Below are 86,302 nucleotides of genomic sequence, written 5' to 3' on the forward strand. Positions count from 1 at the left end.
GGAGATGTCCCCCCAGGCCGCGCCGCCGATGTTCCAGGTCCCGAGACCGACCTCCGTGACGTCCCATCCGGTCGTACCGAGCGGTCTGCGTTGCATGTCCAAAGGAAAATTTGGATCGCCTCGTACTTGTATCGCCCGCTCTCGGTCCGCGGGCGGATCTCGGGCCAGCCGCAATCATGCGAGTCGTCGTCAGTCGACACCACCAGGATGGCGTCAGTGATCGTCGACCCACTTCGCGCGGCGCACGTCGTAGCTCCCACACTCCGGACAGGTGTGATACTGAACTGGATGCGGCGTCTCACAGGACAGGCAGAGATAAGGGAGCACCTCGGCCTCGTCGGCACCCGAGAAGAACGTGTCACGGTCGAAGACACCCATCGTTACCACGGGTTTACCCTCGACGTCCGGGACCAAAAAGGGAGCCGATAGTTTACGCCTCTAACCCCGCTTTCGTCTGTCGATTCGAGTTCGTTTATAAACGGGTCAACGGACCTACCATGGGACGGATACGTTGAATAGATAGCATTCCTGGTCGAACAACACGCTCATCTCTCGTGTGGCCGTACGCTGGCCATGGCGGCTCTCATCACGACACTAGGCGAGCGCTCACGAGCGGACCTCGGCACGATACTGCCACACGAGCACGTCTTCGTGGATCTGGGACCGAAAGCGGAGCACAACTGGGAAGACGCTGACCCGGACGACGTCGTCGACGTCATGGCCCCGGAGATCGAACGCGCCCGCGAGGAAGGGGTGACGGCCCTCGTCGAGTGCACGCCCGAAGGCGTGGGCCGTCGCGTCGACGTCGATCTCGCGGTCTCGCAGGCGACGGACTTCCCGATCGTCGTCCCGACGGGTATCTATCAGGAGCCCGCCATCCCGGCGTGGGCCCGCGAGGCGAGCGAGGACGACCTCTACGAGTGGTTGCTGGCGGAACTCACCGACGGCGTCGAAGACACCGGCGTCCGGGCCGCCTGGATCAAGGTCAGCACCGACGACGATGATCCGACCGGCCTGTCCGACGACGAGGCCAAAATTCTGCGCGCGGCGGCCCGTGCCGGTGCCGAGACGGACGCATTGATCGGCAGTCACACACTTCACGGATCGGTCGTCCACCGACAACTCGACCTCATCGAGGATGCCGGCTACACTGCCGATCGCTTCGTCTGGATCCACGCCCAGGCCGAGTCCGATACCTCGCTGCACCGCGAGATCGCCGACCGTGGCGCCTACGTCGAGTACGACTGGATCGGCGGCGAGGATCGGAACGACGCGTACTACGTCGACCGCGTGCAAACGATGCTCGAAGACGGCTTTGACGACCGGGTCCTGTTAAGTCAGGATCGGGGCTGGTACGACCCCTCCGAACCCAGTGGCGGCGAACAGAAACCCTATACGTACCTCACCGGCGAGTTCCTCCCGAAGCTTCGGGACGCGGGCATCGACGACGCGGCCGTCCGACGGCTCACGGAAGACAACCCCTTCGAGGCGTTCGCCCGCTGATCAGTTGGTTCAAGCCGTGTCGTGGGAAACTCGATAGACGCCGCTGGCTCACCTCGTTCGCAGTCGGCAGCAACGTAGTCCGCCCTTCCCGATTTGAACAGATGCCAGACGTTCCAGGGTGCTCGCTTCGCTGCGCTCCCGGGGCTGCGACTGGCGTGTTCAAATCGTGTCGGGAGAGACTTGCCAGTCGACGCATTGCGTCGACAGAACAAGTCCGCCCTCCCCGATTTGAACGCCGGAAGACGTGCTCGCTACGCTGCGCGCGACTTCCGAGCCCTCGTTCGCTCCGCTCACGAGGACGGGGGACAAGCCGAACGCAGTCGGCAACGATTCAACTGGAAAACGAGTCCGCCCTCCCCGATTTGAACGGGGGACAAGTCGATCTACAGTCGACTGCTCTACCAGTCTGAGCTAAGGGCGGGCGTACTCTCACGTACGTTCGGTCCCGGACTTAACGGTTATCATTCACGGCGGAATCCGGGCGTCGCCAGCTGTTCGTCACGTACGCGACAGACGCACGTCAGACGTTCACGAAGATTGAAGTAGGACCACTGTCAACCCGTATGACAGGCCGTATGAGCAAGATCACGTTCCGCGCCGACGACGACCTCGTCGCGCAACTGGAGGCGTTCGATGCCTCGAAGAGCGAGGTCATGCGCGAGGCGTTGCGGACCTACCTCGAGGATCCGGACGAGACGTCCCCTGCAGGGGAGACGTCGGAGTCCACCGCGTCCACGTCCGCGCCCACCTCGGCCGAGGAGAGTCTCGACGACCTCATCGAGGAGCGCGTCGACGCCGTCCTTGCCGATCGGCTCGGAGCCGTCGGACGAACCCGGCCCCAGGACGTCAACGTCACCCTCTCGCTCGCCGACGCCGTCGTGACACCCGAAGGGACGACCGACGCCGGAGCCGACGCACGAACCGCCACTCCCGGAGAACGGGACGCCAGCGAGGACCGGACCTGCGCGAAGTGCGGCGAGACCGTCTCGGCAGAACACGTCTACTGCCCCAACTGCGGGGAAAAAGCCTCCCACCGTGTTTTCTGTGAGTGCGGCGATGAACTCCGGTCGGACTGGGCGTTCTGCCCGAGCTGTGGGCGTCGGACGGCTGCCGCCGACGTGCTCGATCAGTAATCGGCGCGTAAACGTACCTCTCCGTGGTGTTTACGCCACTTCACCCGCTAGTGTCTTACACTCAGGGAAAGCTTTATAATGCCTCACTCTGTGGTACGGTAATGCGTAAGACGGGATCGTCTTACACCGTGGCGCACCGGGTGCCACCGGCCGCCGTCTGGCGGTTCATCGGTGTAAGACGAGCGGGCGACCCGCCGCGTCCGTCTTACCCAAAGGGGAACGATAAAACATGGAGCGTGTGACACTACGGATTCCGAAGCAACAGATCGAGGAGGTCGAGCAAATGGTCGAGACGGGGGAGTACCCCAACCGGAGCGAGGCGATCCGGTCGGCCGTCCGGGAGATGCTCGCCGAACAGGACACGGGCAAGGAGCGACCGTCCGAGAAACGCAAGCGTCGCACCTGGGCGAAGGTGTAGACCATGCAGGACATAGTCAACTCGGCCCTGAAACACGAGGAGGAGGAACAGCGCGAGATGGACGCCGACGACGACGAGTTCGGCGATCCGCGTATCGTGATCGTCGGCTGTGGCGGTGCCGGTAACAACACCGTCAATCGGCTGTACAACATCGGCGTCGAAGGCGCCGACACGATCGCGCTGAATACCGACAAGCAGCACCTCAAGATGATCGAGGCCGACACGAAGATCCTTGTCGGCAAATCCCTCACCAACGGACTCGGGGCGGGCGGCGATCCCTCGATGGGCGAGCGCGCCACCGAAATGGCCCAGGGCACGATCAAGGAAGTGCTGGGCGACGCCGACCTCGTGTTCGTGACGGCAGGCATGGGCGGCGGGACCGGGACCGGCGCGGCCCCCGTCGTCTCGAAGATCGCCAAGGAGCAGGGTGCGATCGTCGTCGGCATGGTCTCGACGCCGTTCAACGTAGAGCGGGCGCGGACGGTCAAGGCCGAAGAGGGTCTCGAAAACCTGCGCAACGAGGCCGACTCGATCATCGTCCTGGACAACAACCGCCTGCTGGATTACGTCCCGAACCTACCGATCGGGAAAGCCTTCTCGGTGATGGACCAGATCATCGCCGAGACGGTCAAGGGGATCTCCGAGACGATCACCCAGCCGTCGCTGATCAACCTGGACTACGCGGACATGTCCGCGATCATGAACCAGGGCGGCGTCGCGGTGATGCTCGTCGGCGAGACCCAGGACAAGAACAAGACCCAGGAGGTCGTGAGCGACGCGATGAACCACCCGCTGCTGGACGTCGACTACCGCGGCGCAAGCGGCGGCCTAGTCCACATCACGGGCGGCCCCGACCTGACGCTCGACGAGGCCGAGGGGATCGCGAGTAACATCACCGACCGCCTGGAGGCCAACGCCAACGTCATCTGGGGTGCCCGCATCGAGGAGGAGTACAAGGGCAAAGTCCGCGTCATGGCGATCATGACCGGCGTCCAGTCGGCGCAGGTCCTGGGTCCGACGACCCAGAAGCAGGCCAACAAGTCCCGGGCCGCGATCGACGGCGAGGACATCGACGACAGCGCCTTCGACGCCGCCAGCAACGTGGACAGCGACTTCGGCGGGAGTTCGAGTTCCGGCGGACGGAGCTTCGGCGAGACTGACGGCGGTCGAGACGCGGTCGAGAAGAACAACGGACTCGACGTCGTTCGGACGGACTGAACGCCGTTCCGCTTTTCTTTGTCGTCAAGCGTCCAGCGCGTCCAGCAACTGGCACTTCCGGCAACGACCGCCAGTCGTCGGCGCACCACAGGTGTCACAGGACGTATACGAACGGTCGCGGTCGACACTCCGAGACGCCTGGCGGGCCAATCGCTCGTACCCGGCCATGATCGAATGGCGCGTCCCCGGATGACTCTCTTCGAGTTCGTACAGCAGCGACTGAATTTTCCCCCGGAAGGACTCCGACGCATGGGGACACTCCGTGATGTGGGCCGGGAGGTCACGAAGTCGAGCGTACAGCGCGACCTCTTTCTCGGGGACGTCCCGGAGCGGCTTGGCGCGGGGGACGTGACGATCGGTCAGCGTCCGCTCGGGAAGTGGGCCGAGGCTGGCGTCGAAGTGTTTGGCCATCTGCTCGACATCGCCCTCCAGGAAGTTCATCATCGCGGTCTCGGCCTCGTCGTCGAGGTTGTGCCCGGTTAACAGGAGGTCGGCGTCGTCCTCCTCGGCGTATGCCGAGAGGAGATCACGGCGGAACACGCCACAGTAGGCACACGCAGCCATACTCTCGGGATCGTCTTCGACGACCTCGTCCATCCGAACGTCGAACTCCTCGGCATAGCTCACCGTTTCGTGGTGGATCTCCAGATCGGACGTTAAGTCCTCGGCCGCTGCCAGACTCTCGTCACGATAGCCTTCGATCCCTTCGTGGATCGAAAGTGCGAACAGTTCGATCCGGGGGTCCTCGGCGAAGGTCTCCGCGAGGATCTGCGCGAGGGCGACACTGTCTTTCCCGCCCGACAGCCCGATCAGCCAGGTCACTGGCTTCTCGGGCGTGGCGGCCTCGGGGACGAGACCGTCCTCCCGGATGCGCCGCCGGACGCGTTTCTCGACGGACCGCCGGAAATGTGTTTCACAGAGGTGCGCCCCGGAGTAGGCCGCGTGCATGACCGCTGGCTCACCGCACCGATCGCAATCCATCGACGTCCGGTAGCCGATCGAGGCGGGTATGGATTTCGCTCCCGACATCGCGTCGAGACCACTGCCGCCGGTCGGGCAACCGTTTTGTCCGTCGACCCTCAATCGACGACGATGACCGAACTCGACCGCGAGACGGCGGTCGACCGGCTCGAAGAACTCGTCGAGACCGTCGATCGCGAGACGATGCCCGTCCCCGTCAGGGAGATCTGGGTCTACGGCGACCTGGCTCTCGGAGTGGATCCCGTCGAGCGCCTAGACGTCTACCTCACGAAAGACCTCCTGTTCGGCCAGGCGACCGACGAAGCACAGACGCTCGATTCGGAACTGGGTGTCGAAGGGGTCGGCGAGACGGTCCGAACCGAGTGGGCCCGCGAGCACCCCGAATTCGTCACAGCGAACCCCAGTGGGCACGTCGCGCCCGAGAAGTGTCTCGCCGAGCACCTCCTCGCCGAGGGCGAGTCGATCCACCTCGAGGTCTGTAACGCCTCCTTCGAGGACAACGTCACCCGCCGACTGGAGGGGTCGCTCGCGCGGGAGGACTACGAACACGTCCTCGATCCCCGCGGCGTTTGCCTGTGGATCGACGGCCGACGCTCGGCCGAGGCCTTCGAGAAACTCCGGGCGGGCGAGTATGTCTTCCCGACACTGGTCGGCGCGTTGGAACAACTCGGTGCCGACGAAAACGAAGCCACCGCGGCGGCCGAGACGGTGAACGACCGTCGCGAGCGCCAGGATGGAACCACCGTCCGGGGTGACGTGCTCTGAGAGATCACGTCCGTCCGATCGCGACGTAGAACGGGACCGTCTCGGTTCGTTCGTAGGTACCGTCCCGCATCTGCTCGATGACGGTCCGTCCCATCTCGCGCCAGTCGGCCCGGAGGTCGTCGTAGTCGGCCGCCGAGAGCCCGCCGGCGAGCATCGTCTCCCGATCGGCAGCCAGTCCCCCGCCGCTGGCTTTCCGACGCGCGGCCTCTAAATCCGCCGTCGAATACGGCTGCGTGACTGTCCGCTCGTGATCGTACCGGGAGACATCGACCGACTGCAGGCTCGCAGCCTCCAGTAACGGTCGGAGCGACGAGCCGAGAGCGGTGTCCGTCTCGACGCCTTCGAAATAGTGGCGCCGCGCCTTCCGTGCCAGGGCCGACTCCGTGTCGACGGTCGACCGCACTGTGACATCGTCGTTGTCCGGTTCGATCACCGCGACAGCGTCGCTGGCAACGCGAGCGAACTCCTCTATGGCCGCGACCGGTTCGAGGAGGTTGACCAACAGCGCCTGACAGACGACCAGATCGAACGTGTCATCGTCGAACGGGAGCCGATACGCGTCGCCGACGGTGATCGGCGGATCGATGTGTGCGAGGAGTTCAGGGTCGGCGTCACAGCCGACGACTGTCCCATCGGTCTCCTCGCGAAGTACGCGAGTGAGTTCGCCCGTGCCACAGCCGACATCCAGTATCTCATCGCGTCCCGGGAGGTCAAGGGCTGACAGGGCCTGTCGGGACTCCCCCCACATGCCACGGCGCGTGTGGGTGAGATACTCGGCGTCGAACCGGCGCATACGCCCCTGATGGTCACTTCGAGTGAAAAGGGAGTCGATCCCGGGAACGTCGTCCGGTCACGACCAGTCCTCACGCAGTTCTCGGGCCCGATCGACGTTCCAGGCGAACCCGCGACCGTCCTCTGTAGGCGTCTCCAGAACGAACGGCAGTTCACGGAGATTGGGGTGGTTCACGACGGCGGCAATTCCCTCCGCACCGATTTCACCCTCGCCGAGGTGTGCGTGTTCGTCCTTGTTCGTCCCGCAAGCGTGTTTCGAGTCGTTGAGATGGAGACACTCCAGGGCATCCAATCCGACCTGTTCCGCGAATTCGTCGACGGTTTCCGCAACAGCGTCCGGCGTCGAGAGGTCGTAGCCGGCGGCGAAGAGATGGGCCGTGTCCAGGCAGATCCCGATATCCTGGTCACTGCGCTCTAAAATCCCGGCCAGATGGTCGAACTCGCCGCCGAGTTTCGTCCCGCTGCCAGCGTCCGATTCGACGAGGACGGTCACGTCCTCGGGCACGTCAAGTTCGTCCAAAGCGCTCGCGGCGTTGTCGAGACCCTGCTCAACGCCCGCACCCGTGTGCGCACCGAGGTGGACGTTTACGTACTCGACGCCGAGGCGATCGGCGGCCTCGACTTCCTGTTGCATGGAGTCGATCGACTTCTCGCGGAGGTCGTCTTTGGGAGTACAGAGGTTCACCAGATACGACGAGTGGATCACCCAGGGCTCGACGTCAGCCTCGGCCGAGCGCTCGCGGAAGGCTGCCGCCTCACTCTCCTCGATCGAAGGATCCTGCCAGACCTGCGGGGAATGGGAAAAGATCTGTCCACAGTTGCCGTCGTATTCGAGTTGTTCTTCGACCGCGTTGGAGACGCCGCCCGCGATCGAGGTGTGTGCACCGATTTTCATACTCTCCCCCTCGGCTGGCGGCGGCAAAATCGCTTCGACAGCGACAACCGACGCTGATCGCGATTATCGAAGTTCGATATATCGATATACACTTTAATGCCGGGATTTCACCCCGACGCGCCGGGCTTTTGACCGGGAGTCCCCTACGGAGCGGTGATGGTCTCGAACGTCGCGCCGGTGCTCGCCGAGCTGGAGCCCGAGGACTTCCACCTGTTGTCCGGTATCGAGCAGGGGATGCGCTTCTCGGAGTGGGTCGCGCGCGGGAAGATCCCGGAGTACGCCCGGTTGACTTCCGAGGACGTCGACTACCGGCTGGATCGCTGCGAGGACCGCGGGCTGATAGAGCGGAAGACGATCCAGTATACGGGCTTTCGGCTTACCTTCGAGGGGTACGATGCACTGGCGTTACATACGTTCGCCGAGCGAGACAGCATCGAGGGGGTCGGTTCGAGTCTCGGCGTCGGCAAGGAAAGCGACGTCTACGAGGTCCAGTCCTACAAACCTCTGGCGCTGAAGTACCACCGCGAGGGCTATACGAACTTCCGGGAAGTGATGCGAGAACGGGAGTACACGGCCGACCGCGAACACGTTTCCTGGCTATATACGGCCCGAAAAGCGGCGGAACGCGAGTACACCGTTCTCGAGGAGCTATACCCTGGGGTTAGCGTCCCGAGACCAGTCGATCACAACCGTCACGCGATCGTCATGGAGCGGATGGACGGGGTCGAACTCTCCCGAACCAAACTCGAGGACGAGCAGGTGCGTCCCGTCCTAGATCTGATCCTCCGAGAAGTACAAAACGCCTACAAGGAGGGATACGTCCACGCGGACATGAGCGAGTACAACGTCTTCGTCCACGAACAGGGGGTGACAGTCTTCGACTGGCCCCAGGCGGTCGAAACCGAACACGAGAATGCGCGGGAACTGCTCGATCGCGACATCGAGAACGTCCTCGGCTACTTCGAGCGGAAATACCCCCGTGCCGTCGACGACGTGGACAGCACCGACCTCGCCACCGTTATCGCGGACGGGGGCTTCGAGTCGATCGACGCGGTCTGAAGGAGTGAGCTCCCGTTTTCTCATACCCGCGAGAGATATCGACGAACGAATCGTGTGTGCCGAATCTATAAACCAATAATCGCTATAATAAATTAGTAGGCGGCGTGATTTGGTGTGGATCGACCGGGACAGAACCACAGAGAGTTAATTGCGGGCGTGCTCGATCCACCCTCGAAGTTCAGCCGGGCAACAGTCGGTCGATCCCGGCCCCTCCATGTCGACGATGATGTCGCCCTCGTCTCGAACTACCGTCAGTATATTTGATAGGATAGGGACACTGCTCCCGAGTTCGTGAATCACAGGAGCTATTCGAGGCGTCGGGCGTGATGCGACGAGCCTGGATGTCTTCGAGTTGGGCGCCCCAGTCGCCGACCGTCCGTCGTCCAGAGGAACATCGACGCTTGCCCGGAGAGTTCAGTCAACATCGGCTGACGGTTGTGTGGCGTCTGTCCAGAGTACACGACTTCGAGCAGACCGGAGATCGTTCGTACCTCGCCGGAAGCGTGTCGATCCCTTCGACTGTCAAGGAGACGATCATCCCGCCCCACCAGAGAGGATAGATGTCACGGATGAACTCTTCGAAACAGACGTATACCAGTGGATACCGCTGGGGCTTCCGGTCGGTTCCCAGACGGACCACAGGCAGGTCTGGCAGTACAACTGGAACAGAAGGGAGATGGCCGGACGTCCTCTCCGAAGCGAGTTCGAATTCCTTAAGAGGACAAACGAAGTAGATTGAATGACTCGCTGGTCGGCGGGCAACCAGCGGGCACCTGCCCACGCAGGTCGGGATGTGGCCGCTCGGCGGCTGAACCACTCAACGCCCGCGGTGAAATCATGGCACGGAGCTTCTACTCACACATCCGAGACGCCTGGAAGGACCCGGACGACGGCAAACTCGCCGAACTCCAGTGGCAACGCATGCAGGAGTGGCGCGAACAGGGCGCCATCGAGCGCGTCGAGCGACCGACCCGCCTCGACCGCGCCCGATCGCTGGGCTATAAAGCCAAACAGGGAATCGTCGTTGCGCGCGCAAGCGTCCGCAAGGGCAGCGCGCGCAAGCGGCGACACAAGGCCGGCCGGCGCTCGAAGCGACAGGGCGTGACCCGGATCACTCGCCGGAAGAACCTCCAACGGGTGGCCGAGGAACGCGTCACCAAGAAGTACGCCAACCTCCGTGTACTCAACTCCTACTGGGTCGGCGAGGACGGCAGCCAGAAGTGGTTCGAAGTGATCCTCGTGGATCCGAACCACCCCGCGATCGAGAACGACGACGACCTCAACTGGATCTGCGACGACGACCACGCCGAACGGGCGCTTCGCGGCCTGACGAGCGCGGGCAAGCGCAACCGCGGCCTCGACGTCCGTGGAAAGGGTGCCGAACACACTCGTCCGAGCAACAGTAGCGATCGCAACCGCGCGAAGTAATCCGACGGTTTTCGCGGATCGGTTTCGAAACTCCCGATAGCGACTGGTGATTGCACTGTCGGTAAATCAGTGAGTGTTGGAACTCGGAACGAAGATCGAATCAAAACGACGAAAACAGCGAGACAACAGTTATCGCGCGGCGGCCGCGACGCGTTCTTTCTCCTCTTTCTGGTTGACGGCGTAGGTAGAGACGTCGTTGTTAGCGGCGCCAATCAGTTGCCCGGCGAGGGCCTCCTCGGCGTCGGTCGGCGTCTTGAAGGAGTCGTTGTAGACGCCTTCCGCGAGGAACTTCAGTGCCTGGTCGACGCGCCGTTGCGGGGAGATGTCGACGGCCTTGGGGACGGAGATCCCACCATACTTGAGTCGGACAGTCTCCTCGCGGGGAGCGCTGTTCTCGATCGCACGGACGAGCACCTGGATCGGATTCTCGTCGGTACGCTCGTGGACGATCTCGAAGGCCTCCCGGACCATTCGGGTGGTTTGCTGTTTCTTGCCCGTGTTCTCGTCGGTCTGCATGAGACGGTTGATCAACCGCTCGACGATGGAGATCTCGGATTTCTGGAACTGTTTGGTGGCGTGACGACCCATCGTGTGGGCGATGGGCGTGATCGTGACGTACCGTTCGGTCGAAGGATCCTGGAACTCGATGTCGTCGGTCGACCAGCGACCGAACAGTTTCGCACCAGTCGCGCCCCCATCGCCGTCGGATTCGGACTCTGAGTCTGTCTCGGCACTCATGGTTATCGCACCGGTTTCTCGGCGTTGCCGCGGACGAGTTCGATCATCGAGACACCGTTGACCTTCTCGACCTTGTAGTTGACCCCGGAGAGGTCACCCATCGCGCGACCCTTCGCGCCGCCGATACCCGCGATGGTCACCTCGTCGTGCTCGTCGATGAACGAGATAGCACCGTCGCCGGGACAGAACGCCGTGACCTGTTTACCGTTCTTGATCAACTGGACCCGGACACACTTCCGGATCGCCGAGTTGGGCTGTTTGGCCTCGATGCCGACCTTCTCTAAGACGATGCCGCGACCCTGGGGGGCACCCTCGAGAGGATCGGACTTTGCCCCGAGCCCGCGCTCCCGTCGGGCGTACTTCGAGTCGGACCACCGGTGTTGCTGGCGGTCCTTCTTGAGTTTGCGTGCGGCGTACTTGCCGTTTGCCATAGTGACCGTGGATACCCCGTGAAGCTACTTAAGCGTCTTCTTTTCGACGCCAGACCAGAGGACATCGCAGTCTCGAGGAAACGACGGCAGCGACAACTGTCGACATCAAATTATCTTGTTTGATACTGCTGGGATAATCTTTACGCGAGTACCTGAAAGATACTGTGACAGAGATCATTGATGGGAAAGTTCGGCGCTGCCTGGCGGACAATCGAACGACGGTTGCCGAACAGGATTCGAAAGCGGTACGTGCGAAAGTTTCTTGTCGTGGCCGTAATCGTCTCGATTCTGGTGCTCACGCTGGGTGTGTACACCCAGATGACCGTCTCGGCAGAACTCACCGAGAACCGCAACGAGCAGTTACGGGCTGCGGCGGAAATGACGGCGGACAACGTCGAGCAATGGCTGGCACAGAAGAGCGGGCAAGCCCGATCGCTCTCGAAGAATCCGTCGATCGCGGACAGTGATTCGACGTCGCAGTCGGTCGAAATCGCCTTACAACAGGAAAATCTCTCCACCAGCGATAGTCTCCTTGCCATCCACTATATCAATCCCACAACCGAGAAGATCCTCCAGAGTACCGAGAAACGGTTCGAGAACGCGTCGCTCAAGTCCCGGAATCTTCGATGGGGGACCTCATCCGAGGGGTTAGGACTGAAGGGGATCGGTCGTGACAACGCCGGAGCCATGGAGGTATACACAGTCGACAACGAGTCACGGATCGCTTTCGGGAGGGCGACACAGAGCTTTACGCGCGCCGTCGTTATGGTATACAGTCTCGATGCGCGCAGCGAACAGTTCCGGAACGTAATCGACAACGGGACGACTGAGGTCGTCTCGACGTCGGGACGGGTGATGATACCGTCGAACGAAAGTACTGCCCTGACGAAGGTCGACAGCGAGATCAACGCCACCGTCTTGAGGCGGAGTGATAACATCTCGAGTGGCATCATCAATCGCGGTGACGAGTTGCTCGCCTTCGCCGCGGTCAAAGGAACCGACTGGGTCGCCCTCAAACACGTGCCAACGGCCAACGCCTACGCGCTCAAGCGCACAGTCCAACAGCATCTGATCGTCCTGTTGGGCACGGCGTTGCTCGGCCTGGGCGTCTTGGCGGCGTTCGTCGGCCGCGACGTCATGCCGAAGATCGAGGCGATCAGCGAGGGCGCGGGCAAAATCGCCAGCGGGAACCTGGACGTGGAGATCGATGATGAAGGGCGTATCGACGAGGTCGGCCAAGTCAGAGATGCATTCAGGGAGACGACAAACTATTTACGGACAGTCGCTTCCCAGGCCGACGCCCTGGCACGCCAGGACTTCGATGATCCGGCTCTCGAGGAAGACGTCCCGGGCGAACTCGGGGAGTCCTTGGACACGATGCGAGCAGACCTCCAGGAGTCCATCGAGGAGATCGAGGCTGCCAGGGAACGGGCCCAGGCGTCCAGAAAAGAGGCCGAGGCGATGGCTCAGTCCCTCCAACGACAGGCCAACGAATTCAGCAAAGTCATGGCCGAAACAGCCGAAGGCGACCTCACCCAGCGCCTGGACGAGGACGTCGACAACGACGCGATGGCAGAGGTCGCCACCGCCGCGAACGAGATGCTCGCACAGCTCCAGACCACCCTCGAGGACGTGCGGGCGTTCGCCGAGGACGTCGATAGCTCCGCAGAAGACGTCGCAGCGAGCGCAAACGAAGTCCAGCGAGTCAGCGAAGACGTCAGCGAATCGGTCCAGGAGATCGCCGGGGGTGCCGATCGTCAGGATGAGACCGTCAAGAACGCCTCCGAGGAATTGACTGATCTCTCCGCCGCCATCGAGGAGGTTGCCTCCTCGGCCGATGAGGTCGCCCAGAAATCCCAGCGGGCGGCCGACCTCGGCGAGACTGGCAGCGAGTACGGTGCCGACGCCCTCGCGGAGATGGATGCCGTCGAATCGCAGGCCGAAACGACCATCGAAGAGGTCGAACGGCTCGAGAGCGCCATGGACGAGATCGGCGACATCGCCGGTCTGATCGACGAGATCGCCGATCAGACGAACATGCTGGCGTTGAACGCTTCCATCGAGGCCGCCCGCGCGGGCGAGGCCGGCGAGGGCTTCGCCGTCGTCGCCGACGAAATCAAGCAACTGGCCCAGGAGACCAGCGATGCGACCGGCGACATCGAGGCTCGCATCGCGGAGGTCCAGGACACGACCGAGCACGTCGTCGAGGACATGTACGACGTCGGCGACAGCGTCACCGAGGGCATCGACGCCGTCGAGGACGCCGTCTCCGTACTCGAAGACCTCGTCGAGCAAGTCGAGGAGGCCAACGTCGGAATCCAGTCGATCAACGACGCTACTGACGACCAGGCGTCCTCGACCGAGGAGGTCGTAGCGATGATGGACGAAGTCGGGTCGATCAGCGAACAGACGGCCCGCGAGGCCGAGTCGGTCTCGGCCGCCGCCGAGGAACAGACCGCCTCGATCACGGAAGTCAGCGAACAGATCCAGTCGCTGTCGGACCGTTCCGGCGAATTGCGCGACGCCGTCGCCCAGTTTCAACTCGATGATATAGAGTTACACACCGGCGTTGACACAGCAAATGGCCAAGACGCTGCTGCCGACGGCGGCAGGCAGGATTGATCGGCGAAACACGTCGTCTTTCGAGTGATTTACTGTCTGCGAGCTGGTATTTCACAACCCCAGACCGGTACTGTATTCCAGTGTTCCGAATCCGGGACCCAGCGACGCTTCATCGAGATTTCGCCCGTCGACGCGACCTGCAAGTCCAGCCATGCGAAACATGAACTCGTTGTAACTCCAGTGAGACGCTACCTGGCCACCGAGTCGCTCGCGTTCGAGCCAGTTGCGCGCGTGGCCGTAGGTCCGGGCGACGAAACTCACGTAATCGCCGTCGTCGTTCTCGACACGAACGTCGAAGTCAGGATGTGCACCGGTATCCACCAATGGTTCGATCGTGACCCGATCGAACTCGACGTGGCCGCCGGATCCCCAGTGCCAGAATCCGGACTGTCTGAGCGGGATCGTCAGCCGTTCGAGTCGGTTCGAGGAGAAGAACTTGTATCCCCGTCTGAACAGTTGCGGACCGACGAACGGGACCATTGTGGAAAACGACGTGCCGTCCGGGAAGATGGCCCAGATCCACTTCCAGGGGAACAGCGGCATGTCGAAACACACGCGCTGGAAGTAACACGAACCGGACAGTGTCTCTTCCCCGTCGGGGAGATCGAACCGTCCCTCGAAATCCATCTGCCGCAACGCGACGACCTCGACACCACCCAGCGGTGTATCGATGTCCAGTGAGTGATGCGGGGCAGTCATCTTCGAGTCGAGTGCACTCCACGCCTCGAACTCCGCCTCGACGTCCTCGCCGAGAACCTCTGCTTCCAGTCCGATGGGTCTATCCGAGAGGGCAGTCATCTCGCTCCCGCGTCTGGTGCCGTCTTCGTCTTCTGCCCAGGCTTCGAGACGCTGGTCCTCCTGAGAGAGAACTGCCTCGGCTGGCTGCCTGACGATATGATCGTGGATCTGGTCGTCGTCGCCGGCCCATCCGACCGTCGTGGCGTTGAACCGGTCGACACCCGCAGAAACGGGCCGGTCCAGATCCATTCCCTGTGCCGAAAGCCCGTTGACCCGACACTGGTCTCCCACACAGGCAGCGATCGAGAACATGAGCTGTCGTGGGCCGTATCCCGCCTCGCCCTCGGGGAACAACAGAAAGAACCACCAGGACGAAGAGGCCCAGTTCTGCCGATCCGGGTTCTGGGACCAAATTTTGTCGAAGACACGCTGGTGCTCGGCCACCGACCGATCCGAGAAATCATCAGTCATCGATCGTACTTGCCGGTCGGTTCGCCCGATAAAGCGTGCATCGATTTCGAAAGCTCCACACTCGACGTCGACCTCGTTCAGCACCGCAGTTCAGCAAGTGACCAGTTCTTCTGACAGCAGTGAGGTCGTCGAGTCCGACAGACGACACCAATCCGAGAGATAGTTCGGTTACGTCTCGACCAGTTCGATGTCGTCGATATCGAAATGTCGGGCTGCGAGTTCGCGCGCGAGTTCGATCCGTCGGCCGTCCGCGCCGATGGCAGCGCCGATATCGCGCTCGTCGACATCCGCGACGGCGACGGGGCCATCCGGGCCGTCCTCGATGGTCACATCGTGGACGGCCGCCGGCGCGAGGGCGTTGGCGACGAAGTCCTCGGGCGTGGGCGCGTCCTCGAGGAGTGTGACGTCACGGCCGATGCGTTCTTCGATCCGTTCGACTGTCTGTCCGTCCTTGCCAATCGCCTTCCCGATTTCACCAGCCGCGACGACGAAGGCGACGCGATCGTGGTCGTCGTCGAACAGACAGTCACGGACCGTCACGTCGGCGACGCTCTCGACCAGCGCGATGGCCTGCCGTTCGGCATCCGAAAGCGAGATCGTCATGCGTCAGTCGGCGGTGTGACTACCCATCCGGAGGTCGACATCACCGGTGCCGAGTTTGATCGGCTTCCCGACGATGACGTTCTCCGTGACGCCGTTGAGATCGTCGATCTCTCCGTGGACCGCGGCATCCAACAGGTGGGAAACGGTGACTTCGAAGGCCGCCCGTGCCAGCACGGAGTCTTTGCTGCCGGAGATGCCGTGTCGGCCGATGGACTCGATGACCCCGCGGTTGGTCATGATGTCCGCGACGAGCATCAGGTGGCGGATGTTCACGTCGTCTAAGCCCTGTTCTTCGAGAGTGTTCATCGTCTCGTCGATGATGGCCTCGCGGGCGGCCTCGACGCCGAGATTGCTGTAAATCTCGTGGATGTTGTTGCAGGTCGTCCGCGAGGCGTCGACGCCCTCGATACCGAGGACATCACCGAAGGCCGACCCCTCCGTATAGAGGACGAACTCCTCGCGGCCCTCCTCGAGTTCCTCCTTGCGGATGACGACCCGTGAGATGTCTTCGATCCCCTTGAAGACGATCTCCCGGAGCTCCTCGACCAGTTGGAGGAGATCCCGGTAGGACGGCTCCTCGGGGCCGAACTGGATGAGTGTCTCCTTGCGCTGGGTCTCGACGCCCAGTTGAGTCTCGATGATCCCCGCGATTTCCTCGGCGACTGCGTCGACGCTGTCGGCGGTCGGCCACCGTTCCTCGAGGGTGTCGGGATTGAGGTCGATCTGGACGAGCATATCCGCGACGTTCGTCGAGACGTCCCCCAGCGCGAGGATCCGCGTCGCCTCGATCTTCCAGACGACCTCGTGGGCGCGCTCGCGCTCGGTGGCGTACTCGTCCTCCAGATGGACGGTCATCATCGGCGTGTCGGGCTCCTTGCGGGCGTCGACCAGCTCGATGAGCCGCGGCAGTCCCTGCGTGACGTCGATCTCGGCGACGCCCGCGTAGTGGAACGTGTTCATCGTCATCTGCGTTCCGGGTTCCCCGATCGACTGCGCCGAGACCGTCCCGACCGGATCGAGGGGATCGACACGCGTGTCGAGGTAGCGCGACTCGACAGCCGTCGCGATCTCGTCGGCCTGTTCGACGGTGACGCCGTCGCGATCCTCGATCGTCTCGTAGACGCGGGTTTTCAGCCGCCGGGGCAGGTCGGTGTCCTCGACGACCGCAGCGACATCAGTGTCGACGGCGTCAAAGCGGTTCGTCGGGTCGTACTCGGTAAATTCCTGACTCATCAGTCGTCACCCTCCGCGAGCCAGCGCTCGTCGGCGTGTTCGGAGATGTTCGTCGGCCGGGCTTCCCGACCGAGGAACTCCATCTTCTCCTCGTCGTCTTCGAACTCGGCGTCGACGATGCGGTCGGCGATCGCCTCGACGTCGATGTCGTGATCCTCACTCGAGGAGACGTTCACCGGCGAGGTGCCGTCCTCGCCGAACTCGAACTGGACGATGTCGTCGCCGGTGTCCCTGACGGTGCCGTCGTACTGGGTCTCCAGTTCCGAGAGAGCGTTGATGAGCCGTCGCTGGAGGTATCCGGACTTGGAGGTCCGGACGGCCGTGTCGACCAGCCCCTCCCGGCCACCCATGGCGTGGAAGAAGAACTCCTTGGGATCCAGACCCTCCCGATAGGAGTGCTCGACGAAGCCGTGAGCATCCGCCGAGAGGTCGTTCGGTTTGAAGTGGCTGAGCGTCCGGTCTTCATAGCCACGGTTAATCCGCTCGCCGCGGACTGCCTGCTGGCCGACACAGCCGGCCATCTGGGTCAGGTTCAGCATCGACCCACGGGCACCGGAGTCGGCCATCACGACTGCCGGGTTCTCCTCGCCGAAGTGGTCCTCGGCGATGTCACCCGCGCTGTCACGGGCCTGGCCGAGCGTCTGCATGATCTTCATCTCCAGGGTCTCATCGACAGTTCGGCCGGGCAGCGATTCGAGATCGCCCTGCTCGTAGGTGTCGATAAGTTCCTGGACGCGTTCGTAGGCGTTGTCAATGGCTTCGTCGACCTGCTCGACGGCCGCGGGCGGGATCGACTCGTCGTCGATCCCGATCGAGAACCCGAAGTGCATGATCGTCCGGACCGCCAGTGTCGAGACTTCGTTGATGAAGATCCGCGCACGCGTCTTGTCGTAGACCTTCGCGATCGTGTCGACGATGTCGCCGCCGAAGGCACCGACTGCGCTGTCGTCGATCGTTCCCTCGACGAGCTGGCCGTCCTCGATGAGGACATCGTCACCGGCCTCGCTCGTGAATTCCAGGTCCAGATCGTCCGGAAGCAGTTCCGAGAAGATCGATCGGCCGGTCCAGTAGGCCTGGCCGTTCTCCTGACCGTCCGGCTCCGGGAGCTCGTCGACGCTGGTCGCCCGCAACAGGTCCAGGGCCTGTGTCTCGTTGAACGTGGGGTTCTGGTGGGTCAGCAGGTACATCGCGGTAACGTGGTCCTGGATCGCACCGACGATGTTCTCGCCAAAGCGCGGGCTGAGCATCTGCTCCTGGACGCGCATCAGCACGCGGGCCTCCGCACGGGCCTCCTCGTTCTGGAGGGCGTGCATGTTCATCTCGTCGCCGTCGAAGTCGGCGTTATAGGGCGGGCAGACGACGGTGTTCAACCGGAAGGTCTTGTAGGGCATCACCACGACCTCGTGGGCCATGATGGACATCCGGTGGAGCGAGGGCTGGCGGTTGAAGATGATTATGTCGCCGTCGACGAGGTGTCGTGCGACCTCCCAGCCAGGTTCGACTTTCTCGGCGAGTTCCTCGCAGTTCTTCTCGGTGACTTTCAGTCGGCGGCCGTCGGGCCGGCGAACGTAGTTGGCACCCGGATGTGCCTCGGGCCCGTTGGCGACGTACTGGCGAGCCTCGTCGAGATTCCGCTCGTTGACGTTCATCGTCTGGGTCATCTCACTGGCGACTCGGTCGGGGACGCCGACCTCGTTCAGCGAGAGGGTGGGGTCCGGCGAGATGACCGTCCGGGCGGAGAAGTTGACACGTTTCCCGGACAACGACCCACGGAAGCGTCCCTCCTTGCCTTTCAGGCGCTGGGAGAGCGTCTTCAGCGGCCGCCCCGAGCGATGGCGGGCCGGCGGCGTCCCGCTAATCTCGTTGTCCATGAACGTGGTGACGTGGTACTGCAGCAGTTCCCAGAGGTCCTCGATGATCAACTGGGGGGCGCCGGCTTCGCGATTCTCCATGAACCGCTGGTTAATCCTGATGATGTCGACCAGCTTGTGGGTGAGATCGTCCTCGCTACGCTGGCCGTTGTCGAGCGTAATCGACGGCCGCGCGGTGACCGGCGGGACCGGCAGCACCGTGAGGATCATCCACTCCGGCCGGGAGCGTTCGGGGTTGATCCCGATAGCTCCGACATCCTCGTCGGGAATCTCCTCGAACCAGTCCCGGATGTCTGAGGGCATCAGCTTGTCCATGTCCTCATCGAGCAAGTACGAGCGGGTACTCTCGATGTCCAGTTGCTCGCCTAAGTGCTCCTCGAGATCGTTGAACCGATTCAGGGCCTTACCGATCTCCTGTAACGCGGAGATGTCGTTTCGGTCGGGCCGGTAGGTCCCCGAGAGCAGCTCCCGGATACGAGCGGCATCGAACGCGTCGTCGATGGCCTCTGCGAGTTCGTCCGGCGTGACGGGTTCGCCCTCCGGCGGGTCCATCGCCATGCTGAGTCGCTCCTCGATCTCCGGGTGGGGCACCTCGATGATCTCGTAGTAGGTCGTCGGTTTCTCGTGTTTGATGTCGAATTGCTTGGCCCCACAGTAGGGACACCGGCTGGCCGAGCGGGCCTGCCTGATGGCCGACTTCAACACGTCGTCTAAGTCGTCACCGAGTTCGCGTGTCCGCCGGAGTTGCTGACGGAACTCGCGTTTTTTCTCCTCGGCGGCAGCCTCGGCCGCCTCCAGATCGACGTTGCCATCGCCGTCGGTGAACTTCGAGGCGTCGACGGCGGTCAACCGCGAACACTCCCGGCAGGTGCCACGGAGCAGTCGCCGGATGAGCTTCGAGAACCCGACGTGGATCACGGGCGCGGCGAGTTCGATGTGCCCGAAGTGGCCATTACAGGCCCCTGAATGCTTACCGCACGTCTTACACTCCAGACCGGGATCGATCACGCCCAGCCGAGGGTCCATCAGTCCCATGTCGATCGGGAACCCGTCGTCGTCGTAGGTGTCGGCGGTGATTACCTTCGTCGCGCTCATCTCCCGGTACTCCTCGGGATCCATCAGCCCGAAGCTGATCTCCCCGATCGCCTTGGGTGATTGTCCTGTCGACATGCTAGACTGCGTCCTCCAGTTCGATCCGCGGAGCGATTCCCAGGGCCTTCATCTCGTCTAAGAGGAGTTTGAACGCGTAACTCATCTCGACCTCGTGGACGTCGGTCTCCTCCTCGCAGTTCGGACAGTAGACGCGGCGTTGATCGACGTTCTCGACGGCGGTCATGCCACACTGTCCGCAGACGTTGATCCACTCCTGGTCGGATTCGTCGAGCAGGCGCTCCTTGAGAGTCAAAGCAGCACCGTGTCCGATAAACACGTCCCGTTCCATCTCGCCGATCCGGAGGCCGCCCTCGCGGGCGCGGCCCTCGGTCGGCTGTCGGGTCAGCACCTGTACCGGACCACGTGAGCGGGCGTGGATCTTGTTCGAGACCATGTGGTAGAGTTTCTGATAGAAGATGGTCCCGACGAAGATCTCGGCCTCGATCTTCTCGCCGGTGATGCCCGAGTACATGACCTCCTTGCCAGAGGACTTGAACCCGTGTTCCTCCAGGGAGTCCCGGAGGTCCTCCTCGTCCTCGCCGGTGAAGGCGGTACCGTCGACGCGACGACCCTCCAGGGCGCCGACCTTGCCGCCGATCATCTCCAGGATGTGCCCGACGGTCATCCGGGAGGGCAGTGCGTGCGGGTTGAGGATCAGATCAGGGACAACACCCTCCTCAGTGAAGGGCATGTCCTCCTGGGGGGCGATGTGACCGACGACCCCCTTCTGACCGTGTCGTGAGGCGAACTTGTCGCCCAGTTCGGGGATGCGTTCGTCCCGTACCTTGACCTTCGAGAGCTTCGAGCCGTCCTCACCCTCCATGAGGGTGACGGTGTCGACCACGCCGCTCTCTCCCGAGCGCATGGTGACACTGGTCTCGCGACGTTTCTGTGGGCTGAGGCCGCCCATGTCGTCCGGCTCTTCGAGGAACCGCGGCGGCGAGGTCTTCCCGAGCAGGACGGCGTTCTCGTCGACTTTCGTCTCGGGGTTGACCAGGCCGTCCTCGTCGAGGTGGGTATAAGCGTCCTCGCCACGGGCGCCACGGACCTCGTCGTCCGGGATCTCGAAGCGATCCTCCTGGCCGCCAGGGTAGCGGCGTTCCTCTCCCTCGTAGGTCCGGAAGAAGTGCGAGCGCGCGAGCGCACGCTCGACCGACCCCTCGTTCATGACGAGTGCGTCCTCGATATTGAACCCCTCGTAGGACATGACCGCGACCGTGAAATTCTGGGCCGCGGGCCGGTCGTCGTAACCGATCTGTTCGGTGGTCTGGGTCTTGACCATCGATAGCTGGGGGTAGTGCAGCAGGTGCTGGCGCGTGTCCGGACGGACCCGGTAGTTCGCACTCGGCAGCCCCAGGCTCTGCTTGATCATCCCCGACCCCATCGTAATCCGCGGGCTGGCGTTGTGCTCGGGGTAGGGGATCATCCCCGCGCCGATTCCGAAGATAAGCTGTGGATCGACCTCGAGGTGAGTGTGTTCCTCGGAGAGTTCATCGGAGTCGACAGCGACGTAGATGTCCTCCTCCTCCTCGGCATCGATGAACTCGACGTAGCCGCGATCGACGAGGTCCTCGAAGGAGAGGTCGCCCTCCTGGACGGCCACTATCTCCTCGTCGGAGACGAGCGGCTCGCCGTCCCGGACGACCAATAGCGGGCGACGGGCCCGGCCGGCGTCGGCGTTGATGATGACTTCTTCGGTCCGGTCTTTCACTGAGACGTTGACCATCTCACTGACCTCGCCGCGGCGGCGGGCCTCTCTGACCTGATCGGCGAGCTGTTCCGGTTCGGGATGGGTCCCGACGAGACTTCCGTTGACGTAGACTTTGGCTTCGCGTCCCTGACTCATGTTAATCGTCGGCGGGCTGTTGTGCGCCTGTTTCGATAGCGGGGATGCCCTGTACCCCCATCTCGGCGAGCGTGTGTTTCAGATCGCGTTCGTCCTCGACGTGCTGGGAAAGTTCCATCGCCTGCGCGAAGTTCTTCACCAGCCCACAATTGGGTCCCTCCGGCGTCTCGGAGGGACAGATCCGTCCCCATTGCGTGGCGTGGAGGTCCCGCGCCTCGAAGTGAGGCTGGCTGCGACTGAGCGGCGATCGCAGGCGTCGAAGGTGGCTCAGCACACCCATGTAGTCGGTTCGGTCGACCAGTTGTGAGACACCAGAACGGCCGCCGACCCAGTTGCCGGTCGCCAGCGGGTGTTCGAGCCGTTCGGTCAGCACGTCCGACCGGACGACCGTCGAAACCGACAGCTGACGGTTGCGCATGTTTGCGCGTTCGAGCTGGTACTTCACGTCGCGTGCCAGCTTGTTCAGCGCCGTCCGGAAGAGGTCCCGCATCAGGTCCCCCGAGACTTTCAGACGCTTGTTGGCGTAGTGGTCCTTGTCGTCGCTCTCCCGACGGTCGAGGGCGAGTTCGAAACACGCCTCGGCCATCCGACAGAGGTAGTAGGCCTTGTTGATCCGAACCTCCTCCTCGTCGATGCCCTCCTCGTGGAGGTGCGGCAGGAGATACCGGTCGATGACGTAGTTGGCCCGTTTGAGCTGGTAGTTCTTGCCCTGGCCGGAGGCGACGCGCTTGCCCAGCGCCTCGATGGCCCCTTCCTGGGACTGGACCTCGGCGGCCTCTAAGTTCTCCAGCATGAACTTCACGATCTCCGGGTCGTCGCTAACCCGGTGGACAATCTCCTCGTCGCTTTCGAGACCGAGTGCCCGCACGAGCGTAACGAAGTTGACCGATCCCGAAACGCTGGGGAACGACACTTCGAGCAGGCCGTCACGGGTACGTTCGGTCAATACCAGTGCGCGATAGCCACGACGCTGACTGAAGGTCTTGGCGACCTGGATCTCGTCGCCGTACTTCGAATCGTACTCCGCGAGGATCTTGTTCGGCGCGAGGTCCTCGCTGGTCATCAACACGCGTTCGGAGCCGTTGACGATGAAGTAGCCGCCGGGGTCGGCGGGGTCCTCACCGATGTCGATGAGTTCCTCGTCGGTGAACCCGGCGATGTTACACTTGTTCGAGCCGACCATGATCGGCATGCGACCGACCTTGGTCTCGGTCTGGTCGACGACCCGCTCTTCCTCTTCCTCGCCGCCCTTGACGATCGCCATCTCCATGAAGACGGGTGCGGCGTAGGTGATGTTCCGGAGGCGAGCCTCCTGGGGGTACAGCAGTTCCTCGCTGCCGTCGGCCTCTCGAACCCGTGGAGTCACTATTCGGACATCGCCGAGTTCGACCCAGACGGGCTCTTCACCCTCCTTGTCGCCGATGTCGGTGTCGATGGTCGCCTTCTCGTCGACGACCTCCTGCATGCCCCGGTCGAGGAAGGCGTTGAACGACCGGAAGTGGTGTTCGGCGAGTCGATCCCTCGAGAAGTATTCGCGCGAGATTGCGCGGCGGTCTTCCGTTTCCATGTTATGTAACGACGAGTCGATACACCACGGCGGTGTCGGTTGTTCGTGAATCACGGACGATCTTGACCACGTCACCGACCTCGGCGTCGTCGGGCAACGCCGGATCGGCGCGTTTGATCTTCGGCAGGTCCGTCCGTTTGATGTCGTACTCAGCGAGCACGTCCTCGAGTTCTTCGTCCTCGAGGACGGTGTGTTCCGGGACGAATTCGTGTTGGCTTACGTCTACCATGTGTGTGTGCGTGGGTTTGCCGGGCTGGAGAAGGTGGCTGTCACGAGATACTACAGGAGTTTACTTGCGGGACGCATTTAACGCTTATCAAAGCCGCGCGCAACAGCTATTGACGAGCGGGCGAACAGTACCCGTGGGTACGCAAACCAGGGATAAAGGTGTTCTGATCGGGGGATACACTCTCGGCCGGAAACTCAGACAGCAAGCCACGTCAGGAGGATGGACGATCGATACTTTTGCCGATCCCTGCAAACACGACAGATCACCCCACGGGAGTGACCGACAGCCCGGGTCCGTTTGGAAAGTCTTAATACTGGCACCGGGATACGATGGGGTGTAGCAAGCCCGGATGGTGTAGTGGCCCATCATACGACCCTGTCACGGTCGTGACGCGGGTTCAAATCCCGCTCCGGGCGCTTCTCTGAATTCAACTCTGTGAGCGACCGCCCGAGCGTGTCGCGAGCATCCGAATTGCTGTGTGCGCTCACGAGGGATTTGAATCACGCGAGACGCAGCGCGAACGGAGTGAGCGACCGTCTCGCAACGGGTTCAAATCCCGCTCCGGGCGTCCCAGTTTTTGTTTAGGTTCTACCCTTAAGAGTGGGTTTCACGGACCTAAAGCGGCTGTACCTGCCTTTCTCCAGTAGCCCGATTTCGCTCTAACGAGTGCCGTCCCACCGACCCACCCTCCCGGTTGTACGGGGCGAGATAACCCGACGATCCCTTCGCGGGGTGACGTCGGGCTTAGGCCGGCCCGTCCAGCCGCCACAAGCGAGGTAGAGGGCATTCTTCATGCGGTGTGGGGGGTTGCGGTCGAGGGGACAGATATCCCGGTTGATCAGCGTGACGAGGACGCCGACTGGAACGACGATCACACAGAAGACGACTACTACTACGACTACGGTTGCTGTGTCGTCACCGCGGCACACGACATTCCGGTCGCAGCAGCGTTCACTCCGGCGAAGAAGGTCGATGAGGAGACGGCGATGTGCGTCACACGTGACGCGCTCGGCGTTGACACCCCACGCTGGTTCCTCGGTGATTCCGAGTTCGACATGCTACCGAAGACACTACATCCTCAGTTTCAGCAACAGGAAGGGAAACCACTGATGACCCAAAGCTGGAGTGCTTGTGGGGAGTAACGGAGGAAGAGTCAATAACTATCGCCCATTCCTTGGACATCCATGACCGCGACCGAGACAACCTTTCTGACGAGCGATGGAGTTGCAGGGCTGGCGACGCCCGCTGAGTACGTCGACGCTGTCCGAGAAGGATACCGGCAGCGAGGCGACGGTGCCCCCGCCGAACCGCGAACGACGCTGGAGGCCGACGATCCGCCCGGAATGCTCACGGGATACCTGGCGATCCTGCCCGAAACGGGCGTGATGGGCGGGTACACCTACGCCGCGGGCTTCGGTGAGCGGGACGCCCACTTCGTCCTGCCAGTGTTCGACGCCGAGTCCGGCGATCCCCTGGCCGTCTTCGACGGCGCGAGTCTGAACCCCCTCAAGACGGGTGCCGTCGGTGCCGTCGGCGTCGATGCGCTCGCTCGCAATGACGCCTCGCGAGTTGGACTGTTCGGCAGTGGCTCCCAGGCGCGGGGCCAGCTGCGAGCAGTCGTGACAGTCCGTGATCTCGATCACGTGTCCGTCTACTCTCCGACACCTGACCACCGCCGATCCTTCGCCGAAGAGATGAACGGTCGTCTCGACGCGACCGTGACGGCGGTCGAAGAACCAGAGCAGGCAGTAACCGACTCGGATATCGTGATCACGGCGACACAGGCGAGCGAACCCGTCTTTGACGGTGAGTGGCTGGAGCCGGGGACCCACGTCACGGCGATGGGCCAGTATCATCCCGAGAAACGCGAGATCGATGCGCGGACGGTCGCCCGATCGACGTACGTGCCTGATCTGCGTGCCCGCCTCGAACAGGACGCCGGAGCGTTCATGCTTGCAAGGGAAGAAGGAGCGGTCGGCGACGATCACGTCCATGCCGAACTCGGCGACGTCGTTGCCGGGAACGCACCGGGCCGGACGGGCGACGACGAGATCACCGTCTTCGACAGCGGTGGGACGGCTATCGAGACGGTCGCCGCGGCCGGGATGCTCTACGAGCGGGCGCGAGAATCGGAACTCGGCGAGACCATTACGTTCGCGCCCGCCAGCGAGGCGATGTAATCAGAGGTACGGCGCGAGACCGAGCGCCTCGACGATCGACAATCCGCTCGCCAGCGCGCCGACGAGATACCCAGCGATCACGCCACTGTTCAACAGCGGGAGACCGGCGTGAGCCCGCCCTTTCAGGACCATCCACAACAGGATCGCCAACCCGACGAAGGTCCCGATCATCGCCGTGACCGCCGGGAGTGCGGTGCTGAACCCACCCACGCCGATCGTCGGGATCGAGGCCGGCGCGAAGAAGGCCGCCGACGCGACCAGTACTGTGGGGACGACGGCGTCGCCGAGGCCGATGAACAGGGCGTCCCGTTCCTCGATCGGATCTCCCTCCTCGTCGGCGCCATGTGATCCGTCAACTCCGGTGGCCATCTCGTCGTCCGCGGGATCGTTCGCAGTCGACAATCCGTCGTCCGCGGAATCGTCCTCGTCCGAAGGCTCTCCGTCCATCGGCCCGTCGTCGTCGATGAACGAATAGCCGAGCGTCGTCGGCGCGACCAACACGACGGGGACGTTCAGATCCATCACGCCGGAGGCAAGCGAGAGCATGTGTTCGGTGCCGTAGACGCTGATCGCGTCGTAGACCGCCAGGATGGACAACAGGACCAGGGCCGGGAACACGCCGAAAGTGATGCCGAACAGTCCGGCCGCGCCCGCGCCCATGATCGCCCCAGTCACGTCGATGACGTACCATTCCGGATAGACGAGCAACCCGATCCCGAGCGCGATCGCGCCGGCCACCGCGAGGCCGTGGACGCCACCGCCGACCGGCAGCGTCACCACCGGTGGGAGAAGCATGGAGAAGACGATCCAGGCGATGTAGACGCCAGTGAGAACGATCAGCCCACGGATCGACCAGTCAGCGTTGTACCGGAACGCGGCGAGCATGACGCCGGTCATCACGAGGATCGCGAGAATGTACAGCAGGCTGTTCGTCGGATCCTGTGGGTCCTCGACTGGCTGGAGGCCGGCGCTCTTCAGCGGTTCGACAAGCGCCAGCGCGCCGAGTTGCACAGCCAGAAAGATCGCAACGATGACGGAGACGGCCAGCCACAGCCCCGGATTCCGATCCATGTCGCGTCGAAGTCACGGCGGCGGAAAAACGATTCCGTTCCTGTCGAGCCTTCAGCCCCGACCCTGTTCGTTACCGGGCGTATAACGTTTCGCCGACGAGCGTCGGCACGTGGACGTCCTCGGCGGGTGTGACCGCGAGGTACGGTCGCTCGATGGGACCGAAAACGTCCACGACGCGGCCGACCGTTTCCAGGGATTCGTCGATGACTTCGGTCCCAATGTCGGGGTGCGTCTCGTCCTCACAACGAAGGACGGCCACGCCCTGGGCGACCCCCCGGACCTCGCCGGCCCGGCGCATCACTCGCGGAGCGCGGCGACGTAGGCCGCCACGGCCCCCAAGAGGTCACTCTTTGTCGCGTCCTCGGCGTCTTTGACTAGCACTCGCCCGCGGGGTTCGTACTCGCGTGGATAGGTCTTCTCGCGTTCGATCACCGCGTCGTATCCCACCTGCTGGACCGCCTGTGCGATCTCCTCGACCGTCGGATCCTCGACCGCCAGATCCCCAGAGACGCGCCGGCCCTCACTGCGCGTGAGGTCGGCGTCCAGCGCCGCCGGCCAGATGACGTTCTCGACCATGGCAGGGTGTCGTCGGCCCAGGGGTAAACGCCTTACTGGTCGCGCGCACCGATCTCCTCGAACGCCCCCACCACCGTGTCGAGATCGAGCGGCTTGACCAGTTCGGCGGCACGATCGAGCGGCTCCCGTCGATCAGTCCCACGATCGGGACGCCCGATGCCGGCGTCCGCAAAGACCCCCTCCAGAAACGCCTGGCGAACCGTCGCGCTCTCGAAACACCCGTGGAGATACGTCCCGAGCACCGGTCCGCTCGCAGCGCTCTCCGGGCCGATCGGTCGCGGGATGTCCTCGGACACGGCTGTCTCCCCCATGTGGATCTCGTATCCCGAGACCGTGCCAGTGGCAGCCGCGATCGGCCCGATGCCGCTGATCTCGTAGGTCGCCGCAGTCACGCGCTTCTCGGACCCAAAGTACGTCTCGACGGGAAGCAATCCAAGTCCGGAAACCACCCCCGTCTCAGTCGTGCTCTCGACACCGACGTTCCGGAGACATTCACCGAGCATCTGGTAGCCCCCACAGATCCCGACGATCGGCCCCGCGAAGTCTCTGATCACGTCAGCCAGCCGCGCGTTCCGTAGCGCGAGCAAGTCGTCGACGGTATTCTTCGTCCCGGGGAGAACCAGCGCGTCAACGCCTGTAGTTCCGCTGTCGAGCGGCAGGAACGTGACGCGGACGCCGGGTTCGCGGGCCAGCGGCGCCAGGTCGGCCACGTTCGAGAGATGCGGGAGTCGCGGGACGCCGATCGTGACGCTGGTGTCCGGTGGCACGCCGTCACCCTCGCCCCAGGTTCCGCGTTCGCCCGCCGCCGGCAGCGAGAGACTGTCCTCCTCGGGCAATCCCGGGTCGTCGTGGGACAGGACGGCAAGGACGGGGACACCCGTCCGCTCTTCGATCGCCTCGACGCCGGGTTCGAGCAACGAACGATCGCCGCGGAACTTGTTGATCACCAGCCCGGTCACCCGCTCGCGGAGGTCCCCTGGCAGCAGTTCGATCGTCCCATAGAGACTGGCGAAGACGCCGCCGCGTTCGATGTCGCCGACGAGCACGATTGAGGCGTCGGCAAACCGGGCGGTCTCGACGTTCGCCAGGTCGCGATCCTGGAGGTTGATCTCGGCGATCGATCCCGCGCCCTCGGCGACGATCACGTCGTGGCGGGTGGCGAGCCGTTGGTGGGCCTCGCGGGCGGCCCGACGGGCACGTTCCCAGTGGTCCTCGTAGTACGTCCCTGCGGAGAAGTGTCCCACGGCCTCGCCGTCGACGATCAGTTGACTCTCGCCGTCACCCCGAGGTTTGAGCAGCACTGGATTGTGGTCGGTCGTCGGCACGACGCCAGCGGCACGGGCCTGGACGTACTGTGAGATCCCGATCTCGCCGTAGGTGTCCGGATCGCCGTCGGTCGGCTCGTCGTCTGTTGACTCGCCGGCACTCGTCTCGATGGTGTCCCCGACCGCCCCTGGCTTGAATCCCACACGGGCGTTGTTGCTCATGTTCTGGGCCTTGAACGGCGCCACAGAGATGCCACGATCGGCCAGTCGCCGACAGAGCCCGGCGACGATCGTGCTCTTGCCGACGTGGCTGGCCGTCCCGGCGACGAGGACTGTTTTCGCCATAGTTTACGGGTTCGAATCCATCAATACTCGGTTCCCTTCCGCGCCGGGTGTCCCGCCTCTAACGGGTGGACCTGCTTCTCGACGTGACTGAGCAGGTCGGCTTCCCCTTCGAGGTACTTCGGGTACTCGTGGCCACCGGTCAAGACGAGTTCCAGTCCCTCCGGTTTCTCCGCGATCAGGCCGAGGACGTCCTCAGGGTCGATCAGGTCCCGGTTGGCCGCGTACAGCACCTCGTCAAGGATCAGCATGTGGACGCCGTCATCGGGATCGTCGTCGGGATCGAAGGGCGTCGTCAGATCGCTTTCGGCCGTGGCTTCGACGATCTCCCGGGCGCGTTCGAGCGCCGCTCGCGCCCGTGCGGCGTGCTCGTCGTCCTCGGTGTCGTCCATGAAGCCGTGCCAGCCGACGTGACCGGTGTTCTCGATCGTGTACCCGGGGACGTGTGCGATCGCGTTGAACTCCCCGCGGACGCCCTCGACCGAGGGGGTCCCACCCTTCATAAACTGGAGGACGTGAACGCGATAACCGTGGCCGGCCGCACGCAGGCCCATCCCCAGGCTGGCTGTCGTCTTGCCCTTTCCATCACCCCACCACGCCTGGAGGAGGCCGAACGCCTCCGGCGCGGCAGGTTTGATCGCCTCGACGTCCGGAACGGCATCGGGTTCCGGTTCGTCGACCGTGTCGTCGGTCGTCAACTCCTCGCCTCGACGAGTCGTCGAATCTTCTCCCTGGTCAGCTGTCGATCCCTCGCCGTCAGTGGTATCTCGTGTCATCGTGATCGCTCCAGAAGCGTGTCGAACGCGCCGCTCTCGGCGTGGACGTGAGCGTAGGTCCCCAGCGTGTCGTACTCGCGGAGGCCGTCGCGCCCGTCGGCGATCCCTTCGCCGTCCACATCGAACGCCAGTGCTGCGTCGCCGTCGAGAGTGGTCGTCGAGTAGTGGAACTCGTGACCCCGCAACGTGTCGCCGGCATCCCCGATCGGCGTTCGTCGACCGACCGTCAACTCCACGTGGCCCAGCGCCTGGTATCGCTCCCGCATCTCGACGGTCGCCGGAAGGACTCCTGCCATATCGTGAGTCTCGCCGTCAGTCGTCGTCAGCGATTCCGCGAGCACCATGAATCCACCACACTCACCGTAGATGGGAAGGCCCTGGGCTGCCTTCTCGGCGAGAGTGGCAAGTGCCGGGCCCCCGGCCAGTTCCGCGGCGAAGCGTTCGGGATACCCGCCGGGCAGGTAGACAGCGTCAGCCTCGGGGATGTCGTCGCCGGCGACCGGCGAGAACGTGACGAGTTCGCCGGCGGCGGCCAGTCGCTGCCTGACCGCCGGATAGACGAACCGGAACGCCCGATCACGGGCCACCGCGACGCGCGGTTCCTCTCCGGCCCCAACGGTCTGCCGCGGTCCGGGATCGGGTGCGGGCTCGTCGGTGATCTCTCGAAGTCGCTCGATCCGGAGGTGGGCCCCCGCCCGATCGAGAGCCGCCTCGGATATCGCCGCCTCTTCACCGAGGTGGAGTCCCAGGTGTCGATCGGAAATCTCCAGGTCCGAGTCGGGCAGGATCCGACCGCAATATTCGAGTTCGGATGGGAGTGCCTCGCGGATCGACCGCTCGTGGCTGCCGCCGTGGGCCTGCTGTGCGATCACGCCCGCGACGCGAACGTCCAGCCCGTTTCGTTGCGCGTACGCCCGAAAGCCCAGCGCCGTCGCCGCGACGCTCTCGGCCCCGGCACTGGCGTCCACGACGAGGACGACCGGGAGATCCAGGGTCGCGGCCACGTCAGCGGTGCTACAACGCCCGCCGTCGTACAGCCCCATCACGCCCTCCACGACGCAGACGTCACCCTCGCCGCGGTGGTAGTTCCGACACAGTCCATCCTCGCCTTCGAGCCATGTGTCGAGCGTCCGAGAGGGCCGATCGACCACGGTCTCGTGATGGCTCGGGTCGATGAAGTCCGGTCCTGCTTTGGCGGGCTGGACGGATAACCCTTCACGCTGGAACGCCTGCATGACTGCCAGTGTGGCGACCGTCTTGCCCACGCCCGAGGCCGTCCCCCCGACGATCAGCCCCTTCACGGCTCGAACACCTCCGCACGCTCGATTGTGACATCCCCGTGTTCGGCGTCGGCGACGCTGCCAGGCGGCTCCCGGTCGTCGTACCGCGACCGGAAACTCGCCGTGATCGCCTCCCGGACGCACGCTCTCGTCGCGCGACCGACGGGCGTGGCGCTTCCCGTGTACCGGGCGGACTCTCCGGCTGGATCGGAAGCGACGACGATAGCATCACTCGTCGTCCCGGTGAATCCAGCGAGTTCGAGAAGCGTTGCCGTCCGCGCCTCGGCGGCGATAGCGACCAGGTTCGCCATCCCCGCATCGGTCAACGCGTGCGTCGTCCCGACGAAGAGGTTGACCGTGCCGGGTCGCGGCGGTCCGTCCGGTCGGTCGATGTCCTCGGCGTCGACCCGCCGCTCGTCGGGGTCGAACAACAACGTCGTGGGGTTCGAGAGTCCGACAGTGGCGAGGACGGTGACAGGAGCGGCCCGGGCTCCTGTCGCATGGCGCTGGTCGACGCCTGTCAGCAGGACCGGTCCCTCCGCCGCGTCGAACCCGGCCTTGTCGAGTCGCTGTTCGACATCCACCCGGATGTTCGTCGGGTTCCAGCCCTCCGGGACCGTACAGTTGAAAGCCACGTCCGCCCGACAGAACCCGCCGTCCCAGCCCGTCGAGAGCCACCGGGTTTCCGGACGGGCGACTCGAAGGATGTCTTCGGATCGCGTCGTCTCGAAGCATTCAGACATCCGCGAACACCTCCAGCGTCCGGTCGGTCGCCGCCCGGTCTCGCACGGCGATTCTGACGTGATCGTCCAGTCCCCGGAAGGTGCGTGCGTCCCGGAGAGCGACGCCGTGTTCGGCCGCGGTGTCGAGTACCGCGTCGACGCCCGGATCGTCGACTTCCACCAGCAGGAACGGCGCCGCCGACGGGTAGATGTCGAACCGATCGCCCAGTCCGTCCCGAAGACGCTGGCGTTCCCGACGGACTCGACGACGGGTCGCCGTGACGAATCCCGATTGACGCATGCAATACCGGCCAGTCGAAAGCGCCGGAGAACTCACGTTCCAGGGCCGTCGGGCCGCGAGCATCGCTTCGCGCATCTCGTCGGTCGCGACCGCGAAACCGGCGCGGATCCCGGGCAGACCGAACAGCTTCGTCAGCGAGCGTGCGACTGTCACGCCCGGCGCCCCGGCAAGTGACACCTCCTCGGTGAACCCGAGGAACGCCTCGTCGAGAAGTAAGTGCGTGTCGGACTTGCGGCACCGCTCGGCGAATGCAACCAGGTCCTCGCGGGCATAGAGCCTCCCGGTCGGGTTGTTCGGGTGACAGACGATCGCCAGCGCGTGATCGGCTGGGTCGACAGTGAGGACTTCTTCGTGGGCAACGAACGACGGGTCGGCCCCCTGCAGTCGCGCCTCCCTGGCGTAGGACCCGAAACTCGGCGCGGGAACGAGGACGGAGTCGCCCGGGTCGACCGCGAGGTCGATGGTCAACCTGATCGCCGCCAGGCCACCCGGTGTCGGGACGACCGCCCCCGGATCACAGTCGACGTACTCGGCGGCCGCCTCCCGGTAGGCATCCGGCGGTTCGGTTGGGTAACGTTGGGCGTCATGGAAGGCTTCCCGGTAGACGTTTTCGACGCCATCGGGTGTTCGAGCGTTGACGTTCGCACTCAGGTCCAGCACGTCCGGGTCGTCGCTGCCGCCGTGTTCGACGCGGCCGACGTCGCGGGCCCGGTCGCGATTCACGACGGGGCCCCCAGCAGTCGGTCGTACAGTGTCACAGTTCGATCACGGACTGCGTCCAGGTCGATCCCGCGTCGCCGCGCCAGAGTGAGTCCACCACCCATCCCGACGCCCTCCTTGCCCTCGCCGGCCGCGAATCGCTCGATCCCGGCGTGTCCACAGTCCTCGAACTCGGGGTCGGTCGCCGTCAGCGAGAGGTCCAGCGCATCGGCCGTCGTCTCGACGCTCGCCGTGGGATCGTCGGCGACGTAACTGGTCGTGGCGAGTTCGAGCGGCGCCTCAATCCCGGCGTGGCGGACCAGCGAAGCAGCCGCGATAAGTTGTGTCCCGCCGGCGAGCGTGACTGACGTCCCCGCCGACAACGCGCCCGCGACCAACCCCGCGACGCTCGCGAGCACGGGATCGCCCTGCGAGCGGACGGCCCGCCGGGGGTCGCCGGCCAAATCGCCCGTCTCGAATCCGCTCTCGGCGAGACCCGCCTCGACGACTGCTCCCTTTCGCTCTGTGGGGTTCTCCGGCAACGACGAGGAGACAGACAGATCGACGCCGAGCGCCCGGGCGACACCCAACGCAGTGGTCGTCCCGCCGGGGATCGTCTCGCCGACGTACAGCCGATCGTCCGACTTGCTCGCGAGATCCTCGCCGATCGTCCGGGAGCGGTCCCAGATCGCCCCGGCGTTCGGGACCGGTTCCGCCGTCCGCGCGTCGCCACCCGAATCCGAGGCGACGGATCGCGTCGTGATCCCCGGCTCGACCGCCATTCCGGCATCAATCACTTCGACCTCGAACCCGACGAGTTCGCGGACGGCCCGAGTGACGAGTGCCGGGGTCGGACACCCGCTCGGACTGACCGGAACGGTCGGCGCGTCGATCGGTTTCCCTTCGAGGAGGATCTCCGCGTCAGCCGTCGGTGTCGTCCTCATCGCCCCCGGATCGGCCCCGGCGGCACTGATCCCCTCGATCCGTGCCGTCTCGGTCGTCCCGGCGACCAGCACGAACGTCACGGAATCACTCCCGAGCGAAGGAGGGCCTGGGCGATCCGTGCATCGCGAACCCGGTTGACGTTGACTGCAAGCCGCGGGTTCTCGAAGACGACACGTCGATCATTGGCGCTTTCCGCGATCACGTTGACACCTGCGGGGGCGATATCCGGCTCGTCAGGGATCGTCGTGTCGTTGCTTACACCGTACTGTCGTTTGCTCTCTGTCGGAACACATACTGTCATTGAACTACCTTCGAAGGAATTGCTGATCGAATCGACCGTTTTTCCGTCGAGTAACGGCAGATCGGCAGCGACGGTCAGGGCCGGTGGTTCGACCCGTTCGAGCGCGTACTGGAGATCGGCGACGTACCCCTCGCCCGGTGCGTCGATCGTCGGCAGCGTGACGTGCGCTCGGGTTCGCGGGGCGTGTGGGGATGTGACGGCGTAACACCGTTCGATCGAACTCGCCGCGAGCGCGTCGACGACGCGATCGACCAGCGGCCGCCCATCGATCTCGACGAGTGGTTTCTCCCGGTCGAGATCGAGACGGGTCCCGCGACCGCCACACATCAGGAGAGCGTCCACGCGATCACCCCCGCGTGCAGTCCGACGACCCGGGCGAGTTCCGCGGTCGCACCCATGACGTCGCCGTCGACGCCGCCGAGCGTCCGCCTGGCCCACAGGACGGTCGGTACGGTACAGGCCAGCGCCGCAGCGCCTGCGACGAACGCCGACGGATGCGGCCACGTCAGCAGGACCGCGGGGACGGCGACGGCGACCGGGGCGATCACGTTTCGGGGATCGAGACGGCCGGTGAACTGTGCGCCAAGGCCGTCGTGGGTGGCGGTCCCGAGACACGTCGCGAGCGCGACGGCACCCTTCGCCCCAACTTCGGCCGCAACGACGATCAGGACAGCACGCGCCGGGAACTGTGCCAGCGCGTATCCCGCTGTCGTCAGTGCGACGAAGACGAGTGCGACGCCGGCAACCGCGCCGACGCCGACGGTCGTATCGGCCAGCACCTCGCGACGGCGTTCACGATCGCCGTGAACGACGGCCGCGTCGCCCAGGTCGGCCACCCCGTCGAGGTGATTGATCCCAGTCAGTACATACAGCCAGGCGACGAATCCGAACGCCGCGGTGGCGGGCGGGACGGGCGCGAGCAACGGGAGCACCGCCAGGCCGCCGATCAGGTACCCGACCAGCGGGAACGTCGCCGGTCGCGACCGGAAGGCGTCCCACGCGGCCTCGTCGTGACCCAACGGCAACCGCGTGAGGAAACCCACCGCGCCGCGGATCGCGTTCAACATGGCGAGACCCCCACGACGAGCGCGAGCGCGTTCGGGGTGAACCGGACGCTCGCGAGGATAACGGCGACGAGTCCAGCGATCGCGCCCGCGATTGCGACGATCCGGACAGCCAGGATGGCCCCATCCACGTCCGGCAGTTCCGCGTCCGGGTTCAGAACGTAGACGCCGGGCTTCTCCAGGCGGACGTCCAGGACGGCGCCGAGCGTCGCCATCGGCCACCCGGAGTTGGGCGAGGGCGGCGCGTCCTGCCATCGTCGTGCGCTCCGGAACGCGGACGGATCGCGTGCGGCCACTGCGATGAGGATCGCCGAGAGTCGAGCGGGGAACCACATCACGAGGTCGTCCAGGCGTGCGCTCGCCCAGCCGATCGGTTTCCCGTGATAACCCAGCATCGAATCGAGCGTGTTGAGGGCCTTCACCCAGACCGCGGCGGCGACGCCGACCGACAGCGACAGTTGCGATCCCAGGACGAACGCCGAGAGCGGGGCCACGAACCCGTCCGCGAGGTTCTCTGCCAGGCTCTCGACGGCCCCGCTTCGGAGTTGTCCGGGGGAAAGAGACGTCGGGTCCCGGCCCACGAGGGCGAGAATAGCCTCGCGGGCGCGCTCGATGTTGGTCTCGCTGGCGTCGATCACCTCCCGGGCGCTGACCAGAAGGCGACGCAGACTGATCGTGCTGAATAACAAGAGGGCAGCGAGAATCGACCCTGCGAACGACGGGAGGGACGCGATCGTCACCGACGTGAGACCGGCCACGCCTGCGGGGGCGAGTACTGCGACGAGGACGCCGACGAGCCGCGGCGTCGGCCACTCCCGATCGAGAAGAGCGATCGCTCGCCCGAACAGGGCAACGGGGTGGATCGACTCCGGTACCTCGCCGACCGTGGCGTCCAGTGCGAGTGCGACGACGACACACAGCGGTGGCTCGACGCGGAACGCGAGTCCGGCGATCGCCACCCCACCACTCATATCTCAGCGGCTCCTGGCGAGCGCTCCAACGCCGACCAGCGCGAGAATCGCCGTCACGACGCCGAATCCGGGACCGGACGTCGATGTCGTGTCCGTGGCCGTCCCGAAGGTCTGGTTGGTCTCGAGTGTGACTGACTCGTCAGTGGTCCTTCCAGCAACCGTTTCCGTCGTGGCTTCGCGGTCACACACTGGCGAGGAGACGGAAGACGGATCGACGGTCACATTCGTGGTCGTCTCGGGGTGGAACGCCGTGGCCATCGTCTCCAACGGCTGGACCACACGCGGTCCCGGCTGGTGCATGAAGTTCCGTTCGACGCGAAGGACCTGACCCTCCTGGATCGCGGTCGTCCTGTTGATCTCGGGGCCTGACGGGACCTCGACCCCCGACGGGACGACGATCCAGTCGGGATCCTCGTTGACGATCACTTCAGTGTTGATGATGTCGTATTCGCTGATGTTAGCGGCGGTGGCGACGTTCTCTCCACCGGCCGCGTCGATGACGTCGCCGATAAACGTCTCCGATCCGGCCGTGTAGCCGCCACCCAGCGTGTAGAGGACTGTCGGTCGCTGTTCGTCCTCGGTCGCCGCCCGGTACGCTTCGAGCGTCGCCTGTGTCCGGGCACCCACCTCGCGAGCGGCGTCGTACTCGCCGACGAGTCGACCCGTCAGGTGCGTCTTCTCGACGACGTCGGCGATCGAGGCCGCCTGTTCGAAGCGATAGACCGTCAACCCCGCGTTCCTGAGTTTCTCGACGGCGTCCTCACTGACCACGTTCGGCGCGAGCACGAGGTCGGGTTTGAGACCGACGATCCTCTCGATCTGCGGTTGCCCTTGCTCGTTGACGACATTCTCCTTGTCCGTCGAACCGTCGAGATACTCGGTGTGATACCTGACGGGCATCCCGACCACCTTGTCCTGAGCCCCGATCTCCCACATCACCTGGGCGGCACTGGGCGCGAGAACGACCACGTCCTCGGGTTCCTCCTCGACAGTCACCGTCGCCCCGTTGGCGTCGGTGACCTCGATCGGATAGGCGCAATCGACGGTCGTCGGGCTTCCGTCGGGCTGACCGGCGGCGGGACCGAGGCCCGCCCCGACCAGCCCGGCGATCAATACGACCGCGGCGAGGACGCCGACGGCAGTTCGCCTCATGTACACCCGCTGTGAGCTTGTTCAATAAGTACTTACCTAATGCAACTCAACTTTCCTCCGATGCGGTTCGGGACGCGACTCCTCGGCTGGTCGGGCGGGCTACTGGCAGCCCTGTTCGGTGTGATCGTGGCGAGCGCAGCGATCGGGCCGGTCACCCTCGACGTGATGGCGGTAGCCAAAGCGACGCTCAACGCTATCGGGGTTCCGGCGGGACTGGCCATCGGTATCGAGGAAGGGGGGCTGGCAGGTATCACGATCCCCACGCCGACAGTCGACGTGAGTTACGCCTATCCCTTCACCTTCGAGGTTCCGGGAACGGCGGAGACGATCGTCCGGCAGGTACGACTGCCCCGCATCGCCCTCGGTGCGGTCGTGGGCTTCGCGCTGGCCTCGGCGGGGGCGGTCATGCAGGGCTTCTTCCGGAACCCGATGGCTGACCCGTCGATAATAGGCGTCTCTTCGGGGGCTGCTCTGGGTGCCGTCGCGACGATCGCGTTCCCGGTTGCCATCCCGCTGGGCCTCCAGACGGCCGCGTTCGTCGGCGCACTGGTGGCCGCCTTTGCGGTGTACGCGATCGCGACCGAGAACGGGCGGACGCCCGTCGCCACGCTGTTGCTCGCGGGCGTTGCCGTCCAGACGTTCCTCGGCGCGGTGATCTCCTATACGCTCTTACAGGCCGGCGAGAGTTTGGATCGGGCAGTCTTCTGGCTGATGGGTCACCTCAACAACAGCACGTGGGCCGAGGTCGAGGTGACGCTCCCCCTCGCCGTGCTCACCTTCGGCGGGTTACTCGCGTACGCCCGGGATCTCAACGTCCTCATGCTCGGCGAGGAGGATGCCCGGACAGTCGGGATCGCAGTCGAGCGGACCAAGCGCGTCCTGCTGGCGCTGTCGAGCATCGTCACTGCCGCGGCGGTCGCCGTCGCGGGCGTCATCGGCTTCGTCGGATTGATCGTCCCGCACGTCATGCGCCTGCTCGTCGGCCCGGACCACCGGATCCTCCTGCCGACCAGTGCGTTGGCGGGAGCGACCTTCCTCGTCGCGACCGACACGCTCGCGCGCTCGGGTCCCGCGGAGTTGCCCGTCGGGATCGTCACCGCTGTGCTTGGCGCCCCCTTCTTCCTCTATCTGCTGACCAGACGGGAGGTACACGAACTGTGACCGAACACACGATCACGCTGGAAGCCGTCTCGACCGCCCTCGGCGGGGTCGACGTGCTTGAGGACGTGTCGCTGTCGGTCGACCGCGGCGAGTTCCTCGGTCTCGTCGGCCCGAACGGGGCGGGAAAGACCACGCTCCTCCGGACGATCAACGGCGTCCTTGAGCCGGACGCGGGGACTGTCCGTCTGGGCGACGAACCGATCGACAGGCTGACCGCCCGTGAGGTCAGTCGACACGTCGCGACGGTCCCACAGGACACCTCGGTCGCCTTCGAGTTCTCCGTCGAAGACGTCGTCCGGATGGGTCGGACGCCGTACCGTTCGCGAACAGATATCGTCGCCGACGATGCGGATCGGGACGCCATCGAACGGGCGCTCGAACGGACGGCGATGCTCGACCTGCGGGATCGCTCTATCGCCGCGGTCAGCGGCGGCGAGCGCCAGCGAGCGTTCGTCGCCCGGGCGCTGGCACAGGACACGCCGGCCCTGGTGCTCGACGAGCCGACCGCCAGCCTCGACATCAACCATCAGGTGCAAGTGCTGGAACTCGTTGCCGACCTCGTCGACGAGGGGAAAACGGCCATCGCCGCGATCCACGACCTGGATCTCGCCGCCCGCTACTGTGACCGGTTGGCGTTACTCGCCGACGGATGTCTGCAAGCTATCGGCGATCCCGAGACCGTCCTGACGGACGATCACCTCCAGCCAGCATTCGAGACGCGGACGGCGGTCACGCCCGACGCCGTCACCGGCGCGCCGAGCGTGACCGCTATCGCCGACCCGCCCCGTGATCGCGACGCCCACGTCCACGTTCTGGGTACCGGCCCAACGGCCGCCCGCGCCATCACGAAGCTCTGGCAGGCCGGCTTCGACGTGACTGCCGGCCCGCTCCCCACGGGCGACACCGCCCTGTCGGTCGCCCGCGAACTCGACGTCGAGGCGATCGAGTCGCCCCCGCTCGCCGGTCTCGATGAAGATACGCTCCGGGAAGCACGCGAGCGCTGCCACAGCGCAGACGCGACGATCCTGGCCGACCCCGTGATCGGTCCGGACAGGCACGTCCTCGACCTCGCCGACGCCAGCGATCGTCCGCTCCTCGTCGGGACGCATCCTTTCGACGAGCGCAACCGGGCGGGCGAACGGGCACGAGAGCGGTATCGGGAACTCGAATCGCGGGTGACGACGGCGTCGATACACGGGCTGGTTCCGGCGGTCGTCGAATCGACGATCCCCGCGACGGCGCCTGCCGACGACTAATACGGATTATTGTAGATTGTTTCCGGATGACGCCGACCCGGGGGTCGACGGATACCGGTACATCACGACAATAATCCGTATGAGTGACGTCCCGTTCCGGCGAAAGCGGTTCACTCCACGGGCTCGCGTCGCGCGAACAGCCCCTCGACGATCATCGAGAGGACGACCTCGCCCTCACCGTTCGTGGTCGTCACCGCCAGGTCCACCCGGCCGCGTTCCTCGTCGAAGGGCACTCGATCCACGACCTCGATCTCCGCGGCGAGTTCGTCGCCCGGGTGGACCGGCGTCGGCCAGCGTAGGTCCTCGACGCCGAGACCGGCCAGGACCGCCGCATCGGCCAGGATCGCTTCGACCATGAGACGCATCGTCACGGCGGCAGTGTGCCAGCCGCTCGCGATCACTTCATCGAACAAACTCCCGTCGGGGTTGTCCTCGACGTGCATCGGCAGGGGGTCGAACTTCTCGGAGAAAGCGACGATCTCTTCCCCGGTCACGGTCCGCGGACCGGCCGTCCAGCCGTCACCGACGGCGAAGTCCTCGTAGTAAAACGTCATTGTCGCGTTGTCCGGGACGACAGAGGAAAAGCGACCTGAATCACGCCGACTGTTCGTCGAGCCAGTCCTGGAAGTCGTCCTGGCTCATGACCTCGACAGTCCCTAGCATGCCCGAGTGGCCGGCCCCACAGTACTCCGCACAGTAGAGCTGGTGGGCACCGGTCTTCGTGGGTTCGGTCGTCAGATAGTTCGCCTGCCCGGGGAAGGCGTCCTGTTTCAGGCCCAGTCCGGGGACGTGGAAAGAATGCAACCAGTCCTTGGAGGTGATGTTCAGCCGGACCTCACGATCGACCGGGAGCACCATCGTCCCTCTCGTCGTCACGTTGTGTTCGGGGTATTCGAACGTCCAGCTGTACTTCTGGGCGACGACATCGACCTCCAGCGCGTCGCCATCCTCTGTGGCGTCGACACCCGTCGAAGTGACGTGCTCGTCGGCGAGGACGCCGTAGGAGGCGATACCGACGAACAACAGGACGACCGCGGTCGCGACCGTCCAGGTGATCTCAAGCCGGCGGTTCTCCCGGGTCGGTTTGGGCTCGTCGACCTTGCCGGCACGGTAGCGCCAGACGGTGTAGACGAGGATCCCCTCGACCAGCAGCGTGATGGGAATGGCGACCGCCAGCAGTTCGTAGTTGAGCCCCCAGATGAGTCCGTCCGTCGTGGAGGCGCCCGACTGGGCGGCCACGGGATGGACGAGCGTCGCCAGCCCCGAAAGCGTGAGGACGGCGACCAGCCCGGTACGCGTCTCGGTCATACCCGGACTTCGAGACAGCCAGTCATAAAGAGCGTTCATCCGGCGAATTTCGGCGATTCCTCGCGTACGTGCCGATCGGATTCCATCGAGAAACGACTTCACTCCTCTAGAATGACCCGGACGACGGACTTCACTCCTCTAGAATGACCCGGACGACGTTGCCACGCGGTTCGTTCGCGTCGAACTCCAGACGGCCACCGGATCGCCTGACGACCAGCGAGACGAACCACAATCCGAGCCCACGGCTGTGGTTCAGCGGGTCGATCGCGCTCTCGTCGGTCATGACATCGACTTCCATGTCCGGAATATCCGGGCCGTTGTCGCCGACCTCGATCACGACTGTGTCGTCCTCGGAAACGACATCGACAGTCACCTCGGGGTTGGGATCGTCGGCGTGGACGACCGCGTTCTCGACGAGTTCGATCACCGCCCCCGACAGGTACGTGGAGGCTTTGATGGGGGCAGTCGGCGGCGTAGACGACGAGATCCGGGCATCGGGATACCGCTCGCGGACGGTCCCGACGGCGTCAATCACGACCGCCACCACGTCGATGCGTTCACGGTGCGGTGCGTCCGCGAGCAGGCTCGTGATCCGACGTTCCTTCTCGAAGGTATCGAGCACCGCGTCGCTCGTCTCGAGTATCTTGCTGGCGTGTGTCCGGGCGGTAACGTCACCTTCCGATTCGATCATTTCGGCGTGTCCCGTGATGACGTTGAGACTGTTGCGTGCGTTGTGCCGGAGGATCCGGTCGATCTTGCCTAACTGATTGATGCGCTCGTGCCGTTCGGTGATGTCCCGGATCGTCGACCCGTAGCCCCGGACCTCGCCGTCGACACCTCGCAGTGGATAGTACCGGACATCGAGAAATCTGGTCCCGAGATCCGGGTGGTCGCGAACCGTCTCGTACTGGAGGGGTTCCCCGGCCAGGACGCGATCGACGTGTTCTTCGAGGCGATCGTATGCGTCGGAAGCGAGGACGTCCGCCAGCGATCGCCCCTCGATGGTTGCCTGATCGACATCGTGATAGGCACAGTATCGCTCGTTGGCGAAGAGAAACCGCCGATCGGCGTCGAGCGCCGCCAGCAAGTCCGTCGAACTCTCGACGGCTTGCTCGTAATTGCGAAGCCGTTTCTGTATTCGCCGGACATCACTGACGTCCCTGACGATCAGGACGGCCGCAGGCCGTTCGACCCACTCGGTCGACTGGGCGGACACCTCGACAGGAAACGATCCCGCTGGACCCTCGAGGGTTCCGGCGGCGGCCTCGAGTGTTCGCTCACCGTTCGTGACAGCAGCGAGTCGCTTCTCGTCGAGTCGAACGCTCTCGATGGTTAGCGTTCCGGGGAAGGCCTCGTCGATGACGTGTTCGCGGCGTTCCGCCCCGAGGAATTCTAGCAGGCGCGTGTTGGCGAACACGTAGCGACCGTCTTGGACGATCGCTATCGCATCCCGTGCCGCATCGAGATGGATTGCTGCCCGGGCTTGTGCTGCGAGCCGGTCCCGTTTCGCGCGGTAATGCTCGACTGCCTCCTCGACCAGGGTCGGGAGTCGAGCCGAGTCGGCCGCCTCGGTGAAAGTGTCGGTCGCACCCGCGGCCACTGCCCGCCGGGCCGCCTCGCCGGCAGCGAACAACATGACCGGCAAGTCGGGTTCCCGGGACCTGATCGCCTCCAGCAACGCGACGCCGTCGATCGCCGGCGGATCGTGATCTGCGATCACACACTCGACACCGCCGTATCGATCGAAGTCCCTGATGGCCGTCTCGATCGAGGTCACGGCCGAGACGTCGATCCGATCGTTCGTTTCCAGGGCGTGAGTCGCGCCGTCGGTCGCGACTGCGAGGACGTGGATCGGATCGGGGTGAGTCATTGTCTCATCTACTCAGTGAGATCGTCGAGAGGAAACGACACGCAACGACTGCCGACGACATCACATGGGTGACAGACGGTGGGTGGATGGATGACTCTTTGGACGAGCAGAGCCCGAAACCGACGATCGGATCCCATCCTGTTCCGTCCCACTGTGAGCAGTCACTCGGGGTCCGACATCGACAAACGCGACAAGTGTTGCATCGGGGGGAAGCCTAAGTATCACCCGGAACGGAGGTGAAACGAGAACCAGTGTTACGGAACCGGATCGACGACGTCCCGCTGTCGACGCTGCTCGCCGGGACGATCGTCGGCGTCTATCTGCTCGTCATCGCGGGGGCAACAGCTTCCATCGCCGACGCCGCCGCGACCTGTTCGACCTGGCCGGGATGTGGTATCCCCTCTGAAGCATCGCCGGCGCTGCTGGTCGCCTGGGGCCACCGGCTACTCGCCGCGGTCGTCGGTGTCGCGGTACTGGTGAGTGCGATCGTCGGCTTCCGGCGCGTCTCGAGTCGTCGGGTCCGGGCCGCCCTCGCCGTCGCCGTCGTGCTCTTTCCGGTCCAGGTCGCCCTGGGAGCCGTCGTGACGGTCACCGGTGCCGCCGGGATCTCGCCGGCCGTCCACCTCGGAGTGGCGATGAGCATCTTCGGGGCGCTCGTGTTCGCGCTGGCCTGGCACCTCGAAGCCGAGTACGGCGACCCGGACGACCGATCCGTGAACCGACCGAGTCCCGACCCGGCGCCCGAGGGAGAGTTCACAGACGGTGGCACCGCGTCGGGCGTTCGACCGGATCGCGGACCCATCGGGGAGATCATCGCGACCGTCCGGGCGTACATCAGCCTGACCAAACCGCGACTGATGTGGCTGCTCTGTCTCGTCGCCTCGGCGGGGATGGCCCTGGCTGCGGCGGGCGGGCGGGCGTTGACGACCGGGACAGTGCTCGCGACGCTTTCGGGTGGCGTACTCGCCATCGGCGCCAGCGGCACGTTCAACCACGTCCTCGAACGAGACCGGGACAAACGGATGGAACGCACGTCGGACCGGCCAGTCGCAACCGATCGCGTCCCGATCCCCAACGCCGTGACGTTCGGCGTCGCGCTGGCGACCCTATCGCTTGCCGTCTTCGCGTCGATCAACCTGCTTGCGGCCGCGCTCGGCCTCTCGGCGATCCTCTTCTACAGCGTCGTCTACACCCTCCTTCTCAAGCCCAACACGGTCCAGAATACCGTCATCGGCGGCTTCGCGGGGGCGCTCCCGGCACTGATCGGCTGGGTCGCCGTCACAGGCGCGTTCGGTGTGCCCGGCCTCGCACTGGCAGGGATCGTCTTCCTGTGGACGCCCGCGCACTTCTACAACCTGGCGCTGGCCTACCGCGAGGACTACGAGCGCGGCGGCTTCCCGATGATGCCCGTCGTCCACGGCGCGACGGTCACGCGCAAACACATCCTGCTGTACCTCGGCGCCACGTTGCTGGCTGCGAGCGGACTCGCTGCGATAGCGAACCTTGGCGTCCTCTACGGAGCGACCGTCGCGGCCGTCGGCGCCGTCTTCCTCTGGGCCGTCCTGGCCCTGCACCGCGAGCGAACGACGGACGCGGCCTTCCGGGCCTTCCACGCCTCGAACGCCTTCCTCGGGGCCTTGCTGGTCGCGGTCGTGATCGACGCCATGATCGTATGAGTACTGTCACGCTCCCGCGATCGCTTCCCCTCCCGTCCCGCGAGACGCTCGTCTGGGGCGCGCTGCTCGTCAACACCGAGGCACTACTGATAGGAGGATACCTGCTCGTCAGCGAGAGTCAGTTGTTGAACCTGGCCGCCCTCCGGCTGTACGCCTATCCGTTCGTCTGGATCAACGTCTCACTGTGGGCACTTGTCCGCGTCAGACCGCCCGCCACACCCACTCGCCGTCGACTGATCGCTGGCACACTTGCCGCCGGATACTTGCTCGTGTTGTCGTATCTGGGAGGACTGGTCTCGCTGGCCGGGTCGAGCGGATTCGACGTCTCGGTCAACGCTCTGACGATCCCGCCCGGCTGGGGTCCAACGGTCGTGATCGACGCCGCCGGAGGGGTCATGGTGACGGCGATCCCGTTCAAAGTGCTGGGATACGTCACGCTGTCGTATCTCGTCTACGCGATGGTCGTGCAAGCGGCTGGATTCGTTCCAGCCATCCTGGGGCTGTTCTCGTGTGTCTCCTGTGTCTGGGCCGCGGTAGTCGTTCCGTTGACGGGGGCTATCGGCGGATCGACGGCGCTCGCGGGAATGGTCTATGCCGGGGGATACGACCTCTCGACGGCCGTGTTCGTCCTCGCAGTCCTGCTTTTGGCCTGGCGGCCGTCGTTCTCGACGCTGAACCGGATCACTTTAGGGGGTTCCTCGGGGTGAACGGATCGTGACGGACGCTATCGTCGCCGAAGATGTCCGACGGACCTACGGAGACACCGCGGCGCTGTCCGGTGTCTCGCTGACTGTCGCGGCGGGCGAGGTCTTTGCACTGGTCGGCCCCAACGGCGCGGGCAAGACCACGCTGGTTCGGGCGCTCACGGGCACGACCGACTACGAGGGCGGAGTCGCGCTGTTCGGTGAGGACCCACGGACGTTCGATCGTTCCCGGCTGGGGCTGCTCCCCCAGGACTTCACGCCCCACGAACGACTGACTGCACGGGAGTTGATCGCGTACTACGCCGGACTCTACGACGACGCACACACGCCGGGACGGATTCTGACGGACGTGGGGCTAACCGACAGCGCCGAAACGGCATACGAGGACCTCTCCGGTGGCCAGCAGCGCCGAGTCTGCGTCGGCACGACACTGGTGAACGATCCTGACCTCCTGATCCTCGACGAGCCGACCACCGGGATCGATCCGGCGGGTCGACGACGGCTGTGGGAGCTACTGGAGGAGTTGGCCGCCGCAGGGACGACAGTGGTGCTGACGACTCACTACATGGCCGAAGCCCAGCGGCTGGCCGACCGCGTCGGACTACTCGCCGAGGGAGAACTCGTCGCCGTCGACAGTCCGGCTGCTCTGATCGACGCCCACGGCGGCGAGACGCGGCTGACGATCGAGACGACCCCGGCACCCGGGTCGCTCGATCTCGACCTGGGCTACCGGACGGCGACGACCGACGACGAACTACTCGTCTCCGACGTCCCGCCGACCGAGATCGGGACGATCGTCGAGGAGCTGTCCGAGGAGGGTATCGAAGCCGAGTCGTTGTCCTGGATGGAGCCGACACTCGAAGATGTCTATCTCGAACTTACCGGCCAGGCCCTCGGACGTGGTGGAGAAGTACTGGCGGAAGACGACGAACAGACGACCGGATCGACGAGGACATCGGCGGTAGAGGTGAAACAGTGAGTTTTTCGGGTCGGGTCGCGAGCGAGACGCGAGCGGCCGGGAAAGCGTTCCTCCGTCGCCGGACAGCCGTGTTCTTCACGTTTCTCTTTCCACTCCTGATCGTCGGGATCTTCGGCGTGTTGATCCAGACGCGGCCGACCGGCGGCGGCCTGTTCACGGAATCGCCGGCCTACTACGTCCCGGGCTATCTCGCCGTCGTCGTGCTGTTCACGCCCCTCTCACGGGTGGGAAGCGAGGTCGCACGCCACCGGGAGGGCAATCGCTTCGAGAAGTTGGCGACGACACCCCTCTCGCGGGTCGAATGGCTCGCCGCCCAGACGCTGGTGAACGTCCTGATCATCGGGGCTGCGGCCGTACTCATCCTGGTCGTGATGGTCCTCGGGACCGGCGCCGAGATCGCCCTGTCGCCCCTGCTTGGGGTCTTCCTCGCGCTGGGCGTCGCGCTGTTCTGTGCGGTCGGTGCGATAATCGGGAGCCTGGCGGACTCCCAGGACGGCGTGATCTCGGCGAGCAACGGGATCGCGATACCCCTCCTGTTCCTCTCGGAGACGTTCGTCCCGCCGTATCTGTTGCCCGAGTGGTTCCGGCCGGTGATGGACCTCTCGCCGCTTTCGTACTTCTCGCGGGGCGTCCGCGCGGTCGTGGATCCACCCGGTGCTGGCGTCGACGGCGTGGTCGTCGCCACCTGGCCGAGTGGTCCCGACCCGCTGTTCAATCTCGCCGTGCTCGCCGTGCTCGCGGCAGTCGCGTTCGCGGTGGGCGCGATCGCACTCCCACGCACTGATTGATGGCGTGGCGATAGCAACGCAGTCTCAGAGATGATAACGGACGGGGGAGCGTTTAGTAGCCCCAAAACGAACTGGTAAATGATGTTGGAGTGGCGAAGGGAATCGACGTCAGTCGATGACACTGTCCCGCTGGTGATTCTCGGTAGCGGCGGGACCCTTCTCGGGTGGTCGTTGCTCGAACTGGTCGGATTGTTCGCGGTCGGTTCCCCGGTGGCCTCCGAGCCGCGATACCTGATCGGATACGTCACGCACGTCCCGGCCTCTCTCGGACTCGTATGGGGCGGGAAATGGCTTCGGGAGAGTGATCTCCGCCCGAAGTACTACCGGTCGATCACGACGTACTGTGCCGTGGGAGGGATCGGGTTTCTCGTCTTCAACGTTGGGCTCATGAGTTTCTTCCCGTCGGAATCAATCTGGCTCACGATCAACTGGATGCGATGGGCACTGTCGCTGGGCCTGATTGTCGGGCTATACATCGGTATCGCACAGGCGCGGACGATCTTTCACACACTCGCGGCGGAGCGTCAATCGATCCGTGCGGAGCACCTGGAACGACAGCGGGACCTCGTCGACGATATGAACAGTATCCTGCGCCACGAGGTACTCAACGCCACGCAGACGATCCTCGGGACCGTCGAACTGCTCCAGGACGAGAGCAAGCCGATCGATCCCGAAGACGAGCGTCTCGAACGAGTACGCCGCCAGGGCGAAGAGTTGACTCACGTGATCCGGGACGTCCGCTCGTTGTTGCATACGATGCAGGACGATCGAGAACTGAAGCCTGTAAATCTGACCGAGGTCCTCCGTTCGGAGGTCAGGAAAGTACGGGACCGTCATCCGACAGTCGATATCGACGTGACCGTTCCGGAAGCGATCACTGTCCAGGGGGACGAACTGCTCGGGCGTGTCTTCGGAAACCTGCTCGCTAACGCTGTCGAACACAACGATCCGGAGGATGTCCGGATACGGGTGGCCGGGACCGTCCGGGACGGATCCGCCGTCGTCAGGATCGAGGACGACGGCGACGGCATTCCGGAGCGAAGACTCGACATGCTGTTCGAACGTCCTCAACACGGTGATCACGGTCTTGGGCTGTACATCGTCAGTAAACTCCTCGACAGTTACGGCGGCTCGGTCGACGTGGTGACGACCGGAGACGAAGGGACGACGATCGAGGTCACGTTGCCGCTCGCTCATCGGACGGAGACCCAACCGAACACATTCGATGACGACCCGAACGACGAACACACGACAGAAATAGCGTCGATGGACGATACCGCTCGGGCAGAGCGAACGGACCGACCCGACACGGATAGTTAAACCCCTGGCGCAAGTCTGGTCGAATGCAATGACCGACGACGAGGATTACCGGATCGAAACGGACAGTCTGGGCGAAATGGAAGTGCCCGCAGATGCCTACTGGGGTGCACAGACCCAGCGCGCGATCGAGAACTTCCCGATCAGCGACCAGCGCTTCGGCCGGCGATTCGTCCGCGCGCTGGGCGTCGTCAAGAAGGCCGCCGCACAGGCCAACCGGGACCTGGGTCGACTCGACGACGAGACGGCCGACCCCATCGTCGCCGCCGCCGAGGAAGTCATCGCCGGCGACCACGACGACCAGTTCCCCGTCGACGTCTTCCAGACGGGATCGGGTACCTCGACGAACATGAACGCCAACGAGGTGCTCGCCAATCGCGCGACCGAGATCGCGGGCGGCGAGATGGGCTCCCGCGAGATCCACCCCAACGACCACGTCAACTACGGCCAATCGAGCAACGACGTGATCCCGACGGCGATGCACGTCGCCGCCCTGGAGGCCGTCGAGCGTGACGTGTTGCCGGCTCTGGAGACCTTGCGGGAGGAACTCCAGGCCAAAGAAGCAGCGTTCGACGACGTGGTCAAGACCGGCCGGACGCATCTCCAGGACGCGACGCCGATCCGACTGGGCCAGGAGTTCTCGGGCTATCGAACGCAAGTCGAGAAAGGGATCGCCCGGGTCGAAGATTCGAGTGAACGCCTAGAGGAACTGGCGCTGGGTGGAACCGCGGTGGGGACTGGTCTGAACACCCACCCGGAGTTCCCCGAACTCGCTGCGGAATACATCGCCGAGGAGACGTTGCTCCCGTTCCGAGAGGCTGACAACCACTTCGAGGCCCAGGCCGCCCACGACGCGATGAGCGAGGCCCACGGCGCCCTCCGAACGGTCGCGGGTTCGCTGCACAAGATCGCAAACGATCTCCGCCTGCTGGCTTCAGGTCCACGCAACGGCCTCGGAGAAATCGACCAACCCGAGAACCAGCCCGGCTCCTCGATCATGCCCGGGAAGATCAATCCGGTCGTCGCCGAGTCGGTCAATCAGGTCTACGCGCAGGTCGTCGGCAACGACGCCGCCGTTTCGACGGGCGCGGCCAACGGCCAGATCGACTTGAACCTCTATAAGCCCGTGATCGCGAAGAACTTCCTCCAGTCGGCGGACATTCTCGCCAACGTCAGTGGCACCTTCGCGACGAAGTTCGTCGCGAAACTCGAGGTCGACCGCGAGCACTGCGAGGAGCGCGTCGAACAGAGCATGGCCCTGGCGACGGCACTCAACCCGGCTATCGGCTACGACAAGGCCGGCGAAGTCGCCAAGGAAGCGATGGCCTCAGGCAAGACGATCCGCGAAGTCGCTATCGAGAAGGGGTATCTCACCGAGGAGGAAGCAGCGGACGTGCTGGACCCGGCGAAAATGACCGAACGCGTCATCCTCGGCGAAGAGTGACGCTGTGGATCACGTCGGGGGAGAGCCAGTCGTGCCGTCGGCAGTCCGGTTTTCGGCAGCCTGGACCCAGTTCGGCTGTTCGAGATCTACGTCGCCGAGACGTTCGAACGTACCCCGGTAGCGGAACGTCTCGTTTTCCTCCCCGTTAGATAGCGTGTACCGAGCCGAGAGGTTTCGGACGAGTCCGGAGGGGGTGACGGTGGCTGTCACCGAGTAGTCCCACTCGTCGCCCCCACTCATCGATCGTAGCTCGGTGCCAACCAACCGATAATACCGGTCACCCCCGACCGTTACCGGCCGAACGTCGACCGACGTGACGTTCAGATATCGTCGGACGGGATCGACCGTGTGGTTTCGTATCCGGCTGCCATCGCCGGAGATGGGCGTCCGATTGTACTGCATCTCCTCCGAATTGAACACTTTCGCGCGGACGTAACGATGGGTTCCGTCGGCATACTCCGAATACCGAGTGTAGAAAAGAAGGGTGTTGTTCGTCCGATTGACTCCCTCGTCCGTGTCCCGATAGAAGAACGTGTCGTTCACATAGACGATCTTCTCGTAGGTGCTGACCTTCGTCGATATGCTCCCCGTCTCCCCGGATCGGCCGTGCGTCTCCCGCCAGACGAAGGACCGATCCTCGACCGCGTTGCGATGAGCATCGACCAACACCGTCACGTCGAGACGGCCGTCGGCCCAGACGCCCGGTGCGACCGTCGCTCCCGGCCCGTCCGCGGGAACGTCTGTCGGAACCGGAGCGGGGGTCAAGGTCTCAGTCTCCGTCGAGCCGTCGATAGCGCTACACCCGACAAAGGACAGGAGCACCACGACAGCCAGGACATGCCACCGCATACCACATACTGAGATAGCCAGCCACAAAAACGCGTGGAGATCGGCAACGAGTGACGACGGACGCCGGCCGGGAGTACGGAGGTGACAACGGAGCGTTTTTCCCCGCTGCCGTGTCACTGCCCGGTAATGACTGAGGAGTTCGACTACGACGATCTGGGGCTAGTCGCCGGGCTTGAGATCCACCAGCAACTCGACACGGCGACGAAACTGTTCTGTGACTGCCCGACGACGCTCCGCGAACCCGAGGAATCGACGAAGACAATCACGCGGTACCTCCACCCGACGAAGAGCGAACTGGGTGAACTCGACGAGGCGGCCCTCGAGGAGAGTCAGGTCGAGCGCGAGTTCGAATACCTCGCCTACGACTCGACGTGTCTGGTCGAGGCCGACGACGAGCCACCCCACCGGGTCGACGAGGAGGCGATGGCCGTCGCCCTGGAGATCGCCCAGTTGCTCGATATGCGCGCCGTCGACGAGGCTCACGTGATGCGCAAACTCGTCATCGACGGCTCGAACACCTCCGGCTTCCAGCGCACCATGATGGTGGCGACCGGCGGCGAGATCGAGACCAGCGAGGGACCGGTCGGCGTCGAGGACCTCATGCTCGAAGAGGAGAGCGCCCAGCGCGTCGAAGAGACCGAGACGGGCGTCCGATACAGCCTCGATCGCCTCGGTATCCCCCTGGTCGAGATCGGTACCGATCCGGACATCCGTTCGCCAGCCCAGGCCCAGGAAGCCGCCGAACGGATCGGGATGCTGTTACGCTCGACCGGCCAGGTCCGGCGCGGGCTGGGAACGATCCGCCAGGACGTCAACGTCTCGATCGCCGAGGGCGCCCGCGTCGAGATCAAGGGTGTCCAGAGCTTAGAGGACATCGAGGACATCGTCCGCAACGAAGTGGGACGGCAGGTCGCGCTCCTCGACATCGCCGACGAATTGGCCGACAGGGACGCGACCGTCGGCGATCCCCAGGATGTCACCGACGTCTTCGAGGGGACCGACAGCGGCGTCATCCGGGGCGCACTCGACGATGGCGGCGAAGTGTGGGCCGTCCCCCTGCCGGGCTTCGGCGGTGTGGTCGGCCGCGAGATCCAGCCCGACCGCCGCCTCGGAACGGAGTTCTCCGATCACGCCAAGCGCCACGGGGCCGGCGGGATCTTCCATACCGACGAACTCCCGGCCTACGGCGTCACCGAAGCCGAGGTCGAGGCGCTGGCCGAGGCCGTCGGTCTCGGTCCGGGGGCCGTCGTCGGTGACGACGCCACGGACGCAGTCGCCATCGTCGCCGACGCGCCGGAGACCGCAGCGCAGGCGATCGAGGCGGTGGCCGAACGCGCCGAAACCGCGATGGACGGCGTCCCCGAAGAAACCCGTGACGCCACCGAGGAGGCGACGACGCAGTACCTCCGGCCGTTGCCCGGTGCGGCCCGGATGTACCCCGAGACGGATGTCCCGCCGGTCGAACCCGATCCCAGCGAGGTCGAGACACCCGAACTCCTCACCGAGAAGACCGAGCGCTACCGGGAGGAGTACGACCTCGACGCTGGCCTGGCCGAACAGGTCGCCTACGGGAAGCGGTGGGAACTGTTCGAAGAAGCCCTCGGGTCAGGGGTCGACGCCACACTGGCTGCCCAGACGGTCGAATCGACCGTCACCGAGATCCGACGGGACGGCGCGCCGGTCGAGAAACTCACCGACAAGCACTTCCGGGAGGTTTTCTCGCTGCTGGCCGAGGACGAACTCGCCAAGGAAGGCGTCCCGGACCTGCTTTCCGCACTCGCGGAGAACCCGGCTCTCAGCGCCGAAGAGGCGGCCGAACAGGAAGACCTCGGAAGCGCCGGCGAGGACGAAGTCCGCGAGGCAGTCGTCAGAGTCGTCGAGCGCAACGCCGAGCAGGTCGAAGCGGAGGGCATGGGTGCCTTCTCCGGGCTGATGGGCGAGTGCATGGGCGAACTCCGGGGGAAAGCCGACGGCGACGTGGTCAGCGACGTGCTCCGCGAGGAGATCCAGAAACGCGCCTGATCGGTCCGACCGACGACCACCCACATGTACTCACGCGCCCACGCCGCCATCTCGCTTCTCGTCGCGTCCGCACTCGTCCTCACCCGGGACGCCGTCGTCGCCGGCGAGCCGACGCTCCACCCCGCGCTCGCGATGGCTTACGGCGTCGCCCTGGGTGTGTTGATCGATCTCGATCACTTCGCGCTCGCGTGGATGCTCTCGGGCAGTCTCGCTCCACTCCGACGGGTCCTCAAGGCACCCTGGATCGTCGTCACTGATCCCGGATCGATCTTCGAGACTGCCGATCTCGGCCCGTACCACCGGCTGATCAGCCACGTCGTCATCGCTGGCGTTCTGGTACCCGTGATCTGGCTTGCCGTCGATCCGTTCGTCGGTCTCCTCTCGGCGGGAGTGCTGTACGCACATCTGCTCGCCGACTTGATCGCAGATCTACGGACCTTCGAGACGATCCCGCGTGACGAACGGCGATCCTAATCCTCCAGTTTCTGCTCGACGCGGCGAAAGAGCCCACGGAGCGTCCGGACTTCCCGCCCGGTGGGGTGGGCGCGGCCGATCACCCGACGGAAGAGCCGGCCGGCCTTCGACCGCTTCTCTTCGGGATGGTCGATCGCCGTCAGAAAGCTCCCGAACTGGTCGTGTAACCCCTCGATGGCGGGTTGGTCGGCCCGGTCGGTGATCTCGGGGAGTTGGGTCTCCTCGACCGTCAACTCCCGGAGTTCGTAGAGGACGATCGTGGCGGCCTGGCCCAGGTTCAGGACGGGATAGTCGCTGCTGGCGGGGATCGAACAGATTTGATCGACTTCGGCGAGTTCCTCGTTAGTCAGACCGACATCCTCGCGGCCGAAGACCAGACACACGTCGCTGTCGACGCCCTGGAGTTCGTCGGCGAGTTCCTGGGGCGTCACGAAGGGATACCGGACGTGCTTGGTGGCGTCCTCGTTGGTGATCGCCGTCGTGGCGACGGTGTGGTAGTTCTCGGCGAGTTCCTCGAAAGTCACCACGTCGGCCTCGGGCAGGACATCCTCGCGGGCCTGACCAGCGAACCCGTAGGCTTCACCGTCGGGATCGAGTTCGGGCGGGTCGACCAGTTTGAGGTCGGTCAGCCCGAAGTTCTTCATCGCTCTGGCGATCGTGCCGACGTTCCCTGGGGTCTGAGCATCGACAACGGCGACGCTGACAGTCATATGTCCAGATCGAGGTCGCTCAGATTGACGTCCAGCGCCTCGCGTTCGCTCTCGTCCATCTCTTCCAGTTCCGCCTCGAGGGACTGGATCTCGGGGTCGAACGCTGGGAGTCGATCGGGCGCCTCCTCGACGTGGTCGATCCCGCTGTAGCCCGCCGGGGCACGGCCGCCGTCGTCGAACCACGCCTGGAAGGCGTTTGCCATCTCCCTGGTCCCCGCCATGTCTTCGCCACCCGTTTCCCGGAACCAGTAGAGGAAATCACTTTCGTGGGCGTCACAGAGCAACACCTCGCCCATGGGTTCGCCGTAGACGATCGACCCGACGTTACACTGTTCGATCGCGTTATCTCCATGCTCGATATAGCAGGCGTCACAGGGTTCGCCGACGAGCGCGGTCAATCGGAGAATCCGCTCGCGTTCGTCCGGGGGCATCTCGGTCAGCGGCTTCAACGACCCGTCTTCCTCGAACACTGCGTCCTCCTCGAAGCGCCAGCCGCGCAATCCGATCGAGACCTTGGCCATGTCTCCAGTACTCGCCTGTGGAACAAAAAGAGCGTGCTGTCGGTCGCTACCCAGACAGTTCGGCCGCCAGATAGACCGTCTCGTCGGATCGCTGTGCGGTGATGACGCCGACGCCAGGGACGCCCACACGCCCTTCGCGATCGAGGCCACGTTCGTCTCCCCGTCCAGGGCGGCGATGGTCGGTTCACGGTCGACGTCCGCCACCGTGTGTAAGTCCGGGCACTGTCTGTCGGCATCGACTGCGACGGTCGGTCTGCCACGGTCAGCAAAGGCCTCGGCGAGGCCAAGCGTCACCGTCGTCTTTCCATACCCACCTTTCGCCCCGGCAATCGCGATCATACCGGGATTTGTCCCCTCTTCGCTTTTGAACCGGGACCCGATCGTTCAGTCACTCGATCGCGTGGACGTCCTCGCCCTCGCAGTCGGGGCAGGTCTCGTAGGGCGTGAAGAATTCGGCGTCGCAATCGCCACAGCGGTGGGTCGGCGCCGAGGCGTTCTCGGTGGCGTCCTGCTTGAAAGACTCGACCTTCCGGCCGAGATTCTCGAACAATCCCATAGACATGAAACGGTGGCGACCGGCAAAAACGTGGCCCTCCGTCGAGCGACGAACTGACCGTGTTCAAGCCGAACACACCCGACAGCCCGAAAACTACTCGGCCCGTTCGACCCCCAGCGCACGTAGTTCATCGAGCGTCCGACCCTCGAAAGAATCCTCCAGCAGGCCGACCAGAACGACGAGTCCGAGTGCGCGCCGGTCGGTCTCCGGAAGATCGGTGTCAGGAGAGAGGTCCCGATCCAGGGCGCCGAGATCCTCGTCGTCGACGTCGATCAGATCCGAGAGGGCAAGCGTCTCGACTTCCGCGAGATAGGAAAGGTCAGCGACGGCGCCAGCCAGGTCAGCACAGAGACCCTCGTGGTAAGCACTCGACGGGTCGAGCGGGCGCGCACCGTGACGGACTCCCTGAAGATACTGGACCGACGACCGACGGAGAAACCCCTCCCGTTGTTCCGCCTCGTCGGACAGCCGTTCGCCACAGCGATCGCAGAACCGCGCCGCCTCGTCCGAATCGGCCCCACAGTAGGGACACTCGATCATACGTCGCCGTTCGATCTACCACGTCAATTGCCTTTCGACGGCCGAAACCACTAATATTCTTCACGATGAATGATTATATATGCCCGGGCCAGAGGCTGTCCGGAAATATCTGGTCGCAAATGCGTCCGGAGGAGGCGACAGCAGCGTTCCCGCTGGCATTCCGGAGTCGTCGCCTCCCCTGAGCTGCCGTCCAGAAGGGGGGTGGGGGCCTCTCGACGGACGGTGAGTGTTTTCCGGGCGGGAAGGGTTTAGTGCCGGGGACCGAAACAGGGGACATGGACCAGCCGGACGATTCCGGGGAATTGCCGGGGATGCTCGTCGAGGAGTACCTCGAGCGGGAGGCGGGCGTCCGCGCCCTGCTCGACGACCTCGAGCGGCAGGCACTGGAGGGGGACCACGAGGAGGTCCGCGAACGCGTCCGGGGGCTCGCCGAGGAAAACCGGAGCGTTTTCTTCACCGTCGCGTTGAGCCTGACCGGCTCGGCGCAGTTCTTCGGGGACGTCGAGGCCCAGTTGGACGTCACGGCGGCCGATCGGTTGCGCGACCTGGCCGACACCTATCCCGCGTTGGCGGAGCCCTTCAGCGTCGTCCGCAACGAGCAGGCCCGCGACCGCCACAATCCCGTCACCGGCCTGGAGACGACGACGAGCTACCACGCCGAGGAGGCACTGCCGCTCATCCGCTACACCGTCAGATCGGGAGACGTCGACCTTTACGAGGGATGTGAATCGCCCGAGGAGGTGCTGGGCGTCGCCACGCAGTTCGTCCGCTCGACGACCGATGCCCTGGAAGCCGCGATGGACGACGACTTCTCGGTCAACACCGAGGAGCTGAGCAACCTGATCGATCGCCGGGAGGAACTGGAGTCCGAACTCGACCGTTTGCGGGGCCAGATCGACGAACTCCGACGGCGGCCGATCGGCGACAAATGAGGGAACGGCGTCAGCTCTCTAGCGCGTCGAGCAACCGATCGACGTCCTCGGCGGTGTTGAACGCGTGGACCGACGCGCGAACGGCGTCGGGATACGGTAGTGATCGAACGATCACGTCCGCCTCCGCGAGTCGTTCGACCGTCGCCTCGGGATCTTCGGCGTCGAAGGTGACCAGGCCCGACTCGTACTCCCGCGGGCTGATGAGTCGCTCCTCCAATCCTGCTTTCAGGCGATCTGTCAGCTGTTCGATCCTGGCCTGGACGGTATCCATCCCGATGGCCTCCAGCAAGTCGATCGATGCGGCCAGGCCGACGTGGGGTGTTGGCGAGGTCGTCCCGAGTTCGAATCGCTGGCAACCGGCTTTGTACTGGTAGGGCGATCCGGTAGGATCCTCGACGCCCCGGTAGCCGATCTGTCGCGGTGTGAGCACGTCGATGGCGTCGGGAGAGACGTACAGAAAGCCCGCACCCATGGGGCCGAGCAACCACTTGTGGCCCGACCCGGCGACGAAGTCCGCACCCCACGCGTCGAGATCGACAGGTCGCTGGCCCGGCGACTGCACGGCGTCGATCAGGACGCGCGCTCCCGCTTCGTGAGCGATTTCGACTGCCTCTTCGACGGGAAGCCGGGTCCCGTGACTCCAGGTAATCGAACTCATCGCGAGCAAGCGGGCATCCGTGACGGCGTCCCGGAGGTCGTCGAGATCGATGCGTCCGTCGGTCGTTTCGAGAGTACGTACCTCGACGCCGTGCAGATCAGCCATGCGCTCGAAGGGGAGAACGCCGGCCGGGTGTTCGAGATCCGTCCGGACGATCACGTCCCCCGGTTCCCAGTCGATCGAGGCGGCGATCAGGTTGATCCCCTCGGCCGTGCTTCCCGTGAGTGCGATCGTCTCCGCCGGGACTGAGAAGAAGTCGGCGATCGTCTCGCGGACGGCTTCGTAGGTGTCCCAGGCGTGGGGGTACATCCCCTCGGAAACGGGCGCTTCGAAGTTGTGATACTCCAGCCAGTCAGTCACCGCCTCGACGACCGGCCGCGGCGCGGGGCTGCTCGCGCCGGTGTTGAGATAGGCGACCTCGTTCGTGACGGGCATGCCGGCGCGGAGTTCCTCCGGGTCCATGATCGAACGAAGGAACGGAAGGTACGTGAACCCGGCGGAGGGGGAGAGCCGGGATAACGAGGATCCGCGAAATCAGGCGACCCGGAGGTGGCGGTGTCCTGCGGAGCCAGGCGACCGGAGAGTGGCGACGGTTCACGGACTCAGGCGATTGTGAGAGTGACGACCAGCGTCCCGAACCCGACGGCGAGCAACGCGCCGGCGAGGTGGCCTGCCGCGTTGGCAAGCGCCCGGCGTCGCCGGCCCGTCTCATAGAGCCGGACGGTCTCGAAGGCGAACGTCGAGAAGGTCGTGAACGCGCCACAGAACCCGGTTCCCAGGGCCAGTGCGACCGGTTCACCGACCGGCGCGGCGACGATGGCCCCGAGCAGGAAACTCCCGAGGACGTTGACCGCGAAGGTATCGGCGTGCTTGCGTTCCAATCGCTCCCCGACAGCGTGGCGGGCGAGCGCCCCGAACGTCCCGCCGACGCCGACAAGAACGGCGGGATTCACGCGATCATCCCCCTGGTGACGGCCCGGCCGGCGAGGACGCCGGCGATCCCGAGCGCGTAGTTCGCGAGGACGTTCCCGACCGCCCAGGCCGGCGAGAGCGAGGCCGTCTGGACGGCGAAGGTGCTGTAGGTAGTGAACGATGAGAGAAAGCCCGTCCCGACGATCAACCGGGTCTCCGTCGACAACATGTCGGCGAGGCGCGCCTCGTAGAGGACGACCCCGAGCGCGAAACTACCCAGGGCGTTTGCCGCCAGCGTCCCGACGACGGCGTCGGGCAGCCCGGCGGCGAGTGCGTACCGCAGGATCGCCCCAGCAAACCCACCGATGGCGACGAGGATCACCGGTTCGGCGCGTTCGAGTGCGTGTGTCCTGCCGGTCGTCATCGATCGTGGCTACCTGCGGCAGGTATTCCCGTGTTTCGAAGTCGACTGGCCACCCGCCCCGCTCACGCCCGACGGCCGCCACACTCACTCCAGCCACAGTCCGGACAGAACGGACAGCCCCCGGAGGGGTGGACGCGTTCGCTCCCGCAGTCCGGGCAGGTCACACCTCACCTCTCCGGTCGAGGTCCTTGTCGTAGGGGCCGACGCGATCGCGGAGGGACACACGTTCGCGAGGGATCAGGCGATCCTCCCGGACGTCACGCAACCGGTCGAACACCCCATCGGTGCTGTCCATCCGGGCACAGGTGCGACACCAGAAGTGGTGGTTCGTCGGCTCCCACGTCGTGTGTCCGTTCGGGCACCTGAAGCGCCACCTGTCGGTCCGATCCTCGATGTTGACGGTCGCGACGGCCTCGTCGTCGGGCATGTCCACCCGAGACTGACGGACGGGGGACTAAAGAATCGTATCCTGCAGCGGAGTGAAAGTGGAACTGGTCCAGTGAAGCGCGCGAGCGAAGCGAACGCGTTTCACTGCGAGCGGGCCAACGGCCCGCGAGCAGGTGTTTTTGGCCCAGATTTTTGCAAGTCGAGCAGGACCGGCGGTCCCGCTGACCATGCGAACGGACGCTTCGCGTCCGTGAGCAGAAGGGGTTCCCGCAGGTCGCCCTTGGCGACCGAGGTAACCCCTCGCAGTAAAAAGGTGGAATAGTGGGCCAAGCCGGATTTGAACCGGCAGCCTCCCGGTTATCAGCCGAGCGCTCAACCTGATTGAGCTATTGGCCCAGGTGAGCGCATCAGGGCGTACCGGAGGGGTACCATTAAGCGTTTCTTTTCGACGGCAGTCCCCGGATCCGCCTGACAGTTACGTCCGGCGGTCGTCGTCGGCGTCGTCGACATCCCGTGCCTCGCCGATGTCGCGCACGTCCCCCTCGCTACCTGGACCGGGCCCACCGGGACCACCCGAACCGCCGCCAGGGCCGTTCGGCCCGCCAGCGCCGCCGAGATTCACGTCCTCGTCGCCTGGAAAACCGCCGACGTAGACCGATCCAGTGGCGAACCCGCCAGTCTTCTTGTCGATGTAAGGCGTGACGACCCACTTCTTCAGCGCGACGCGAACGGGGTAGCGCGTCGGCGGGAGGACGAAGATGAAGCCGATCACGTCCGTCACGAGCCCAGGAGTGAGCAGGAACGCGCCGGCGACCAGCAAGAGCGCGCCGTCGAGCAGTTCGTCGGTCGGCGAATCGCCCTGAACAGCCTTGCGCTGGATCTTCGCGAGGGTGTGTCTCCCCTCCGCGCGGACGAGCATCAACCCCACCAGTCCCGTAAGAACGACCAGCGCGATCGTCGGGACGAAGCCGATGTGGGTGCCGATCCCGACGAGCAACAGCATGTCCAGCAGCGGGATCAAGAGTAAGACTGCGATGAGCCGGAACATGCCCGGCCGTACCGTCCCGGGACCCAAACACTTTTCGAGGACGTTCGGTCCTGCCGCGAAAACGTCAGAACCCGCCAGCACCGTTCGTCTGCGGATCGGGGTTGCCCACCGGATGCTCGCCGTTCCCGTCGATCTCCGCCTGCAGATCGGAGAAGCGGGCGATCCGTTCGGCGTGGGCGTTGTGCTGATGGATCGACTCGTCGTTGGACTGCTCCATCCGGATCACGGCATCGTCGTCCATCTCGGGAAAACGCTCGACGACGCCCTCGGCCATCGACCGGACGCAGTCCTCGACAAACTTGGCGTCTGAGTGGGCCTCGAAGGTCATGTGGTCCTCGTCGGGTCGCTTCGCGAGATTGTAGATCCGGGCGCTCATCGACTCGCGGGCGATCTCGATAAGTTCCCGGAGATCGACGCCGGGCGAGCCGTTGCACTCGACGGTGAGTGTCGCGTGGCCGCGCTGGGAGTGACCCGGTTGGGGAACTTCCTCGAGGAACTCTTCGACGGTTCCATCGTCGACGCCCAGATCGGAGAGAGTTTCACGGGCACGAGCCTCACTCATCCCCTGTGAGCAGGGACAGACTGTCATGCCAGTGACGCGGGCACCGATCTCCTCGCGCGTTCCGTCTTCGGTTGCCGTGGCGGAGGCGACGATGTCGGCGGTACTCTGGGTCGGCTTGTCCGTCGCTGGCGTGCGGTCGCGAGTGACGTATTCGGCTTCCATGCGGACCTCCGCCCGGTCGGTGTAGTCGTGTTTCGAGAGGAGACGCTCGGCGGCATCGCCACAGACGTCCTCGACGCGGTAATCGGTATGGCTGACCGCTGCCTCAAGCGTCTCGTCGACGACCTCCATGTTCCGGCTCATGTCCGCACCCTTCCGCCAGTCCGGCAGGTCGACGAAGACGTCGAACTCGGCCATCAGGACGATCGGGCGGCGATCCTCGCGGGCGATCTTGAGCAACTTTTCGACGCCGGTGACGCCGACGCGGTTGAGCCCGACAGTCACGTCCGGACTGTCGGCCTGTACGTCCGGGAGTTGCTTGCTCATTCGACTCTGTATAGGGCTGAATCGCGGTTAGGGCTTTCGAAAGGGGTGGCGATGTCCGGACGCGAGTGGCGTCACGGAACGACGCCAACGGTCAACAGCGTACCGTGCTCGCGGTAGTGTTCGAGCATCGCCTCGCGGGACTCCCAGTCCTCGGTCGGAAAGGCGTCTGCGGACGGGATCTCGACCTCGCGGTCCGGGATGCGGTCCTGCTCGGCGACGTGAAAGCCCGCCGCCCGGAAGGCTTCGCGGTACTCCGCCCGCGACCAGCGGGTCATCTCGATGTCGACGTATTCGTCCCACTCGGCGGTGTAGGGATTGTCTGCGACGTAGTCGACCGCACAGTAGAAGGTCCCACCCGACCGCAGGACGCGGCGGAGTTCCGCGAGGGCGTCGACGGGATCGGTCGCGTAATAGATGGCCTCCATCGAAAAGGCGTGATCGACGCTGTCGCTCTCGAAGGGCAGCGACTGGAAGTCCCCCACAAGAAAGCCCACGCGCGGGTCGTCAGTGTAGGTGCTGGCGTTGTGAGCCATCCGGATCGAGCCGTCCAGTCCGTACGCGCGGCTGGCACCGGCAGCCTCCCGCAGTGCGCGGGCGGCGTAGCCGCTGCCACAGCCCAGATCCAGTATCACGTCGCCGTCCTCTACAGGCATGCGTTCGAGGGCGTGTTTGGCGGTGTGCCAGTGGCGCTCTTCCATGCCCTGGTCGCGGCCGTCGGCGGCCCACTCGTCGAAGGCGTCGCTGACGCTCATATCCCCACTGCGAGCGGGACGGCCAAAACCGGTTCGTCTCGGCGATCACCCGCCCAGAAGACTGCACGACGAGTGATCCGGTCACTGTCGTCTCCGTCCGGAAAGATACAACCGGCTCGCCCGCGGAGGAGACCCATGGCTCGACGGAACCGCTACCAGCTCGCAGACACGGCCCAGCAGGTCGTCGGTGGGTTCCTGCTGGCGGGGCCGTTCGTGGTCACCGAGGAGGTCTGGATGCTGGCCAGCGAGATGACTCGGTGGCACGCGGTCGCGACGGCCGTTCTCGTCGCCGTCATCGGCTACGGCGCGCTCTATCAGGCCGACGACGACCGCGATCCCGACACCGAGGCGGAGGTGGTGGGCCTCCCCGTGCGGTTTCTCTCCCTGCTCGGCGTCGCGTTCGGATCGGTCGCAGTGCTGGCGTTGCTATTGAACGCGCCAGCGTCGTTCCTCGGTGCCGAGAGTACGGCCACCCAGGTCGCGACCACGCTCAAAGTGGTTAGCGTGGGCGCGATTTTCAGCGTCGTCGGGGCCGCGACGGCCGATAGCATCTTCTGAATCGGATCGAGCCAGCACCCTTAAGAGCGAGCCAGTCCCCTCTCAGAGCAGAGATGGACTACGCGCTGGCGATCGACGGCGCACCGGAGACGATCCCGGCCGGGACGGGCGTGTTGCTGGTCCACCCCAGCACCGCCGAGACCGACCGCGTCGATACCGACTTCCTCAAGACAGACACCGATCAGTTCCTAGTCGTCTCGACGCGGACGAGCGCCCGGGAGGTCACCCAGAAGCTCGAACACTACGAGGTCGAAGAATCGAAAGCCACGATCTTGGACGCTCTCTCGGTAGAACGCGGATACACCCGTCGCCAGAGTGACGACGTCAGGTACGTCTCCGCACCCGACGACCTGGAGGGGATCGTCGAGCAAACCCGACAGTTCCTCGCGGAGACCGACGGCAAGCGACGGATCAGTCTCGATTCACTGACCGAGTTGATCTACTACACTGACGTCGAGCGGACGATAGCGGCCACCGCGGAACTCCTGGATCTGCTCGCCGAACACGACGCTGTCGGCCTCTTTCATCTGGCTGGGGGCGTCCACGACGAGGACGTCGTCGCCGACTTCCGCAAGCGCTTCGACGGCGTCGTGGAACTCGACCCCGACGGGACGACGACGGCCACATTCTGAACAACTGGGGCCGTGAACCGACCGACCTTTCTGTTGGGCGTCGTATATTTTGTGACGAAGCGGGCGAGAGTTGATCACACACCCATCAGTAGGTAATTGGTAACATACTCCACGTCATGAGTACTCATTCCATATCACCAATAGTTAAGGTTCGGGACATACACAGAGTGTATGTATGCCGGAATGCCAGAACTGCGGTTCGTTCGTAACCGCTGCATACGCTCGTGTTTTCACGCCCAACGGTGTGGATCAACCGCGGGTGTGTCCGCAGTGCGAGGACAAGATCCGCGATGGCGCGGACGTCAGGGAAGCGCGCTCGACTCGGCGGGGGTAGATCGGCGACCGGTATCTCGATCCGACGTAAGCCCTCCCGTCACGGGAGTGCGTCCGTGACGATCCCGCTTGCCTCTTCGAATATCACCCGGGAACGGTCCTGATCCCGGGCTTCTGCCGTGATTCGGACGAGCGGCTGGGTGCCGCTCGCTCTCACGAGGAACCAGCCGTCACCGAGGTCGACGCGCACGCCGTCCAGCGTCGTGACGTCCTCGTAGGTCGATCTGACCCGACCACGGACGTGTTCCATCACCGCCGCTTTCTCCTCAACCTCGATGCTGTCGCGGTGGAGCGGATAGCTCTCGACCTCGGCGACCCGCTCGCTGAGGGGGCGCTCGGCGACGAGTTCGACGAGTTTCGCGGCTGCGAGCGGACCGTCCGGGCACAGCGCCACGTCCGGCCAGATCCAGGCGCCGCTGGGTTCGCCACCGAAGACCACGTCCGGATTACTGGCTCGCTCGGCGACGTAGACGTCGCCGACGCGCGTCCGCTCGACGTCGATGTTGTCGCGGGCGAGGTAATCATCGACCGCCAGGCTGGTGTTCAGCGGTGCAGCGATCTTCTCGCCCGGTTCGGCCGCAGCCCGTGCCAGGATCGCCAGCAGCGTGTCCCCGGCCACGAACTCGCCGTCTTCCGTGGCCGCACGCATCCGGTCGGCATCGCCGTCATGTGCGATCCCGACAATGCCCGACTCACCGGCGAGCGCCGCGAGCGACTGGCAGTGCTCGGCGGTGGGCTCGCTCAACCGACCCGGGAACGACCCGTCCGGCTGGGCGTTCAGCGTCTCGAATTCACACCCCAGTTCCGAGAGCGCCTCGGCACTGACGCCGCCGGCACCGTTGCCCAGGTCCAAGACGATTTCGGGCGGGTTCGTCACGTCGACGGCGTCGAGAATGGCTTCGACGTGTTCGGGAGTGGCGTCACGGCGTTCGCAGTCGCCGATCGCGTCCCACGGTCGCAAGTCCGTGACGCCATCGTCGATCCGCCGCGCGATCTCCTCCTGGCGCGGTGCGTCGAACGCCTGGGTCGTCGGCTGCCAGAGTTTGATGCCGTTGTCCGGCGGCGGGTTGTGCGAAGCCGTGATTACCGCGCCCGCGTCGGCCCCCTCCCAGCGGACCGCCCTGGCGACCGTCGGGGTCGCCGCCATCCCGAGATCGATCACGTCGGTCCCGGACTCCCTGAGTCCTGCAGCGAGTGCGTCCACCAGTACTTCCCCGCTCTCCCGTGGATCGCGACCGACGACCACGCGGCCCGCGTCGACGCCAAGCGCTCGTCCGACCCGCAAGGCCAGGTCGGCAGTGACCGTCTCGCCGACCGGGCCGCGGATGCCGCTCGTTCCGAACATACCGTAGCCTCGCCGACCGGATACAAAAATCGTCCGTCGCGGGGTCGATCACCTGTCGACTCCTACCGCCACGTGTCGGTGTCGGATTCCTCACCGAACTCCCCTTTCGCCTGGCGTGAAGCGGGCCAGAGTACCAGCACCACCACGCCGACGTAGAAGAGTCCGACGATCACGAGGACGGCCGTCCCCGGAACGCCACCGACGGCCGCCGTGCCGACCGGCCCTTTCGAGGGATCGCCAAAGACGGTCAGTCGGATGACCCAGGCGGCCAGCAACACCGAGAGCAGCGGGGCGTACACGCGCCGGAGTCGACGCGCGATCGCCTCTCTGGTCGGTGTCTTGATCGTCGGTTCCCGCAGGTCCTCGCTCAACAGTTCTCGCCAGTTGGGTTGCTCGGCGCCCTCCGGATCGAGCGCGTTCGCGAAAACGTTCTCCTCGAAGAGCCGTACCCGCGATCGCCAGACGTCGTAAATACGATACCGCCGTGCCTCGATTCCCAGGAAGACGACCATCATCCCCATACCGACCAGCAGGACGTAATGCGGTCGCGAATCACCCGAGAACGCCCACGTGAGCAGCGTTGCCGTCAGTACGACCGCCCAGTTGGTGGTCCGGTCGATCCGTGTCCGCCAGGCGGTCGTCCGTCCGAGTTCGCCGCGATAGGCGTGGCCCATCAGTGAGAGGAAGTCCGACCGGTCGGTCGCCGCCTCACCGGCGACTTCCCGCTCTGCCGGCGATTCCGGGTCGAAATCCTCGGGTGGCGTCGTCATGTCTCCCGTTTCTCCCGGAGGACGGGTAAAACCGACTGCCGGGAGGAATTTCTCGACCGGCACAGTAGTCACTGGGGACTGTCGCGGCCAAAAAACCGGAAAGAACCTCGCGACTTACAGGTCGCGCGGCTGGACGGTCTTGCGGTCGTTCTCCTCGGCACGTCGTGCGGCGTCCTCGAGCAGTTCCTCGACTTCCTCGTCGAGGGCACCGTAGAAGTCCGAGGCGACGTTCATGTCATCGAGCGCTTCCTTGACGGCGGCTTTGACGATTAGGTCTGCCATACACGGATGTCTTCCGATGGGTTGTTTATAAACGTTCCCAATTCTATCCGCTCTCGGCGGGGCTGAAGGGGGTCTGAGCCGAGTGCAAGGATCGGCAACTGATCGAACGACCCCGACGATCGGCACCTGGGGGTGCCAGGTAGACGGGATGTGTCCGCGACGAGCCCCCGACCAGAGTCGAGGGCAACCCGTTTTGGGACGATCAATGGGTAGGAGTACTTCCGGCCCGGAGGGCGGGACATGCGCGAGACTCTCGAAGCCCTCGCGGCAGGTGAACTGAGCGTCGCGGCCGCCCAGGCCCGGCTAGCCGGGTACGCCGAGAACGACGGGGGACGCTTCGACGCTGCGCGCCAGTCCCGAGCCGGTGTCCCGGAGGCGATCCTGGGCGACGGCAAGACGCCGTCGGAGGTCGCGTCACTGGCCGCCACGGCGGTCGAGACGACCGACCGGGCGATCGCGACCCGGGTCGACGACGAACAGGTGGCGGCGATCCGCCGACAACTTGCCGACGAACATCCCGACGCCCGACTCCGCTGGGACGAGCGTTCGAACGTGCTGGTCGCCCGCGATCCCGACTTCGACCCTCCACGTCTGGACGCGACAGTAGGGATTGTCACCGCAGGCACCTCCGACGCGGTTCCGGCCGGCGAGGCCGCAGCGATCGCCGGCGAGATGGGCGCCCGCATCTACCGCATCGAGGACGTGGGCGTCGCGAGCATCGCTCGTCTGCTCGACCGACTCGAAGAACTCCGGGAACTCGACGTACTGATCGTTGCCGCCGGCCGCGAGGGTGCGCTCCCGACTGTCGTTGCCGGGCTCGTCGACGCTCCGGTGATCGGTCTGCCCGTCTCGACGGGATACGGCCACGGCGGCGAGGGCGAGGCGGCGCTGTCGGGCATGTTACAGTCCTGTACTGCGCTGTCGGCCGTCAACGTCGACGCCGGCTTCACCGCCGGCGCCCAGGCCGGCCTGATCGCTCGCCGACTCGACGCAGCCCGCGGCAATACTTCCCAGGGACCGACCGTTCATGTTGATTGATCACGTATCCCACCTGTTGGCCTTCACGGCCGACGGTGCCCAATGCCCGACTGCAACCACTGCGGCGCGCACGTCTCCGAGCGCTTCGCCCGAGTGTTCGCCGACGCAAAGGGGCGACTGCACGCCTGCCCGGACTGTGCGGCCAACGCCGGCATCGCCGAGACGGCGCGACGTCGCGCCGCCCACGTCTGAGGCGTCCCCATAGATGGCCGAGGCGCACTTCGTGTACGTCCTCCGGTGTGCCGACGACACGCTGTACACCGGCTACACGACCGACCCCGAGCGGCGCGTCCGCGAACACGACACTGGCGACGGCGCGAAGTACACCCGCGGCCGAACCCCCGTCGAACTCGTCCATCTGGAGCGCTTCGACGCCCGATCGGACGCCCAAACCCGGGAGTACGCGATCAAACAGCTCACTAAAGCGGACAAGGAATCGCTGATCGACGACTCGACCGTCGACTTCGACCGCCGTTGAAGCGACCCCGGGGCGGATCAACACTTAGGTCCCCAGGACGCCCGCGTACCGGCGATCGTTGATACGGCGGATGTCGAACCCAAGTGACGCATAGAACGGAGCCACGTCCCTGTCGAACTCGGCGACCAGTCGCTCGCGATCGCGAGCCGCGTTCGCGACCAGCGCGGAACCGATCCCCCTGTCACGGCGGCGTCGACGGACGGCGATAGCTACGATCTCGTCGCCGTCGAGGACACATGCACCGAGGACGCGCTCGGGATCGTCGGCCGGAACAGCCACAAACACGTCGCCCGCAGTCGCCAGATCGCGGACCCGTTCGTAGTCAGTCTCCAATACCGCCCCGTCGAGGACGTTCATGACGGCAGACAGTTCCGCAACCGTTGCTGTCCGGACAGTAACGCCCATTACCCGCCCTTGACGAGCCGCAACACCTGCACGTGCTCGGCTTCGACATTCCCGTCTTCCGGAACGGGTTGGCCGTCGACCAGCACCGTCGCTTCGTGAGGGCTGACCTCGACCCCGGAGAGCAGGTCCGCATAGGTCGCTTCCGGCTCGACCTCCACGTCGCGTTCGTCCTCGCCGACGACCTCGACCGTGACGCGCATACTCGTGGGTTCGGCCGGACGGGCATGAGCGCTTCGGGCGAGACAGTTCCTTCTCGCATGCTTTATCCCGACCGGGACCGACCCACTAACCATGAGCGAGGCCGAGCCTGCCCGGGCGGGTCGGGGGGAAGTCTGGATAGAGAAGTACCGCCCCCAGTCACTCGAAGACATCGCGGGTCACGAGGCGATCGTCGACCGACTCCGGAGTTACGTCTCCCGGAACGACCTCAGCCACATGCTGTTCGCCGGGCCAGCAGGAACGGGAAAAACCACCGCGGCCATGGCTATCGCCAAGGAACTGTACGGCGAGGAGTGGGAGGAGAACTTCCTGGAACTCAACGCAAGCGACGAGCGGGGAATCGACGTGGTGCGCGACCGGGTGAAGTCCTTCGCACGCACGTCGTTTGGCGGACATGATTACAGAATTATATTCCTTGACGAGGCCGACGCACTTACCGCAGATGCTCAATCTGCTCTTCGCCGGACAATGGAGCAATTCTCGAACAACGTCCGGTTCATCCTGTCGTGTAACTATTCAAGTCAGATAATTGATCCGATTCAGTCTCGCTGTGCTGTTTTCCGCTTCTCGCCGCTTGCAGACGACGCCGTCGCGGAGACGATTTGGACCATCGCCGAAGAGGAGGGCATCGAGATCACCGACGACGGCATGGAGGCGCTGGTGTACGTCGCCGACGGGGACATGCGCAAGGCGATCAACGGCCTGCAGGCCGCGTCGATGTCCGGGGATCGGGTCGACGAAGAGGCCGTCTTCGAGATCACCTCGACCGCCCGACCGGAGGAGATCCGCGAAATGGTCGAGCGTGCGCTCGACGGTGATTTCACCGCCGCGCGATCCCAGCTCGACACCTTGCTGACCGAGGAGGGGATCGCGGGCGGCGACATCATCGATCAACTGCACCGCTCGGTCTGGGAATTCGGACTGGACGACGACGCCGCGGTACGGATCCTCGATCGGATCGGCGAGGCCGACTACCGTATCACGGAGGGCGCGAGCGAGCGGATTCAACTCGAAGCGTTGCTGGCGTCGTTAGCGCTCGAAGACGACGAGTAGCCGGAATTGAGTTACGTGGCGGTCGGTGCCAGGGTCGTGAGGCTTCTCGGAACTGCTCCAACGACGATGTTCGGATGTGTTGAATCCGCCGTGATCGATACAGAGAGTGCAGTCAGGACGGCGGACGTTTTTTATGTAAAATCTGCTGAACTAATCACTCAGTGCGGATACAAACTGAACACGAGACCCTGACCGACGACGCAGACACTGAGGAAGATATGTGGGGACCATCGAAGAGCCAGCCGAGATGGGTAACCGGGGCGATAAGTTGCCACCAGAACGACAGAACTTACTCAGTGCGACCGGAACGTAGTCTCCGGCCGAGAGACGAATAATTGTGCGAAAATCATCACAAAGAGTACTTCTGTGAACGCCACGGCTAATCGCGTTCAGACAGCGGTCGAGAAGGAATAGCAGCTATTCCGGACTCTCGTCTTCTTCACACTCCGCGTCCGCATCTTCCGACTCTTCATCGTCATCGTTTTTGTCGCCTCCACCATCGTCAACAATCCTCTCATCGCCGTCATTGGCCAATGCCCCATCCGGCACTATATTGAGGGTAGTCTGCCGCTCATCCGGAATATGATCTTCCTCAACGTCATCTAGAACTTCCTCAACACGCTGATCACGAACCGTCTGGACGATGCTCAACACCTCGGAGATATGGTCTCGTGAGAACTCATACGTTAAGTCCTCAACGTGATTGCAAGCGTCGATCTCCGTCAGATAGTACAGCACACGGTTCACTCGTTGTGGGGGAACGTTGAACGTCGGCGCGAAGTGATTACGAATCTGGTTCACGTTCACCTCTACCGTGTCGTCGTACCCAACTGCTTGCTCGCCCCAGATCCCACAGACAGCGACAGCCAAAATTTCTTTCTCCATCTGCTCCGTCAACACAAACTCTTCCTTCGGATTCTCAGGCAGCTCAATCCCATCGTCAAATCGGTGTTGGAGACGTCCAGACTCGAAGCTTCCAGCAACACAACGCAACAACCCACCAAAGTCTTGGGTTAGCACCGCTGCTTTCTGTTCAAGGTGTTCAAGCTGCTCTTGGCAGTTCTCCCATTCGTCTCTGCACTGTTCAACCCATGCTTCATCGATATCATGATACACGATACAACGGTCGATGGTTTGCACTTCACCATCGTACGGGGTTTTGTCCCGAACATCCGCTGCTTCCAATTCTTCCTCTACTCCATCAATAGTGAGCCGGTTGCAGCGCTCCATCTGCGCTATGTCTCGGTCTCGGATGTTGTCACCAGATTTGACCTCTACAAGCAAGCACGTATCCCCGTCATACAGTACAAAATCAGGCCTGGCCACAACACCGGCGTACGGATCGTCGATCTCGCCGAACTTGATGGGAGCACGCCATCCGTGGTCAGCCAGACAAGGGGACGCGCGAGCTGTAAGAGCACTGTAGAATAGATTGTAGGTTTGTTTCTCTCTCAATTGCCGATCCACCTCTGGCGCTCCTGACATCGATACTAGGGTGAGGCAACCGGATTCTCGACTTTCTCTTGTGAGTACGTCGAGTCGTACTCGAATATCTTCTGCACGATATCTCGCAGACTCATCGTTGTCGCAGTCTCACGCGGATAGACGATGACATCGGGGCCTTCAACGGCAAGATCGAAGATCTCATCGTGATGCGTGTCGTACACCCGGAGCGTATCTCGCTCGCGTTCCCCGAACCGGTACTGATTGCTGTTCAGAACGTTCTCCTTGAGTTCCTCAAGCAACGACTTGTCTACCTCCGCATCACGATCCGGGTCAGTTAGCTCAATCGCAGTAAACCCATCTACGGAAAATCCACTCTCAGTACTTCTGTGGGTTGACGCGTGTTCGACTTCGAAGCTGGCTTTGTCCAGTTCTTGGTACTCCTCTGAGACACTCAAAAGTGTGTCTACAGCTTTGTCCTGCGAGCCTTGAACGACAGACTGTAGCGAGAGCCGGCCATCGTTGCTACTGGAGCCTTGGATAGCCGCTGTGGGACTGTTCGTTTGATCGAACTCAATCCGGGTCGGCTTCGCATCGAAGTATCTTTCCGCTTTCTCAAGGTCTTCCTCGCGCCCACCATGGAAGCGGAGAGTAGCTTGTCGTTCGGCGTACGGAGCGTGGTATTTTGCCGTAAATCCGGAGATATAGGAGTCTTGAATCACATCCTCATCGGTAACATCATCCAGATGACCTGACGAGAGATACAGTCGTTCGACTTGCGGGAGGTACTTAATTAGGTTCTCTATTGTCTTCTTCCGCCACTTCTGTCGAACAGTCGTGAGCACCCAGATATACTCTCCCTGAGTGATCCAGACGGAATCGTCGGTGCGCGACTTCTTTGGGACGGTAACGCTGACGATCGCCGTGTCGTCACCGAGAAGTTCCTCTGAGAACGTATGCTTCTTGACGAATTTTTTGGCGTGGCCACGCACCCGTTCGCTTTGGGTGATGTGGTTAATGTGGTCGTCAAGCAACCCTATCTCGAATCCCTTGTTGTCCAACAGATATAGGTTAAGATCGGTAGAGCTCCCGCTCCGGTGTTCCTTGTCCTCGTGGTCTTCTTCCGAGGTAGCGACGTGTTCGATGAGCTCACGGAGGATCTCTCGTTTGCTCATTTCACGGTACCGGTCGGGATCAAGATTCATAGTGCTGGATTGATATCGGGTATTTCTGATTCCGCCTTTTTACATCCGAGGGTTTTCGCTCTCCTTATATAGTTGTTTGTGAAACACGCTCATAGTTGTCAGCCCCACACTGAAAGTAGAATCCGGGGTGCCTCGGTCATTTCTCGACGTCACGCAATTCTTCCGAGAACGGCTTCCCCTTGTTGGGCATTATGCTTGGTACACGGCGAGTAACAATAGCTACCAGGGAGGAGCGAGTTCAATCTATTGCTTTTGTGCTACTCTCTATCAGTTGAGCCACCACAGACTCGCGTTCAGGACGGCGGCGAAGGACACCCACGCGAGATACGGGACCAGAAGCAGAGCGGCGCGACGGTCGACGCGATCGAATGCGACGATCGTCCCGACGATGGCGAGCCACAGGGCAACGATCACGACGAGGCCGAGCGCCGGCGATCGCGCGCCGAAGAAGGCCGCCGACCACGCGACGTTCAGAACGAACTGTCCGGCGAACGCGAGAAGGGCGATCCGGACCGGACGCTCGGTGGCGTCGGCCCGCCAGACGAGCCAGAGGGCAACGCCCATGAGCGCGAACAGGGCGGTCCAGACGGGTCCGAACACCCACGATGGTGGATTGAAAGGCGGTTTCGCCAGGCCGTCGTACCATGCGCCCAGTCCCATCACGGTGAAGACGCTCCCGCTCGCGCCGACGAGTTCACAGGCGAGAACGCTCGCCAGCAACGACGTCCGGGGCCGACGGTCCGGGAGCGTTCCCAGCTGTCGGGTGTCCATAACGACGGGTATCGAAGCGAGTGCAGAAACCGTTTCCGGGGCTGAGACGCTCAGAACGGACCGAAGGCCCCCTTCGGAACTGATTTAGGCTCGGACGGGCCACACTAACCCAACGAATGAGCGACCTCGAGGAGGAATACCGGCTCGAGTATTTCGAGGAGCACGGGTTCCATCGCAAACAGTGTCCGGAGTGTGGGGACCACTTCTGGACGCTCGACCCCGAGCAGGAGACCTGTGGTGAGCCGCCGTGTGACGAGTACAGCTTCATCGACGACGCCGGGTTCGAGGCGGAATTCGAACTGGGCGAGATGCGCGAGGCGTTCCTCTCCTTTTTCGAGGAACGCGATCACGAACGTATCGAGCCCTATCCAGTCGCTGCCAACCGCTGGCGCGACGACGTGTTGCTGACCCAGGCCTCGATCTACGACTTCCAGCCGCTGGTCACGTCGGGGACGACGCCACCGCCGGCCAACCCCCTGACGATCAGCCAGCCCTGCATCCGGATGCAGGACATCGACAACGTCGGCGTGACGGGCCGCCACACCATGGCTTTCGAGATGATGGCCCACCACGCCTTCAACGCCCGCGAGGACATCGACGATCCGGGCCAATACGCCTACGAGGGCGAAGTCTACTGGAAGGAAGAGACAGTCGCCTACTGCATGGAACTGTTCGAGGAACTCGGGGCCGACCCCGCCGAAGTCACGCTGATCGAGGATCCGTGGGTCGGCGGGGGCAACGCAGGGCCGGCCTTCGAGGTCATCTACAAGGGGGCCGAACTGGCGACGCTCGTCTTCATGCAGTTCGAAGCCGACCCCGACGGGGAATACGAGATGAAAGACGGCAACCGCTACAGCCCGATGGACACCTACATCGTCGACACGGGCTACGGGCTAGAACGGTGGACGTGGGTGAGCCAGGGCACGCCCACGGTCTACGAGGCCGTCTACCCCGAAATGATCGACTTTCTCACGGATAACGCGGGGATCGACCACACCTCCGAGGAGGAGGCGATCGTCCACAAAGCCGCGAAACTCGCCGGCCGGATGGACATCGACGAGGCCAAGGATGTCGAAGCGGCACGGGACGATATCGCCGCCGAGATCGGTGTCGAGACCGATCGTCTCCGCGAATTGGTCGAACCCCTCGAATCTATCTACGCCATCGCGGATCACTCCAGAACGCTCGCGTACATGCTGGGCGACGGGATCGTCCCGAGCAACATCGGGACGGGCTACCTCGCGCGAATGGTCCTCCGGCGCACCAAGAGACTGGTCGACGACGTCGGCGTCGACGCGCCGATGGACGAACTCGTCGACATGCAGGCCGAGCGCCTGGGCTATTCGAATCGCGATACGATCCGGGATGTCGTCCGTACGGAGGTCGAACGCTATCGCGAGACCCTCGAACGCGGCCGGCGTCGGGTCGAACAGTTGGCCGAGGAGTACGAAGACAGCGACGACCCGATCCCGGGCGCCGAACTCGTCGAGCTATACGACAGCCACGGTATCCAACCGGACATGGTTGCTGAAATCGCCGCCGAACGCGGCGTCGACGTGGACGTGCCCGAGGACTTCTACTCGGCGGTTGCCGAGCGCCACGAGGCGACCGATGCCGGCGCTGACAGCGAGGAAGCGACGAGCCACGGGGAACGGCTTGTCGACCTCCCCGAGACGGAGCGCCTCTATTACGACGATCAGGAGCGCATGGAGTTCGAGGCGGTCGTCCTCGAGGTCTTCGAACGCGAGGACGGCGACTACGACGTAGTGCTCGATCAGACGATGTTCTACCCCGAGGGCGGGGGACAGCCACCGGATCACGGGACGCTCTCGACGGAGGACGTTACGGCCGACGTGACCGATGTCCAGATTACGGACGGGGTGATCGTCCACACCTGTGACGCCGATCCTGGGACGGGCGATTTCGTCCGTGGGAAGGTCAACGCCATTCGGCGACGCCGACTCATGCAGCACCACACCGCCACCCACATCGTCGTCCACTCGGCCCGGCAGGTGCTGGGCGAGCACGTCCGACAGGCCGGCGCCCAGAAGGGAACCGACTCGGCGCGGATCGACGTCCGCCACTACGAGCGGGTCTCACGCGAGGAGGTCAAGGAGATCGAGCGGATAGCGAACGACATCGTCACCGACAACGGGCAAGTGACCCAGGAGTGGCCCGACCGCCACGAGGCCGAGGCCGAGTACGGGTTCGATCTCTACCAGGGTGGTATCCCCGAGGGCGAGCGGATCCGGATCGTTCAGGTCGACGAGGACGTACAGGCCTGTGGGGGGACACACGTCTCCCGAACGGGTGACGTCGGGGCGATCAAACTGCTTTCGACCGAACGCATCCAGGACGGCGTCGTCCGGTTGACCTTCGCCGCCGGCGAGGCCGCTATCGGGGCCACCCAACGGACCGAGGACGCCCTCTATGAGGCGGCCGAGGTCCTCGACGTGGATCCCGAGGACGTTCCCGAGACGGCAGAACGCTTCTTCGAGGAGTGGAAGGCCCGCGGCAAGGAGATCGAAGAGTTACAGCAGGAACTCGCAGAGACGCGTGCGTCGGGAGCCAACGAGGGAGATGAGGTCGACCTCGACGGGACGAGAGCGGTCATCCAGCGGGTCGACGGCGGGATGGACGAGTTGCGCGCGACGGCCAACGCTATCGCCGAGGACGGGGCGGTCGCTGTCGTCGGTTCGGCGACCGGCGGCGCGCAGTTCGTCGTCGCCGCTCCGGAGGGAAGCGGCGTCGACGCCGGCGCGGTCGTCGGTGAACTCGCCGAACGCGTCGGCGGCGGCGGCGGCGGCCCGCCGGACTTCGCCCAGGGCGGCGGACCCGACGCCGACGCGCTCGACGGGGCACTCGAATCGGCCCCCGACGTACTCCGGCAGATCAAGAGCGCGTGAAATCCCCGGTTCGATCGGATCCCAGCGGGTCAAGCAAGATCGACGCTTGTTCACGTTCAGAAAACAGTGTCACCGTTTTACAAGTAGGCCACCCCGATAGACAGGTGGGTCGATTCACCGACCCGAAATCGCTCGTCGCGACTGTCAGAGGCACGATGGGGGTCCCCCCCATGGCTTCGACGCCATCGGCGCGCGTCGACGCTCCAACTTCTCTCTCCTCTCGATCCGCAGGCCACTGTTTACGCATGACCGTGCTATCGAATATCAGGAGTGCCGGACAGCTCGATCTTGACTCGATTTTATCAGAGATATACTATACAATATAATCTGTTACGTTATCAGATATAGTCAATAGGTCATGACATGGATAACCACGTTTTCCGTTCGAACGGACGTGAAGGTCAGAATACGTTCTCAGCTATGATCGCAAGACAGAGATGAAAAATCACGTCTCTGGATCACCCGAATGGCGCTCGTGGGAACGATAGGGAGATAGTGCGGCCTGAACACCAATAGATGATGGATATTCCCATATAACTAAATTCAATTTTTATTTTTCCAAAAATGTTATTTAAATTCTGGTTAGAATATAATTTTCTCACGTTTCTTGTCGACTCATCATGCGGCCAAGGATTAAATATACTATTCCAAATAGTATTAGATAATTCTATTTTTTCTTATATTTACTCGGCACGTAGCAGTGGAACCAGAAGAGTCGCCGTCGGGAGACAGTGAAGTCCTTACCCGTGTTCCGGGCTCGACCGTGTCCTCGAATCGAACAGCAATAGACGGTCGGTGATCCGTCAGGGTTCGAAGAGATCGTTCTCGCCTTCGAACGGTCGGGATGTGCGCGAGGGAGTCCGGATCACGACAGAGTTCGTCAGGTCTGGAGAGATCAGTGTAGGGGCGATCGGGTCGACGTTCGATCCCAGAGACGGGGCGTACGGTGGCGGTTTTGAGGGGGGTTCAACACGGCTTCGCGTGCGTCCGAGCAGTATCGAGGTTCCGAAACAGATCTATTCAAAACCCTTTAATATATGTGAAGAGTTCAATTTGATATGGGTGTTTCAGAGACGATATCAGAGACAGCGGCCTTCAGCGTCGAGAACGTTGGAGGTATCTCCGAAGCGTCGGTGAAATTCTCGCCAGGCGTCACGGTGTTGACAGGGGAGAATGCCACGAACCGAACGTCGTTTCTGCAGGCGATCATGGCGGCGATGGGGAGCAATCAGGCGACGCTGAAGGCAAACGCCGATCAGGGTTCAGTCGAGTTGACCCTAGGCGGGACAGAGTACGAACGCACGCTCGAACGGGCGGGGAATTCGGTCATGTTCGAGGGCGAGGGCTACCTCGATGATCCGACAGTCGCGGAGCTTTTCGCCTTCCTTCACGAGACCAACGAGGCCCGACAGGCCGTTGCCCGGGGAGACGACCTCAGGGATCTCATCATGCGGCCGATCGACATCGAGGAGATCCGCGAGCAGATCGAGCAACTGACCGAGGAGAAGGCCTCGATCAACGACGAGCTCGCGACGATCGAGTCCCGGAAGCAGGAACTCTCGGACCTCGAACAGCGTCGGAGCTCGCTCGAATCCCAGATCGATGAGAAACGCGAGGAACTGGCCGAGAAGGAGACGGAGATCGACGAGAGCAGTAACGATCTCGAGGAGAGTCTCGCCGTCAAGGAGGAACTCGAACAGTCCTTCGAGGAGCTTCGATCGGTACGGAGCGACCTGGAGTCGGTCAGACGGAATATCGAATCCCAGCGGGACAGCATCACGTCGCTCGAACAGGAACGCGCGGAACTCGAGGACGAATTAGCGGAGTTGCCGTCAGCCCCGATGGGGGAACACGAGCAACTCGCCGAACAGATCGAGCAGCTACGCGACCGGAGACAGACGCTCAACGCCGAAATCAACGACCTCCAGAGCCTCATCACGTACAACAACGACCGCCTGGAGGAGGAAGACTACGAGATCCTCCAGACGCTCGAAGACGAGTCCCCCTCCGAGTCGGACGGGGAACTCACCGATCAGTTGCTCGCCGACGCCGAGGAATCGGTCGTCTGCTGGACGTGTGGTTCGGAAGTCGACCGGAGTCAGATTCAGGAGACGATTCAGCGTCTGGAGGACCTCCGAGAACAGAAGGTCCAGACACTGAACGAGGTGAAGTCGGAACTCGAAACCTACAAGCAGCGACAGCGGGAGGCTAGACGCAAGCAGTCCCGTCGTGAGGAGATCGAACGCAAGTTCGAGCGGATCGAGGACGAGATCGACCAGCGCGAAGATCGTGTCGACTCTATGAAAGAACAGCGCGAAGAGCTCACCGAGAAGGTCCAGACCCTCGAAGGGACAGTCGAGGAGTACGAGTCGGCGGACTTCGATGAGATTCTTTCTCTCCACAGGGAGGCCAACCAGCTCGAGTTCGAGATCGACTCGCTCGAATCCGATCTCGAGGACGTGACCGAGGAGATCGAGGAGATCGAGTCACTGTTCGAGCGGGCAGAGGAACTGCGGGACCGGCGGGAGGAACTGCTCGACGAACTCGCGGACACCAGGACGAAGGTCGATCAGATCGAGGAGGAAGCGGTCGAGGCGTTCAACGAACATATGGACGCGATCCTGGACATCCTGGAATACGAGAATCTCGACCGGATCTGGATCGAACGGCTCGAGGAGACTGCCCGCGAGGGGCGAGAAACGGTCAAGCGAACGACCTTCGAGATGCACGTCGTCCGGACGACAGAGAATGGCGTCGCCTACGAGGACACCATCGAGCACCTCAGTGAGAGCGAGCGGGAGGTCACCGGGCTGGTCTTCGCGCTCGCCGGCTATCTTGTCCACGATCTCTACGAGGAAGTTCCGTTCATGCTGTTGGACTCTCTGGAGGCGATCGACTCGAACCGGATCGCTCGGCTCGTCGAATACTTCGCGGAGTTCGCACCCTTCCTCGTGGTCGCACTCCTCCCGGAGGACGCACAGGCCCTCGACGACGAGTACATGCGGGTCACCTCGATCTGAGCGTCGGGATGAGAACCGCACACTGACTGGATTCACTAACCCACATCATGTCCGAAACAACGACCGACAGGCCGTCGAGTAAGGTTGCCCGGGTGATCGAGAAGTACGGACTCGATGGCATGGGTGCGGAACTAGAAGCCCGGTGGACCGCCGAGGGCGACGATCGACTGAGTCTCCGTGATCTGGCCGATCTGCTGAACAGGCGGATCCTCGAGCAGGCGCTGATCGAGGCAGGGATGAGCACGCTCGAAAACGATGTCGAGACGATCTATCACAACCTGACCGCCGACGATGTGAGTACCGGTGTCGAGACCGATACCCGCAACCGTCTGCAGCGAAACGGCGTCGACGTCGAAACCGTAGAGAGCAACTTCGTCACCTACCAGGCCGTCCGTTCGTACCTCAAAGAGTGGCGTGGAGCGGAGTACGAGGGGATATCGGACACCGAGAAGATCGAGAAGGACGTCGAGGTCATCCAGCGCCTCCAGACCCGGGCGCTCTCGATCGCAGAGACGCGCATCGAGAATCTCGATGAGACGAGCCGGATCGAAGCCGACGATGTCGAAGTATTTCTGGACATGCAGGTACTCTGTTCGGATTGCGGGTCCCAATACGAGGTCACCGAATTCCTCGAACGTGGCGGGTGTGACTGCTCGACCGACTGATCGGGAAGAAGTCGATGGCACCGGGTTCGTTCTGTGGTAGCTGCCCCGGAATCCGACGTTCGCGGACCTGTGAGCACAACGTTGAAGTCACCTGGTCAACTGGGGCCGATATGGGCAACGAACGGGACCCCGTCGACTCCGACAATCGGGTGAAAGCCGTTCACAAGACGTTTACCATCATTGAATATCTTCACGATCATTCTCGATGTACCGTGTCGGAACTCGCCGAAGGGCTGAACATGCCGGCGAGTACCGTGACCGTTCATCTGCAGACACTCAACGATCTTGGATACGTCATCCGCGCCGAGGACGGCACCTACCGTCTCAGCCTCCGGTTTCTCGAATACGGCGGTCAGACACGCAACGAACTCGATATCTACCTCGCCGCCCACCCCCAGATCGACAAACTATCGCGAGAGACCGAGGAAGTCGCGACGATGGGGGTCAAAGAACAGGATCAGCGAGTCCTCCTCTATCGAACCGAACCGATCAAAGGCATCTCGGACAACGCGCCGGTCGGCGAGCACACGGACCTGCACTGGACGGCCCTCGGGAAGGCCCTGTTGTCCCGGATGACCGACAGCGAAATTGTCGCTATCGCCGACAGCTACGGCTTACCGAAAGCCACGGAAAACACGATCACGGATGTCGAAGACCTCCTGGCGGAGATCAGCGTCGTCCGCGAGCGAGGGTACTCTATCGAGGACGAGGAACGCATCGAAGGCATCCGGTCCGTCGCCGTTCCGATCCGGAACCTCGGTCCGGAGACCGGACCCGCCGCCATCTCCGTTGCGGGGCCGAAACATCGCTTCAGCGACGAACGGATCGAGACCGAACTGGTGGACACCTTACAGGACGTCGAGAATGTGATCGAACTGCAGTGTAACCATTACCGTAACTGAACGTTCTCCGGAGACCGGGCGGGATCCCGACTTCCCTGGCGATAGCACCAACTCGAACTGCTGTCTCAGGTCCCACCGTCACGTCCCAAACAGGGGCCCCGAAACGGCCCCGTCGGCCCAAAATCAGGTAACACACGTACTGATGTTATTGAAATCCATCGTCGGAACCACTATAGCCAGTGTCACCGGACGTCTACGGCGTCCCACTCGAATTCACTGATATCGAATCAGTATACGTGGTGCAATCGTCCGATCGATCGACGGATTCGTCGGCTTCCTCCCCGACCGAAAGGGTCGGAGCATCCGCCTGGTATCGCCAGTGGAATTCACTATCGGTGAATTAAATCGAGGGACCACCGCTACTCGTCGGCGAAGGCGCGGGCCAGCCGAAACGATCGCGGCCGGAAACAGGCTGACCAAACTGGTCGTTACCGGCCCCCGGGCTCTCGAACAGTGGACCGATCGTCTGTCCCGAGAGGGGGGTTTAGACGGTAACCGCAAACGTTTTTATGATCTCTTGGGACTGACTGGGACGTATGGTAGAGCTATCGTTGATTTTACCGCCGGAGCCGGACGAGCGTTGGCAACTCGCGAAACAGATGGGCGTCACCAGCGCCGTCGTCCATCCACTGGAGATCGGCGACGGCCAGACCGAGTGGACGTACGACGAACTCACGGGAATGGTCAACTGGTTCGAGGACGCCGGCATAACCCTGGACGTCCTCGAAGGTTCAGTTCCCCTTACCGATCGCATCCGCCTCGGGAAAGAGGGGCGTGAGGAAGACATCGAGAACTTCAAGCGATTCCTCAGGGACTGTGGTGCGGCCGGGATTCCGGTCGTCTGTTACGACTGGATGGCTGGCATCCGATGGGCGAGGACGGAGGCCCACGTGCAATCCCGTGGCGGTTCGCTGGTAACCGGGTACGACGACGCGAAGATGCGGGGCGGCCCGGAAACGGACTACACGGACGTGACACGCGAGCAACTCTGGGACGCCCTCGAACACTTCCTGACCGAGGTCGTCCCGGTCGCCGAGGAGGCCGGCGTGAAACTCGCACTTCACCCGGCCGACCCACCGAAAGACGAGGTCCGTGGCGTCCCGCGACTGGCCACCAGTGTCGAGAACTACGATCGGATCCTCGCCCTCTACGATAGCGAGCACAACGGCGTCACGTTCTGCCAGGGCAACTTCGCGCTGATGGAGACGCCGGTCCCCGAGGCGATCCGCCATTTCGGCGATCGGATCAACTTCGCACACTTCCGGGACGTCGAGGGGACGCCCGAACGCTTCGTCGAGATCTGGCACGACGACGGCCCCACCGACATGCTGGCGGCCATGGCGGCCTTCGAGGACGTCGGCTTCGACGGGCCGATGCGCCCCGACCACGTCCCAACCATGGCCGGCGAAGACAACTCCAATCCCGGCTATCACACTAAGGGTCGGCTGTTTGCCATCGGATACATGACCGGACTGCTCGAAAAGATCGGTAAATCCTGAATACACCCGTCTTCAATCCCGTTCGCTCTCACCGGCCGTTGACCGACGGGCCCGGACCTCTCGAAGGGGTACCAGTAGACGAGTGCGCCCGTGTCGGGAACCAGCGACTGCGCGACCGGGAACCAGTCGGGAAAAGACAGGGCCCAGGCCCCCGTCGACGGCCTCGCGAACGTGCCAGGGGCCGGGGATCGACTGATTCCCACTGATACGGATTATTGTCGATTATTTCCGGATGACACCGACCCGGGGGTCGACGGATACCGGTAAATCACTATAATAATCCGTATGAGTAGTGGCACACGAACTGATCGAGTACGTCGAGGAACAGCGAAAGAAGAAATTGTTGCTGATTCACACCGTGGTGGAACAGGGGGGAAGGGGAGCATGGGAGATCGGGACGACGTGGGGGCCGCCTGTGATATCCGACACTCTCGTCGACTGACGACGTGATGTTATTCGAACACCTGCTATAAAAACATTTGCGTTCCACGGGTTTTGCCGTTCGCCACGACACACTCCAAAACGAACGTTTATTACCGCGCTGGAGCAACCCTCCGGGAACGATACAATGACCGTACCGAACGACTTCGACATCGACGGCAAAGTCTGTGTACTGACCGGCGGTGCTGGCGTGCTGTGCTCGGAGATGGCCAAGGCGATCGGTTCGAATGGTGGCACGGTCGTCGTACTCGACATCGACAAAGAAGCACTCGAGGCCGTCGATACCGAACTGGAGAAGATGGGCGTCGAACACATGACCCTGGAAGCGTCGGTGCTCGACCGTGCGGAACTCGAGGCGGCCGCCGAGACCGTCATCGAGGAGTACGGCCGGGTCGACGTGTTGATCAACGGTGCCGGGGGGAACAGCCCGGCGGCGACGACGGGCGAGGATACCTCCTTTTTCGACCTCGAGGAGAAAAGCATCAAGAACGTTTTCAACCTGAACTTCCTCGGGACGCTGCTGGCCTCACAGGCCTTCGGCGAGTACATGGCCGAACAGGGCGAGGGCCACCTCCTCAACGTCTCCTCGATGAACGCGTTTACGCCGCTGACAAAGATTCCCGCGTATTCCGGCGCGAAGGCCGCCGTCTCGAACTTCACGGAGTGGCTGGCGGTCTACATGGCCCACAACCACTCGACGGATATCCGGGTCAACGCGATCGCGCCGGGCTTCCTACTGACCGAGCAGAACCGCTATCTCCTCCTCGACGAGGACGGCGAACTGACCGACCGCGGCCAGCAGATCATCGACCACACGCCACAGGACCGCTTCGGCGACCCCGAGGACCTCCTGACGACCGTGCTGTGGCTGATCGCGCCCGGCTCGGAGTTCGTCACCGGCGCCGTCATCCCGATCGACGGCGGCTTCGCCGCTTACAGTGGCGTCTGATCGAGTTTTTGTCGGTTCCGGAGGTGGATCGTATCTCGAAACGCAGCCGACGGGGACGGGAAAGACAGCGATCGAACCGAACGCTCACTCGACCTCCCGGCGAAACGGTGACGTGTTACTCAACCAGTTGGCCAACTCGACAGACAGGAATGAAACGACCGCAGTTAGGCCGCTATCTCGCCCGTCAGCAGATCGACGTGGTGGCCGAGATGATCCGCGAGGAACGCGTAGTGGTCGTCCTCGTACTCCCGCAGCGTCGCCAGCAGATCGTCCTTGAACCGGAACTCGCCGTCGTCGGTCGCCGAGAGTACCGAGCCGTAGGTGATGTGTAACAGCTGTCGACCGTCATCCTGATCGAGGATCGTCGGAAGGTCGTCGTCGGCCAGGTCGTCGATGTTCGGCACGTTCGAGAGATCGGTGTTGACGTGATAGGTCGCCTTGTCCTCGTCGAAGCGTTCGAGGGCGAACTCGTGGATCTCGCGGTAGAGATCGGGATCGTTCTCAGCGACGACCCGGATCGCTTCCAGATAGCTCGTTCCGGCGGTCTTGACGTGCTGACGGTCGCTCGCGTACTCGTCGAAAAAGGGGTAGATGCTGAACTTGTCCGATCCCGAGTGGAGTGAGAGCCGGTAAGGACCGTAGGTCTCGGCGATCGCAACGTGTCCGATGAGGTCCTCCTCGAAGTCCGCAAGATCGCCGATGTAGTCGATGCCCTTCTCCAGGGAGCCGACGAATCGCGGGGCGACGCTGGTCGCCTCGATGTCGCGACGGTCGAGTTCGCTGGCGATGAAGGCGTGTTCGAGGTGAGTCGTCGGCGTCTCGGTCTCGTCGACGGAGACCTCGAAGTCGAAGTCGCCGTCGACGCTCTCTTCGACCCAGCCGTACATCTCGTCGGCGAACTCGATCGCCTCGTAGTACTTCACCGCTGCCCGCTTCAGTTCGAACTCCGAGAGGACATCCGACCAAGTGTACCCGTCGGTCTCGGCCTCGAAGGTCGCTCCAGCATAGCGGTCGAGTATCGACTCGCCGTCGTCGATTGCCGCGAAAGCGTCCTCGACTTCGCGTTCGTTCATCGAGTCGACGTCGGCGACGACGTGCTCGCTGGGGTCACAGGTGAACATCGTGAAGCCGACCCCGGCCGTCCGTTCGACGTCCTCGCGAGCCATGAGATGATCGGCGTCGGCGACGAATCCGTCCTCGTACCCCTCTTCGAAGACACCGAAGATTGCCGTCGCGAGGACCTCCTCGGGCGACCGCCCGGTCCGGTCCATCTCGCGGATCGACTGCTGGGCGAACACAGGGACGAGATCGGACTCACGGACGGCCCGGACGTGGCCCGGCGTCGCCAGACCGATCCGATCGCCGAACCCGAACGCGGATTCCGGACCGGCCGTCGTCGGTTCGAGCCACGGGAACACGTCGGCCAGCGCCATCGCGTTCTCGTAGGTAAGCGGGAAGACGGTTCCGTTGCCCCGTTCCCTTCCACCTCCGAAGTCCGCTGGCGCCGAACCCTCGACGTAGAGTCGCCGTTGGCCGTCGGCATCGTTGATCAGCGCGAACGTCGAGTCACCCTCGGCATAAACCGACCGTTCGTAAACAGTCACGCCTTCCGAAAGCGTCCGCTCTATCGCTGCTTCAGTCATAGGTCTGGGTTCTCCGCATCGACGTTTAAGTATTCTGCTACCACTGGTCCGACGAGGGCACCTGTTCACGAACAGGATGGTCGACCCGGACGCGACGAGATCAGGACTGTTGGCGAGCCGCCGATCGGCGAAGTCTGCTCACGAACAGGATCGTCAACCCGGACGCGACGGAGATTCCCAGAGACCGTGTGAATCGTGATCAATGGCAAGATTGATTTGCAAATTCGCCCACTGATCGCTCATGGGATTTATCGACGACACATACCTCCTCGAAACCGATACTGCGCTCGACCTGTACGACGCGATCGCCGACGAACCGATCCTCGATCCCCACAGCCACGTCGACTTAGAAGAGGTCGTCGAAAACGACGGGTGGTCAGACATCTGGGAGGTCCAGGGTGCGACCGACCACTACGTCTGGGAACTCATGCGCAAGCGTGGCGTCGACGAGGAGAAGATCACCGGCGATGCTTCGAACAAAGAGAAGTGGCTGGCTCTCGCGGAGGTCTTCCCCGAGTTCGTCGGCAATCCGACCTACGAGTGGGTTCACCTAGACCTGAAGCGACGGTTCGACATCGAGAAGCGGATCGGTCCCGAAACGGCCGAGGAGATCTGGACGGAGACGAAGGAACTGCTCGATGGGCCCGAGTACACGCCCCAGGCACTGCTCAAGGAGATGAACGTCGAGGTGATGTGCTCGACCGACGACCCCACAGACGACCTCGCCGACCACGAGCGCGCGGCCGAGGAACTCGACGGGATCGATGTCAAGCCTACCTGGCGGCCCGACAGAGCGCTGAAGGTAGACGCCGACGGCTGGCTCGATTTCGTCGTAGAACTCCAAGAGGCCCGCGGGATCGACACGTCCGACCTCGAAGGGTTCCTGGCCGCGATGGCGGACAGCCACGACTACTTCGAGGATCACGGCTGCGTCGCCAGCGACCTCGGCATCGAACAGCCCATCTCGAATCCCGTCAGCGAGGACCGGGCTGCCCTGATCTACGAGCGCGCCTACAGTGGGGCAACCCTCGATCCCGAGGAAGTCCGGGACTTCGAGGCGTTCGTCCTCGAAAAGATCGGCGAATGGAACCGCGAGACCGACTGGGTTACCCAGCTACATATCGGTGCCGTCCGTGACTACCGCTGGAGCCTCTACGACGAACTGGGTCCCGACACCGGCGGGGATATCTCGACGCAGGACATCGAACTCGTCGACTCCCTGGAGTACTTCTTCAACACCTTCGACGAAGAACTGGAGATCGTCCTCTATACGGTGGATCCGACCCATTACCCGACGACAGCCTCAATCGCACGGGCGTTCCCGAACGTCAGCCTCGGCGCAGCCTGGTGGTTCAACGACAGTCCCTTCGGCATGGAACAGCAGCTGAACTACGTCGGGACAGTCGACCTGCTGTCGAACTATGCCGGGATGGTCAGCGACTCCCGCAAACTGGTCTCGTATGGCTCGCGGTTCGAGATGTTTCGCCGGAGCCTCGCCAACGCCGTCGGCGACATGGTCGAACGCGGCCAGATTCCCGAGCCCGAAGCTCACGATCTGGTCGAGCACATGGCCTACGACCGGCCCAAAGAACTGTTCGGGTTCTGAGGATCGGGAAGTTCGACTGAAAACGACGGTTAAACGTTGCCGTCGGAGTCCTACAGGGTTCGAACGATTTCGTCGTCCATCGCAACCGCCTCGCCGCTGGTGGTGGTGTAGTAATTCGTCGCGCTGAGATGGTGACGTAGTGGTAGTTCGTCGTATTGGCCTCGGTCACCTTCTCCGCCCTGAAGGGCGGAGCTTGTCGGTGGACTCCCATTCTAACCACTAAACGGTGGTAGGCGTGTAAATGCCGTTCACGTTCAACGTCCCCGACTTCAGGGCAAGATGACTGGTTGCCCCTCCAGACCCAGACTTGTGCCAGTTCTGGAGTAGTTTCCGAGCGATATTCTTCGCTGCGTTGTAGTCAGCGTGGTACTCGCGCCCGCATTTCAGACACGCGAACTCGTCGCCGTCGCGGTTGTCGTCGTGCGTGAAGCTACAGTTAACGTGGCTACACCGTTGACTGGTGTA

General features: G+C 63.6%; 87 protein-coding genes, 3 tRNA genes and 1 pseudogene (1 of these 91 running past the window's edge). 37 read left to right on the top strand and 54 right to left on the bottom strand.

All coding sequences use genetic code 11. From position 1 onward, the window contains the following. Both E3374_RS02130 and E3374_RS02135 read right to left on the bottom strand, forming a co-directional pair. Positions 1-96, bottom strand: the 5' end (the start) of a protein-coding gene (locus tag E3374_RS02130) for an aldo/keto reductase (protein ID WP_136687234.1). Its footprint begins 900 nt before the window's first position; 96 of the gene's 996 nt are visible here — the first part of the coding sequence; the start codon lies at positions 94-96; its stop codon lies beyond the left edge, outside the window. A gap of 117 nt (positions 97-213) precedes the next feature. Beyond that, positions 214-378, bottom strand: a complete 165-nt coding sequence (locus E3374_RS02135; RefSeq protein ID WP_136687442.1) for a hydrogenase maturation nickel metallochaperone HypA — start codon at positions 376-378, stop codon at positions 214-216. A 195-nt stretch (positions 379-573) separates the two neighbouring features. Here E3374_RS02135 and E3374_RS02140 point away from each other — a divergent pair, with 195 nt between their 5' ends. Further along, positions 574-1,503 (top strand): phosphotriesterase family protein, encoded by a 930-nt coding sequence (locus tag E3374_RS02140; RefSeq protein ID WP_136687237.1) that lies wholly within the window; start codon positions 574-576, stop codon positions 1,501-1,503. Positions 1,504-1,850: 347 nt separating this feature from the next. Here E3374_RS02140 and E3374_RS02145 read toward each other — a convergent pair. Further along, positions 1,851-1,924, bottom strand: a tRNA-Tyr gene (locus E3374_RS02145). 154 nt (positions 1,925-2,078) lie between these two features. Here E3374_RS02145 and E3374_RS02150 point away from each other — a divergent pair. The 3 genes from E3374_RS02150 (at position 2,079) to ftsZ (ending at position 4,272) form a co-directional block, all read left to right on the top strand. Then, the gene (locus E3374_RS02150; RefSeq protein ID WP_136687239.1) at positions 2,079-2,636 is read left to right on the top strand and encodes a double zinc ribbon domain-containing protein; all 558 of its coding nucleotides are present in this window, start codon (positions 2,079-2,081) and stop codon (positions 2,634-2,636) included. Between the two features lie 229 nt (positions 2,637-2,865). Next, positions 2,866-3,054, top strand: a complete 189-nt coding sequence (locus E3374_RS02155) for a ribbon-helix-helix domain-containing protein (protein WP_136687241.1) — start codon at positions 2,866-2,868, stop codon at positions 3,052-3,054. Between the two features lie 3 nt (positions 3,055-3,057). Then, a complete protein-coding gene (gene ftsZ / locus E3374_RS02160; RefSeq protein WP_136687243.1) occupies positions 3,058-4,272 on the top strand; it encodes a cell division protein FtsZ in 1,215 nt (404 codons plus the stop codon). Positions 4,273-4,296: 24 nt separating this feature from the next. Here ftsZ and ncsA read toward each other — a convergent pair whose 3' ends face one another. Further along, positions 4,297-5,253 (bottom strand): tRNA 2-thiolation protein NcsA, encoded by a 957-nt coding sequence (gene ncsA, locus E3374_RS02165; protein WP_136687245.1) that lies wholly within the window; start codon positions 5,251-5,253, stop codon positions 4,297-4,299. A gap of 111 nt (positions 5,254-5,364) precedes the next feature. Between ncsA and E3374_RS02170 the strand changes: the two genes are divergently transcribed. Next, complete coding sequence (locus tag E3374_RS02170; protein WP_136687248.1) at positions 5,365-6,018, top strand: DUF7095 family protein; 654 nt, start codon at positions 5,365-5,367, stop codon at positions 6,016-6,018. A 4-nt stretch (positions 6,019-6,022) separates the two neighbouring features. Here E3374_RS02170 and E3374_RS02175 read toward each other — a convergent pair whose 3' ends face one another. Together E3374_RS02175 and E3374_RS02180 are read right to left on the bottom strand one after the other, a co-directional pair. Continuing rightward, the gene (locus E3374_RS02175) at positions 6,023-6,811 is read right to left on the bottom strand and encodes a class I SAM-dependent methyltransferase (protein WP_136687250.1); all 789 of its coding nucleotides are present in this window, start codon (positions 6,809-6,811) and stop codon (positions 6,023-6,025) included. Positions 6,812-6,868: 57 nt separating this feature from the next. Then, positions 6,869-7,705: a deoxyribonuclease IV gene (locus E3374_RS02180; RefSeq protein ID WP_136687252.1), complete on the bottom strand. Its 837-nt coding sequence runs from the start codon at positions 7,703-7,705 to the stop codon at positions 6,869-6,871. Between the two features lie 156 nt (positions 7,706-7,861). On the opposite strand from E3374_RS02180, the gene E3374_RS02185 reads away from it, so the two are divergent. Continuing rightward, entirely contained in the window at positions 7,862-8,764 is a 903-nt protein-coding gene (locus E3374_RS02185) for a serine/threonine-protein kinase RIO2 (protein ID WP_136687254.1), read from the top strand. 837 nt (positions 8,765-9,601) lie between these two features. Further along, positions 9,602-10,192, top strand: coding sequence for a 50S ribosomal protein L15e (locus tag E3374_RS02195; RefSeq protein WP_136687256.1), 591 nt, complete (start codon positions 9,602-9,604; stop codon positions 10,190-10,192). A 129-nt stretch (positions 10,193-10,321) separates the two neighbouring features. Here E3374_RS02195 and E3374_RS02200 read toward each other — a convergent pair whose 3' ends face one another. Together E3374_RS02200 and E3374_RS02205 are read right to left on the bottom strand one after the other, a co-directional pair. After that, entirely contained in the window at positions 10,322-10,930 is a 609-nt protein-coding gene (locus tag E3374_RS02200) for a 30S ribosomal protein S7 (RefSeq protein WP_136687258.1), read from the bottom strand. Positions 10,931-10,932: 2 nt separating this feature from the next. Then, positions 10,933-11,361, bottom strand: coding sequence for a 30S ribosomal protein S12 (locus E3374_RS02205; protein ID WP_008523925.1), 429 nt, complete (start codon positions 11,359-11,361; stop codon positions 10,933-10,935). Between the two features lie 267 nt (positions 11,362-11,628). On the opposite strand from E3374_RS02205, the gene E3374_RS02210 reads away from it, so the two are divergent. Next, a complete protein-coding gene (locus E3374_RS02210) occupies positions 11,629-13,983 on the top strand; it encodes a methyl-accepting chemotaxis protein (protein WP_169051749.1) in 2,355 nt (784 codons plus the stop codon). A gap of 51 nt (positions 13,984-14,034) precedes the next feature. Here the strand turns inward: E3374_RS02210 and E3374_RS02215 are convergent, their stop codons facing one another. From E3374_RS02215 to E3374_RS02245, 7 genes are all read right to left on the bottom strand, one after another. Beyond that, positions 14,035-15,192: a hypothetical protein gene (locus E3374_RS02215; protein ID WP_136687262.1), complete on the bottom strand. Its 1,158-nt coding sequence runs from the start codon at positions 15,190-15,192 to the stop codon at positions 14,035-14,037. A gap of 168 nt (positions 15,193-15,360) precedes the next feature. After that, positions 15,361-15,795 carry a NusA-like transcription termination signal-binding factor gene (locus E3374_RS02220; protein ID WP_136687264.1) on the bottom strand — a complete coding sequence of 145 codons (435 nt, stop codon included), beginning with the start codon at positions 15,793-15,795 and terminating at the stop codon, positions 15,361-15,363. Positions 15,796-15,798: 3 nt separating this feature from the next. Next, positions 15,799-17,028 (bottom strand): DNA-directed RNA polymerase subunit A'', encoded by a 1,230-nt coding sequence (gene rpoA2 / locus E3374_RS02225; RefSeq protein ID WP_136687266.1) that lies wholly within the window; start codon positions 17,026-17,028, stop codon positions 15,799-15,801. Then, positions 17,028-20,069 carry a DNA-directed RNA polymerase subunit A' gene (locus E3374_RS02230; RefSeq protein ID WP_136687268.1) on the bottom strand — a complete coding sequence of 1,014 codons (3,042 nt, stop codon included), beginning with the start codon at positions 20,067-20,069 and terminating at the stop codon, positions 17,028-17,030. Before E3374_RS02230 ends, rpoA2 begins: the two co-directional genes overlap by 1 nt. A 1-nt stretch (position 20,070) precedes the next feature. Then, complete coding sequence (gene rpoB, locus E3374_RS02235; protein WP_136687270.1) at positions 20,071-21,897, bottom strand: DNA-directed RNA polymerase subunit B; 1,827 nt, start codon at positions 21,895-21,897, stop codon at positions 20,071-20,073. Between the two features lies 1 nt (position 21,898). Next, positions 21,899-23,464: a DNA-directed RNA polymerase subunit B'' gene (locus tag E3374_RS02240; RefSeq protein WP_136687273.1), complete on the bottom strand. Its 1,566-nt coding sequence runs from the start codon at positions 23,462-23,464 to the stop codon at positions 21,899-21,901. 1 nt (position 23,465) lies between these two features. Continuing rightward, entirely contained in the window at positions 23,466-23,693 is a 228-nt protein-coding gene (locus E3374_RS02245; protein WP_136687275.1) for a DNA-directed RNA polymerase subunit H, read from the bottom strand. A gap of 343 nt (positions 23,694-24,036) precedes the next feature. On the opposite strand from E3374_RS02245, the gene E3374_RS02250 reads away from it, so the two are divergent. From E3374_RS02250 to E3374_RS02260, 3 genes are all read left to right on the top strand, one after another. Then, positions 24,037-24,109 (top strand) — tRNA-Asp (locus tag E3374_RS02250). Positions 24,110-24,490: 381 nt separating this feature from the next. Further along, entirely contained in the window at positions 24,491-24,835 is a 345-nt protein-coding gene (locus E3374_RS02255) for a transposase (RefSeq protein WP_169051750.1), read from the top strand. A 42-nt stretch (positions 24,836-24,877) separates the two neighbouring features. Then, positions 24,878-25,873, top strand: coding sequence for an ornithine cyclodeaminase family protein (locus E3374_RS02260; protein WP_136687277.1), 996 nt, complete (start codon positions 24,878-24,880; stop codon positions 25,871-25,873). Here E3374_RS02260 and E3374_RS02265 read toward each other — a convergent pair whose 3' ends face one another. The 13 genes from E3374_RS02265 to E3374_RS02325 all read right to left on the bottom strand — a co-directional run bounded on the left by E3374_RS02265 (position 25,874) and on the right by E3374_RS02325 (position 37,338). Continuing rightward, on the bottom strand, positions 25,874-26,944 hold the full coding sequence (locus tag E3374_RS02265) for a presenilin family intramembrane aspartyl protease PSH (RefSeq protein ID WP_136687278.1): 1,071 nt from the start codon (positions 26,942-26,944) through the stop codon (positions 25,874-25,876). It lies immediately after the preceding gene. A gap of 70 nt (positions 26,945-27,014) precedes the next feature. Further along, on the bottom strand, positions 27,015-27,242 hold the full coding sequence (locus tag E3374_RS02270; RefSeq protein WP_136687279.1) for an H/ACA ribonucleoprotein complex subunit GAR1: 228 nt from the start codon (positions 27,240-27,242) through the stop codon (positions 27,015-27,017). Further along, complete coding sequence (srp19, locus tag E3374_RS02275; RefSeq protein WP_136687280.1) at positions 27,242-27,520, bottom strand: signal recognition particle subunit SRP19; 279 nt, start codon at positions 27,518-27,520, stop codon at positions 27,242-27,244. The genes E3374_RS02270 and srp19 overlap by 1 nt, the downstream gene beginning before the upstream one ends. A 32-nt stretch (positions 27,521-27,552) precedes the next feature. Beyond that, positions 27,553-29,130 carry a cobyric acid synthase gene (locus tag E3374_RS02280; RefSeq protein WP_136687281.1) on the bottom strand — a complete coding sequence of 526 codons (1,578 nt, stop codon included), beginning with the start codon at positions 29,128-29,130 and terminating at the stop codon, positions 27,553-27,555. Positions 29,131-29,150: 20 nt separating this feature from the next. Beyond that, positions 29,151-29,903, bottom strand: coding sequence for a cob(I)yrinic acid a,c-diamide adenosyltransferase (locus E3374_RS02285; protein ID WP_136687283.1), 753 nt, complete (start codon positions 29,901-29,903; stop codon positions 29,151-29,153). Further along, a complete protein-coding gene (locus E3374_RS02290; protein WP_136687285.1) occupies positions 29,900-31,204 on the bottom strand; it encodes a cobyrinate a,c-diamide synthase in 1,305 nt (434 codons plus the stop codon). Before E3374_RS02290 ends, E3374_RS02285 begins: the two co-directional genes overlap by 4 nt. Further along, a complete protein-coding gene (locus E3374_RS02295) occupies positions 31,201-31,926 on the bottom strand; it encodes an adenosylcobinamide amidohydrolase (protein ID WP_136687287.1) in 726 nt (241 codons plus the stop codon). The genes E3374_RS02290 and E3374_RS02295 overlap by 4 nt, the downstream gene beginning before the upstream one ends. After that, on the bottom strand, positions 31,919-32,929 hold the full coding sequence (locus E3374_RS02300; protein ID WP_136687289.1) for an aminotransferase class I/II-fold pyridoxal phosphate-dependent enzyme: 1,011 nt from the start codon (positions 32,927-32,929) through the stop codon (positions 31,919-31,921). Before E3374_RS02300 ends, E3374_RS02295 begins: the two co-directional genes overlap by 8 nt. Beyond that, positions 32,926-33,930: a nicotinate mononucleotide-dependent phosphoribosyltransferase CobT gene (gene cobT / locus E3374_RS02305; RefSeq protein ID WP_136687291.1), complete on the bottom strand. Its 1,005-nt coding sequence runs from the start codon at positions 33,928-33,930 to the stop codon at positions 32,926-32,928. Before cobT ends, E3374_RS02300 begins: the two co-directional genes overlap by 4 nt. Continuing rightward, positions 33,927-34,478: an NTP transferase domain-containing protein gene (locus tag E3374_RS02310; RefSeq protein WP_169051757.1), complete on the bottom strand. Its 552-nt coding sequence runs from the start codon at positions 34,476-34,478 to the stop codon at positions 33,927-33,929. Before E3374_RS02310 ends, cobT begins: the two co-directional genes overlap by 4 nt. Then, a complete protein-coding gene (cobS, locus tag E3374_RS02315; protein WP_136687295.1) occupies positions 34,478-35,218 on the bottom strand; it encodes an adenosylcobinamide-GDP ribazoletransferase in 741 nt (246 codons plus the stop codon). The genes E3374_RS02310 and cobS overlap by 1 nt, the downstream gene beginning before the upstream one ends. Continuing rightward, complete coding sequence (gene cbiB / locus E3374_RS02320; protein WP_136687297.1) at positions 35,212-36,186, bottom strand: adenosylcobinamide-phosphate synthase CbiB; 975 nt, start codon at positions 36,184-36,186, stop codon at positions 35,212-35,214. Before cbiB ends, cobS begins: the two co-directional genes overlap by 7 nt. A gap of 3 nt (positions 36,187-36,189) precedes the next feature. Then, positions 36,190-37,338 (bottom strand): PGF-CTERM-anchored ABC transporter substrate-binding protein, encoded by a 1,149-nt coding sequence (locus tag E3374_RS02325; protein ID WP_136687299.1) that lies wholly within the window; start codon positions 37,336-37,338, stop codon positions 36,190-36,192. A 60-nt stretch (positions 37,339-37,398) separates the two neighbouring features. Between E3374_RS02325 and btuC the strand changes: the two genes are divergently transcribed. Together btuC and E3374_RS02335 are read left to right on the top strand one after the other, a co-directional pair. After that, the gene (gene btuC / locus E3374_RS02330; RefSeq protein ID WP_136687301.1) at positions 37,399-38,499 is read left to right on the top strand and encodes a vitamin B12 ABC transporter permease BtuC; all 1,101 of its coding nucleotides are present in this window, start codon (positions 37,399-37,401) and stop codon (positions 38,497-38,499) included. A gap of 68 nt (positions 38,500-38,567) precedes the next feature. Continuing rightward, positions 38,568-39,755 (top strand): annotated as a pseudogene (locus tag E3374_RS02335) (ATP-binding cassette domain-containing protein); the annotation flags it as partial. Positions 39,756-39,865: 110 nt separating this feature from the next. Here E3374_RS02335 and E3374_RS02340 read toward each other — a convergent pair. The 3 genes from E3374_RS02340 to E3374_RS02350 form a co-directional block, all read right to left on the bottom strand. After that, positions 39,866-40,309, bottom strand: a complete 444-nt coding sequence (locus tag E3374_RS02340) for a MaoC/PaaZ C-terminal domain-containing protein (protein ID WP_136687305.1) — start codon at positions 40,307-40,309, stop codon at positions 39,866-39,868. Between the two features lie 40 nt (positions 40,310-40,349). Next, positions 40,350-41,063: a cytochrome c oxidase subunit II gene (gene coxB, locus E3374_RS02345; RefSeq protein ID WP_136687307.1), complete on the bottom strand. Its 714-nt coding sequence runs from the start codon at positions 41,061-41,063 to the stop codon at positions 40,350-40,352. Between the two features lie 130 nt (positions 41,064-41,193). Next, positions 41,194-42,933, bottom strand: a complete 1,740-nt coding sequence (locus E3374_RS02350; protein WP_136687309.1) for a PAS domain-containing protein — start codon at positions 42,931-42,933, stop codon at positions 41,194-41,196. 251 nt (positions 42,934-43,184) lie between these two features. On the opposite strand from E3374_RS02350, the gene cyoE reads away from it, so the two are divergent. From cyoE to E3374_RS02380, 6 genes are all read left to right on the top strand, one after another. Then, positions 43,185-44,609, top strand: a complete 1,425-nt coding sequence (cyoE, locus tag E3374_RS02355; RefSeq protein WP_248299371.1) for a heme o synthase — start codon at positions 43,185-43,187, stop codon at positions 44,607-44,609. Next, positions 44,606-45,316, top strand: a complete 711-nt coding sequence (locus E3374_RS02360) for a DUF7546 family protein (protein WP_136687313.1) — start codon at positions 44,606-44,608, stop codon at positions 45,314-45,316. The genes cyoE and E3374_RS02360 overlap by 4 nt, the downstream gene beginning before the upstream one ends. A 7-nt stretch (positions 45,317-45,323) precedes the next feature. Then, a complete protein-coding gene (locus E3374_RS02365) occupies positions 45,324-46,292 on the top strand; it encodes an ABC transporter ATP-binding protein (RefSeq protein WP_136687315.1) in 969 nt (322 codons plus the stop codon). Then, positions 46,289-47,080: an ABC transporter permease gene (locus E3374_RS02370; RefSeq protein WP_136687317.1), complete on the top strand. Its 792-nt coding sequence runs from the start codon at positions 46,289-46,291 to the stop codon at positions 47,078-47,080. Before E3374_RS02365 ends, E3374_RS02370 begins: the two co-directional genes overlap by 4 nt. Before the next feature lie 81 nt (positions 47,081-47,161). After that, positions 47,162-48,400, top strand: a complete 1,239-nt coding sequence (locus tag E3374_RS02375) for a sensor histidine kinase (protein WP_169051751.1) — start codon at positions 47,162-47,164, stop codon at positions 48,398-48,400. Positions 48,401-48,428: 28 nt separating this feature from the next. Beyond that, positions 48,429-49,841 (top strand): class II fumarate hydratase, encoded by a 1,413-nt coding sequence (locus tag E3374_RS02380; RefSeq protein ID WP_136687321.1) that lies wholly within the window; start codon positions 48,429-48,431, stop codon positions 49,839-49,841. A 9-nt stretch (positions 49,842-49,850) separates the two neighbouring features. On the opposite strand, the gene E3374_RS02385 is transcribed toward E3374_RS02380, so the two are convergent. Next, on the bottom strand, positions 49,851-50,690 hold the full coding sequence (locus E3374_RS02385) for a hypothetical protein (RefSeq protein ID WP_136687323.1): 840 nt from the start codon (positions 50,688-50,690) through the stop codon (positions 49,851-49,853). Between the two features lie 126 nt (positions 50,691-50,816). On the opposite strand from E3374_RS02385, the gene gatE reads away from it, so the two are divergent. Further along, the gene (gatE, locus tag E3374_RS02390) at positions 50,817-52,712 is read left to right on the top strand and encodes a Glu-tRNA(Gln) amidotransferase subunit GatE (RefSeq protein WP_136687325.1); all 1,896 of its coding nucleotides are present in this window, start codon (positions 50,817-50,819) and stop codon (positions 52,710-52,712) included. Between the two features lie 24 nt (positions 52,713-52,736). Further along, positions 52,737-53,186, top strand: coding sequence for a hypothetical protein (locus tag E3374_RS02395; RefSeq protein WP_136687327.1), 450 nt, complete (start codon positions 52,737-52,739; stop codon positions 53,184-53,186). Here the strand turns inward: E3374_RS02395 and E3374_RS02400 are convergent. The 4 genes from E3374_RS02400 to E3374_RS02410 form a co-directional block, all read right to left on the bottom strand. Continuing rightward, positions 53,183-53,896 (bottom strand): RNA methyltransferase, encoded by a 714-nt coding sequence (locus E3374_RS02400; protein ID WP_136687329.1) that lies wholly within the window; start codon positions 53,894-53,896, stop codon positions 53,183-53,185. The two genes, E3374_RS02395 and E3374_RS02400, sit on opposite strands and share 4 nt — an antisense overlap. Then, the gene (locus E3374_RS18050) at positions 53,893-54,756 is read right to left on the bottom strand and encodes a nucleotide-binding protein (protein ID WP_136687331.1); all 864 of its coding nucleotides are present in this window, start codon (positions 54,754-54,756) and stop codon (positions 53,893-53,895) included. Before E3374_RS18050 ends, E3374_RS02400 begins: the two co-directional genes overlap by 4 nt. Before the next feature lie 49 nt (positions 54,757-54,805). Then, positions 54,806-54,973, bottom strand: a complete 168-nt coding sequence (locus E3374_RS16995) for a PhlB family protein (RefSeq protein ID WP_169051752.1) — start codon at positions 54,971-54,973, stop codon at positions 54,806-54,808. A 93-nt stretch (positions 54,974-55,066) separates the two neighbouring features. Beyond that, complete coding sequence (locus E3374_RS02410) at positions 55,067-55,513, bottom strand: zinc ribbon domain-containing protein (protein ID WP_136687333.1); 447 nt, start codon at positions 55,511-55,513, stop codon at positions 55,067-55,069. Positions 55,514-55,788: 275 nt separating this feature from the next. Between E3374_RS02410 and E3374_RS02415 the strand changes: the two genes are divergently transcribed. Continuing rightward, positions 55,789-56,445, top strand: coding sequence for a hypothetical protein (locus tag E3374_RS02415; RefSeq protein WP_136687335.1), 657 nt, complete (start codon positions 55,789-55,791; stop codon positions 56,443-56,445). 10 nt (positions 56,446-56,455) lie between these two features. On the opposite strand, the gene E3374_RS02420 is transcribed toward E3374_RS02415, so the two are convergent. From E3374_RS02420 to E3374_RS02455, 8 genes are all read right to left on the bottom strand, one after another. Further along, a complete protein-coding gene (locus E3374_RS02420; protein ID WP_136687337.1) occupies positions 56,456-57,565 on the bottom strand; it encodes an aminotransferase class V-fold PLP-dependent enzyme in 1,110 nt (369 codons plus the stop codon). A gap of 140 nt (positions 57,566-57,705) precedes the next feature. Next, positions 57,706-58,056 carry a fluoride efflux transporter FluC gene (locus tag E3374_RS02425; protein ID WP_136687339.1) on the bottom strand — a complete coding sequence of 117 codons (351 nt, stop codon included), beginning with the start codon at positions 58,054-58,056 and terminating at the stop codon, positions 57,706-57,708. Then, positions 58,053-58,439: a fluoride efflux transporter CrcB gene (gene crcB / locus E3374_RS02430; protein ID WP_136687341.1), complete on the bottom strand. Its 387-nt coding sequence runs from the start codon at positions 58,437-58,439 to the stop codon at positions 58,053-58,055. Before crcB ends, E3374_RS02425 begins: the two co-directional genes overlap by 4 nt. Positions 58,440-58,599: 160 nt before the next feature. Then, the gene (locus E3374_RS02435; protein ID WP_136687343.1) at positions 58,600-58,866 is read right to left on the bottom strand and encodes a hypothetical protein; all 267 of its coding nucleotides are present in this window, start codon (positions 58,864-58,866) and stop codon (positions 58,600-58,602) included. A 282-nt stretch (positions 58,867-59,148) separates the two neighbouring features. Then, positions 59,149-59,222: transfer RNA gene (locus E3374_RS02440), tRNA-Ile, on the bottom strand. 79 nt (positions 59,223-59,301) lie between these two features. Further along, positions 59,302-59,874 (bottom strand): FxsA family protein, encoded by a 573-nt coding sequence (locus E3374_RS02445; RefSeq protein ID WP_136687345.1) that lies wholly within the window; start codon positions 59,872-59,874, stop codon positions 59,302-59,304. 64 nt (positions 59,875-59,938) lie between these two features. Then, positions 59,939-60,922, bottom strand: coding sequence for a GTP cyclohydrolase MptA (gene mptA, locus E3374_RS02450; RefSeq protein ID WP_136687347.1), 984 nt, complete (start codon positions 60,920-60,922; stop codon positions 59,939-59,941). 71 nt (positions 60,923-60,993) lie between these two features. After that, complete coding sequence (locus tag E3374_RS02455) at positions 60,994-61,674, bottom strand: class I SAM-dependent methyltransferase (protein WP_136687349.1); 681 nt, start codon at positions 61,672-61,674, stop codon at positions 60,994-60,996. A 135-nt stretch (positions 61,675-61,809) separates the two neighbouring features. Between E3374_RS02455 and E3374_RS02460 the strand changes: the two genes are divergently transcribed. The 3 genes from E3374_RS02460 (at position 61,810) to E3374_RS18120 (ending at position 63,198) form a co-directional block, all read left to right on the top strand. Continuing rightward, the gene (locus tag E3374_RS02460; protein ID WP_136687351.1) at positions 61,810-62,232 is read left to right on the top strand and encodes a DUF2391 family protein; all 423 of its coding nucleotides are present in this window, start codon (positions 61,810-61,812) and stop codon (positions 62,230-62,232) included. Between the two features lie 53 nt (positions 62,233-62,285). Continuing rightward, the gene (locus tag E3374_RS02465; protein WP_136687353.1) at positions 62,286-62,864 is read left to right on the top strand and encodes a DUF7090 family protein; all 579 of its coding nucleotides are present in this window, start codon (positions 62,286-62,288) and stop codon (positions 62,862-62,864) included. Positions 62,865-63,039: 175 nt separating this feature from the next. Continuing rightward, the gene (locus E3374_RS18120; RefSeq protein WP_449272221.1) at positions 63,040-63,198 is read left to right on the top strand and encodes a DUF7563 family protein; all 159 of its coding nucleotides are present in this window, start codon (positions 63,040-63,042) and stop codon (positions 63,196-63,198) included. Between the two features lie 39 nt (positions 63,199-63,237). Here the strand turns inward: E3374_RS18120 and glmM are convergent, their stop codons facing one another. The 3 genes from glmM to E3374_RS02480 all read right to left on the bottom strand — a co-directional run bounded on the left by glmM (position 63,238) and on the right by E3374_RS02480 (position 65,594). Continuing rightward, positions 63,238-64,542 (bottom strand): phosphoglucosamine mutase, encoded by a 1,305-nt coding sequence (gene glmM, locus E3374_RS02470; RefSeq protein ID WP_136687355.1) that lies wholly within the window; start codon positions 64,540-64,542, stop codon positions 63,238-63,240. 62 nt (positions 64,543-64,604) lie between these two features. Further along, positions 64,605-65,312, bottom strand: coding sequence for a DUF2270 domain-containing protein (locus E3374_RS02475; RefSeq protein ID WP_136687357.1), 708 nt, complete (start codon positions 65,310-65,312; stop codon positions 64,605-64,607). A 114-nt stretch (positions 65,313-65,426) separates the two neighbouring features. Next, entirely contained in the window at positions 65,427-65,594 is a 168-nt protein-coding gene (locus tag E3374_RS02480) for a DUF1931 domain-containing protein (protein ID WP_135667362.1), read from the bottom strand. A 240-nt stretch (positions 65,595-65,834) separates the two neighbouring features. Between E3374_RS02480 and larB the strand changes: the two genes are divergently transcribed. From larB to E3374_RS02490, 3 genes are read left to right on the top strand one after another with little or no spacing between them, the layout of a single operon-like run. Next, a complete protein-coding gene (gene larB, locus E3374_RS02485; protein ID WP_136687359.1) occupies positions 65,835-66,632 on the top strand; it encodes a nickel pincer cofactor biosynthesis protein LarB in 798 nt (265 codons plus the stop codon). A gap of 42 nt (positions 66,633-66,674) precedes the next feature. Next, on the top strand, positions 66,675-66,824 hold the full coding sequence (locus E3374_RS17000; RefSeq protein ID WP_169051753.1) for a DUF7563 family protein: 150 nt from the start codon (positions 66,675-66,677) through the stop codon (positions 66,822-66,824). 13 nt (positions 66,825-66,837) lie between these two features. Further along, positions 66,838-67,110: a GIY-YIG nuclease family protein gene (locus E3374_RS02490; RefSeq protein ID WP_136687361.1), complete on the top strand. Its 273-nt coding sequence runs from the start codon at positions 66,838-66,840 to the stop codon at positions 67,108-67,110. A 24-nt stretch (positions 67,111-67,134) separates the two neighbouring features. On the opposite strand, the gene E3374_RS02495 is transcribed toward E3374_RS02490, so the two are convergent. Together E3374_RS02495 and samp2 are read right to left on the bottom strand one after the other, a co-directional pair. Beyond that, positions 67,135-67,515, bottom strand: a complete 381-nt coding sequence (locus tag E3374_RS02495; protein ID WP_136687364.1) for a GNAT family N-acetyltransferase — start codon at positions 67,513-67,515, stop codon at positions 67,135-67,137. After that, a complete protein-coding gene (gene samp2, locus E3374_RS02500) occupies positions 67,515-67,715 on the bottom strand; it encodes a ubiquitin-like small modifier protein SAMP2 (RefSeq protein WP_136687366.1) in 201 nt (66 codons plus the stop codon). The genes E3374_RS02495 and samp2 overlap by 1 nt, the downstream gene beginning before the upstream one ends. 91 nt (positions 67,716-67,806) lie before the next feature. On the opposite strand from samp2, the gene E3374_RS02505 reads away from it, so the two are divergent. Beyond that, positions 67,807-68,787: a replication factor C small subunit gene (locus E3374_RS02505; RefSeq protein ID WP_136687368.1), complete on the top strand. Its 981-nt coding sequence runs from the start codon at positions 67,807-67,809 to the stop codon at positions 68,785-68,787. Between the two features lie 417 nt (positions 68,788-69,204). On the opposite strand, the gene E3374_RS02510 is transcribed toward E3374_RS02505, so the two are convergent. From E3374_RS02510 to E3374_RS02520, 3 genes are all read right to left on the bottom strand, one after another. Further along, the gene (locus tag E3374_RS02510) at positions 69,205-70,254 is read right to left on the bottom strand and encodes a hypothetical protein (RefSeq protein ID WP_169051754.1); all 1,050 of its coding nucleotides are present in this window, start codon (positions 70,252-70,254) and stop codon (positions 69,205-69,207) included. Positions 70,255-70,277: 23 nt separating this feature from the next. Further along, a complete protein-coding gene (locus tag E3374_RS02515) occupies positions 70,278-71,405 on the bottom strand; it encodes a hypothetical protein (RefSeq protein WP_136687372.1) in 1,128 nt (375 codons plus the stop codon). Between the two features lie 297 nt (positions 71,406-71,702). Next, complete coding sequence (locus E3374_RS02520; RefSeq protein WP_136687374.1) at positions 71,703-72,206, bottom strand: TspO/MBR family protein; 504 nt, start codon at positions 72,204-72,206, stop codon at positions 71,703-71,705. Positions 72,207-72,322: 116 nt separating this feature from the next. On the opposite strand from E3374_RS02520, the gene alaS reads away from it, so the two are divergent. The 7 genes from alaS (at position 72,323) to E3374_RS02550 (ending at position 82,588) form a co-directional block, all read left to right on the top strand. Beyond that, positions 72,323-75,112 (top strand): alanine--tRNA ligase, encoded by a 2,790-nt coding sequence (gene alaS / locus E3374_RS02525; RefSeq protein WP_136687376.1) that lies wholly within the window; start codon positions 72,323-72,325, stop codon positions 75,110-75,112. Between the two features lie 1,058 nt (positions 75,113-76,170). Continuing rightward, positions 76,171-78,132 carry an archaea-specific SMC-related protein gene (locus E3374_RS02530; protein WP_136687378.1) on the top strand — a complete coding sequence of 654 codons (1,962 nt, stop codon included), beginning with the start codon at positions 76,171-76,173 and terminating at the stop codon, positions 78,130-78,132. A 47-nt stretch (positions 78,133-78,179) separates the two neighbouring features. Beyond that, positions 78,180-78,797, top strand: coding sequence for a rod-determining factor RdfA (gene rdfA / locus E3374_RS02535; RefSeq protein ID WP_136687380.1), 618 nt, complete (start codon positions 78,180-78,182; stop codon positions 78,795-78,797). Between the two features lie 110 nt (positions 78,798-78,907). Next, a complete protein-coding gene (locus tag E3374_RS02540; RefSeq protein WP_136687382.1) occupies positions 78,908-79,699 on the top strand; it encodes an IclR family transcriptional regulator in 792 nt (263 codons plus the stop codon). 536 nt (positions 79,700-80,235) lie between these two features. Continuing rightward, positions 80,236-81,198 (top strand): mannonate dehydratase, encoded by a 963-nt coding sequence (locus E3374_RS02545; protein WP_136687384.1) that lies wholly within the window; start codon positions 80,236-80,238, stop codon positions 81,196-81,198. A 292-nt stretch (positions 81,199-81,490) separates the two neighbouring features. Beyond that, positions 81,491-81,640, top strand: coding sequence for a hypothetical protein (locus E3374_RS17005; protein ID WP_169051755.1), 150 nt, complete (start codon positions 81,491-81,493; stop codon positions 81,638-81,640). A gap of 126 nt (positions 81,641-81,766) precedes the next feature. After that, on the top strand, positions 81,767-82,588 hold the full coding sequence (locus E3374_RS02550; protein ID WP_136687386.1) for an SDR family oxidoreductase: 822 nt from the start codon (positions 81,767-81,769) through the stop codon (positions 82,586-82,588). A 164-nt stretch (positions 82,589-82,752) separates the two neighbouring features. Here E3374_RS02550 and E3374_RS02555 read toward each other — a convergent pair whose 3' ends face one another. Then, positions 82,753-84,231, bottom strand: a complete 1,479-nt coding sequence (locus E3374_RS02555) for a tagaturonate epimerase family protein (RefSeq protein ID WP_136687388.1) — start codon at positions 84,229-84,231, stop codon at positions 82,753-82,755. Positions 84,232-84,472: 241 nt separating this feature from the next. On the opposite strand from E3374_RS02555, the gene uxaC reads away from it, so the two are divergent. After that, positions 84,473-85,837, top strand: a complete 1,365-nt coding sequence (gene uxaC, locus E3374_RS02560; RefSeq protein WP_136687390.1) for a glucuronate isomerase — start codon at positions 84,473-84,475, stop codon at positions 85,835-85,837. Between the two features lie 219 nt (positions 85,838-86,056). Here the strand turns inward: uxaC and E3374_RS02565 are convergent. After that, positions 86,057-86,302, bottom strand: a 246-nt coding sequence (locus tag E3374_RS02565) for a zinc ribbon domain-containing protein (protein ID WP_169051756.1), incomplete at its 5' end; no start/stop codon positions are given.

This window comes from Halorhabdus amylolytica, assembly GCF_004944975.1.
GTDB classification, from domain to species: Archaea; Halobacteriota; Halobacteria; order Halobacteriales; family Haloarculaceae; genus Halorhabdus; species Halorhabdus amylolytica.

Bases quoted from the DNA above. Each gene is read 5' to 3' on its own strand.
- E3374_RS02135 (WP_136687442.1), bottom strand. From the start codon at position 378: ATGGGTGTCTTCGACCGTGACACGTTCTTCTCGGGTGCCGACGAGGCC.
- E3374_RS02140 (WP_136687237.1), top strand. From the start codon at position 574: ATGGCGGCTCTCATCACGACACTAGGCGAGCGCTCACGAGCGGACCTC.
- E3374_RS02150 (WP_136687239.1), top strand. From the start codon at position 2,079: ATGAGCAAGATCACGTTCCGCGCCGACGACGACCTCGTCGCGCAACTG.
- E3374_RS02155 (WP_136687241.1), top strand. From the start codon at position 2,866: ATGGAGCGTGTGACACTACGGATTCCGAAGCAACAGATCGAGGAGGTC.
- ftsZ (WP_136687243.1), top strand. From the start codon at position 3,058: ATGCAGGACATAGTCAACTCGGCCCTGAAACACGAGGAGGAGGAACAG.
- ncsA (WP_136687245.1), bottom strand. From the start codon at position 5,253: ATGGATTGCGATCGGTGCGGTGAGCCAGCGGTCATGCACGCGGCCTAC.
- E3374_RS02170 (WP_136687248.1), top strand. From the start codon at position 5,365: ATGACCGAACTCGACCGCGAGACGGCGGTCGACCGGCTCGAAGAACTC.
- E3374_RS02175 (WP_136687250.1), bottom strand. From the start codon at position 6,811: ATGCGCCGGTTCGACGCCGAGTATCTCACCCACACGCGCCGTGGCATG.
- E3374_RS02180 (WP_136687252.1), bottom strand. From the start codon at position 7,705: ATGAAAATCGGTGCACACACCTCGATCGCGGGCGGCGTCTCCAACGCG.
- E3374_RS02185 (WP_136687254.1), top strand. From the start codon at position 7,862: ATGGTCTCGAACGTCGCGCCGGTGCTCGCCGAGCTGGAGCCCGAGGAC.
- E3374_RS02195 (WP_136687256.1), top strand. From the start codon at position 9,602: ATGGCACGGAGCTTCTACTCACACATCCGAGACGCCTGGAAGGACCCG.
- E3374_RS02200 (WP_136687258.1), bottom strand. From the start codon at position 10,930: ATGAGTGCCGAGACAGACTCAGAGTCCGAATCCGACGGCGATGGGGGC.
- E3374_RS02205 (WP_008523925.1), bottom strand. From the start codon at position 11,361: ATGGCAAACGGCAAGTACGCCGCACGCAAACTCAAGAAGGACCGCCAG.
- E3374_RS02215 (WP_136687262.1), bottom strand. From the start codon at position 15,192: ATGACTGATGATTTCTCGGATCGGTCGGTGGCCGAGCACCAGCGTGTC.
- E3374_RS02220 (WP_136687264.1), bottom strand. From the start codon at position 15,795: ATGACGATCTCGCTTTCGGATGCCGAACGGCAGGCCATCGCGCTGGTC.
- rpoA2 (WP_136687266.1), bottom strand. From the start codon at position 17,028: ATGAGTCAGGAATTTACCGAGTACGACCCGACGAACCGCTTTGACGCC.
- E3374_RS02230 (WP_136687268.1), bottom strand. From the start codon at position 20,069: ATGTCGACAGGACAATCACCCAAGGCGATCGGGGAGATCAGCTTCGGG.
- rpoB (WP_136687270.1), bottom strand. From the start codon at position 21,897: ATGAGTCAGGGACGCGAAGCCAAAGTCTACGTCAACGGAAGTCTCGTC.
- E3374_RS02240 (WP_136687273.1), bottom strand. From the start codon at position 23,464: ATGGAAACGGAAGACCGCCGCGCAATCTCGCGCGAATACTTCTCGAGG.
- E3374_RS02245 (WP_136687275.1), bottom strand. From the start codon at position 23,693: ATGGTAGACGTAAGCCAACACGAATTCGTCCCGGAACACACCGTCCTC.
- E3374_RS02260 (WP_136687277.1), top strand. From the start codon at position 24,878: ATGACCGCGACCGAGACAACCTTTCTGACGAGCGATGGAGTTGCAGGG.
- E3374_RS02265 (WP_136687278.1), bottom strand. From the start codon at position 26,944: ATGGATCGGAATCCGGGGCTGTGGCTGGCCGTCTCCGTCATCGTTGCG.
- E3374_RS02270 (WP_136687279.1), bottom strand. From the start codon at position 27,242: ATGCGCCGGGCCGGCGAGGTCCGGGGGGTCGCCCAGGGCGTGGCCGTC.
- srp19 (WP_136687280.1), bottom strand. From the start codon at position 27,520: ATGGTCGAGAACGTCATCTGGCCGGCGGCGCTGGACGCCGACCTCACG.
- E3374_RS02280 (WP_136687281.1), bottom strand. From the start codon at position 29,130: ATGGCGAAAACAGTCCTCGTCGCCGGGACGGCCAGCCACGTCGGCAAG.
- E3374_RS02285 (WP_136687283.1), bottom strand. From the start codon at position 29,903: ATGACACGAGATACCACTGACGGCGAGGGATCGACAGCTGACCAGGGA.
- E3374_RS02295 (WP_136687287.1), bottom strand. From the start codon at position 31,926: ATGTCTGAATGCTTCGAGACGACGCGATCCGAAGACATCCTTCGAGTC.
- E3374_RS02310 (WP_169051757.1), bottom strand. From the start codon at position 34,478: ATGTGTGGCGGTCGCGGGACCCGTCTCGATCTCGACCGGGAGAAACCA.
- cobS (WP_136687295.1), bottom strand. From the start codon at position 35,218: ATGTTGAACGCGATCCGCGGCGCGGTGGGTTTCCTCACGCGGTTGCCG.
- cbiB (WP_136687297.1), bottom strand. From the start codon at position 36,186: ATGAGTGGTGGGGTGGCGATCGCCGGACTCGCGTTCCGCGTCGAGCCA.
- E3374_RS02325 (WP_136687299.1), bottom strand. From the start codon at position 37,338: ATGAGGCGAACTGCCGTCGGCGTCCTCGCCGCGGTCGTATTGATCGCC.
- btuC (WP_136687301.1), top strand. From the start codon at position 37,399: ATGCGGTTCGGGACGCGACTCCTCGGCTGGTCGGGCGGGCTACTGGCA.
- E3374_RS02340 (WP_136687305.1), bottom strand. From the start codon at position 40,309: ATGACGTTTTACTACGAGGACTTCGCCGTCGGTGACGGCTGGACGGCC.
- coxB (WP_136687307.1), bottom strand. From the start codon at position 41,063: ATGACCGAGACGCGTACCGGGCTGGTCGCCGTCCTCACGCTTTCGGGG.
- E3374_RS02350 (WP_136687309.1), bottom strand. From the start codon at position 42,933: ATGACTCACCCCGATCCGATCCACGTCCTCGCAGTCGCGACCGACGGC.
- E3374_RS02360 (WP_136687313.1), top strand. From the start codon at position 44,606: ATGAGTACTGTCACGCTCCCGCGATCGCTTCCCCTCCCGTCCCGCGAG.
- E3374_RS02375 (WP_169051751.1), top strand. From the start codon at position 47,162: ATGTTGGAGTGGCGAAGGGAATCGACGTCAGTCGATGACACTGTCCCG.
- E3374_RS02380 (WP_136687321.1), top strand. From the start codon at position 48,429: ATGACCGACGACGAGGATTACCGGATCGAAACGGACAGTCTGGGCGAA.
- E3374_RS02385 (WP_136687323.1), bottom strand. From the start codon at position 50,690: ATGCGGTGGCATGTCCTGGCTGTCGTGGTGCTCCTGTCCTTTGTCGGG.
- gatE (WP_136687325.1), top strand. From the start codon at position 50,817: ATGACTGAGGAGTTCGACTACGACGATCTGGGGCTAGTCGCCGGGCTT.
- E3374_RS02395 (WP_136687327.1), top strand. From the start codon at position 52,737: ATGTACTCACGCGCCCACGCCGCCATCTCGCTTCTCGTCGCGTCCGCA.
- E3374_RS02400 (WP_136687329.1), bottom strand. From the start codon at position 53,896: ATGACTGTCAGCGTCGCCGTTGTCGATGCTCAGACCCCAGGGAACGTC.
- E3374_RS18050 (WP_136687331.1), bottom strand. From the start codon at position 54,756: ATGATCGCGATTGCCGGGGCGAAAGGTGGGTATGGAAAGACGACGGTG.
- E3374_RS16995 (WP_169051752.1), bottom strand. From the start codon at position 54,973: ATGGGATTGTTCGAGAATCTCGGCCGGAAGGTCGAGTCTTTCAAGCAG.
- E3374_RS02410 (WP_136687333.1), bottom strand. From the start codon at position 55,513: ATGATCGAGTGTCCCTACTGTGGGGCCGATTCGGACGAGGCGGCGCGG.
- E3374_RS02415 (WP_136687335.1), top strand. From the start codon at position 55,789: ATGGACCAGCCGGACGATTCCGGGGAATTGCCGGGGATGCTCGTCGAG.
- E3374_RS02420 (WP_136687337.1), bottom strand. From the start codon at position 57,565: ATGGACCCGGAGGAACTCCGCGCCGGCATGCCCGTCACGAACGAGGTC.
- crcB (WP_136687341.1), bottom strand. From the start codon at position 58,439: ATGACGACCGGCAGGACACACGCACTCGAACGCGCCGAACCGGTGATC.
- E3374_RS02435 (WP_136687343.1), bottom strand. From the start codon at position 58,866: ATGCCCGACGACGAGGCCGTCGCGACCGTCAACATCGAGGATCGGACC.
- E3374_RS02445 (WP_136687345.1), bottom strand. From the start codon at position 59,874: ATGTTCCGGCTCATCGCAGTCTTACTCTTGATCCCGCTGCTGGACATG.
- mptA (WP_136687347.1), bottom strand. From the start codon at position 60,922: ATGAGCAAGCAACTCCCGGACGTACAGGCCGACAGTCCGGACGTGACT.
- E3374_RS02455 (WP_136687349.1), bottom strand. From the start codon at position 61,674: ATGAGCGTCAGCGACGCCTTCGACGAGTGGGCCGCCGACGGCCGCGAC.
- E3374_RS02460 (WP_136687351.1), top strand. From the start codon at position 61,810: ATGGCTCGACGGAACCGCTACCAGCTCGCAGACACGGCCCAGCAGGTC.
- E3374_RS02465 (WP_136687353.1), top strand. From the start codon at position 62,286: ATGGACTACGCGCTGGCGATCGACGGCGCACCGGAGACGATCCCGGCC.
- E3374_RS18120 (WP_449272221.1), top strand. From the start codon at position 63,040: ATGCCGGAATGCCAGAACTGCGGTTCGTTCGTAACCGCTGCATACGCT.
- glmM (WP_136687355.1), bottom strand. From the start codon at position 64,542: ATGTTCGGAACGAGCGGCATCCGCGGCCCGGTCGGCGAGACGGTCACT.
- E3374_RS02475 (WP_136687357.1), bottom strand. From the start codon at position 65,312: ATGACGACGCCACCCGAGGATTTCGACCCGGAATCGCCGGCAGAGCGG.
- E3374_RS02480 (WP_135667362.1), bottom strand. From the start codon at position 65,594: ATGGCAGACCTAATCGTCAAAGCCGCCGTCAAGGAAGCGCTCGATGAC.
- larB (WP_136687359.1), top strand. From the start codon at position 65,835: ATGCGCGAGACTCTCGAAGCCCTCGCGGCAGGTGAACTGAGCGTCGCG.
- E3374_RS17000 (WP_169051753.1), top strand. From the start codon at position 66,675: ATGCCCGACTGCAACCACTGCGGCGCGCACGTCTCCGAGCGCTTCGCC.
- E3374_RS02490 (WP_136687361.1), top strand. From the start codon at position 66,838: ATGGCCGAGGCGCACTTCGTGTACGTCCTCCGGTGTGCCGACGACACG.
- E3374_RS02495 (WP_136687364.1), bottom strand. From the start codon at position 67,515: ATGGGCGTTACTGTCCGGACAGCAACGGTTGCGGAACTGTCTGCCGTC.
- samp2 (WP_136687366.1), bottom strand. From the start codon at position 67,715: ATGCGCGTCACGGTCGAGGTCGTCGGCGAGGACGAACGCGACGTGGAG.
- E3374_RS02505 (WP_136687368.1), top strand. From the start codon at position 67,807: ATGAGCGAGGCCGAGCCTGCCCGGGCGGGTCGGGGGGAAGTCTGGATA.
- E3374_RS02515 (WP_136687372.1), bottom strand. From the start codon at position 71,405: ATGAGCAAACGAGAGATCCTCCGTGAGCTCATCGAACACGTCGCTACC.
- E3374_RS02520 (WP_136687374.1), bottom strand. From the start codon at position 72,206: ATGGACACCCGACAGCTGGGAACGCTCCCGGACCGTCGGCCCCGGACG.
- alaS (WP_136687376.1), top strand. From the start codon at position 72,323: ATGAGCGACCTCGAGGAGGAATACCGGCTCGAGTATTTCGAGGAGCAC.
- E3374_RS02530 (WP_136687378.1), top strand. From the start codon at position 76,171: ATGGGTGTTTCAGAGACGATATCAGAGACAGCGGCCTTCAGCGTCGAG.
- rdfA (WP_136687380.1), top strand. From the start codon at position 78,180: ATGTCCGAAACAACGACCGACAGGCCGTCGAGTAAGGTTGCCCGGGTG.
- E3374_RS02540 (WP_136687382.1), top strand. From the start codon at position 78,908: ATGGGCAACGAACGGGACCCCGTCGACTCCGACAATCGGGTGAAAGCC.
- E3374_RS02545 (WP_136687384.1), top strand. From the start codon at position 80,236: ATGGTAGAGCTATCGTTGATTTTACCGCCGGAGCCGGACGAGCGTTGG.
- E3374_RS02550 (WP_136687386.1), top strand. From the start codon at position 81,767: ATGACCGTACCGAACGACTTCGACATCGACGGCAAAGTCTGTGTACTG.
- E3374_RS02555 (WP_136687388.1), bottom strand. From the start codon at position 84,231: ATGACTGAAGCAGCGATAGAGCGGACGCTTTCGGAAGGCGTGACTGTT.
- uxaC (WP_136687390.1), top strand. From the start codon at position 84,473: ATGGGATTTATCGACGACACATACCTCCTCGAAACCGATACTGCGCTC.